The 115,343-nt window shown below is 70.6% G+C and carries 75 protein-coding genes, 1 tRNA gene and 19 pseudogenes (1 of these 95 running past the window's edge); 49 read left to right on the top strand and 46 right to left on the bottom strand.

The annotated features are described in order from the left end of the window. From DK389_RS00435 to DK389_RS00405, 7 genes are all read left to right on the top strand, one after another. Positions 1-1,075: the 3' portion of a nicotinate phosphoribosyltransferase gene (locus DK389_RS00435; RefSeq protein ID WP_109886756.1), read on the top strand. The gene continues 218 nt to the left of window position 1, outside the view; only the last 1,075 of its 1,293 coding nucleotides appear in the window; its start codon lies off the left edge, out of view; the stop codon is at positions 1,073-1,075. A gap of 9 nt (positions 1,076-1,084) precedes the next feature. Then, positions 1,085-1,843 (top strand): LamB/YcsF family protein, encoded by a 759-nt coding sequence (locus DK389_RS00430; protein ID WP_109886754.1) that lies wholly within the window; start codon positions 1,085-1,087, stop codon positions 1,841-1,843. 158 nt (positions 1,844-2,001) lie between these two features. Further along, positions 2,002-4,038 carry an AI-2E family transporter gene (locus DK389_RS00425; protein ID WP_109886752.1) on the top strand — a complete coding sequence of 679 codons (2,037 nt, stop codon included), beginning with the start codon at positions 2,002-2,004 and terminating at the stop codon, positions 4,036-4,038. A gap of 74 nt (positions 4,039-4,112) precedes the next feature. After that, a complete protein-coding gene (gene hisN, locus DK389_RS00420; protein WP_109886750.1) occupies positions 4,113-4,901 on the top strand; it encodes a histidinol-phosphatase in 789 nt (262 codons plus the stop codon). Positions 4,902-5,684: 783 nt separating this feature from the next. Beyond that, positions 5,685-6,194, top strand: a complete 510-nt coding sequence (locus DK389_RS33670; RefSeq protein ID WP_236960492.1) for a hypothetical protein — start codon at positions 5,685-5,687, stop codon at positions 6,192-6,194. Between the two features lie 73 nt (positions 6,195-6,267). Next, positions 6,268-7,713, top strand: coding sequence for a YcjX family GTP-binding protein (locus DK389_RS00410; protein ID WP_109886748.1), 1,446 nt, complete (start codon positions 6,268-6,270; stop codon positions 7,711-7,713). 70 nt (positions 7,714-7,783) lie between these two features. Beyond that, positions 7,784-8,809, top strand: coding sequence for a YcjF family protein (locus DK389_RS00405; protein WP_109886746.1), 1,026 nt, complete (start codon positions 7,784-7,786; stop codon positions 8,807-8,809). Between the two features lie 3 nt (positions 8,810-8,812). Here DK389_RS00405 and DK389_RS00400 read toward each other — a convergent pair whose 3' ends face one another. From DK389_RS00400 to DK389_RS00355, 10 genes and pseudogenes are all read right to left on the bottom strand, one after another. Beyond that, positions 8,813-9,067, bottom strand: coding sequence for a hypothetical protein (locus DK389_RS00400; RefSeq protein WP_109886744.1), 255 nt, complete (start codon positions 9,065-9,067; stop codon positions 8,813-8,815). A gap of 135 nt (positions 9,068-9,202) precedes the next feature. Next, positions 9,203-9,709 (bottom strand): hypothetical protein, encoded by a 507-nt coding sequence (locus DK389_RS00395; RefSeq protein WP_109886742.1) that lies wholly within the window; start codon positions 9,707-9,709, stop codon positions 9,203-9,205. A 178-nt stretch (positions 9,710-9,887) separates the two neighbouring features. Further along, a complete protein-coding gene (locus DK389_RS00390; protein WP_109886740.1) occupies positions 9,888-10,439 on the bottom strand; it encodes an RBBP9/YdeN family alpha/beta hydrolase in 552 nt (183 codons plus the stop codon). 45 nt (positions 10,440-10,484) lie between these two features. Further along, on the bottom strand, positions 10,485-11,570 hold the full coding sequence (locus DK389_RS00385) for an apurinic/apyrimidinic endonuclease family protein (RefSeq protein WP_109886738.1): 1,086 nt from the start codon (positions 11,568-11,570) through the stop codon (positions 10,485-10,487). 53 nt (positions 11,571-11,623) lie between these two features. Beyond that, positions 11,624-12,639 (bottom strand): annotated as a pseudogene (locus DK389_RS00380) (5-oxoprolinase subunit C family protein). Next, positions 12,636-13,384: pseudogene (gene pxpB, locus DK389_RS00375) on the bottom strand (5-oxoprolinase subunit PxpB). The pseudogenes DK389_RS00380 and pxpB overlap by 4 nt, the downstream one beginning before the upstream one ends. Positions 13,385-13,596: 212 nt before the next feature. Then, positions 13,597-14,157: a CsbD family protein gene (locus DK389_RS00370; protein ID WP_109886736.1), complete on the bottom strand. Its 561-nt coding sequence runs from the start codon at positions 14,155-14,157 to the stop codon at positions 13,597-13,599. A gap of 309 nt (positions 14,158-14,466) precedes the next feature. After that, on the bottom strand, positions 14,467-14,847 hold the full coding sequence (locus DK389_RS00365) for a DUF3618 domain-containing protein (protein WP_109886734.1): 381 nt from the start codon (positions 14,845-14,847) through the stop codon (positions 14,467-14,469). A gap of 5 nt (positions 14,848-14,852) precedes the next feature. Beyond that, positions 14,853-15,263 carry a phage holin family protein gene (locus DK389_RS00360; protein ID WP_109895852.1) on the bottom strand — a complete coding sequence of 137 codons (411 nt, stop codon included), beginning with the start codon at positions 15,261-15,263 and terminating at the stop codon, positions 14,853-14,855. A gap of 10 nt (positions 15,264-15,273) precedes the next feature. Further along, a complete protein-coding gene (locus DK389_RS00355; protein WP_109886732.1) occupies positions 15,274-15,777 on the bottom strand; it encodes a hypothetical protein in 504 nt (167 codons plus the stop codon). 409 nt (positions 15,778-16,186) lie between these two features. On the opposite strand from DK389_RS00355, the gene DK389_RS34805 reads away from it, so the two are divergent. From DK389_RS34805 to glgB, 9 genes and pseudogenes are all read left to right on the top strand, one after another. Continuing rightward, on the top strand, positions 16,187-16,708 hold the full coding sequence (locus DK389_RS34805) for a trehalose-6-phosphate synthase (RefSeq protein WP_250645682.1): 522 nt from the start codon (positions 16,187-16,189) through the stop codon (positions 16,706-16,708). Continuing rightward, positions 16,680-17,156 (top strand): annotated as a pseudogene (locus tag DK389_RS34800) (trehalose-6-phosphate synthase); the annotation flags it as partial. The gene DK389_RS34805 and the pseudogene DK389_RS34800, both read left to right, overlap by 29 nt. Before the next feature lie 67 nt (positions 17,157-17,223). Beyond that, entirely contained in the window at positions 17,224-17,604 is a 381-nt protein-coding gene (locus DK389_RS33665; protein WP_236961098.1) for a trehalose-6-phosphate synthase, read from the top strand. 35 nt (positions 17,605-17,639) lie between these two features. Then, positions 17,640-19,721, top strand: a pseudogene (gene glgX / locus DK389_RS00345) (glycogen debranching protein GlgX); the annotation flags it as partial. Between the two features lie 172 nt (positions 19,722-19,893). After that, positions 19,894-21,696 carry a malto-oligosyltrehalose trehalohydrolase gene (gene treZ / locus DK389_RS00340; protein ID WP_109886730.1) on the top strand — a complete coding sequence of 601 codons (1,803 nt, stop codon included), beginning with the start codon at positions 19,894-19,896 and terminating at the stop codon, positions 21,694-21,696. Between the two features lie 118 nt (positions 21,697-21,814). Further along, positions 21,815-26,722 (top strand): annotated as a pseudogene (locus DK389_RS00335) (malto-oligosyltrehalose synthase). 200 nt (positions 26,723-26,922) lie between these two features. Further along, positions 26,923-30,306, top strand: coding sequence for a maltotransferase domain-containing protein (locus DK389_RS00330; protein ID WP_109895850.1), 3,384 nt, complete (start codon positions 26,923-26,925; stop codon positions 30,304-30,306). 159 nt (positions 30,307-30,465) lie between these two features. Beyond that, positions 30,466-33,732, top strand: coding sequence for a maltose alpha-D-glucosyltransferase (treS, locus tag DK389_RS00325; RefSeq protein WP_109886728.1), 3,267 nt, complete (start codon positions 30,466-30,468; stop codon positions 33,730-33,732). Next, positions 33,733-36,036 (top strand): 1,4-alpha-glucan branching protein GlgB, encoded by a 2,304-nt coding sequence (gene glgB, locus DK389_RS00320; RefSeq protein WP_109886726.1) that lies wholly within the window; start codon positions 33,733-33,735, stop codon positions 36,034-36,036. It abuts the gene before it with no gap. 240 nt (positions 36,037-36,276) lie between these two features. Here glgB and glgA read toward each other — a convergent pair. Further along, positions 36,277-37,739, bottom strand: a pseudogene (glgA, locus tag DK389_RS00315) (glycogen synthase GlgA). Between the two features lie 253 nt (positions 37,740-37,992). Continuing rightward, on the bottom strand, positions 37,993-39,597 hold the full coding sequence (locus tag DK389_RS00310) for an alpha-amylase family glycosyl hydrolase (RefSeq protein WP_109886724.1): 1,605 nt from the start codon (positions 39,595-39,597) through the stop codon (positions 37,993-37,995). 425 nt (positions 39,598-40,022) lie between these two features. On the opposite strand from DK389_RS00310, the gene DK389_RS00305 reads away from it, so the two are divergent. Continuing rightward, entirely contained in the window at positions 40,023-42,419 is a 2,397-nt protein-coding gene (locus DK389_RS00305; protein ID WP_236960491.1) for a glycogen/starch/alpha-glucan phosphorylase, read from the top strand. Between the two features lie 78 nt (positions 42,420-42,497). On the opposite strand, the gene DK389_RS00300 is transcribed toward DK389_RS00305, so the two are convergent. The 3 genes from DK389_RS00300 to DK389_RS00290 form a co-directional block, all read right to left on the bottom strand. Beyond that, positions 42,498-42,803 carry a hypothetical protein gene (locus DK389_RS00300; RefSeq protein WP_109886720.1) on the bottom strand — a complete coding sequence of 102 codons (306 nt, stop codon included), beginning with the start codon at positions 42,801-42,803 and terminating at the stop codon, positions 42,498-42,500. Between the two features lie 117 nt (positions 42,804-42,920). Further along, on the bottom strand, positions 42,921-43,853 hold the full coding sequence (locus tag DK389_RS00295; RefSeq protein WP_109886719.1) for a ferredoxin reductase domain-containing protein: 933 nt from the start codon (positions 43,851-43,853) through the stop codon (positions 42,921-42,923). Between the two features lie 34 nt (positions 43,854-43,887). Continuing rightward, positions 43,888-44,232: a hypothetical protein gene (locus tag DK389_RS00290; protein WP_109886717.1), complete on the bottom strand. Its 345-nt coding sequence runs from the start codon at positions 44,230-44,232 to the stop codon at positions 43,888-43,890. Positions 44,233-44,470: 238 nt separating this feature from the next. Between DK389_RS00290 and DK389_RS00285 the strand changes: the two genes are divergently transcribed. Further along, positions 44,471-44,941, top strand: coding sequence for a response regulator (locus tag DK389_RS00285; protein WP_236960490.1), 471 nt, complete (start codon positions 44,471-44,473; stop codon positions 44,939-44,941). 6 nt (positions 44,942-44,947) lie between these two features. Here DK389_RS00285 and DK389_RS00280 read toward each other — a convergent pair whose 3' ends face one another. From DK389_RS00280 to coxB, 12 genes and pseudogenes are all read right to left on the bottom strand, one after another. Further along, complete coding sequence (locus DK389_RS00280) at positions 44,948-47,833, bottom strand: EAL domain-containing protein (RefSeq protein WP_109886713.1); 2,886 nt, start codon at positions 47,831-47,833, stop codon at positions 44,948-44,950. A 204-nt stretch (positions 47,834-48,037) separates the two neighbouring features. Next, a pseudogene (locus tag DK389_RS00275) lies at positions 48,038-49,332 on the bottom strand (M16 family metallopeptidase). Between the two features lie 3 nt (positions 49,333-49,335). Further along, positions 49,336-50,748 carry a threonine synthase gene (thrC, locus tag DK389_RS00270; protein WP_109886711.1) on the bottom strand — a complete coding sequence of 471 codons (1,413 nt, stop codon included), beginning with the start codon at positions 50,746-50,748 and terminating at the stop codon, positions 49,336-49,338. A 76-nt stretch (positions 50,749-50,824) separates the two neighbouring features. Next, on the bottom strand, positions 50,825-51,148 hold the full coding sequence (locus tag DK389_RS00265; RefSeq protein WP_335645565.1) for a DUF4864 domain-containing protein: 324 nt from the start codon (positions 51,146-51,148) through the stop codon (positions 50,825-50,827). Positions 51,149-51,301: 153 nt separating this feature from the next. Beyond that, positions 51,302-52,062 (bottom strand): annotated as a pseudogene (locus tag DK389_RS00260) (SURF1 family protein). Then, positions 52,059-52,400, bottom strand: coding sequence for a DUF983 domain-containing protein (locus DK389_RS00255; protein WP_109895848.1), 342 nt, complete (start codon positions 52,398-52,400; stop codon positions 52,059-52,061). Before DK389_RS00255 ends, DK389_RS00260 begins: the two are co-directional and overlap by 4 nt. A gap of 234 nt (positions 52,401-52,634) precedes the next feature. Continuing rightward, positions 52,635-53,491, bottom strand: a pseudogene (locus tag DK389_RS00250) (cytochrome c oxidase subunit 3). 138 nt (positions 53,492-53,629) lie between these two features. Then, a pseudogene (locus tag DK389_RS00245) lies at positions 53,630-54,240 on the bottom strand (cytochrome c oxidase assembly protein). A gap of 16 nt (positions 54,241-54,256) precedes the next feature. Beyond that, on the bottom strand, positions 54,257-54,421 hold the full coding sequence (locus tag DK389_RS33310; RefSeq protein ID WP_165937747.1) for a hypothetical protein: 165 nt from the start codon (positions 54,419-54,421) through the stop codon (positions 54,257-54,259). A 15-nt stretch (positions 54,422-54,436) separates the two neighbouring features. Further along, positions 54,437-55,401 (bottom strand): annotated as a pseudogene (locus DK389_RS00240) (heme o synthase). A gap of 168 nt (positions 55,402-55,569) precedes the next feature. After that, positions 55,570-57,198 carry a cytochrome c oxidase subunit I gene (ctaD, locus tag DK389_RS00235; RefSeq protein WP_109886709.1) on the bottom strand — a complete coding sequence of 543 codons (1,629 nt, stop codon included), beginning with the start codon at positions 57,196-57,198 and terminating at the stop codon, positions 55,570-55,572. 85 nt (positions 57,199-57,283) lie between these two features. After that, positions 57,284-58,120, bottom strand: a complete 837-nt coding sequence (gene coxB / locus DK389_RS00230; RefSeq protein WP_109886707.1) for a cytochrome c oxidase subunit II — start codon at positions 58,118-58,120, stop codon at positions 57,284-57,286. Between the two features lie 356 nt (positions 58,121-58,476). Here coxB and fdhD point away from each other — a divergent pair, with 356 nt between their 5' ends. Beyond that, the gene (gene fdhD, locus DK389_RS00225) at positions 58,477-59,325 is read left to right on the top strand and encodes a formate dehydrogenase accessory sulfurtransferase FdhD (RefSeq protein WP_109886705.1); all 849 of its coding nucleotides are present in this window, start codon (positions 58,477-58,479) and stop codon (positions 59,323-59,325) included. Positions 59,326-59,473: 148 nt separating this feature from the next. On the opposite strand, the gene DK389_RS33660 is transcribed toward fdhD, so the two are convergent. Both DK389_RS33660 and DK389_RS34880 read right to left on the bottom strand, forming a co-directional pair. After that, the gene (locus DK389_RS33660) at positions 59,474-60,037 is read right to left on the bottom strand and encodes a hypothetical protein (protein ID WP_109886703.1); all 564 of its coding nucleotides are present in this window, start codon (positions 60,035-60,037) and stop codon (positions 59,474-59,476) included. Between the two features lie 468 nt (positions 60,038-60,505). Continuing rightward, positions 60,506-60,628 (bottom strand): hypothetical protein, encoded by a 123-nt coding sequence (locus DK389_RS34880; RefSeq protein WP_257791925.1) that lies wholly within the window; start codon positions 60,626-60,628, stop codon positions 60,506-60,508. Between the two features lie 509 nt (positions 60,629-61,137). On the opposite strand from DK389_RS34880, the gene gltB reads away from it, so the two are divergent. Beyond that, on the top strand, positions 61,138-65,853 hold the full coding sequence (gene gltB / locus DK389_RS00215; RefSeq protein ID WP_109886701.1) for a glutamate synthase large subunit: 4,716 nt from the start codon (positions 61,138-61,140) through the stop codon (positions 65,851-65,853). 98 nt (positions 65,854-65,951) lie between these two features. Further along, positions 65,952-67,382 (top strand): glutamate synthase subunit beta, encoded by a 1,431-nt coding sequence (locus tag DK389_RS00210; protein ID WP_109886699.1) that lies wholly within the window; start codon positions 65,952-65,954, stop codon positions 67,380-67,382. A gap of 49 nt (positions 67,383-67,431) precedes the next feature. Here the strand turns inward: DK389_RS00210 and DK389_RS00205 are convergent, their stop codons facing one another. The 5 genes and pseudogenes from DK389_RS00205 to galE form a co-directional block, all read right to left on the bottom strand. After that, positions 67,432-68,904, bottom strand: coding sequence for a calcium-binding protein (locus DK389_RS00205; protein WP_335645513.1), 1,473 nt, complete (start codon positions 68,902-68,904; stop codon positions 67,432-67,434). A gap of 149 nt (positions 68,905-69,053) precedes the next feature. After that, positions 69,054-69,503 (bottom strand): annotated as a pseudogene (locus DK389_RS35140) (alkaline phosphatase); the annotation flags it as partial. Positions 69,504-69,975: 472 nt separating this feature from the next. Continuing rightward, the gene (locus DK389_RS00200) at positions 69,976-71,361 is read right to left on the bottom strand and encodes an SGNH/GDSL hydrolase family protein (RefSeq protein WP_109895846.1); all 1,386 of its coding nucleotides are present in this window, start codon (positions 71,359-71,361) and stop codon (positions 69,976-69,978) included. An 80-nt stretch (positions 71,362-71,441) separates the two neighbouring features. Continuing rightward, positions 71,442-72,667, bottom strand: a pseudogene (locus DK389_RS00195) (lytic murein transglycosylase). A gap of 14 nt (positions 72,668-72,681) precedes the next feature. Continuing rightward, positions 72,682-73,674 carry a UDP-glucose 4-epimerase GalE gene (gene galE, locus DK389_RS00190; RefSeq protein ID WP_109886696.1) on the bottom strand — a complete coding sequence of 331 codons (993 nt, stop codon included), beginning with the start codon at positions 73,672-73,674 and terminating at the stop codon, positions 72,682-72,684. Positions 73,675-73,855: 181 nt separating this feature from the next. Between galE and DK389_RS00185 the strand changes: the two genes are divergently transcribed. Continuing rightward, on the top strand, positions 73,856-74,719 hold the full coding sequence (locus DK389_RS00185; protein ID WP_109886694.1) for a UTP--glucose-1-phosphate uridylyltransferase: 864 nt from the start codon (positions 73,856-73,858) through the stop codon (positions 74,717-74,719). A gap of 528 nt (positions 74,720-75,247) precedes the next feature. Here the strand turns inward: DK389_RS00185 and DK389_RS00180 are convergent. After that, the gene (locus DK389_RS00180) at positions 75,248-76,150 is read right to left on the bottom strand and encodes an N-formylglutamate amidohydrolase (RefSeq protein WP_109886692.1); all 903 of its coding nucleotides are present in this window, start codon (positions 76,148-76,150) and stop codon (positions 75,248-75,250) included. A 206-nt stretch (positions 76,151-76,356) separates the two neighbouring features. Here DK389_RS00180 and cpdR point away from each other — a divergent pair, with 206 nt between their 5' ends. The 4 genes from cpdR (at position 76,357) to DK389_RS00160 (ending at position 78,433) form a co-directional block, all read left to right on the top strand. Next, a complete protein-coding gene (gene cpdR, locus DK389_RS00175) occupies positions 76,357-76,713 on the top strand; it encodes a cell cycle two-component system response regulator CpdR (protein ID WP_003603128.1) in 357 nt (118 codons plus the stop codon). 108 nt (positions 76,714-76,821) lie between these two features. Further along, entirely contained in the window at positions 76,822-77,103 is a 282-nt protein-coding gene (grxC, locus tag DK389_RS00170) for a glutaredoxin 3 (protein WP_109886690.1), read from the top strand. Further along, positions 77,096-77,941, top strand: a complete 846-nt coding sequence (locus DK389_RS00165) for a carbon-nitrogen hydrolase family protein (RefSeq protein ID WP_109886688.1) — start codon at positions 77,096-77,098, stop codon at positions 77,939-77,941. Before grxC ends, DK389_RS00165 begins: the two co-directional genes overlap by 8 nt. A gap of 21 nt (positions 77,942-77,962) precedes the next feature. After that, entirely contained in the window at positions 77,963-78,433 is a 471-nt protein-coding gene (locus DK389_RS00160) for a DUF1178 family protein (RefSeq protein WP_109886686.1), read from the top strand. A 123-nt stretch (positions 78,434-78,556) separates the two neighbouring features. Here DK389_RS00160 and DK389_RS00155 read toward each other — a convergent pair whose 3' ends face one another. Together DK389_RS00155 and DK389_RS00150 are read right to left on the bottom strand one after the other, a co-directional pair. Continuing rightward, a complete protein-coding gene (locus tag DK389_RS00155; protein WP_109895844.1) occupies positions 78,557-79,081 on the bottom strand; it encodes a disulfide bond formation protein B in 525 nt (174 codons plus the stop codon). Further along, a complete protein-coding gene (locus tag DK389_RS00150) occupies positions 79,081-79,662 on the bottom strand; it encodes a YqaA family protein (protein ID WP_109886684.1) in 582 nt (193 codons plus the stop codon). Before DK389_RS00150 ends, DK389_RS00155 begins: the two co-directional genes overlap by 1 nt. 135 nt (positions 79,663-79,797) lie before the next feature. Here DK389_RS00150 and DK389_RS00145 point away from each other — a divergent pair. Further along, positions 79,798-79,882: transfer RNA gene (locus DK389_RS00145), tRNA-Leu, on the top strand. A 7-nt stretch (positions 79,883-79,889) separates the two neighbouring features. Here DK389_RS00145 and DK389_RS00140 read toward each other — a convergent pair. Together DK389_RS00140 and DK389_RS00135 are read right to left on the bottom strand one after the other, a co-directional pair. Next, complete coding sequence (locus DK389_RS00140) at positions 79,890-80,585, bottom strand: type 1 glutamine amidotransferase (RefSeq protein ID WP_109886682.1); 696 nt, start codon at positions 80,583-80,585, stop codon at positions 79,890-79,892. Between the two features lie 80 nt (positions 80,586-80,665). Continuing rightward, positions 80,666-81,850 (bottom strand): ceramide glucosyltransferase, encoded by a 1,185-nt coding sequence (locus DK389_RS00135; protein ID WP_418291989.1) that lies wholly within the window; start codon positions 81,848-81,850, stop codon positions 80,666-80,668. A 155-nt stretch (positions 81,851-82,005) separates the two neighbouring features. Here DK389_RS00135 and DK389_RS00130 point away from each other — a divergent pair, with 155 nt between their 5' ends. Both DK389_RS00130 and DK389_RS00125 read left to right on the top strand, forming a co-directional pair. Next, positions 82,006-82,908, top strand: coding sequence for a histone deacetylase family protein (locus DK389_RS00130; RefSeq protein WP_109886680.1), 903 nt, complete (start codon positions 82,006-82,008; stop codon positions 82,906-82,908). Between the two features lie 135 nt (positions 82,909-83,043). Further along, positions 83,044-84,297 carry an IS701 family transposase gene (locus DK389_RS00125; protein WP_109886678.1) on the top strand — a complete coding sequence of 418 codons (1,254 nt, stop codon included), beginning with the start codon at positions 83,044-83,046 and terminating at the stop codon, positions 84,295-84,297. Positions 84,298-84,390: 93 nt separating this feature from the next. Here the strand turns inward: DK389_RS00125 and DK389_RS00120 are convergent, their stop codons facing one another. Further along, positions 84,391-84,954 (bottom strand): TetR/AcrR family transcriptional regulator, encoded by a 564-nt coding sequence (locus DK389_RS00120; RefSeq protein WP_109886676.1) that lies wholly within the window; start codon positions 84,952-84,954, stop codon positions 84,391-84,393. A gap of 110 nt (positions 84,955-85,064) precedes the next feature. Between DK389_RS00120 and DK389_RS00115 the strand changes: the two genes are divergently transcribed. The 3 genes from DK389_RS00115 (at position 85,065) to DK389_RS00105 (ending at position 90,471) form a co-directional block, all read left to right on the top strand. Continuing rightward, positions 85,065-86,174, top strand: coding sequence for an efflux RND transporter periplasmic adaptor subunit (locus DK389_RS00115; protein ID WP_109886674.1), 1,110 nt, complete (start codon positions 85,065-85,067; stop codon positions 86,172-86,174). A gap of 161 nt (positions 86,175-86,335) precedes the next feature. Further along, positions 86,336-87,382, top strand: coding sequence for an efflux RND transporter periplasmic adaptor subunit (locus tag DK389_RS00110; protein ID WP_109886672.1), 1,047 nt, complete (start codon positions 86,336-86,338; stop codon positions 87,380-87,382). Next, positions 87,382-90,471: an efflux RND transporter permease subunit gene (locus DK389_RS00105; protein WP_109886670.1), complete on the top strand. Its 3,090-nt coding sequence runs from the start codon at positions 87,382-87,384 to the stop codon at positions 90,469-90,471. Before DK389_RS00110 ends, DK389_RS00105 begins: the two co-directional genes overlap by 1 nt. Here DK389_RS00105 and DK389_RS00100 read toward each other — a convergent pair. Together DK389_RS00100 and tsaA are read right to left on the bottom strand one after the other, a co-directional pair. After that, positions 90,440-91,042, bottom strand: coding sequence for a MarR family winged helix-turn-helix transcriptional regulator (locus tag DK389_RS00100; protein WP_109886668.1), 603 nt, complete (start codon positions 91,040-91,042; stop codon positions 90,440-90,442). The two genes, DK389_RS00105 and DK389_RS00100, sit on opposite strands and share 32 nt — an antisense overlap. Positions 91,043-91,210: 168 nt before the next feature. Further along, a complete protein-coding gene (tsaA, locus tag DK389_RS00095) occupies positions 91,211-91,723 on the bottom strand; it encodes a tRNA (N6-threonylcarbamoyladenosine(37)-N6)-methyltransferase TrmO (RefSeq protein WP_109886666.1) in 513 nt (170 codons plus the stop codon). A 145-nt stretch (positions 91,724-91,868) separates the two neighbouring features. Between tsaA and DK389_RS00090 the strand changes: the two genes are divergently transcribed. Together DK389_RS00090 and DK389_RS00085 are read left to right on the top strand one after the other, a co-directional pair. After that, positions 91,869-93,362 (top strand): AMP nucleosidase, encoded by a 1,494-nt coding sequence (locus DK389_RS00090; RefSeq protein WP_109895840.1) that lies wholly within the window; start codon positions 91,869-91,871, stop codon positions 93,360-93,362. 224 nt (positions 93,363-93,586) lie between these two features. After that, a pseudogene (locus DK389_RS00085) lies at positions 93,587-95,271 on the top strand (methyl-accepting chemotaxis protein). A gap of 119 nt (positions 95,272-95,390) precedes the next feature. On the opposite strand, the gene DK389_RS00080 reads toward DK389_RS00085, so the two are convergent. From DK389_RS00080 to DK389_RS00075, 3 genes are all read right to left on the bottom strand, one after another. After that, the gene (locus tag DK389_RS00080) at positions 95,391-97,424 is read right to left on the bottom strand and encodes a transglycosylase domain-containing protein (protein ID WP_236960488.1); all 2,034 of its coding nucleotides are present in this window, start codon (positions 97,422-97,424) and stop codon (positions 95,391-95,393) included. Next, positions 97,382-97,735 carry a hypothetical protein gene (locus DK389_RS33655; RefSeq protein ID WP_236960487.1) on the bottom strand — a complete coding sequence of 118 codons (354 nt, stop codon included), beginning with the start codon at positions 97,733-97,735 and terminating at the stop codon, positions 97,382-97,384. The genes DK389_RS00080 and DK389_RS33655 overlap by 43 nt, the downstream gene beginning before the upstream one ends. Positions 97,736-97,814: 79 nt before the next feature. Next, positions 97,815-98,498, bottom strand: a complete 684-nt coding sequence (locus DK389_RS00075) for an HdeD family acid-resistance protein (RefSeq protein ID WP_109886664.1) — start codon at positions 98,496-98,498, stop codon at positions 97,815-97,817. A gap of 209 nt (positions 98,499-98,707) precedes the next feature. Here DK389_RS00075 and DK389_RS00070 point away from each other — a divergent pair, with 209 nt between their 5' ends. Together DK389_RS00070 and DK389_RS00065 are read left to right on the top strand one after the other, a co-directional pair. Further along, positions 98,708-99,934: an HlyD family secretion protein gene (locus DK389_RS00070; RefSeq protein ID WP_109886662.1), complete on the top strand. Its 1,227-nt coding sequence runs from the start codon at positions 98,708-98,710 to the stop codon at positions 99,932-99,934. A 51-nt stretch (positions 99,935-99,985) separates the two neighbouring features. After that, positions 99,986-101,560 carry a DHA2 family efflux MFS transporter permease subunit gene (locus DK389_RS00065; protein WP_109886660.1) on the top strand — a complete coding sequence of 525 codons (1,575 nt, stop codon included), beginning with the start codon at positions 99,986-99,988 and terminating at the stop codon, positions 101,558-101,560. A 19-nt stretch (positions 101,561-101,579) separates the two neighbouring features. Here the strand turns inward: DK389_RS00065 and DK389_RS00060 are convergent, their stop codons facing one another. Next, complete coding sequence (locus DK389_RS00060; protein ID WP_109895838.1) at positions 101,580-102,752, bottom strand: transglycosylase SLT domain-containing protein; 1,173 nt, start codon at positions 102,750-102,752, stop codon at positions 101,580-101,582. Between the two features lie 268 nt (positions 102,753-103,020). Here DK389_RS00060 and DK389_RS00055 point away from each other — a divergent pair, with 268 nt between their 5' ends. From DK389_RS00055 to DK389_RS35400, 13 genes and pseudogenes are all read left to right on the top strand, one after another. Beyond that, a complete protein-coding gene (locus DK389_RS00055; protein ID WP_109886658.1) occupies positions 103,021-104,211 on the top strand; it encodes an inositol-3-phosphate synthase in 1,191 nt (396 codons plus the stop codon). Beyond that, positions 104,211-105,128, top strand: a complete 918-nt coding sequence (locus DK389_RS00050) for an HD domain-containing protein (protein WP_109886656.1) — start codon at positions 104,211-104,213, stop codon at positions 105,126-105,128. Before DK389_RS00055 ends, DK389_RS00050 begins: the two co-directional genes overlap by 1 nt. Before the next feature lie 32 nt (positions 105,129-105,160). Beyond that, positions 105,161-106,355, top strand: a pseudogene (locus DK389_RS35135) (class I SAM-dependent methyltransferase). Beyond that, entirely contained in the window at positions 106,355-107,386 is a 1,032-nt protein-coding gene (locus DK389_RS00040; RefSeq protein ID WP_109886654.1) for a Gfo/Idh/MocA family protein, read from the top strand. The pseudogene DK389_RS35135 and the gene DK389_RS00040 overlap by 1 nt, the downstream one beginning before the upstream one ends. Before the next feature lie 50 nt (positions 107,387-107,436). After that, on the top strand, positions 107,437-109,026 hold the full coding sequence (locus DK389_RS00035) for a YcaO-like family protein (protein WP_109886652.1): 1,590 nt from the start codon (positions 107,437-107,439) through the stop codon (positions 109,024-109,026). After that, positions 109,023-109,898: pseudogene (locus tag DK389_RS00030) on the top strand (sugar phosphate isomerase/epimerase family protein). The gene DK389_RS00035 and the pseudogene DK389_RS00030 overlap by 4 nt, the downstream one beginning before the upstream one ends. Continuing rightward, positions 109,895-111,131, top strand: a pseudogene (locus DK389_RS00025) (glycosyltransferase family 4 protein). The pseudogenes DK389_RS00030 and DK389_RS00025 overlap by 4 nt, the downstream one beginning before the upstream one ends. Before the next feature lie 9 nt (positions 111,132-111,140). Further along, a complete protein-coding gene (locus DK389_RS00020) occupies positions 111,141-111,899 on the top strand; it encodes a PIG-L deacetylase family protein (RefSeq protein WP_109886651.1) in 759 nt (252 codons plus the stop codon). Continuing rightward, positions 111,889-112,523: pseudogene (locus DK389_RS00015) on the top strand (uracil-DNA glycosylase family protein). The gene DK389_RS00020 and the pseudogene DK389_RS00015 overlap by 11 nt, the downstream one beginning before the upstream one ends. A gap of 367 nt (positions 112,524-112,890) precedes the next feature. Then, positions 112,891-113,776, top strand: a pseudogene (locus DK389_RS00010) (lysylphosphatidylglycerol synthase domain-containing protein). A 92-nt stretch (positions 113,777-113,868) separates the two neighbouring features. Beyond that, on the top strand, positions 113,869-114,360 hold the full coding sequence (locus DK389_RS35410) for a hypothetical protein (protein ID WP_418291992.1): 492 nt from the start codon (positions 113,869-113,871) through the stop codon (positions 114,358-114,360). Then, positions 114,320-114,739: a histidine kinase dimerization/phospho-acceptor domain-containing protein gene (locus tag DK389_RS35405; RefSeq protein WP_418291991.1), complete on the top strand. Its 420-nt coding sequence runs from the start codon at positions 114,320-114,322 to the stop codon at positions 114,737-114,739. Before DK389_RS35410 ends, DK389_RS35405 begins: the two co-directional genes overlap by 41 nt. Positions 114,740-114,769: 30 nt before the next feature. Continuing rightward, positions 114,770-115,330 carry an ATP-binding protein gene (locus DK389_RS35400; RefSeq protein ID WP_418291990.1) on the top strand — a complete coding sequence of 187 codons (561 nt, stop codon included), beginning with the start codon at positions 114,770-114,772 and terminating at the stop codon, positions 115,328-115,330. The last annotated feature ends 13 nt before the right edge of the window (positions 115,331-115,343 follow it).

Below are 115,343 nucleotides of genomic sequence, written 5' to 3'. Positions count from 1 at the left end.
CGCCCGCTCGCTCCGCCTGACTCGGGGGGAATCGACCTGGCTCCGGGGTAACGCCTTCTACGGGCGCCGCCGGATGTTCTCCGCGGAGTTCATCGAGTGGATGGAAGGCTTCCGTTTGCCCGAATACGAGCTCGAGGCGCGCGACGGGCAATATGTGCTGACCTTCCACGGGCCCTGGCTCGAGACCACGATGTGGGAGGTGCCGGCGCTCGCGATCCTGAACGAGCTGCGCTCCCGCGCGGTCCTGCGGGGCATGGCCAAGTTCGAGCTGCAGGTGCTGTATGCCCGCGCCATGACGCGGGTGTGGGAGAAGATCGAGCGCCTGCGCAAGCTCCCCGACCTATCGATCGCCGATTTCGGCACGCGGCGGCGCCACGGCTTCCTCTGGCAGGATTGGTGCGTCGAGGCGATGAGCGCCGGGCTCGGGCCGCGCTTCCTCGGCACCTCGAATTGCCTCATCGCGCTGCGCCGGGAGGTCGAGGCGGTGGGCACCAACGCCCACGAATTGCCGATGGTCTACGCGGCGTTGGCCGACGACGACGAGGCCCTGGCCCGCGCGCCCTACGAGGTCCTGCGGGACTGGCAGCAAGATTACGCGGGCAATCTTCTGGTCGTGTTGCCGGACACCTACGGCACGACGGGTTTCCTCGCGAAGGCGCCCGATTGGGTGGCGGGCTGGACCGGGATGCGGATCGACTCGAAGGAGCCGATCGCGGGCGGCGAGGAGGCGATCGCGTGGTGGCGCGATCATAACAGCGACCCGGCGACGAAGCTCGCGATCTTCTCCGACGGGCTCGACATCGCGGAGATCGAGCGCATCCACGCCCATTTTCACGGCCGGATTCGCATCGGCTACGGCTGGGGCACGCTGCTGACCAATGATTTCCGCGGCCTCGTGCCGGGCGGCGGTCTCGATCCGATCTCGATCGTCTGCAAGGTCATCGCGGCGAACGGGCGCCCGGCCGTGAAGATCTCGGACAATCCGACCAAGGCGATCGGCCCCGCCGAGGAGATCGCGCGCTACGAGCGGGTGTTCGGGACCGGCGGGCAGGTGGCCGCGCCGGTGGTGGTCTAGGATCACGCGATGCGCATCGACCTCAACAGCGATCTCGGCGAGGGCTTCGGGCCCTGGCGCATGGGCGACGACGCGGCGATGCTCGACATCGTCACCTCGGCCAACGTCGCCTGCGGCTTCCATGCGGGCGACCCCGGCATCATGGTCGAGACGGCGCGCGCCGCGAAGGCGCGCGGCGTGGCGCTCGGCGCGCATCCGGGCTTCCACGACCGTGAAGGCTTCGGGCGCCGGGTGATCCCGCAGGATCCGGCCGAGATCGAGCAGGCGGTGGCCTACCAGATCGGAGCGCTTCAGGGCTGCGCGGCACTCGCCGGCCACCGGGTCAGCTACGTGAAGGCGCACGGTGCGCTCGCCAACCTCGCCAATGTCGAGGATTCGGTCGCGGCCGCGATCGCCCGCGGTGTCCACGCGGTCGATCCCGGCCTCATCCTGATGGTGATGCCCGGCCTGCCCGCCGAGCGGGCGGCGCTCGCCCTCGGCCTGCCCGTGGTGCGCGAGATCTACGCCGACCGCGCCTACGCGGAGGACGGCCGCCTCGTACCGCGTTCCGAGCCGGGCGCCGTGATCCACGAGGCGCGAGCCGCGGCCGCGCGCGTTCTGCGGATGCTAGAGGCGGGCGCCGTCGAGACACGCACGGGCGGATGGATTCCGGTCGCCATCGACACGGTCTGCGTCCACGGCGACAACCCGGCCGCCGTCGCGATGGCGAGGGCCGTCCGCGCGCAGCTCGAGGCGGCCGGCCACACGCTCGCGTCCTTCGCCGCCTGAACCCGTCCGGCCCAGACCTCACAGGCGGGGCGCTTGCTCACGAATCCGTGACAACTGGGCCTCCGACCAGGGATCGTTTGCGGCCTCCCGCCGTTCCTCACGCTGCGATGCCCGCCCCCGCGGTGCAGCGCACGCGTCGCGTTCGAGGCGGGAACGGAATGGCCAGGAATTCGAGTCCCGAGGCACCCCTCATCCCGCCACGCCCGACCCGGATCGCCGCCGCCGAGACGCCGAAGGCCGCGCTCGCTTCGCCCATCGTGATCGCGGGCGTGATCGTCGCAGCCCTCTATTTCGGGCGCGAGATCTTCATCCCGATCGCCATCGCGGTGCTGTTCTCCTTCGTGCTGGGGCCGCTCGTCGATCTGCTGCGCCGCCTGCGCCTCGGCCGGATCATGGCGGTGGCGATCGCGGTGGCCACAGCGCTCGGGATCGTGGCGGCGTTGAGCACGCTGATCGGCGTCCAGGTCGCCGACCTCGCGGGCGACGTGCCGCGCTACCGCGAGACGATCGAGCGCAAGGTCGAGGGGCTGAAGGGCAGCGCTGTCGGGCGGGCGACGGACTACGTCGCCAATATCGGCCGTGCGATCCATCAGGCCGGCAGCGAGGGGGACGCGGCAGGGAACAAACCGGCCCCCTCCGCCTCCGGCCCCGAGAAGCCGGACGAGAAGGCCGTCCTCGTCGAGATGCGCGAGCGTCCGCCGGGCCCTATCGAGACGGCCGGCACGCTCCTGGCGCCGGTGATAAAGCCCCTCGCCACCACCGGCATCGTCTTCGTGGTGCTCCTCTTCATCCTGATGCAGAAGGAGGACCTGCGCGACCGCATGATCCGGCTCGCCGGCTCCAGCGACCTGCACCGGACCACCGTTGCGATGGACGACGCCGCGCGGCGCCTCAGCCGCTACTTCGTGGTGCAGCTCGCGCTGAACGCCGGATTCGGCGTCGTAATCGGCGCCGGCCTCTACCTGATCGGGGTACCCAACCCGGTCCTGTGGGGCATCTTCTCGGCGCTGATGCGGTTCGTGCCCTATGTCGGCGCCTTCCTCTCGGCGCTGTTCCCGCTGGCGCTCGCCGCCGCGGTGGATCCCGGCTGGAACATGGCGGTCGCCACCGCGATCCTGTTCGTGGTCCTGGAGCCCATCGTCGGTCACATCATCGAGCCGATGCTCTACGGGCAATCGACCGGGCTGTCGCCCTTCGCGGTGCTGGTCTCGGCCCTGTTCTGGACTTGGCTTTGGGGGCCGGTCGGGCTCCTGCTCTCGACCCCGCTCACCGTCTGCCTCGTCGTGCTCGGCCGCCACGTCGACCGGCTCGAATTCCTCGACGTGCTGTTCGGCGACCGGCCGGCGCTGACGCCCGTCGAGAATTTCTACCAGCGCATCCTCGCCGACGACCCGGAGGAGGTGCAGGAGCACGCCGACCTGATCCTGCAGGAATGCTCGCTCTCCGCCTATTACGACGAGGTCGTGATGCGCGGCCTGGAACTGGCCGCCCGCGACGCCGCCCGCGGGGTGTTGACGCCTGAGCAGAAGACCGCGATCCGCGCCTCCGTGACCGAGCTCGTCGCGGAGCTGTCCGCCCGCTCCGACGAGACGCCGGAGGCGCCGGCAGCCGCGGCCCACCGCCTCGTGACGGGCGGCGAGCGCAACGCTCCGGCCTGCGGCCGCGAGCCGATCACCCCCGCGCCGGGCTCGCTCGGCGAGGCGTGGCGGCGCGAAGGGGCGGTCCTCTGCGTCGCCGGGCGCGGCTTCGTCGACGGGGCGGCCGCCACGATCCTCGCCCAGCTCCTGGAGAAGCGCGGCATCGGCACGAGGATCGTGCCGTTCTCCGACGTGGCGCGCGCCCGCATCGATGCCTTCGATCCCGGCCCCGCACGGATCGCCTGCATCATCTCCCTGGCGATCAGCGGCGAGCCGACCCACCTGCGCCGCCTCGTCGAGCGGCTGCGCCGACGGATGCCGCAGGTGCGGATCGTCGCCGGCCTCTGGCAGGCCGACGACGAGATCCTTGAAGACGCGGCGCGCCTCGCCGCCCTCGGCGCCGACGAGAACGTCATCTCGCTGCGTACGACGGTGGAGGCGGTCCTCGCCGCAATCGAGGCCGAGCCGCGCGCCCTGTCGTCCGGCCGTGTGGCGGCTCTCTCGGCAAACGGGCGCTCCGAGCCCGATCGGGCACCCTCCGACCTCGCGGGGGCTTGACGCCGCCGCTCCGAGCCCGCTTCCGTCTCCGGGAACACAGGGCCCGCGCGCCACCGACAGAGGGTGACTTGCCGATGAGCGTCGTCGATCTCGCGCGGTTCATGGACGATCTCGCCACGCAGTCGGGGCAGGCGATCCTGCCGTTTTTCCGGGCGCATTTCGGCCTCGACGACAAGGCGCGAGGCGGCGCCGCCTTCGACCCGGTCACCGAGGCCGACCGGGCGGCGGAGGTCGTGCTGCGCAACATGATTCGCCAGACCTTTCCGACACACGGCGTCCTCGGGGAGGAGTTCGGAGCGGAGCGGCTCGACGCCGAGTGCGTCTGGGTGCTCGATCCGATCGACGGGACCCGCGCCTTCATCGCCGGCCTGCCGACCTGGGGCACCCTGATCGGCCTGACCCGGGGCGGCATGGCGGTGCGTGGCCTGATGCACCAGCCCTTCCTCAACGAGCGCTTCTTCGGCGACGGGGCCAGCGCCAAGCTGCGCCACGCCCGCGGCGAGCGTACGCTCCGCACCCGCCGCTGCGAGAGCCTGAACGAGGCGATCCTCGCCACCACCGATCCGCGGCTCTTCGCCGAGGGCGAGGAAGCGGAGCGCTACCGGGCGATCGAGGGCAGCGTTCGGATGGCGCGCTACGGGGCCGATTGCTACGCCTATTGCATGCTGGCGGCCGGGCAGATCGACCTCGTGGTCGAGGCGGGCCTGAAGCCCTACGACATCGTCGCCCTGATCCCGATCGTGGAGGGCGCGGGCGGGGTCGTCACGACCTGGGACGGCGGACCGGCGACGCAGGGCGGCCGCGTCGTCGCGGCCGGGGACCGGCGCCTGCACGCGGCGGCGCTCGCCGCGCTCAATCCCTGACGCATGCGCTGACACGCGAAACCACCGGTTGAACCGAACACGGCGCTACGCCGTTGCCTGAGAGTGGCCAAGCTTCGCCGCGCCTCGAACCCTCGGCCTTCCAGCCTTGCTCCTCGCCGCGCTTCTCGTCCTGACGACCCTGACGCCCCGGATCGAGGCGGGGCTCGAGGCCGCGCGCGCCAGGGTTCGTGCCGCCGAGGCGTCCCTTCCGGTCCCGGCCACCGCGCCCGCGCCGCCGCGCTTCGCGGCCGAGGCGCGGGCCGTCACGAACTGGCGGCACGAGGCCGGAGCGGCGCTCCGCCCCGCCTCGCTGGCCCTGGTCGCGCGCTACGCAGCGACCGATCCGGCCTTCGTGGCGCGCTGCGTCAAGCTCAACAATTACTGGTGCATCAAGCAGGCCCGCTGGTCGGGCGAGCTCGGCGGCGATGCGGAGGGCCATACGGGCTTCGCCACGGCCGCGGACGGGGCGGACGCAGCCGCGCAGCTCCTGCGCCGGTACTATCGCGAATACGGGCGGCGCACGGCGCTCGCCATCGTGCGCCGCTGGGCTCCCGCCTCCTGCGGCCTGCTGGGGCCACGATCGCGCGGGGCCCCGTCCCGCGCACGCAAGCCGTCTCGGCGGCGCTCGCGCCCCAGGGCATCGGCCGGACGCTCCGCGCCCGCTTCCTCGCCCGGCACACCCGAGGCGGCGCGCCCCGCCGCGCGGTCGCGGCGACCCGGAAGCCCTCGTCCGCCGCGCCGCGGACAGCCCTGCGCGTCCAGCCCTGGTCGCCGTTGGCGCGGATGGCGGGCCACCCGGCCCGGCGCCCCGGGCGGGCGCCGCCTCTGCTGCGGCCGGTCCCCGATATCGCCGCCGGCGTCGCGACGGCTCCGGAGCGGGTGTCCGCCCGCACGGCACCCCAGCGCGGGGCCGACGACCCCGGCGCGCTGCTCGCCCGCCCCAGCCTGTCACCCGATCGGCTCGTCGCGGAATCGGCAGCTCTCCCGGCGATCGCCGCGGGCCTGCCGCTCCTCGATCTCCGCCTGCCTCCGCCGCTCTGCGCGACCGATGAGGTGCGTATCGCGAACTACGCGGCCCGCATCGCCGGAAGCGTCGGGCTGAAACCCGGCGACGACCTCAAGCTCTTCGACGAGGGGGGCGAGCCTCTGGCAAACCTCGCGCCGGTCATGCTCGCCATGTCGGGCGTCGAACTCGGCACCCTGCGGGCCGGTCCGGACCTCGTCGCGGCCGCGATCGCCCGCCTCGCGGCGGCGAGCGCGCGGACGGCTCCCGCGGCGGAGGCCGGCCGATAGGCTTTCAAGCCTTGCGGGCAGCGCACCCGCGCGCCACCTCAGCGGCCGGAAACGCAATCCACTGGACCCTGCCTTGCCCCTGACCAGCTTCGCCGCGCGCGCCGGATCGGCCGTGAAGGCCTTCGCCGAGGCCTCCAGCGACTTCCTGATCCAGCCGACCCTGCGGCTCGGCGTCACCGGGCTCGCGCGCTCCGGCAAGACGGTGTTCACGACGGCGCTGATCCACCACCTCGTCGAGACGCACGCGCTGCCCGCCTTCGCACCTGCGCAGGAGGGGCGGCTGCGCCGCGCCCGCCTCGTGCCGCAGCCGGACGACGACGTGCCGCGCTTCCCCTTCGAGGAGCATTTCGCGGCGCTCACCGAGGAACGGCGCTGGCCGCGCTCCACCGACCGGATCAGCCAGTTCCGCCTCGCGATCGAGTACGAGCGGGCCGGCGGCTGGCGTTCGGGGCCGGGCAGCCTGATGCTCGACGTGGTGGATTACCCGGGCGAGTGGCTCCTCGACCTCGCGCTGATCGAGCAGAGCTACACGACGTGGTCGCGCGCCACGATCGCGGGGACGCGGCGGGCGGGCCGCACCGCGATGGCAGCGCCCTGGCTCGCCATGCTCTCCGGACTCGACCCGAACGGCCCCCTCGACGAGCCGCTCGCCGAACGCGCGAGCGGCGCCTTCAAGAGCTATCTCGCCGCGCTCCGCGCCGGCCCCGAGGCGGTGGCGACGACGCCGCCCGGCCGCTTCCTGATGCCCGGCGACCTCGCGGGCTCGCCGGCGCTCACCTTCGCGCCCCTCGACCGGCTGCCCGAGACGCTGGCGCCGGACAGCCTCGCCGGCCTGATGGAGCGCCGCTTCGAAGCCTACAAGGCGAAGGTGGTCGAGCCCTTCTTCCGCGACCATTTCCAGCGGGTCGACCGGCAAATCGTCCTCGTTGACGTGCTGGCGGCGGTCGATGCGGGGCCGGCGGCCCTGGCCGAACTTGAGGAGGCGCTCGATTCCGTGCTGCTCAGCCTCAATATCGGGCGCAACTCGCTGCTCTCCCGCCTGTTCGCGCCCCGCGCCGACCGGGTGCTCTTCGCCGCCACCAAGGCCGACCATCTCCACCAGACGAGCCACGACCGGCTCGACGCGCTCCTGCGCCTTCTCGTCTCGCGGGCGATGCGCCGGACGGAGGCCGCGGGCGCCCGCGTCGGGACGGTGGCGCTCGCCTCGGTGCGTGCCACCCGCGAGACCATCGTGCACGAGGGCGACGCCACCTTCCGCGCCGTCACCGGAACGCCCGAGGCCGGCGAGGTGGTGGGCGACGAGACCTTCGACGGGCTCAGTGAGGCCGCGATCTTCCCCGGCGAGCTGCCCGCCCGGCCCGAAGCGGTGCTGGAGGGCGCGGTCGAGCCCGGCTCGCTGCGCTTTCCGCGCTTTCGCCCGCCGCTGGTACGCCCCGACGGACTCGGCCGCCCCGGCCACCTGCCGCAGATCCGGCTCGACCGGGCGATGCAGTTCCTAATCGGGGACCGGCTCGCGTGAGGGCCGCGTCCGCCTCGCCCCTTGTGGCCGGTCCGCATTCCGGCCGCCTTGCTCTCTCGGGATTCCTCGCATGAGTTCTTCCCAGCGCCCGCGCGCCTTCCGCATTCCGACGCCGGACAGCGCCCCCGAGGCCGGCGTCGCGCCGCCCCCAGCCCAGCCCTCCCAGGTCCGGATGGTCGAGGAGCCCTTCGAGATCGTCGACGCGGCGGACGGCACGCCGGTGCCGGTGGCGGGACGAGCCCGAACGCCTTGGGCCGCGCTGCTCCTGTCCGCCCTCGGCGGCCTCGTCGCCCTCGGCGTCGGGCTCTCGGTCGAGCGGCTGATCGCGGACCTGTTCCAGGCCGCGCCCTGGCTCGGCGGCGTGGCGCTGGCGCTCCTCGGGCTGGCGGCCGTGGCATTCCTCGCGATCGTCGGCCGCGAGATCGGCGGGCTCTGGCGGGAGCGGCGGATCGAGAAGCTGCGCGAGGCCGCGATCCAGGCGATCGCGACCCGCGACCACACCGGTGCGCAGGCGGTGGTGTGCGACCTTGCGGCCTTCTACGGCGACCGGGCGTCGCTTGCAGAGGGGCGCAAGCGCCTCGACGCCCTCGGCGACGCCATTCTCGACGTGGAGGACCGGATCGGCATCGCCGAGCGCGAACTCCTCGCGCCGCTCGACGCGCAGGCGCGCGGCGCCATCGCCACGGCCGCAAAGCAGGTCTCGGCGGTGACGGCGCTGAGCCCGCGGGCGATCGTCGACGTCGCGTTCGTGGTGTTCTCCGCCGTGCGGCTGCTGCGCCGGATCGCGGCGATCTACGGCGGGCGGCCCGGCTTCCTCGGCTTCCTGCGGCTCGCGCGCGCGGCGTTCGCCCATCTCACCGTCACCGGCGGCATGGCGGTCGGCGACAGCATGGTGCAGCAGGTGCTCGGGCTCGGCATCGCCGCCCGCGTCTCGGCAAAGCTCGGCGAGGGCGTGCTCAACGGCCTGATGACGGCCCGCTTCGGGCTCGCCGCGATCGCGGTCTGTCGTCCGCTGCCCTTCACCCGCGAGGCGCCCCCGCGGCTGGCGGACGTCGCGGGCGAACTCCTGCGCCCCGTCCAGGAGGAGCGCGGCTGACGCCTATTGTCCCGTGGCCAGCTTCTGGGCGGGGGCGGCCGGCGCGGCGGCGCGGCGGTTCTGGATGCGGCTGAACATGTTGCCGGTGTACTCGGCCGGCTTCGGCTTGTCGGCGGTGGCGACCTGAGCCTCGAAAGCCTCGATGCGCTTCAGGAGCGCCGCGTCGTTGAAGATCGAGCTGTTGAAGCTCGTGCTCGCGCGGGGCCCGAGGGCCGCCTGCACGGCGTCGAGGCGGGCCAGAAGCTCTTTTCTCGTCATGATCCCTCGCTCTGTGGGGCCGATCGGCCCGCCCCATCGAGCGCGAGGACGGTAAACGAAAGGTTAAGGCCACCCCCGGAAACGAGGGAGGCCCCCGCATTCCCGCGAGGGTCTTCCTCGATGGACGTCGACGACTCACCGGTAGCTCTGGCTCAACCCCCCGGCGTCCTTGGCCTCGGCGAGCTTGCCCTTGCAGGAATCGTCGCCCTTGGCGTCGAGGGCGCGGGCCTCGGCGAGCAGGTTCTTGGCCCGGCTCGCGCCGCTGTCGGCGTTGCCGGCCTCGGCCGGGTTCGCTGCGGCGGTCGGCTTGCCCTCCTGCTGACGGCGAACGTCCGCCGCCGAGGTGGCGCGGTTCGCCGCAGCGGCGTTCACCTCGTCATTGCCGCCGACGCCACCGGTCTTGCCGTCCTTGTTGAGGCTCGGCGCGCTCTCGGTGGCGGCGGTCTTGTCGCGCGAGGTCTTGGCGTCGGCCTTCGTGTCGGCGACGCTGCCGGAGACGGTGCCGGTGACGGCCGCGCCTGCAGCCGGGCTGCTCTCCAGCTGCTTGGCCACGGCTGCGATCTGGTCGGTGCAGGGCCCGGCGAGAACCGGGGTCGTCAGGCACGCGATCGCGAGGCCGGCGAGGATCCGTCCAGTCGTCATCTCAATCTCCGCGAATTCAGCAAGGCTATCGAGGCTACCGGCGCACAGCCGCAGCCGTCGTTCGCGGATGAAACCGGTTTGATCTGGATCAGTTCCCGATTTTTCCCGGGCCGACATTATCTTCGGGCCCGCATCGGCTTGCCAAACCGGCAAATCGAAGCGTGGCAACGTCCGCTGATCAGAGATTCTTCAGGAAGCCGGCGAGCCGCATCAGCCCCTCGGGCCAGGGGCCGTGCCCGCTCGCCACGTTGATGTGTCCCGACTCGCCCGCATCGACAATCACCGCGCCCCAGGCATAGGCGAAGTCCTCGGCCCGCTCGAAAGTGCAGTAGGGGTCGGTTCGGCTCGCCACGACGAGGGCGGGAAAGGGCAGGGGCTCCCGCGGGATCGGCGCGAAGGCGCGCACGCTCTCGGGCAGGTTCGGCGTCCGCTCGATGTCGGGCGGCGCGACGAGGACGGCACCCCGCACGATGCCGGCGGGCAGGCTCGGCGCGACCACGACGCTCGCGATGACGCCGAGGCTGTGCGCGATCAGGATAACGGGACGGGTCGCCGCGTCCACAGCCTCGCGGATCCGACCGCACCACGCCTCCGGCTCCGGCCGGTGCCAATCCGCCTGCTCGACGATGCGGGCCGTGGGAAGGCGGCTCGCCCAGCGCGCCTGCCAGTGCTCCTCCTCGGAGCCGGCGAGCCCCGGGATGACGAGGATGTCGCAATCGGCTGTCTTCATGGGGCATCGCGATAGCGGCTCGGCGCAGCGCCGTCGAGCCGCCCGTCACTCTGCCGCGACGGCGAGCGGTGCGATGCCGCCCGAGATCTGCGCCGCGATGCCGACGGAGGCGAGGTTCTTCGACTTCGCCTCGATCTCGAAATCCGTCCAGGCGAGATGGCGCGCGACGAGGGCGTTGAGCGCCCGGTTCCACATCAGGTCCGAATGGGCGGCGAGGTCCCGCCAGGAATGGCCGCCCGCGCGCAGGGCGGCGAAATCGGGTAGGCGGTCGGGATCGTGGTCGGGCAGGAGCGTCTCGCGGGAGACACTGATGTGGGAGACGGGGCGCACGTCGCGCCAGGATTCACGGATCCGGGCGATGCGGGGATCGTCGGGCTCGATATACGCGCCCCCGCTCTCGACCCAGTGATGATGGATGTCGAGGACGACAGGCACGAGGTCGGAGAGGCCGAGCACCGCGTCGAGTCCGAAGGAGGATTCGTCGTTCTCCACGGTGACGAGATCGCGGCCGACGCGGCTGACCTTCGGCAGGTTCGCCCGCCAGCCCTCGGTGCCAGGGTCGCGGGCGCCGACATGGATGTTGATATGGGCGCCGTGCGGGTGCCAGCCGGTGCCGTAACCCATCATGTCCATGATCTCGGCGTGATAGTCGAGCTCCTCGATGCCGTTCTGCAGGGCCGCCTCGTTGCGTGACGCGAGGATGCAGAATGGGCCGGGATGCAGGCTGAGGCGCACGCCGAGGCCGCGCGCCCGCGCGCCGATCTCGGCGAGGCCGGTCTCGACCACCCCACGCAATTCGGGCTCCGCGTAGAACGGCTTGACGGACGGGTGGGTGTAGCCGGGCAGGATCGAGCTCGCCATCCGCAGGAGCCGCTCCAGGGGCGGACGCGCGCCCACCCACTCCACCTGCCGCGCGAGGGCGACGAGATTGTGCCCCACGATCTCGCCGAGCTTCGCCCGCGCCGCGATCGGCGACTGGCGCTGGAGATAGGCCATCGTCACGCTGGTGACGTTCATGGCAAGCGCCGCCTCCTTGGCGGCCTTGACGGTCTTGTGGGTACCCGGCGGCTCGTCGGGGATGAACTTGCAGCAGAAGCCGAGGCGGGGGGTGTCGCGGGTCTCGTCGCTCATGGGGCGACAACGCGGATCGGGCGATTTCGACGCAACCGCGCCCGCGGATACCGTCAGGGTGCCAGCGCGTCGACGGCGTTCCCAGCGAGGTTTGCCGCCATCAGCCGCTCGTCACGGGAGACGACCGACCGCAACCGTCCGGGCAGGCTGGCCTCCAGCGCCGCCGCCTCGCGGGCGAGGGCGACGGCATGGTCCACGGAGACCGGCGCGAAGCCGAGGCGCTCGCCGGGCCGGCGCTGCGCGACGCGGCGCAGGTCGGCCGAGATCACGGTCGCGATCTTCGGGTAGCCGCCGGTGGTCTGGCGGTCCGCCAACAGGATGATCGGCAGGCCGCTGCCGGGCACCTGGATCGAGCCCGCGACGGTGGCGTCGGAGACGATGTTGAAGCCGCGCTCTCCGTGGCGAATGGGCGGTCCGTCGAGCTGGTAGCCCATCCGGTCGGCCCGGTTCGACACCGTGTAGGCAGCGGCGAGAAAGGATGCGACGGCGTCATCCGGAAAATGATCGGCTTGAGGACCCAGCACGACGCGCACCGGCTCGTCCGCGTCGAGGGGCAGCGGGCCGAGCACCCGATCCGCCATCGCGCCCGCGCAGGCGGCGACAGGCAGGCGGTCACCCGCACGCAAGGCACGGCCGTCGATGCCGCCGAGGCCCGCCCGCAGGTGGAGGGCGCGGCTCCCGAGGCTGTCTGGCACGCCTATCCCGCCGGCCACGGCGAGATAGGCGAACAGGCCCTGCCGCGGCGGCGTGAGCGCCAGTGTCGCGCCTTCCGGCAGACGAAGGGAGTGATGGTCGCCCACGGTCTCGTCGTCGATCGAGAGGCCGAAGGGGCGCCAGCGAGCGCGAAACGCACCGCGCCGCCGACCGCGCGTAGCCGCGCGCCGGACAGGGCGAGTTCGACGGCCGCCAGCGCCGGCGCGTTCCCGACGAGGGCGTTGGCCGCCGCCAGCGCGAGGCGGTCCATCGGCCCCGAGCCCGAGAGGCCCTGGCGCTGGTAGCCGCGCCGTCCGCCATCCTGCAGGCCGGTCGCCGGCCCGCATTCGAGCACGAGGAGATGGGCGTGGCTCACGCGGCCGCCTCGGCGAGCTCCGCCACCACCTCGCCCGCAGCCGCCGCTCGATCGAGGGCTTCCCAGCGTCCGGGATCGGTCGGCACGAAGCGGATCGCGTCGCCGGGCTCGAACAGGAAGACCGGCTCGCGCGACGGCGCGAAGCTGCGCACGGGGGTGCGGCCGAGCAGATGCCAGCCGCTCGGCGCCGCGATGCTGGCGACGAGCGCCTGCGCGCCGCCGATCGAGATCGTGCCGGCCGGCGTCACCGGTCGCGGATTCGGCCGTCGGGACAGGGCGAGGCCGGGATCGAGGCCAGCGAGGTAGGCGTAGCCCGGCAGGAAGCCGAGCATCACGACCCGATATTCGGGGGCGGCATGCCGCTCCACGACCAGCCGCGGCGGGATGCCGTGGCGTTCGGCGACCGCGTCGAGATCGATGCCGTGCTCGCCCCCGTAGACGACGGGCACGCGCCAGAGCCGCCGCCGTGCCGGGACGGGAAGGGGGCCACGCGCGAGGTCCCGCACCGCCGCCTCGACGGCGGCAGGATCGGTTTCGAGCGGGTCGATGTGGAGGGTGAGGGAGCGGTAGGTCGGCACCGTCTCGACGAGGCCGGAAGGCCCGCGGCGAGCACCCGGGCTTCGAGCGCGAGGACGGCCGCGTTGAGGGCAGGGTCGATCGTATCCCCGACCTCTACGGTGAGCGCGGTGTCCCCGCAGGGCAGGATGCGCAGGGCGTGTTCGCTTGCGGGTTCCGGGGAGGACATGGATGCGGGGCGGCCTGGCACCGCGGGAGCGGGGCGATCGGTCTCAGCCTAACACGATCCGCGACAGGGCGAGGCAGGCGAACCGCGCGGCCGACAGCGATGAATGCCACGGCTCCGATCCACGCCGCCGGAAGCATCAAGGCCTCGGATACGGAACTCAGGAAAATGGGCGACGCGATGCGCCGCCCCGTCTCCCTTCCATCGCTGTCGGCTCAGAGCCGGTGCGCCGCCCGCTCCTCACCCTGATAGGCCGGCCCCGGCTCCGCGCCCGCGCGCTGGGCGGAGGCGTTCAGGTTGTCCGGGTCGAGGGCGTTCTCGACGAACTCGCGGCCGCGGTCGGCGAAGTCGCGGGCATAGCGCAGCCCGTGGCCGCGGAGCTCGTCCGCGTAGGGACCGAGGTTGCGGTCCTCGCCGCGTGTCCGCGGCAGCAGCGCGCCGAGGAGGAGACCGGCCGCCAGGCCCACGACACCGACGAGAAGGGGGTTCTCCTGCACGAACTGCTCGGCATTGGTGCGGTGGCCTCGCAGGCGCTCCTGGCCGCGGGCCGCGAGATCCTCGACCCGGCGGCGCTGATCGCGCTGCATGTCCGAGATCCAGTCGCGGGCGTCGCCGTAGGCGTCCGAGGCGCGCGCGCGCACGTCATCGGCCGCGCCGAGCACGCGGTCCCGCGCCTGCCCCGCGAGATCCGACGCCTTGTCGGCCACCTGGCCGGCCACGCCCTCGGCGCGCCCCGTCGTGCCGCTTCCGGCGCCGCGGACCTCATGGCGCGGCATCGCGGACGTCCCGCCCGGATCGCGGCTGCCGGTGGGATCCGGGCGGAAGCTGAAATCCTGCGGCTTCGCGTGAGGGTCCGTCCGCCCGGCACCGAGGGGATCGTGGCTGCCGGTCGGGTCGGGCCGCAGGCTGAAATCCTGCTCCTTCGCGTGCGGGTCGAGACTGCCCGCCGGGATCGGGGTGACCCCTGCGGCGATGTCCTCGGGACGGGGCGGCCGTTCTGCTGCGGCTTGCCGGTGTCACTCATGGCGTACTCCTGTCATCTCGATGCGGGCGCTCGCGTCGACAAGGACGCGTCGGCTGCGCCGTCAGATCTGGGTTTCCTCGGCGAGTTCCCGGGCCGGGCGGCCCGCGAGCAGGTCGGGGTCGTAGACGCGGGCCGCCCCCGTATTGAGGACCGGCACCCGTTCGGCGGAACGGCGCGCCCGCCGCAGCCGGCCGGAGCGGGCCGCATCGTCCTGCATCCGAAACAGCAACCAACCGAGCCCGGCTGCGATCAGCATCACGGGTACGGGGTTGCGGCGGACCGCGTCGAGCGCGCCCTCGTAGACGCCGTTGAGCGGCGTCTTGCGGGCACTGCCCAGCATCTCGTCGACGAGACTCGACGGGGAGAGGCGGTTCTGGATGCGGTCGATCGTGGTGTCGAGGCGGGCCCGGCTCTCCTCGATCTCCCGCTCCAACTCGTTCATCGAACTCATCCGGAGACCCTCTCTGACAGGGCGCGGGCGTCCTGGCGGACCTGGCGCGTGGTGCGGGTTGGCGCGAGCGTCGAGAGCGACATGGCGCTACGACCCCAGAGCGCCATGCCGATCGCGATCACCAGCAGCACGCCGCCGACGATGAGCGCCGACAGCCACTCGGAGCCGACGATCGTCGCGAGCCATTTCACGAAGGCGCCGATCAGCACGAGGAGCGACACGACCGCGAAGACGGCCGCTCCCACGAGGCAGGCGAGGCCAATGAAGAGGGAGCGCACGTTGCTCGCCATCTCGGCGCGGAACAGCGCGATCTCCTTGCGCGCGAGTTCGTTCGTCTCGCGCAGGGCATCGCCGACGAGGCTCTGGATGCTCGTGGGCGAACCGGGTGGGGGAGGTCCGTTCGACATCGCGAATCCCTCAGGCGTTCCGGTCGTCGAAGCGGTCGCGATCATAGCGGGCGTCCGGCGGCAGGCTCGACGACTTGATGAAACGGGCGGCGATGAAGCCCGCCACGAAGGTGCCGACCGCCACCGCGACCGGCGCACGGCGCGCGAACGCCTCCGCATCCTCGTAGAAATCCGCGAAGCTGCGCGCCTCGATCGAGCCGCCGAGCGTCTCCAGCCCTTCCGCCGCGCTGTCGAAGAACGCCTTGATGTTGGGGCGATCGTCGAAGGTCCTGCTCGAGTCGCGGAGCGTCTTGGCGAGGTCGTTGACCGACTGGGCAGCGTCGGTCTTGCGCCGGTCCACATAATCCTGCGCCTGTGCGCGGGCGGCGTCGAGCAGGCCGCGCCCGCGCTCCACCGCGGTGTCCCGGATGTCCTCGACATCGTGCTTCAGCTCGCGCCAATTGGCCGGGTCGCCCGTGCCCGCGGCACCCGGATCGGAACCCGCGGAAGGGTTGGGAGACGCGTTCGCGGCCATGGGCTTACTCCTTGCACTCGGGAAGCGAGGGGTCGTGTCGGCTGAGTAACCGCCCCGGTCGTTCGCGGTTCCGCAGAGCAGCGCGCCCTGGCCTCTCCGCGAGCCCGGCGGCGCGCGCGGCTCAGCGTTCGTTCAGACAAGGCCGGGCATGATCGGCCAAGCTTGCACGTTCAGCGGGAATTCGGAGCTTGACCTTGCGCGTGTGGGGCGCCGATCCGCGGAGGATGCCGCGAGACGACCGGCATTTTTCTTCGTGCGGCCCGGGAAACTGCATCTTGACCCGCAGGGTCCGATCGCGCTTGGCTAGGGTCAACGGATCGCGCTCGGCTTCCGCGCGTTCACCCGAGGAAACGTTATGGTCGAGCGCGGGCCTCCTCGCGCTCGCGCTCTGAGGACCGGAGCCGGCTTCGTGGCACGCCTTGTCATCGTATCGAACCGCGTTGCAGTCCCCGAGGAGGGCGGCAAGGCGGTCGCAGCCGGCGGCCTCGCGGTCGCGGTGAAGGAGGCCTTCACCGCCTACGAGGGGCTCTGGTTCGGCTGGAGCGGCAACATCGTCGAGGAGCCCTCCGAGGAGCCCACGCTGATCGATCGAGGCCGCGTCCAGTACGCCGTCGTCGACCTCTCCCCGCAGGATCACCGGGAATATTACGCCGGCTTCGCCAACCGGGCGCTCTGGCCGATCATGCATTACAGGCTCGGGCTCGGCGCCTTCTCGCGCTCGGATTATGCCGGGTATTGCCGGGTCAACCGCATCTTCGCGCGCCAGCTCGCCAAGCTGATCGAGCCCGACGACATCATCTGGGTGCACGATTACCACCTGCTGCCCCTCGCCTCGGAGCTGCGCGCCCGGCATCGCCAACCCGATCGGCTATTTCCACCACATCCCCTGGCCGGCGGCCGACGTGTTCAACTCGCTGCCCGCGAGCGGTGACCTCCTGCGCGCCATCGCCGATTACGACCTGATCGGCCTCCAGACCGATCCGGACGTGCAGAACCTGCACCGCAATCTCTGCGACACGCTGGGCAATCCCGCTCGGCGGCGGCTCGCTGATGGTGGACGGGCGCCGCACCCGCATCCGCTCCTCCCGATCGGCATCGACGTCGCCGGCTTCAAGGAGGCGGCCGACAAAGCCGGCTCCAACAAGACCGTGCGAGACACGATCGCCGGGCTGCGCACCCGCAAGCTCCTGATCGGCGTCGATCGGCTCGACTATTCGAAGGGCGTGCCCGAACGCATGGAGGCGGTGAACCGCTTCTTCGCCTCCAACCCCGACCAGCGCGGCAACGTCGTCTATATCCAGATCACCCCGAAATCGCGCAGCGAGGTGCCGGAATACGAGCAGCTGTCCCGCGAGGTGAACGAGACGGTCGGAGAGATCAACGGCTCGCTCGGCGAGCCGGCCTGGACGCCGATCCAGTACGTCACCAAGGCCTATCCCCCGCGCCGTGCTCGCCGGACTCTACCGGGCGGCCCGGGTTGGCCTCGTGACACCGATGCGCGACGGCATGAACCTCGTCGCCAAGGAATACGTCGTCGCCCAGAGCGACGAGGATCCGGGCGTGCTGGTTCTCTCGAAGTTCGCAGGCGCGGCACGCCAATTGCCAGAGGCGATCCTCGTCAACCCGTACGACCATTTCGAGGTCGCCGAGGCGATCCGGACCGCCCTCTACATGCCGCGGGGCGAGCGGCTGGAGCGCTGGCGGCCGATGGCCGAGCGGATGAAGCGCGAGGACGTGGATTGGTGGGCGCGCAACTTCCTCTCGGAACTCGAGAACTTCCGCACCGTCGAGCGCGAGCCGCCGACGGCCGCCGCAGCGGCGGAATAACCTCGCGCACGCCGCCGGCTGCCTGAGCACGCCCGATGATCGGCCTCGACGACGGCGTGCCGGCTCCCCTCGGAGCGCATTTCGACGGCCGCGGCGTCAATTTCGCGCTGTTCTCCGAGCACGCCACCGCCGTCGACCTCTGCCTGTTCGAGCCGCATGAGCGGCACGAGACGCGCACGATCCGGCTGCCCTGCCGCACGGACGACGTCTGGCACGGGTACCTGCGCGGCATCCTGCCGGGCCAGCTTTACGGCTACCGCGTCCACGGCCCTGGGATCCGGCGAACGGACACCGCTTCAACGCGGCCAAGCTCGTCCTCGACCCCTACGCGCGGGAGATCGCGGGCCGCATCCACTGGCATGATTCCCTCTACGGGCATCGCCGCGGCCTGCAGCGGCCCGACCAGATCGACCGTCGCGACAGCGCACTCCACATGCCGAAGGGCGTGGTGACGGCTCCCGAGGTGCCGGACCTCGCGCTTCAGCCGGTGCGCCGGCCCCTCTCCGAGACGGTGATCTACGAGGCGCACGTCAAGGCGCTGACGATGACCCATCCGGATGTGCCGGAGACCGAGCGGGGCACCTACGCGGCGCTCGCGCACCCCGCCATCATCGAGCACCTGTGGAAGCTCGGCGTCACCGCGCTCGAATTGCTGCCGATCCAGGCCTTCGCCGACGACCGCTTCCTGGTCGAGCGCGGCCTCGTCAATTTCTGGGGCTACTCGCCGCTCAACTATTTCGCGCCCGACCCGCGCTACCTCGGCGAGCCCGGCATTCCAGGGCTGAAGGCCGCCATCCGGGAGCTGAACGCGGCCGGCATCGAGACCATCCTCGACGTTGTCTACAACCACACGGCGGAGGCAGACCACACCGGCCCGACGCTGTCATTCCGGGGCATCGACAACGCGAGCTATTACAAGTTGAATCCGGAGGATCCGCGCCGGGAGATCGACTGCACCGGCTGCGGCAACACCTTCGACGTGGCGCATCCCCGCGTGATGCAACTCGTGCTGGATTCGCTGCGCCACTGGGTGACCGCCTACGGCGTCGCGGGCTTCCGCTTCGACCTCGCCTCGTCGCTCGGCCGCGCGCCGCACGATTTCTCCCCCCGCGCCGCCTTCTTCCAGGCCGCCGCGCAGGACCCGGTGCTGGCCGCGTCAAGCTCATTGCCGAGCCCTGGGACATCGGCATGGGCGGCTACCAGCTCGGCGGCTATCCCCGGGCTGGAGCGAGTGGAACGACCAGTTCCGCGACAGCGTGCGCGGCTTCTGGCGGGGCGACCGCGGCGAGTTGCCGAAGCTCACGCAGGGGCTCGCGGGCTCGCGGGAGATCTTCGCGCCCTCCGGCCGCTCGCCGCTGGCCAGCATCAACTTCGCGGCGAGCCACGACGGCTACACGCTCGCCGACGTCGTGGCCTACGAGGAGAAGCACAACGAGGGCAACGGCGAGGAGAACCGCGACGGCCACGGCCACAACGTCTCGCGCAATTACGGCGTCGAGGGACAGACGGAGGATCCCGAGATCCTGGCCCTGCGCGCCCGGCAGGTGCGCAACATGCTGGCGACGATCTTCCTCGCGCAGGGCGTGCCGATGCTGCTGATGGGCGACGAGCGCGGACGCACGCAGGCCGGCAACAACAACGCCTATTGCCAGGACAACCCGGTGAGCTGGATGGACTGGACGCGGGATCCCGATCCGGATCTCGCCGCCTTCGTCGCGAACCTGACGCGGCTGCGGCGCGGGCAGCCGGCCCTGCGCCGCCGCAGCTTCCTCGACGGTGCCCGCCTCGTCCCGGACGAGCCCCTGCGCGACGTCCACTGGCTGGCCCCGGACGGCGAGGAGATGGGCGCCGAGGATTGGGGCGACGCGGACCGTCAAGCCTTCGGCATGCAGATCGGCAACGACCACGCGCACGGCGACCGCCTGCTCGTCCTCGTCAACGGGTCCGAAGCCTCGTGCGCGTTTCGCCTCGGCCCGGCGATCGGCGGGCCCTGGACGCCCGTCTTCGACACGGCATCGCCGACGGGCGCGATCCCGCGAAGATCCGACGCCTACCGCGAGGAGGCCCGGGTCAACCTGCCCGCCCGCTCCCTCCTCGTCCTCACCGCACCGAACCTCCGGGCGCCGGCCGCCCGTGAGATTTTAGGGCCGCGTCCCGGCGGGCGCCGGTTGTCGGGCGCTGCCGTCGCCTTAGTTGCGGTGCGGGGAACCAGACCGACGGGGGCAAGCTTCTCAGGGAGGCGGAGCCCGACACGCCAGCTCAATTGCGACAGACGAGGATGGTGGCCTGATGCGGCGCGCCCACACGATGGCCTTTGGCAGCGAGATCGTTCCGGACGGCGTGCGCTTCCGCCTCTGGGCGCCCACCGCGCAGGACGTCGTCCTCGTGGCCGACGGGGCCGAACACGCCTTCCCCGCCTCGGAGGATGGCTGGCACGAGGCGACCGCCCAGGGCGCCAAGGCCGGGACCCGCTACGGCTTCCGCATAGACAACGACCTCGTCGTGCCGGACCCGGCCTCGCGCTTCCAGCCCGACGACGTCTCCGGCCTCAGCGAGGTGATCGACCCGAACAGCTTCTCCTGGACGGACAGCGCCTGGACCGGCCGCCCCTTCGAGGAGGCCGTGATCTACGAGCTGCATGTCGGGACCGCGACGCCGGAGGGCACCTATGCGGGCCTGGAGAAGCGCCTGGAGGATCTGCGGGATCTCGGCGTCACCGCGATCGAGCTTCTGCCGGTCGCCGACTTCAAGGGCAGCCGCAACTGGGGCTACGATGGGGTGCTCCCCTACGCGCCTGACGCCGCCTACGGCCGGCCCGAGGATCTGAAGCGCCTGATCGACCGGGCGCACGCCCTCGGGCTGATGGTCTTCCTCGACGCCGTCTACAATCATTTCGGCCCGGCCGGGAACTACCTGCACGCCTACGCAAAGACCTTCTTCACGGAACGGCACCAGACGCCCTGGGGAGCGGGCATCAACTTCGACGGCGCCGAGAGCGGCCACGTCGTGCGCCAGTACTTCCTCCAGAACGCCCTCTACTGGCTGGAGGAGTATCATTTCGACGGCCTGCGTTTCGACGCGGTCCACGCGATCCTCGACGATTCCGAGCGCCATTTCCTGGCCGAACTCGGAGAAACCGTGCGCGAGCGGCTGCCGAACCGCAACGTCCACCTCATCCTCGAGAACGAGGCGAACCAGGCGCGCTGGCTGGAACGCGACGACGCCGGCACGCCTCGCCAGCACAGTGCGCAATGGGCGGACGATCTCCACCATTGCTGGCACGTGCTGCTGACGGGCGAGGACGCGGGCTACTACGCGAGCTTCAGCGACCGGCCCGTCGAGCACCTCGCCCGCTGCCTGTCCGAGGGCTTCGCCTATCAGGGAGAGCCCTTCAGGACCCTCGACAACCACCCGCGCGGCGAGCCCTCGGGACACCTGCCGCCCTCGGCCTTCGTCACCTTCCTGCAAAACCACGATCAGGTCGGCAACCGCGCCCTCGGCGAGCGCCTGAGCGAGCTCGCCGACCAGGGCAGGCTCGCCCTCGCCCGCGCCGGGTTCCTGCTGGCGCCGCAGATCCCAATGCTCTGGATGGGCGAGGAATGGTCGGCCTCGACGCCGTTCCTGTTCTTCGTCGATTTCGCGCCGGACGAAGACCTGAACCGGGCCGTTCGCGAGGGCAGGCGGCGCGAGTTCAAGAGCTTCGCGGCCTTCGCCGACGACACCTCCGTGATCCCGGACCCGACCGAGGCGAAGACCTTCACGGATTCGAAGCTCGACTGGTCCGAGCGCGAGCGCTCGCCCCACCGCGAGGTTCTGGCCGACACGACGCGCCTCCTCGCCCTGCGCCGCGAGATCGTGGTGCCGCTGACGAAGACCCGCTACCGCGGCGCGACCGCGACCCTGCCGCGACCCGATGTGGTGGACTGCACCTGGCGCTTCGCCGGCGGCAGCTACCGCTTCGTCGCCAATGTCGGCTCGGAGCCCTTCGCGTCCGAGCTCGCGGGCGGGCGCGTATTCTGGACGAACGCCCCGGACCGGAGCGGACAGCTGCCCGGCTGGACCGGCCTCTTTCTGAGCGAGAGTGCCGCGTGAGGGGGCGGAGCATCTTCGCCGCTGAGGACCGCACGGTTGCCCTCTCCCGTTCGGGGGAGGCGGTTCCCGCACTCGACGCCACGTCCGACCTTCCGTTTCTCGACATGGACCTGACCCCGTGACCGGCAATCTCGAACGGCTCGCAGACCTCGTCGGCGTCGCGGCGGGCTATACGGATGCTTTCGGGCAGCGGGTCGCGACGCCGCTCGAGGCCCGTGCCGGTCTGCTCGACGCCCTCGGCTTCGCCGTCGGTGACCAGGCGGAGGTCGCCGAAAGCCTGCGCCGCGTCGAAGCCCTGCGCCGGGGCCTGATCCCGCCGCTCCTGCCCGTCGAGGCGCGTCGCGGCCACCGGGTTCCCGTGCATGCGGGGGAGGGGACGCCCGTCGAAGGGACGCTCGTCTGGCGCCTCGTCGACGAGCGGGGGCAGGCGCGCGAGGGTCGCGTGACGCTCGGCGGGACCGATCCCGCCCTGGAATTGCCGCCCCTGACGCCCGGCTATCACCACCTTGCCGTGACGCTCGGGGAGCGGAGCGCCGAATCCTGGGTCATCGCGGCGCCCCAGCGCTGCTGGCGCCCGCGCGCCTACGCCGACGAGGGCGCCCGCGACTGGGGCCTCGCCGCACAGCTCTACGGCCTGCGCTCGGTCGGCAATCTCGGCATCGGCACCTACACCGACGCGGGCCGCGCCGCGAGCGATGCGGGCCTGCGGGGTGCCTCGTTCCTGGGCCTGAGCCCGGTCCACGCCCTGTTCGAGAGCGACCGGACCAAGATCTCGCCCTACTCGCCCTCCTCGCGCCTGTTCCTGGAGACGCTGTTTATCGAGCCCGGCGCGCTGCCGGGCTTCAAGGGCTCGCGCGCCGAGACTCTCCTCGCCGAGCAGGGCAAGCGCGTCGAGGCCCTGCGGGACGCCGCCCTCGTGGACCATGCGGGGGTCTGGGAGGTGCTGTCGCCCGTGCTCCGCGCGGTGTGGGCGGATTCGCCGGCCCGCGCCGGGACCGATCCGGCCTACGACGCCTTCCGGGAGGAGGGGGGCGAGGATCTGCGCTCGCACGCCCTATTCGAGGCCCTGTCCGAGCATTTCCGGGAGCAGGGCGCCCACTGGCTCGGCGACTGGCCGGAAGCGTATCGCCGGGCCGGGACCGATGCCGTGCGCGCCTTCGCGGAGACGCAGGCCGACGCGGTCGCCTACCATGCCTGGCTGCAGTACCTCGCCGACCGGCAATTGGAGGAGGCGTCCGACGCGGCCCTCAAGGCCGGCATGCGCATCGGCCTCTACCGTGACCTCGCGGTCGGCGCCGACCGTGGCGGTTCGGAGGTCTGGTCGCATCCCGAGCGGTTCGCCAACCGCGTCTCGATCGGTGCGCCGCCGGACCTTCTCGCGCCGAAGGGCCAGGATTGGGGCCTGCCGGCCTTCGACCCGCTGGAGATGGAGCGCGATGGGCTCGCGGCCTTCCGGGCGCTGGTGCGGGCGAACATGCGCCACGCCGGCGCGATCCGCATTGACCACGCCTTCCAGCTCGCCCGGCTCTACCTGATCCCTCTGACTGGGAGCGCGCGCGAGGGCGCCTACGTCGCGATGCCGTTCGAGCCGATGCTCGCGGTCCTGCGGCTTGAGAGCCATCGCAACAAGTGCCTCGTCATCGCCGAGGATCTCGGCACGGCGCCGGAAGGGTTCTCCGACGCGCTGATGCAGGCGGGTATCCTGAGCTACCGCATCCTCGCCTTCGAGCGCGAGCACGGGGGCGGCTTCAAGGCGCCGGACGCCTACCCGCGCGACGCGCTTACCGCGATCACCACCCACGATCTGCCGACCTTCGTCGGCTGGTGGCGCGGCGTCGACACCGACACCCGTCAGTCGCTCGGCCTCTACGATTCCGACCGGGCCGATGCCGAGCGCGGTGAGCGGGTGAGCGAGCGCGCCCGCCTCACCGAGGCGCTGGCCGGCGAGCAGCTCCTGCCCTCCTACGATCCGCCGGAGGCCGCGCCCTTCGAGGCTGCCGCCCGCTACCTCGCCCGCGCGCCCGCCATGCTGACGGCCGTGCAGTACGAGGACGTGGTCTCAGAATTGAGCCAGGCGAACGTGCCCGGATCGACAGAGGGCTACCCGAATTGGCGGCGCAAGCTCGACCGCGACCTCGATTCGATCGCTGCCCCCGGTGGCCCTCTGGCCAAGCTCGCAGCCGCCCTCTCGGCGGAGGATCGCGGGCCGCGCTCCGGCGCCGCGCGTCTCGCTTCCGAGCCGCCGCGGGCGACCTACCGCCTGCAGTTCCACAAAGACTTCACCTTCGCGGAGGCCGAGGCAATCGTCCCCTACCTGGCTCGGCTCGGCATCAGCCACGTCTACGCCTCGCCGCTTCAGAAGGCCCGGCCCGGCTCGACCCACGGCTACGACATCGTCGATCACGGTGCGATCAACCCGGAACTCGGCGGCGAGACGGGCTTCGTGCGCCTGTCCGACGTGCTCCGTGCCAACGGGTTGAAGCTCCTCATCGACATCGTGCCGAACCACATGGGCGTCGGCGGCGCGGACAATCCGTGGTGGCTCTCGGTGCTCGAATGGGGCCCGCTCTCGCCCTTCGCGCACGCCTTCGACATCGATTGGGAGCGGCAGGGTGCGAACCGCAACCTCGTCATTCCCTTCCTCGGCGACCGCTACGGCGAGGCCCTGGAGCAAGGGACGCTGGAGCTGAAGTTCGACGCGACGGCCGGCGCCTTCAGCGTCTGGCACTACGAGCACCAGTTCCCGATCCGCCCGCTCAACTACCCGACGATACTCAACCGGGTGCTCGCGGCGCTCGGCGAGGTCGGCGACGACGCCTCGGGCGAATTGCTCACCATCTCCGAGCGGCTGCGCACGATGGGGGAGGAGACCGCGCGCGAGCGCCGCCTCGCCTTCCCGGAGGAGGCGGAGGGGCTGAAGCAGAGCCTCGCGATGCTGGTCCAGGGCTCCCCGCCATCCGCGACGCGGTGGAGCGCACCCTCAAGCTCCTCAACGGCTTCAAGGGCCATCCGGAGAGCTTCGGGCCGCTGCACCGGCTTCTGGAGAGCCAAGCGTACCGCCTCGCTCATTGGCGAGTGGCATCCAGCGACATCAACTACCGGCGCTTCTTCGACGTGAACTCGCTCGCGGGCCTCCGCGTCGAGAAGACGGACATCTTCCACCGCTCGCACGAGACCATCTTCCGCCACGTCCGCGAGGGCCGGATCGACGGCCTGCGCATCGACCATATCGACGGGCTCGCGGATCCGCTCGGCTACGCAAGGGCGTTACAGGCGGCCGTCGGCCCCGGATTCTATGTGGTGGTGGAGAAGATCCTGGAGCCTGGAGAGCGGCTGCGGCCGTGGCCGGTCGCCGGAACCACCGGCTACGACGTGCTGAACCAGCTCGACGGTATCCTCGTCGACAGGGAGAAGCGCACGAAGATCAAGCGCCTCTACGAATGGGCGACGGGCTTCGACGAGCCCTACGGTTTCCAGCTCCGCGCCGCCAAGTCCGAGATCCTGGAGATCAGCTTCGCGAGCGAGCTGGAGGTGCTGACCGCCGACCTCAAGGAGATCGCCGATTCCGACCGGCGCACCCGCGACTTCTCCCTCAACGCGATCCGCCGGGCGCTCATCGAGATCATCGCGCGCTTTCCCACCTACCGCAGCTATCTGCCGCCCGACCTCGACGAGAGCGACGTGGAGCCGGAGGATATTCGTCTGATCGAAGGGGCGGTCGCCAAGGCCAAGCGCTGGAGCGCGTTGCCCGACCGATCGGTGCACGATTTCGCCGCCACCGCCCTGCTCGGGCGAGTCGACACGGCGGGACCGGGCCGGCCGGACCCGCGGGTCGTGCTGCGCTTCCGCCGCCGCTTCCAGCAGCTCACCGGGCGGTGATGGCCAAGAGCCTGGAGGACACGCTCTTCTACCGCTACGCCATGCTGCTGGGACTGAATGAGGTCGGTGGCGATCCGGGCGAGTACGGGATCGCCACGGAGCATTTCCACGCGCTCCAGGCGGCGCGGGCCCGCGACTGGCCGAATGCCATGATCACCACGGCGACCCACGACACGAAGCGCGGCGAGGATGCCCGCACGCGACTCCTCGCGCTGTCGGAGATGCCGGAGGATTGGGCGCGCGCCTGGGACATCTGGCGCGAGACCGCCGGTCCCCATCTCGGCAGCCTCGATGACGAGCCTGCACCCGACGCGAACGACCAGTGGATGTTCCTGCAGGCGATCCTCGGCGCCTGGCCCCTCGAACTTCTGGAGGGCGACGACGCTGGCGGGATCGAGGATTTCCGCAAGCGCCTGATTGCCTATTCCGAGAAGGCGATGCGGGAGGGCAAGCGCCGGTCGAGCTGGGTCAACGTCGACGAGGCCTACGAGGGGGCGGTGCGCGCCCTGTTCGAGGCGATCGTCGCGCCGGGCTCGGCCTTCCTCGCGAAGCTGCGCCCCTTCGCCCGGCGCCTCGCCCATCTCGGCATGATCGCGAGCCTCGGTCGCACCGTCCTCAAGGCGACCCTGCCGGGCCTGCCCGACACCTACCAGGGTACGGAATTCTGGGACTTCTCCTTCGTCGATCCCGACAACCGCCGGCCCGTCGACTATGCGGGTCTGGCCCGGGCGCTGGAGGGGGACGGCCCGCCGCCGAGCTCCTGCCGCACTGGCAGGACGGGCAGGTGAAGCAGACCGTCCTGGCCGGCCTCCTGCGCGACAGGGCCGAGCGGGCGGGCTTCTACGCCGAGGCCGGCTACGAGCCCGTCGCAGTGAGCGGAGCCCGCGCGGATCATGTCGTCGCCTTCGCACGTTCCGATGGCACGACGGGTCCGGGCGACCTCCTCGTGGCTGTGCCCCGCCTCGTCTCGCGCCTGATCGGCGAGGGAGCGTGGACCGCCGAGGCGTTCGCCGGCACCGGACTCGACGCGCCGGGCAGCGGCGGCTGGCAGGATCTGCTGACGGGCGAGCGCCACGAGGGCGGCCGGCTGGATCTCGGGCGCCTGTTCGCGCACCTGCCCTGCGCCGTGCTGCGGCGCGTGGCTTAGACGAGGCACGATGCCGTGCCGCATCGGGCACGGGCATCGCGACAGGACCTTCTCCCGTTCGGGAGTGGGTCGGGGTGAGGGACCGGACCCGTCCGGGACGCTCGCACCCCGCACCGGGTCCGCGCAGGCGGACGATGCCCCCGATCGGGGTGGTCGCCGACACCGGACGCAACGAGACAGACGAGCAGGCCGAGGGCAGCATGAACGCACCGACCACAGCCACGGGGACCCACAAGGCGACCGGCGCGAAGGCCGTCGCGCTGCCGGCCGGGCTCGCGCCGCGGGCGGAGGGGCCGCGGATCTACAACCTGTTCCCGCTCCTCGTCGGCCGGGTCTCGGACTGGACCCGCGAGCTGCCGCGGATCGCCGGCCTCGGGTTCGACTGGATCTACCTGAACCCCTTCCACCAGACCGGCGGCTCACGCAGCCTCTACGCGGTCGCCGACACCGATGCCCTCGACGAGCGCCTGCGCGACCTCGACGGGACGCCGGACGACGAGCAGATCCGCCGCTTCTGCGAGGCCGCCCGCGCCGCGGGTCTGCGGGTGATGACGGACCTCGTCGTCAATCACACGGCCAATGACGGACGCCTCGCCCGCGAGCGGCCGGACCTCTTCGTGAAGGACGAGACCGGTGGGATCGCGAGCCCCTATGCAGTCGACCCCGACGACCCGACGAAGCGGACGGTCTGGGGGGATCTCGCGGAGCTCGACTACCATTCCGAGCACGCGCGGGGTGAGCTGACGGCGATCTGGGACGGCTACGTCGCCCGCCTGCAGGGTCTCGGCGTCGCGGGTTTCCGGTGCGATGCCGCCTACAAGGTGCCGCCCGACGTCTGGCGCGGGCTGATCGGCGGGGCGAAGGCGCGCGACCGCGCCTGCCTGTTCGCGGCCGAGACCCTCGGCTGCACCTTCGAGGAGGCACGGGCAACCGCGGGCGCCGGCTTCGACTACCTGTTCAATTCCTTCGCGTGGTGGGATCTCAAGGCATCCTGGGCACTGGAGCAGTACGAGCGGCTGCGCACCATCGCGCCCTCGATCGCCTTCCCCGAGAACCACGACATGGCCCGGCTCGCCGCCGACCTGCCGGGCGAGCCGGACGCCGTCGCGCGGGAGCTCCTCAACCGCTACGCCCTGGCGGCCTTCTTCTCCGCCGGCGTGCTGATGCCGATCGGCTACGAGTGGGGCTACCGGCGGGCGCTGCACGTGGTCGATAGCCACCCGGGCGACAGGGAGACTGAGACCGGGCTCGACATCTCCGCCGGCATCGCCGCGATCAACGCCCTGCGGGCGGAGCTGCCCGCCGCCAACGTCGAGGGCGCGCAGGCTCGGATCTCGGCGCCGGATGCCGGCTTCGTGGCCCTCGTCCGCTTCGACACGGGCCATCCGGCCTCGGCGCGCCATGCGATCATCGTCCTGTATAATTCTGGACGGCGGCCGGTTCCGGTCGACGCCGGTGCGCTCATCGCCCGCACCGGCGGGCAGCTCGGCACCTTCGTCGACCGCACGCCGCAGGCCGAGCCGATCGCCTTCCATCCGGGCTCGGCCATCGACCTCGCGCCCGGCGAGCTTCGCATCCTCGCCGCCGACCGGGCCGTCGTCGCCGCGTTGCCGAGCCGGGGCATCCCGCGGGGCGAGGGACGCGTCGTGATCGAGGCGGTGAGCCCCGAGATCGACGGCGGCCGCTCGGCCGTGAAGCGGATCGTCGGCGAGAACCTGCAGGTCGAGGCCGACATCTTCTCGGACGGGCACGAGATCATCAACGCGGCGATCCTGTCGCGGCCCGTCGGCGAGAGCGCATGGCGGCGGGATCCGATGGTCTTCATCGACAACGATCGCTGGGGCGGCCATTTCCCGCTGGAGCAGAACGGCCGCTACGAGTTCACCATCGAGGCGTGGCGGGACGGGTTCTCGTCCTGGGTGCGCGACACGCTGAAGAAGCGCGACGCCGGCATCGACGTGACGCTTGAGACGATCGAGGGCATCGCCATCGTCGAGACCGCCGCGAGCCTCGCCACGGGCCGCGACCGGGAGCGGCTCGGCGCCGTGATCTCGGCGCTCGGCGCCGAGGAGACCGGCTCGGCCGCCCAGCTCCGCCTGATCCTCGAACCCGAGACCACGAAGCTCATCCGCCGCAATGCCGAGCGGGTGAACGCCTCGCGCTACCCCGTGACGATGCCGGTGATCGCGGACCGGCTCGCGGCCCGGTTCTCGGCTTGGTACGAGATCTTCCCCCGCTCGCAATCGGGCGATCCGAACCGCCACGGCACCTTCGACGACGTGATCAGGCGACTGCCCGAGATCCGCGAACTCGGCTTCGACGTGCTCTATTTCACCCCGATCCACCCGGTCGGGCGCACCAACCGCAAGGGCAAGAACAACACCCTGAAGGCGCTCGACGGCGATGTCGGCTCCGTCTACGCGGTGGGCTCGGAGGAGGGCGGCCACGAGGCCGTGCATCCCGATCTCGGCACCTTCGCGGATTTCGAGAGGCTCGTGGCGGCGAGCCACGCCTACGGCATGGAGATCGCCCTCGATTTCGCGATTCAGTGCTCGCCCGACCATCCCTGGATCAAGGACCACCCGGAATGGTTCGAGTGGCGCCCGGACGGGACGCTCAAGTTCGCCGAGAACCCGCCGAAGAAGTACGAGGACATCTCGAACGTGCACTTCTACGGCGGCGCGCTGCCCTCCCTCTGGATCGAGCTTCGCGACATCGTGATGGGCTGGGCCGAGCGCGGCGTGCGCATCTTCCGCGTCGACAACCCGCACACCAAGCCGATCCCGTTCTGGGAGTGGATGATCGGCGAGGTGAACGGGCGCTATCCCGATGTGATCTTCCTGGCCGAGGCCTTCACGCGGCCGAAGATGATGAAGAAGCTCGCCAAGGCCGGCTATCAGCAGAGCTACACCTACTTCACGTGGCGGAACACGAAGCAGGAGCTGATCGACTACGCCCTCGAGCTCGCGGGCGAGATGGGCGAGTATTACCGGCCGAACTTCTTCGCCAACACGCCGGACATCAACCCGTATTATCTCCAGACGAGCGGCCGGCCGGGCTTCATCGTGCGGGCGACGCTGGCAGCGACCCTCTCGTCGGTCTACGGCATCTACAACGGCTTCGAACTGTGCGAAGCTGCGCCCTATCCGGGCAAGGAGGAATATCTCAACTCCGAGAAGTACGAGCTGAAGGCTTGGGACTACGACCGGCCCGGCAACATCCGTGAGCACATCGTCAAGCTCAACCGCATCCGCCGCGACAACCCCGCCCTGTGGGACTTCCGGAACGTCGTCTTTACCGGCGCCTTCAACGATCAGATCATCGCCTACGCCAAGATGTCGCCGGAGGGCGACAATTGCATCTTCGTGATGGTCAACCTCGACCCGAAGAACCGCCAGGAATGCACCTACGAGGTGCCGCTCTGGCTGTTCGGCCAGGGCGACCACGGGGCGGTGGCGGTGGAGGATCTGCTGCAGGGCTACACGTTCGAGCTCTACGGCAAGTCCCACCGGATCGCCCTCGATCCGGCCGAGCGTTCCTGCCTCATCTGGCGCCTGAGCCTGCCGCGGCGGGTTGCGGAATGAGAGCGTCGGTGTAACGAGATCGCGGCCGCGCGGCGCCCGCCGTCGCGCTGTCGCCAAGATGATGGGGTCGAACACCCCACCGAACGTTCACGGACCGACCGACCCCGTCGTGCGGCAGCCAGCGAACGCCCCCGTATCGTTTCATGAGGCAGCGACGCGATGATCGATCGCAGCGATCCGCAGTGGTACCGTGACGCCATCATCTACCAGATCCACGTCAAGTCGTTCTTCGACTCGAACAACGATGGAATCGGCGATTTCGAGGGGCTGACCGAGAAGCTCGACTACGTGCGCGACCTCGGCGTCACCGCGATCTGGCTGATGCCGTTCTACCCGTCCCCCCTGCGTGACGACGGCTACGACATCGCCGATTACCGCGACATCAACGCCTCCTACGGCGACATGGACGCGTTCCGGCGCTTCGTGGAGGCCGCCCACGAGCGGGGCCTTCGCGTCATCACCGAGCTCGTCATCAACCACACCTCGGACCAGCATCCCTGGTTCCAGCGCGCCCGCGAGGCGCCTCCTGGGAGCCCGGAGCGCGACTTCTACGTCTGGTCGGACACCGACGAGCCCTACGCCGACACGCGCATCATCTTCCTCGACACGGAAGCCTCGAACTGGACCTGGGACCCGGTCGCCAAACAGTATTTCTGGCACCGCTTCTACTCGCACCAGCCGGACCTCAACTTCGACAACCCGAAGGTGCTGGAGGCCGTCATCGAGGTGATGCGCTACTGGCTCGACATGGGCGTCGACGGGCTTCGCCTCGACGCGATTCCCTACCTGATCGAGCGTGACGGCACGAATTGCGAGAACCTCGCCGAGACGCACACGGTCATCAAGAAGATCCGCGCGGCGCTGGACGCGAGCTACCCTGACCGGATGCTGCTCGCCGAGGCCAACCAGTGGCCCGAGGAGACGGCGCAGTATTTCGGCGACGGGGACGAATGCCACATGGCGTTCCACTTCCCGCTGATGCCGCGCATGTACATGGCCATCGCCCGCGAGGACCGGCACCCGATCACCGACATCATGCGCCAGACTCCGGAGATCCCGGAGGGCTGCCAGTGGGCGATCTTCCTGCGCAACCACGACGAGCTGACGCTGGAGATGGTCACCGCCGAGGAGCGCGACTATCTCTGGTCGTTCTACGCCGCCGAGCGCCGCGCCCGCATCAATCTCGGCATCCGCCGCCGCCTCGCGCCGCTGCTCGAGAACGACCGGCGCAAGATCGAGCTGATGAAGTCCCTCGTCTTGTCGATGCCGGGCACGCCCGTGCTCTATTACGGCGACGAGATCGGGATGGGCGACAACATCTACCTCGGCGACCGCGACGGTGTGCGCACGCCGATGCAGTGGGGACCGGACCGCAACGGCGGCTTCTCGCGGGCGAACCCGCAGAAGCTGTTCCTGCCCGCCATCCAGGACCCGATCTACGGGTTCGACGCGATCAACGTCGAGGCGCAGACCCAGGCGCAGACGAGCCTGCTGAACTGGACGCGGCGCATGATCGCGATCCGCAACAACAGCGTCGCGCTCGGCCGCGGCACCATGCAGTTCCTCTATCCCTCGAACCGCAAGGTGCTGGCCTGGATCCGCGAGTTCGAGGGCGAGCGCGTGCTGTGCGTCGCCAACCTCTCTCGCGCGCCCCAGGCCGTGCAGCTCGACCTCTCGGAGCTGCGCAGCGCCGTGCCGATCGAGCTGACCGGCGGCACAGAGTTCCCGCCCATCGGCGAGCTTCCCTACCTGCTGACCCTGCCGTCCTACGGCTTCTACTGGTTCACCCTGAGCGCGGCGAATACCGGCGCGGTCGGGCCCCAGCCCGAGGCGCCGGAATTGTTCACCCTCGTGCTCACCGGCGGCATCGAGACCCTGATGGCGGGGCGCGAGCGCACCGCCTTCGAGCGCACGGTGGTGCCACCCTTCCTGGCGAGCCGCCGCTGGTTCGGCGCCAAGGGCTCGCGCATCAAGGCCGTGCAGGTCACGGATTCCGCGGCCCTCAAGGACGGGGCGGGCGATGCCAGATTCCTGCTGCCGCGGGTCGCCGTGCAGCTCTCAAGCGGCGAGCGGCACGAGTACTTCGTGCCCGTCGGCGTCGACGAGGGTCGCGAGGACGAGGCGCTGATGCCGCACGCGGTCGCGCGCGTCCGCCGCGGCCCGCGCCTCGGCCTCCTCTACGGCGCGGCCGCCTCGCCGGCCTTCGCGATCAGCCTCATCGAGAGCATGCGGGCCGGCCGCGAGATCGCGACGGAGACGGGGAGCCTCGTCTTCGCGGCGACCTCCGCCTTCGACCGCGAGCTGCCTTTCGAGGAGGGGGAGGTGCGCCGCCTCTCGGCGGAGCAGAGCAACACCTCGATCGCCATCGGCGCTAAGATGATGCTGAAGCTGTTGCGCCGCCTCCAGCCCGGCACCCACCCGGAGATTGAGGTCGGGCGCTTCCTAACCGAGAAGGCGCATTTCGCCAACACCCCGGCGCTGCTCGGCACCCTGGAGCACGTGGCGGCGGACGGAACCCGTACGGCGCTGGCGCTCCTGCAGCGCTACGTGCTCAACCAGGGCGATGCCTGGACCTTGATGCTGGAGGGCCTGCGCCGCGACTTCGACACCGTGGTGCTCGCGCCCGAGAGCGAGGCGCCGACGCCGGACGAGGCCTTCAACGCCCATCTGCGCTGGGCCGACCTCCTCGGTCGCCGCACGGCCGAGATGCACAATGCCTTCGCGATGGAGACGGACGATGTGGCGTTCGCGGCGGAGCCCTTCACGAGCGAGGATCTCGACGTTCTCGGCCGCGACGCCCGCCATCAGGCCGAGCGCGCCTTCCGCGGGCTCTCTGCGATGGCCGAGCGCGGCCTCGATTCCGGCCGTCCCGCGAGCGCGGCGCTCGCCGCGCGCCGCGGCGAGGTCGAGGGGCTGATCGAGCGGCTGACGGCCGAGGCGCCGAGGGGTGCCTGGAAGACCCGCATCCACGGCGACTACCATCTCGGTCAGGTGCTCGCCTCCGAGGGAGACCTCGTGATCGTGGATTTCGAGGGCGAGCCCTCGCGTCCGGCGGACGAGCGCCGCGCCAAGTCGACGCCCTTGCGGGACGTCGCCGGCATGCTGCGCTCCTTCGCCTACGGCGCCGAGACCGTCACCCGCGAGATCGCGAGCCGCTTCGCCGATTCGGAGGAGCGCGCCCGCAACGCCTCGATCGCATGGCGCGGCATGATCGATGCAGCCTTCCTGGAGGGCTACGAGACCGCCGTGCGCGCGAGCCGTGCCGCCGTGACCGACCCCGAGACCCACGCGCGGCTGCTGCGGCTCTGCGTCCTCACCAAGGCGCTCTACGAGGTCGACTACGAGGCGAACAACCGGCCGGACTGGATCGAAATCCCGGCCCGTGGGGTTCTCAACATTCTGGACGAAGCCAAGAGAGGCATGTGAATGACGGGCATCGACGAGACCTTCGCAACCAAGGCCGCTCAATCATCGGGCACGCCTCGTCCGGCCGAGGTCCCGCCGTCCGCCCCGAAATCCGCGCCGCAGGCCGATGAGGGCCGGACGGTCCACAAGGACGCCATCGCCGCCGTGATGGCGGCCAACCACGGCGACGCCTTCGCCGTGCTCGGTCCGCATCAGGTCGGCCCCAAGGCCTGGGAGGTGCGCGCCGTGCTGCCCGAGGCGAAGGGCGCGACGCTCCTCGTCGGCGACGCGCGCATCGCCTTCGAGCGCCGCCACCCGGACGGGTTCTTCGTCGCCAAGGTCCCGAGCGAGGGTCGCCCCCTCTACGAGATCGAGGTGGAGACCTGGGACGGGGCCAAGCAGCGCCGCCATGATCCCTTCAGCTTCGGCTCCTCGCTGGAGCAGCACGACGTCAATGCGCTCCGCGAGGTCGGCACCAACGTGGTCTACCGGGTGCTCGGCGCGCAGGCCGGCAAGCTCGACGGCGTCGACGGCTTCCGCTTCGCGGTCTGGGCTCCGAACGCGAAGCGCGTCAGCGTCGTCGGCGAGTTCAACGATTGGGACGGGCGCCGCCACCCGATGCGCCTGTGGCGCGACGGCGGCATCTGGGAACTGTTCGTCCCGGGCCTCAAGGCCGGCGCGACCTACAAATACGAGGTACGCGGGCCGGACGGGGGCCTCCTGCCGCTGAAGGCCGACCCCGTCGCGTTCGCGGCCCAGCAGCCGCCGGAGACCGCCTCCGTGCTGCACGGCCTCGGCGAGCCCGCCTGGCGCGACGCGGCGTGGATGGAGGGTCGCGGCCGGAAGGACCCGCGCCACGCGGCGATCTCGATCTATGAGGTCCATCTCGGCTCGTGGGCGCGGGTACCCGACGAGGGCAACCGCTACCTCACCTACAAGGAATTCGCGGCCCGCCTCGTCCCCTACGTCAAGGAGATGGGCTTCACTCATATCGAGCTCCTGCCGATCACCGAGCACCCGTTCGACGGGTCCTGGGGCTATCAGCCCGTCTCGCTCTTCGCGCCGACGAGCCGCTTCGGCCCACCGGACGATTTCGTCCATTTCGTCAACGCGGCGCACGAGGCCGGAATCGGCGTCATGCTCGACTGGGTGCCGGGCCACTTTCCCCTGGACGCGCACGGGCTCGGGCAATTCGACGGCACGCATCTCTATGAGCACGCTGACCCGCGCCAGGGCTTTCATCAGGATTGGGGCACCTACATTTACAATTTTGGGCGCACCGAAGTCTCGACCTTCCTGGCCGCCAACGCCCGCTTCTGGCTGGAGCACTACCACCTCGACGGCTTGCGCGTGGATGCGGTCGCCTCGATGCTCTACCTCGACTACTCGCGCCGGGCGGGCGAGTGGATCCCGAACCAGTACGGCGGCAACGAGAATCTCGACGCCATCCATTTCCTGCGCAAGACCAACGAGGCGACCTACTCCCACGCCCCCGGCACGATCACGGTTGCGGAAGAATCGACCTCCTGGCCCGGCGTCTCGCACCCGACCTACACGGGCGGCCTCGGCTTCGGTTTCAAGTGGAACATGGGGTGGATGCACGACACCCTGCAATTCATCTCGAAGGAGCCGATCCACCGGCGCTACCACCATCACGACCTGACCTTCGGCCTGCTCTACGCCTTCTCCGAGAACTTCATCCTGCCGCTCTCCCACGACGAGGTGGTGCACGGGAAGGGCTCGATGCTCGGCAAGATGCCGGGCGACCGCTGGCAGAAATTCGCGAACCTTCGCGCCTATTACGGCTTCATGTGGGGCCATCCGGGCAAGAAGCTGCTCTTCATGGGCGGCGAGTTCGGCCAGGAGCGCGAGTGGAACCACAACCAGTCCCTCGACTGGCACCTGCTCGATGACCCCCAGCACAGGGGCGTCAAGGACGTGATCCGCGACCTGAACCACCTCTACGCGTCGACGCCGGCCCTCCACAGCCGCGACGTCGAGGCCGGTGGCTTCCAGTGGCTGGTGGCGGACGACCAGGACAACAGCGTGATCGCCTGGGCGCGCAAGGGCAAGCAGCCGAACGAGATCGCGATCGTCGTCTCGAACTTCACCCCCGTGCCGCGCGAAGGCTACCGCATCGGCGTGCCGGCGCCCGGCTTCTACCGGGAGGCGTTCAACTCCGACGCCGAAGGCTACGGCGGCACGAACGTCGGCAACATGGGCGGCCTCCACGCCGAGGCGAACGAGAGCCACGGACAGGCCCAATCGCTCTGCCTGAGGCTGCCGCCCCTCGCGACGATGATCTTCGTGCTGGACGCTGCGTAGGTCGGACCGGTCGTGCCGGGCGGTCACAGGGCGCCCGGACGCTCTTCAGAAATCGCGCTACCTCGGTGCTGAGATGCATGCGTTGGCGCGACAGGTTCGAGGTCGAGGTGAGGGCCCGCCCCATCGACGGACGATCGATCCCAGCGCGGCGCTGCCTCGGCGATCCGCCGCGAGAGCCGTGTCGATTGTCGCGTCCCGGTCGCGGACCCGCCAGCGGTTCGAGGCGCGGCCGATCCCTCTCTAGGCCGCGCGCCAGCGCACGGCCGCGTTGTTCCCAAAGGCCCGCGTGTAGAGCGAGGTATAGCTCGCGGCCGCTTCGTCCCAGCCGAACGTCTTCGCCATCGCGTTGCGGCGCATGGCGTTGAGGCGCTTCTTCTCGCCGAACGTGTCGAGGGCACGCCGGACGGCGCCGAGGAAGCCCTTCGGCGACGAGTCGGCGAAGGTGAATCCCGTCACCCCGTCCTCGACGGTGTCGGCGAGGCCGCCCGTGCGCCGGACGATCGGCAGGGAACCGAAGCGCTGGGCGTACATCTGCGCCAGACCGCAGGGTTCGAAGCGCGAGGGCATCAGCAGGAAGTCGCTGCCGGCGAACATGCGGCGGGCATCTGTCTCCGCGAAGCCGACATGGACGCCGACCGCGTCAGGGTGGCGGCGGGCGAGGCCGCGCAGGGCTTCCTCGAAGCGGCTCTCGCCCTGGCCGATCACCACGAGTTGGCCGCCCTCGGCGACGATGGTCTCGGCGGCCTGGATCGAGAGGTCGATGCCCTTCTGGTGCACGAGGCGCGAGACGATGGCGAAGAGGGGGCCCCGCGAGAGGGCGAGCCCGAACTGGCTCCGGACGGATTCCGCGTTGGCGCGCTTGCCCTTCCAGTCGTCGGCCTCGAAGCGGGTGGCGAGGTGCGGGTCGGTGCGCGGGTCCCAGCTCTCGTCGATGCCGTTGAGGATGCCGGTGAGGCGGCCCTGGCCGGCGCGGGTGCGCAGGAGCCCGTCGAGTCCGCAGCCGGATTCGGGGTCATGATCTCGCGGGCATAGGTCTCGCTCACGGTGGTCACGTGCGAGGCGTAGTAGAGGCCGGCCTTGAGGAAGGAGAGCTGCCCGTAGAACTCGACGCCGTCAATCTGGAAGGCGTGCTCCGGCACGCCAAGGCGGGCGAGATTGTCCCGCGGAAACAGGCCTTGATAGGCGAGGTTGTGGATCGTCAGGACGCTCGGCACCCGGACGTGGCGCCACGCGAGATAGGCCGGGGCGAGCGCCGCCTGCCAGTCGTTCAGGTGGAGGAGGTCAGCCGCCCAGGCGGGGTCAGCACCGAGCGCGATCTCGGCCGCCGCGAGGCTGAGCCGGGCGAAGCGCAGATCGTTGTCGGGAAAGTCGCCGGCCACGTTGCCGTAGGGGGTGCCGTCGCGGTCGTAGAGGTCGGGGGCGAGCAGGACGTAGATGCGCATCCCGTCGCCGGTCTCGACGAGGCCGAGGTCGCAGGGCGGTACCCCGGCTTGGGCCTCAAGGCGGGCCACGACCGGGATCTCCGCGAAGGCATCGACCACCGGCCGGTAGCCGGGAATGAGCACGCGGACATCGAAATGGCTGCGCAACGCCCGCGGCAACGCGCCCGCCACTTCGCCGAGGCCGCCGGTCTTCACGAAATCTGCCATCTCGGGCGTGGCGTAGAGGATGCGTGGCTGGAGCGAGGTCCGAAGCTCCGGCATCGCGCTGCGAAGATGGACTGGCGGAACCGGCGCTCCGAGCCTTGGGGCGTCCATCGAACCGGCATAGGCCATCACCGCGTCCCCACCACGTCGAGCGATGTGCTCGTGACGGGCACTGGTGCCCATAACCGCAATCGTCATCGTGAACGTTCCGTGCCGCGCTGGTTCCGCTGCGATGCACAAGTCAGGCCACGCATAAGGTTAACATTTCCCTGCGGGCAAGGGGCGTTGACGCCGCATTGCAGCAACAGGATCACGCGCTGAGCAGAAGGAGCAGCCCTTCGGCCGGGCCGAGCGCCGCGCTGCCAAGGACATGCGCACCCGCACGGCCCGTGCGGCTCGACAGGAGTACCGTCCAGGCAGTGCCCTCCGGCAAGGCCACATCACATGCCTGCGCGCCGAAATTGAGGATCACGCGGATCGTGGTCGATCCCTCGAAGCGCTCGTAGGCGAAGACATCTGCGCTCCCGGCCGGGACCGTCCGGTACCCGCCCACTGAGAGGGCTGTGTACTCTCGGCGCAGGCCGAGAAGGCGGCGGTAGAGCGTCAGGATCGAGTCGCCGGCGTCGCGCATCTCCTCGACGTTGCGGGCAGCGGCGTCCGCCGAAAGCGGCAGCCAGGGCTCGACGGTCGAGAAGCCGGCCTGGGGGCCGTCGTCCCACTGCATCGGCGTCCGCTCCGGGTCGCGCCCGTGCCCCGGCTCGTTGATCTCCCAGGGATCCTGCACGCGCTCGGGCGGGATCGAAACGTGGTCGAGGCCGATCTCGTCACCGTAGTAGAGCGTCGGCGTGCCGCGCAGCGTCAGCAGCAGCATCGCGGCGATCCGCGCCTGCGGCAGGCCGATGCGGGCGGCGATGCGGGGTTGGTCGTGGTTGCCGAGCACCCAGTTCGGCCAGCCGCCGGGAGGAAGCGCCGCCTCGTAATTCTCCACGAGATCGGCCACCGCGTCGGCGCGCCAGGGCGTCTGGATCAGCTGGAAATTGAAGGGCAGGTCGGCACAGTCGAGGTCCGGGCCGTAATAGGCCACGAGCCGCTCCATCGGCAGGTAGATCTCGCCGATCAGCACCCGATCGCCGTAGGGCGCCAGCACGCGCCGCATCTCGGCGATCACGTCGAACACCTCCGGCCGGTCGGCGGAATAGACTTGGTCGAAGCGGTTGATCTCGGGCTGATGAGGGAGAAAGTCCGGGTTCTCTGGATTGTCGCGGAAGCCGGCGTCCTTGATCAGGTGCCAGATCACGTCGACGCGGAAGCCGTCGACACCCCGCTCCAGCCAGAAGCGCAGCACGTCGTGCATCGCCGCCCGCACCGCGGGGTTGCGCCAGTTCAGGTCCGGCTGCTCGCGCAAGAAGGCGTGGTAATAGTACTGGCCGGTCGCCTCGTCCAAGGTCCAGGCCGGGCCACCGAAATTGCTGAGCCAGTTGTTGGGCGGTCCACCGTCCGGGGCGGGATCGCGCCAGATGTACCAGTCGCGTCGGGGATTGTGGCGGGAGGCCCGCGCCTCGGCGAACCAGGGATGCGCGATCGAGGTGTGGTTCGGGACGAAGTCGAGGATCACCTTGAGGCGGCGCCGGTGGGCTTCGGCCACGAGTTCGTCGAAATCCGCGAGCGTCCCGAAGATCGGATCGATCCCGCAGTAATCGGCCACGTCGTAGCCGAAATCCGCCATCGGCGAGGGGTAGATCGGCGAGATCCAGAGCGCATCGACCCCGAGCCAGGCGATGTAGTCGAGTCGACTGGTGATGCCGCGCAGGTCGCCGATCCCGTCGCCGTTCGAATCCTGGAACGAGCGCGGATAGACCTGATAGACGGTGCCGCTCTTCCACCAGACCGCAGGGCTGCAGACGGTGCCGCTCATGCGTCGTCTCTCCTCAAAGCCGCTGCGCGCCCGCCGGAGTTTGCCTCATTCAGCTTCTCTTCAAGACCGGCGCGCCAAATTGATGACGGGTTTTGCGGGCAGACTGCGATCTGTGTCCGCGCGGTCACAGGCGCGGGGCAGGCCGCGTACCGCCGCGGGCGGATGCCGCTCCGGCACTCGACAGAAATGCCGCGCGGACTCACGATGACTGGTTCCACATCCCGGGCCGAACACCGCCGGAAGAAGCGGACGAAGCCCGGACTGGATGCTCGAAGAGCATCCGCCAAATGGGGGTTTCCCGTGCTGAACGACCTTCTGACCGCTCCCGACAAGGCCGAGGACAAGACCGCCATGTCCTCCAGCCCCGGGAAGCGCCGGCGTGGAGCGCACCTGCCCGGACCGCCTCCGGCGACGCGGTGGCGGACATGCGCGAGGCGATCCTCGCCAAGCTCGCCTACGTGATCGGCAAGAGCCCGACGACCGCCCGCGAGCGCGACTGGTTCGCGGCGACCGCCCTGGCGCTGCGCGACCGGGTCGTCGACGCCTGCATGGGCGCGGGCCGGACGGTCCCGAACAAGCGCGTCTACTACCTCTCTCTCGAGTTCCTGATCGGGCGTCTGCTGTCCGACGCCATGAACAATCTCGGCCTCGTCGAGACCACGCGGGCGGCGCTCGCCGAGCTCGGCATCGATCTCGGCACCGTCGAGGGCGCGGAGCCCGACGCCGCGCTCGGGAATGGCGGCCTCGGCCGGCTGGCCGCCTGCTTCATGGAGAGCATGGCGAGCATTGGGATTCCGGCGATCGGCTACGGCATCCGCTACGATCACGGCCTGTTCCGGCAATCGCTGGAGGATGGCTGGCAGCGCGAGACGCCGGAGACCTGGCTCGCCGAGGGCAACCCGTGGGAGTTCGTTCGCCCGGAGGCCACCTATACCGTGGGCTTCGGAGGCCACGTCACCATGTCGGCGGTGTCCGAGGGCGTGATCCGGCGCCAGTGGCACCCGGCCGAGACGGTGCGGGCGGTCGCCCACGATGTTCCGGTCGTCGGCTGGCGGGGTGCGCATGTCAACACCCTGCGCCTGTGGAAGGCGGAGGCTGAGGCGCCGGTCGATCTCGGCCAGTTCAACGGCGGCGACCATGTCGGCGCTGTGTCAAGCCGCTCGCGGGCGGAGGCGATCTCGCGGGTGCTCTATCCGAGCGACTCGTCGATGGCCGGCCAGGAGCTCCGCCTGCGCCAGGAATACTTCTTCACCTCGGCCTCGCTCCAGGACCTCCTCCGCCGCCACGTGGCGGAGCGCGGCGACGTGCGCAGCCTGCACGACCACGCCGCGATCCAGCTCAACGATACCCATCCGGCGATCGCCGTTCCCGAGCTGATGCGGCTCCTCCTGGAGGATCACCAGCTCAGCTGGGAAGATGCCTGGCACGTCACCAGCAACACCCTCCACTACACGAACCACACCCTTCTTCCCGAGGCTCTGGAGACCTGGCCGGTGGAGCTGATGGAGCGGCTGCTGCCGCGCCACATGCAGATCATCTACCTCATCAACTGGATGCACCTGGAGGAGCAGGGCAAGGTCGGGCGCCACGATGCGGCGCACCTCGCCGCCGTCTCCCTCATCGACGAGAGCCACGGGCGACGCGTGCGCATGGGCCATCTCGCCTTCCACGGGGCGCGCCGGGTCAACGGCGTCTCCGCGCTGCACACGGAGCTGATGCGCTCCACCGTGTTCCGGGACCTGCACGCGCTCGAGCCCGAGAAGATCGTCAACAAGACGAACGGCATCACCTTCCGGCGCTGGTTCCACAACGCAAATCCGGGCCTGACGACGCTCGCCGTCGAGGCGGTGGGCGCGCGCGTCCTCGATGATCCGGAGGCGCTGCGCGGCCTCGAGGCCTTCGCGACCGACGCGAGCTTCGTGGCGCGCTACGCCGCCATGCGCGGGGCGCGCAAGGAGGCGCTCGCCCAAATCGTGGCCGACCGCACGGGCATCGACATCGACCCGTCAGCGCTGTTCGACGTGCAGGTCAAGCGCATCCACGAGTACAAGCGCCAGCTCCTCAACGTCATCGAGACGGTGGCGCTCTATCAGGCGATCAAGGCGGAGCCGCACCGGGACTGGACGCCGCGCGTCAAGATCTTCGGGGGCAAGGCGGCGCCGAGCTACACCCAGGCAAAGCTCATCATCAAGCTCGCCTGCGACGTGGCGAAGGCCGTCAACGACGATCCGGAGGTGGCCGGCCGCCTCAAGGTCGTGTTCATGCCAAACTACTCGGTGAGCCTTGCCGAGGCGATCATCCCGGCGGCCGACCTCTCCGAGCAGATCTCGACGGCCGGCATGGAGGCGTCAGGCACCGGCAACATGAAGTTCGCCCTCAACGGCGCGCTGACGGTCGGCACCCTCGACGGCGCCAACATCGAGATTCGCCAGCATGTCGGCCCGGAGAACATCTTCATCTTCGGCCTCGACGCGGCCGGCGTGCAGGCGCGCATGGCGACTCCGAACTACGCCCGCGACGCGATCTGGGCGTCCCCACGCCTCGCCGCCGCCCTCGACATGATCGCCTCGGGCCGGTTCTCGCCCGAGGAGCCGAACCGGTTCCGGCCGCTCGTCGACGACCTGCGCCACCGCGACCAGTACCTGCTGACCGTCGATTTCGACGATTACTGGCGGGTGCAACGCGAGATCGACGCCGCCTGGAACGATCCGGCTGGCTGGTGGCGCATGGCGATCCTCAACACGGCCCGGATGGCCTGGTTCTCCTCCGACCGCTCAATGCGGGAATACGCCGAGGAGATCTGGCGGGTGAAGCTCGGCTGAGCCGGCGGCCCATCGCGGCGCATCTGCGCCTCGCCGGTCAGGCGCGTCGCCTCGTCCCGAGGTTGCCGGCCGGTATGCTCAGTGAAGGGTGAGCCCCTCGGACGGGGCCCCCTCGATCGCGGCGACCCTACGGCCGACCAGGTACAGGGCAGTCCGGATCAGGGTGTCGACGGCCGGGTCACCGTAGGCGGCGCTGTGCTCGCAGGCGTAGGCCAGCCCGTCGATGACGCCCTCGACCGGTTCGACGGGTTGCGTGATGAGCAGGCTCTCCAGCGCCAGCCTGCCCGCCGCGTTCCGCGCCTCGGCCCGCGTGGCAAGTTCGCGCGACGTCTGCACGGTCGCGCGAAGCGTCTCGGCGAGCGCCCGCAGATCCGCTACGAGCAACCGTGTCCGTCGGGCTTCCGAGTGATCGAACGGCATGCGGAGCCTACCCGTCGCCGGGTCCGAATGGTGCCCCGGCTTGGCCGTAGGGTCAATCGCACGCAATCGATCGTGACGGCGTCACGTCTCCGGCACGAGGAGCGGGTAGCAGCGCGCGCCGGCGGCGGCGGCCAGCACCTCGACCGCGCCGACGGTCGAGGCCGAGCCCGCCACGTGCACCACGTCGGTGGTTCGCAGCGGCGGCACATGGGCGGTGAGGGGGCCCGGCCGAACGTCGGGCGGGCGCTGGCGGCTTCGGTCGGCCACGAGGGTGATCCGGCCGATGCCGGTGGCGCGCAGCCAGTCGAGGGCGGGGCGCATGTAGAGGTCGAGCGGGTCGCGGGCGCCGACAAGGACCGCCATGTCCCGCGCCGGTTCGACGTAGCGGGCAGCCCGCGCCACCGACCAGACCGGCGCGAAGCCGGTGCCGTCCGAGACGAGGATCAGGCGCCCGCCGCCGGGCCGGTACTGGGCGCGGCCGACGGGGCCCCGAACCTTGGCGGCGGTTCCGACAGCGAGGGAGGCCGCGAGGCCGGGCGCGGCGGGATCCTGCGGCAGGTGGAAGACGAGTTCGTTCAGCTCCGCGGAGCCGTCCACGCGCAGCGTCGGGCAGAGCGTCAGCGGCTCCAGGCCCTCGAGGGCGAGGACGACCTGATGGCCGGGCTCGAGGGGAAGGCGTCGGGTTACCGTGACGACGACCTCGATCGCGTGGGGCGAGAGGGCGCGCACGTCGGTGATCGAACCCGTCCGCTTGACCGGCGCGGCGGCCCGGGTCTCCGGCAGGACGATCGCGGGCTGCGGTCGCGGCAGCGGCAGCTTCGCCATGTCGGGCCGATGGCCGCGACCGGGCAGGCGCCGAGCGGCCGGCGCGGCTGCCTGGCCGGGCGCGCCGGCCCCATGCACCCCTTGGGCGGGTGCGATCATCCCCTCGGCGAGCGCGGCCTCCAGCGGCGTGTCGCCGGTGGAGACACGCACGGACTTGCCGTTGACGACGAGTGAGCAGCGGGCGCTCATGGTCGTCTCCTGAATCTTGAGCGTGGGGTGCGGGTCAGCGCGGCGCGTTGAGGAGCCCGTCGACGAGGGTCGCCCAGCGGTCGCGGACCGCCCGGGCCTCGGCGCCGACCGGCTCGGCGCCGACGACGCCGTCGACCGTCGCGCGGAGCTTGGCGGTCTCGCGCCGCTCGGCCTCCAGCACCGCCTTCATCACGGTCATCTCGGCCCGCAAGCGGGTGAGGTCGCTGGCTTCGTCCGGGCCCTCGTCCGCTTCCTGCACCGGCGGCGGTACGGGCGCCGACGCGTTCCGCGCGACGTCGAGGCGGATCGGCCGGGCGATCAGCCGCCGCACGAGGTCGGACCCGCCGCCATCACGTACCCGCCGCGCCGCATCGGCCATCACGCATCTCCCAACGGGCCGGGCTCCGCGCGAGGGTGCCACGACCGAACCTGCGAGGCAGTCTTGGTCGATCATGGTTAAGGGAGGCTTAAATGCTTCCCCGAAGACGCCTTTCGGCGATGCGGGAAGGTTCCCGCGAGCCAGCAAAAATAAATCCTTCGGCTGGCCGCGTCGGAGGCTTCGGAGCGCGTTGACGCGCCCCTGCCACGGTCGCATCCTGGCAGCGGAGCGCGGCAGTGTGAGCGACACGGCACTGGAGGCCGAAGCTGCCCCGTCCCGGACATTTCGCACGACACGGAACGAGCGTCAGCTCGCTCAGGCGCAGGCTTGGGGGCGATCGATGTTGACTGGCCGGCGGGTGCTCATCGTGGAGGACGAGATCCTGATCGCGATGGAACTCATGGACATCGTCGAGGACGTGAACGGGCGCGTCGTCGGCCCGGTGCGCACGAACCGCGACGCGATCCGACTGATCGAGCACGAGCACCTCGATGCCGCCATCCTCGACCTCAACCTCGCCGACGGCGAAGCGACCCCGGCCGCCCATCGTCTCATCGCGGCGCGGGTGCCGGTCCTCGTCTGCACGGCGGGCGTGCTGCCGCGGGAGATGCGCCTCGCTTGGCCGGACCTGCCGATTCAGCGCAAGCCCGTGGAGCCCCGGCGCCTCGTCGCGGCGCTGGCATCCCTCTGCGAGCGCGCCCCGGCCTGACAACCCTCAGGCCGCTTCCGGCGCCGCGCCGACGAGCTGGCGGGCTTGGTGCATCGTCATCGGCTCACCGAAGGCGTAGCCCTGCGCGTACTCGCAGCCGAGTTCGGCGAGCGCCTGCGCGTCGGCCTCCGACTCGGCGCCCTCCGCCACGATGGCGAGGCCGAGTTCCGTCGCCATCTTCACGATCGAGCGCAGGATCACGGTCTTGCCGGACGCCATCTGGCGCACGAAGGACTGGTCGATCTTGATCGTGTCGAAGGGGAAGCGCTGCAGGTAGGACAGGGATGAGTAGCCGGTGCCGAAATCGTCGAGGGAGAGGCCGGCGCCGAGGTCGTGGATGCGGGCGAGCATCTGGGCGGCGTATTCCGGATTCTCCATCACGAGGCTCTCGGTGAGCTCGAGCTTCAGGGAGCCCGGCAGCACGCCGGAGCGGGCCAGCACCGTCTTCACGTCGTGCAGGAGGTCGTGGCGGAGAAGCTGGCGCGACGAGACGTTCACACTCGCAAAGATCGGCGGCTCGACGTCGAGCGAGCGCTGCCAAGCGGCGAGTTCCAGCGCCGTGCGCTCCATCGCGAAGATGCCGAGATTGACGATGAAGCCGCTCTCCTCGGCGATCGGGATGAACGTCGAGGGTGGGATGCGGCCGAGCTTCGGGTGGTCCCAGCGCAGGAGCGCCTCGAAGCCCGCCACCGTGCGGTCCTCCAGCCGGACGATCGGCTGGAACAGCACCTTGATCTCGTTGCGCTCGATCGCCCGGCGCAGGTCGCTCTCCAACATCAGCCGGTCCGAGCGCTCGTTGCGCATGTGGGCGCGGAACACCTCGATGCGATCGCCGCCGCCGCGCTTGGCCTGGACCATGGCAATCTCGGCGTTCTTGAAGACCTCGTCGCGCTTGAGTGCCGCGCCGGTCTCGTGCAGCGCGATGCCGACCGAGACGGTGAGGAAGATCTCGCGGTCCGCGTAGGTGATCGGTGTGGCGATGGCCCGGCGGATCATCTCGGCGAAGGCCAGGATCCGGTCGGGCTCGCGCTCGGAGAGGAGGATCACGGCGAATTCGTCGCCCGCGACCCGGGCCAACGTGTCCTGCGGGCGCAGCAGGCGGCCGAGGCGGCGGGACAGGGTGAGAAGGATCGAATCGCCGGCCGACAACCCGATCGCGTCGTTGATCGCCTTGAACCGGTCGATGTCGAGAACGATCACCGTGGGCTTGAGGCGCGGATCCTGGCTCGCGAAGGCGAGCGCCGCGTCGAGGCGGTCGCCGAACAGCTCGCGGTTCGGCAGGCCGGTGAGGCTGTCGTGCACAGCATCGTGCAGCAGGCGCTCCTCGGCGGTCTTGATCTCGGTCACGTCGGCGATGGTGCCGACGATGCGGATCACCTCGCCGTCCGAGCCGATCACGGGGCGCGCCTTCAGCCGGTACCAGAAATAGGCGCCGGAGGCCGCGCGCAGCCGAAAATCGTGGACGATGCGGCCGCGCCGCTCCTCGATCACCGTGTCGAGGGCCGCCGAGTAACGCTCGATGTCGAAAGGGTGGAGGAGGTTGAGCCAGTTGGCGGCCGGCCCTTCCAGGGCCCCGCGCTTGAGGCCGAGCTGGCCCTCGATCTCCTGGCCGGCGAAGACGCGGTCGCCCGGCACGTCCCAGTCGAACACCACGTCGCCGGCGCCCGTGAGCGCGAGCGCGCGCCGCTCGGTGTCGGAGACGAGGGCGTGAGTGAGGCCGCCACCCGCGAAGGCGTGCTGCATCACCGTGAAGCCGATCAGCATGACGACGAGGACGAGGCCGCCGATCAGCGCCGGCTGCACGAGGTCCGAGCCGATCTGGCCCGTGATGGCGAAGCCCGCCGCCACCACCCAGACGAGGAGCAGGGCCCAGGTCGGCACGAGGAGGATGGCGCGGTCGTAGCCGTTATGCGCGGCGAGGTAGACGATCAGCAGCAGGCCGACGCCGGCCACCGCCGCGATCGAGATGCGCGCGACGCCCGCCGCCACCGGCGGATCGAACACCGCGAGGCCGACGAGTCCGGCGAGGAAGGCGAGCCAGAAGAAGGCGACGTGGCTGTAGCGCACGTGCCAGCGGGCGAGGTTCAGGTACGCGAACAGAAAGACGAGGAGGGTCGCGCCGAGTATCGCCTCGGCAGAGGCCCGGTAGACCCGCTCGGCCACCTCGGTGACGGGAAAGACCCGCTGCAGGAAGCCGAAATCGATGCAGGCGTAGGCGAGCACCGCCCAGGCGAGCGCGGCGGCCGCGGGAAAGATGATCGCGCCCTTCACCACGAAGATGATCGTCAGGAATAGGGCGAGCAGGCCCGCGATGCCGATGATGATGCCCTTGTAGAGCGTCAGGCCGGTCGACTTCTTGCGGTAGGCCTCCTGATCCCAGAGGTAGACCTGCGGGATGTTCGGCCCCCTGAGCTCAGCCACGAAGGTGACGGTCGTGCCGGGATCGAGGGTGATGACGAACTGGTCGGCCTCGGGGTTCTCGTCCCGCTCCGGACGGATGCCCTGGCTCGCCGTGATGGCCGCGATGCGCGAACCGCCGAGATCGGGCCAGACCACGCCCGAGCCGACGAGGCGGAAATGCGGCGCGACGAGGAGGCGGTCGATCTGCTCGTCGGTGTCGTTGGTGAGCGCGAACACCATCCAGTCCGGGCGAGCGCCGGTGTCGCGCGCCTTGACCACGATGCGGCGCACGATCCCGTCCTTGCCCGGCGCCGTCGAGATCTGGATCAGGTCACCGTCCGAGCGGTAGCGCTCGATCATCGGCGTCAGGTCGATCACCGGCGCGTCGAGGGTGACCCGCACCGCCTCGACCGCGCGCGCAGGGATGCTGAGGACCAGCGATCCGACGAGGGCCGTGACGAGGGCGGCGAGGACGGTGGCGAGAATGCGCAACGGGCGTGAGTTCCGGCCGGGCGGCGGCGACGAGGCTCAGGTTTCGGGCAGTGGTAGAGGGGGCCCATCCGCGGGCAAGGCGGGCGGGCCCTGCCGGAAGAGGGCGCCCACCGCTTCCTGCCGCGACACCGGGGGAGTCGATCGCGCGCCTTTGCGGCCAAAACAAGTTGGGGACGGGCGCGGTTTCCGCTTCCCCGACGTCGCTCAGGCCGCCTTCAGCTGCGCGGCGACCTGGTCGAGGCGCGGCAGCTTGCCGATCGGGCCGATCGCGGCGAGCGTCGGCGCGCCGCCGAGGAGGGTGCGGCCGGCCGCGCGCACGTCGTCGACCGTGACCGCATCGACCTTGGCGATGACCTCGTCCGATGGAATCACCCGGCCCCAGGCGAGGAGCTGGCGGGCATTGCGCTCGATGCGCCCGCCCGGTGTCTCCAGCGCCGTGAGCAGGGCGACCTTGAGCTGCGCCTTGGCCCGCGCGAGCTCGGCCGCGTCGAGGTCGCGGGTCGCCCGCACGGTGGCCTCCAGGGTCACCTCGACGAGCTGCGGCAGGTCGCGGGCGGAGGTGCCGGCGCCGATACCGAACAGGCCGCAATCGGAGAAGGGCCAGTGGAAGGCCTGGATCTCGTAGGCGAGGCCGCGGGTCTCGCGGACCTCGTGCCAGAGCCGGGAGGTCAGGCCGCCGCCGAGCACCTGCGCGAAGATGTGCAGCGCGTAGTAGCCTTCGTCCCGGAAGGAGAGACCAGGCAAGCCGAGGACGAGATTCGCCTGCTCCAGGCGCCGCTGCAGGCGCCGCTCGCCGCCGCCGTACACGCCCGGCACCGCTTCCGGGGCGGGAGGGGCGGCAAGGCCCCCGAAATGCCGCTCGGCCGCCGCCACGATCTCATCGTGCTCGACGGCGCCGGCCGCGGCCAGCACCATGCGGTCGGGGTGTATTCGCGGGCGAGATAGCTCTCGATCGCGCCGCGATCGAAGCTCCGGATCGTCTCCGGCCGGCCGAGGATAGGGCGGCCGATCGGCTGGTCGGGGAAGGCGGCCTCGGTGAAGGCGTCGTAGACGACGTCGTCCGGGGTGTCCTCGACGGCGGCGTATTCCTGCAGGATCACGCCTTTCTCGCGGGCAAGCTCGTCCGCGTCGAAGACCGAGTTCGTGAGGATGTCGCCGATCACGTCGAGGGCGACGCCGGCATCCTCGCCGAGCACGCGGGCGGTGTAGCTCGTGCTCTCGGCACTGGTCGCCGCGTTGATCTCGCCGCCGACATTCTCGATGTCCTCGGCGATCACCCGGGCCGAGCGGCTGCGGGTGCCCTTGAACGCCATGTGCTCGAGGAGATGGCTGAGCCCATGCTCGTCCGCCTGCTCGTGGCGGGAGCCGGCACCGACCCAGACACCGAGAGTCGCCGTGGCGACGCCGGGCATCGCCTCGGTGGTCACGGTCAGGCCGTTGTCGAGGCGGCTCACCTTCAGGCCGGGCGAGGCCCCGTGCGTCGCGAAATGCCGGTTCATGGCTCAGGCGCCCTTCGTGATGCGGGCGCGCTCGCGAATGAACGACTCGACCGCGGCCTGGTCGTTGGCGACCCGGGAGACGCGCTCGGGACGGTCCATCAGGTCGGCGAGGTGGGGCGGCAGCACCGGGCGGCCGGCGCCGGTCGCCTTCACGACGGCGTCGGGAAACTTCGCCGCGTGGGCGGTCGCCAGCGCCACGACCGGGGTCGCGCGATCCGTCTCGAGGAGGCGGCGGCCGGCCCGCACGCCGATGGCGCTGTGCGGATCGAGCACCACGCCCGTCGCCGCGTAGGTCCTGGCGATCTCCTCGGTGACATCCGGCTCGGGGACGGCGACGGCGTCGAACTCGGAGCGGATCGTGGCGAGCAGCCCCTCGTCGAGGGTGAAGCCGCCCGATTGCCGGAGCCCCGCCATCAGGCGGGTCAAGGTCGCGGCGTTGCGGTCGAGCGCCTCGAAGAGCAGACGCTCGAAATTCGAGGAGATCTGGATGTCCATCGAGGGCGAGGTGGTCGGCTCGACGCCGCGGACCTCGTAGGCGCCGTGCTCCAGGGTACGGGCCAGGATATCGTTCGCGTTGGTGCCGATCATCAGGCGTTCGATCGGCAGGCCCATGCGCTTGGCGACCCAGCCGGCGAGGATGTCGCCGAAATTGCCGGTCGGCACCGCGAAGGAGATGGGCCGATGCGGCGCGCCGAGGGCCACCGCGCTGGTGAAATAGTAGACCGCCTGCGCCGCGACGCGGGCCCAGTTGATCGAGTTGACGCCCGACAGCCGCACCGAATCCGCGAAATCCGCGTGCTGGAACATCGCCTTCACGATGTTCTGGCAATCGTCGAAGGTGCCGTCGATGGCGATGGCGTGGACGTTGGCGTCCGGCACCGAGGTCATCTGCCGACGCTGCACCTCCGAGACCCGACCGTGCGGGAACAGCACGAAGACGTCGACCTGATCGAGCCCGCGAAAGGCTTCGACCGCGGCCGACCCGGTGTCGCCGGACGTCGCGCCGACGATGGTGGCCCGGGCGCCGCGGGACCGCAGCACGTGGTCCATCAGCCGCCCGAGCAGCTGCATCGCCACGTCCTTGAAGGCGAGCGTCGGGCCGTGGAAGAGCTCCAGCAGGAACAGGTTGTCGTCGAGCTGCGTCAGGGGGCAGACCGCCGGGTGGCGGAAGGTCGCATAGGACGCCTCGATCATGGAATCGAGATCCGCATCGCCGATCTCGCCGTCGATGAGCGGGCGCAGGACGCGCTTGGCCGCGTCCGCATAGCGCATGCCCGCGAGCCCCGCGATCTCGGCCTTTCCGATCTGCGGCCAGCTCTCGGGCACGTAGAGGCCGCCGTCGCGGGCGAGGCCGGCGAGGAGGGCATCGGAGAACGAGAGCGGCGCGGCTGCGCCGCGGGTCGAGACGTGAAGCAAAGGGGCCTCCGGAGAAGGCGCCCCCTCTACACGAAGCGGGCGCCCGTGTCGAAGCCGGTTCCGGCGGATCTGCCGCTCACAGCGACGTGCCCGGCTCCTTGGTCAGCCGGCAGCCGGTGATCCGCCATTCTCCGTCCGCCTGACGCTGCAGGCTGTAGGAGGCCGTCCAGTCGATGCCGTAGGAATCCTGGATCGCGACATCCTGGGAGAGCCCGTCCGCGCCGTCCTCCCGCGCCGCGCCGAAGACGAAGCTGCGATGGCGGTAGATCGCGCCGTAATTGGTACGCACCATGCCGATGAACACGTCGGGCGTCGGGAACAGGGCCTGGATCGAGGGCGCGGCGAGCGCGTAGGCCGCGGGCGCGTCGTCGCGCCCGAGGGCCTCGACCTGACGGGTGATCGCGCGCGCGCGGCCTCCCGTGCGCCGTCATCGGCTGCGAAGGCCGGCAGCGCGAGGAGGGCGAGGACGAGACAGAGGATCGCGCGCATCAGGACACTCCGCTCCGGAGGAAGGAAGTGTAAGGCGCCGTCTCATCGCGGCAAGCGGGCCCGCTCAGGCCGAGCCCGGGCCGTCCCTCAGGCGCCGCCACGCGTAGACGGAGAAGACGCCGACGAGGCAGGCCGCGATGCCGAACCACGTGAAAGCATATTGCAGGTGGTTGTTCGGCAGGTCGACGCGCAGCTGGCCGCCCCGCGGCCAGCTCGTCTGGCCCGGCGCCGCGTCGGCCTCGACGAGGAAGGGCGCCGCATCGGCAATGCCGCGGGAGGCCGCGATGCCGGCGACATCCCGGTTGAACCACTCGCCGCGGCCGGATCGGGCGCGGGCACGAACATCCCCCGCGCCTCGCTCGCCCGCAGGATGCCGGTCACCGTGGTCTCGCCCTCCACGATCCCGTCCTTGCGGTCCTCCGGGCGCTTCAGTTCGGTTGGCACAAAGCCGCGGTTGACGAGGATTGTGCCGCCCTCCGCGCGCACCAGCGGCGTGATCACGTAGTAGCCCTGCAGCGCCCGGCCCGGCGTGCCGCCCGCGGCGAGGCCGTGGACCAGGGTCTCGCGGTCGTTGAGGAAGCGCCCCGCGACGCGCACGTGCCGGAACTCGTCGCGGGCGGCATCCCACTCGGCCGGGGCGGGGAGGGGGCCTGGCTCCGCCTTCGAGCGGGCGACGATCCGGGCGATCAGCGCCTCCTTCTCGGTCTTGCGCGCGACCTGCCACGTACCGAGGCCGACGAGGATCGCGAGAGCGACGAGGGAGGCGAGCCCGGGCGCGAGAAGGTCGCGCCAGGCGGCACGGGGCGCGGCGGCGGCGTGCGTCACGGGCGGAAGCGGCCCTCCTCGGCCTTGTTGGCGTATTGCAGGGCGATCAGCATGCCCTTGAGCGGCCGCACGAGGAGCAGGCTCAGGATAAGCGTCAGCGAGACCGCCACGAGGGCGTGGACCCAGATCGGCGGCTCGTAGGTGATCTCGAGGAAGAGCGCGAGGCCGACCACGACGAGGCCGACGATCGACATCACGAAGAAGGCCGGGCCGTCGGCGGAATCGAAGCCGGAATAGTCGAGGCCGCAGGCCTCGCAGGTGGGGCGCAGCGTCAGGAACCCCTTGAAGAGGTGGCCCTTGCCGCAGCGGGGGCAGCGGCCGCGCAGGCCGGTCGGGATCGGGGCGGCAGGCCGTGGGTCGGATGCACGATCGCTCCTCGATACTGTCTCGGTCCGCGGCGATGGCCGGCTCCCCGCTTCGGGAGTGCGCGGGGCAGAGCGCGACCTCCCCGGACGGAGCCGGCCGCACCGGCCGTGGACCAACCGCCGATATGGGGATTTGGGATCCGACGCGCATGAAAAAGGGCGGCTCGCGCCGCCCTTGCCGTTGCATGCCCCGCAGGCGGTCCCGGATCAGTGGGCGGCGTGGCCGACGCCCGAGCCCCAGACGTAGATGGCGGCGAACAGGAAGAGCCAGACCACGTCGACGAAGTGCCAGTACCAGGCCGCGAACTCGAAGCCGAGGTGCTGCTGGGGGTGAACTGGCCCGCATAGGCGCGGAACAGGCAGACCGCCAGGAAGATCGTGCCGATGATGACGTGCGCGCCGTGGAAGCCCGTCGCCATGAAGAAGGTTGACGAGTAGATGCTGCCCGAGAAGCCGAAATGGGCGTGGCTGTACTCGTAGGCTTGGCAGGCGGTGAAGAGCACACCGAGGATGATCGTCAGCCACAGCCCGTATTTCAGGCCCTTGCGGTCGCCGTGCAGAAGGGCGTGGTGCGCCCAAGTCACGGTGGTGCCGGAGGTGAGCAGGATCAGCGTGTTCAGGAGCGGCAGGTGCCAGGGGTCGAACGCCTCGATGCCCTTCGGCGGCCAGACGCCGCCTGTGAAATCGACGCGGGTCGCCTGGATCGGGTCGGCGGTGTAGAGGGCCGCCTCAAAATAGGCCCAGAACCACGCGACGAAGAACATCACCTCGGAGGCGATGAACATCATCATGCCGTAGCGGTGATGGAGCTGGACGACCCGGGTGTGATCGCCGGAATTGGCCTCGTGGACGACGTCCTTCCACCAGGAGAACATGGTGTAGAGCACGCCGATCGTGCCAGCGCCGAAGATGTAGGGGCCGACGGCGAGGTTGCCGATCGAGAGGCTCTTCATCCAGAAGACGGCGCCGAACGCCATCAGGAAGCCGGACGTGGCGCCGATCAGCGGCCAGGGGCTCGGATTGAGAATGTGATAGTCGTGATTCTTGGCGTGCGCCTCGGCCATCTGTCGTTCTCTCCTACCCCGGCCCTTCGCCGTTCCCGGCCTAGGCCCTTGTTGTCGCGACCCGGAGGGCGGAACTCTCCGAACCCTCAAGCTTGGAACCCATTAGGTGCGCGGCGTGCCCTTGTCACGCGCGCGCGATCAGAAATTCGACTTCTTGCCCGCCTCTCCGCCCGTCGCAAGCGCGGCGGTCGCCGGCGCGCCGTTCTTCGAGGGGAAGTAGGTGTAGGAGAGCGTCATCTCGCTGAGATGGCTCGTGTTGGAGTCCTGACGCATGGCGGGATCGATGTAGAACACGACCGGGAAGTCGATGGTCTCGCCCGGCTGCAGCGTCTGCTCCTTGAAGCAGAAGCATTCGACCTTGACGAAGTAGCCGCCCATCAGGCTGGGTTGAACGTTGAAGGTCGCGATGCCGGTCGAGGGCGCCGGCCCCGTATTCGTCGCGCGGAAGAACACCGTCGTCGTCTCGCCGAGGCGCGCCTCGACCTTGCGGGTCTCGGCCTTGAACGACCAGGGCAGGCCGCCGCCGACATTCGTGTCGAAGCGCACGACTAAGCTGTCGTCGACGGGCGCGGCCGCGGCGCTCCGGCGGGCCCCTGGATCGGCGTGCCGTCGAACCCGGTCGCCTTGCAGAAGGCGTCGTAGAGCGGCACCGACGCGAAGGCGAGGCCGGTCATGCCCGCGACGAGGCCGGCACAAGCGAGCGCCGTGCGGTTGGCCTTCCGGTTCGGGTTGCTGCGCAGATCGGACATGGGTTTCGGGATCGGGCTAGAGCGGTCGGTTCAGGACCTGCGGCCCGAGCTTGGCGATGGTCAGGACGAAGAAGATCAGGACCATGGCGCCGAGCGCGAGGGCGATGGCGATGGAGCGCTTGCGACGGCGGCGCTCCTCCTCGGGGGTCAGCGGCCGGTAGCCGGGTAGGGGATCCTGCATCGCGGACTCGGACACTTAGACGAACGCCACCGGCCGGAACAGGCCGAGGCCCTGCTCGGCGAGCAGCGCCGAGAAGAGCAGGAACAGGTAGAGGATCGAGAAGGCGAACATGCCCATCGCCGAGCGCTTCTCGGCCTCGCCCTCGCGATGGCGGAAGACCTGGACGCTGAAGGCCAGCATGCCGAGGCCGCCGAGGGCGCCCACGATCGCGTAGAGCAGGCCGCCGAAGCCGAGGGCGACGGGGGCGAGCCCGAGGGGGGCGAGGAGCAGGGTGTAGTAGATGATCTGGCGGCGGGTCGATTGCGGGCCCGCCACGTTCGGCATCATCGGGATGCCAGCCTTGGCGTACTCGCCGGCCTTGACGAGGGCCAGCGCCCAGAAATGGGGCGGCGTCCAGATGAAGATGATCAGGAACAGCACGATCGACTCGATGCCGACCGTGCCGGAGACCACCGCCTGGCCGATCACCGGAGGGAGGCCCCGGCCGCGCCGCCGATGACGATGTTCTGCGGCGTCGCCCGCTTCAGCCACATCGAGTAGATCACGGCGTAGAAGACGATCGTGAAGGCGAGGAGGCCGGCGGCGAGCCAGTTCGCGGCGAGCCCCAGCATCAGAACAGAGCCCACCGACAGGGTCAGGCCGAAGGCGAGGGCCTCGCCGGGCTGGATGCGGCCATCCGGGATCGGACGCTTGGCGGTCCGGGTCATCACCGCGTCGATGTCGGCATCCCACCACATGTTGAGGCAGCCCGAGGCGCCCGCGCCCACCGCGATCATCAGGAGCGAGATCGCGGCGATCGCCAGGTTCACGTGGCCCTGCGAGACCACCATGCCGACGAGGGCGGTGAAGATCACGAGGACCATCACGCGGGGCTTGAGGAGGGCGAAGTAGTCCGGCACGTCGCCGCCGACGATCGACGGGGCGGGGGCGAATCCCTGTGCCTCGGCACCGATCGGCAGGCTGTTCGTCAGGCTCGTCATGATGCTCGCGGGATCTCGGGTCTCGGGTTCGGGTGGCTCGCACCGCGCCGCTTCGGCGCCGCCCCTTGCCGGATAGCCCCGAAGCGGGGCCGTGAGGCTATCCGGGAAAGAGCGAGGACCGCCGGGGCGGTCCTCGCGAGGGTCTCGACGGGTCGGAGATCCCGACCGTCAGTGGTGGCCCGGCTCGTCGACGATGCGGGGCAGCGTCTCGAACTGGTGGAAGGGCGGCGGCGAGGACAGGGTCCATTCCAGCGTCGTCGCACCCTCACCCCACGGGTTGTCCGCGGCGCGGGTCTTCGAGCGGAAGGCGAGGACGACGCCGATCACGAAGACGATCATGCCGAGCGCGAAGATGTGCCCGCCCCAGGTCGCGACCTTGTGCCAGCCGGCGAAGGCCTCCGGATAGTCGGCGTAGCGGCGCGGCATGCCGGCAAGCCCGAGGAAGTGCATCGGGAAGAACAGGACATTCGCGCCGATGAAGGCCAGCCAGAAGTGCAGCTTGCCGGCCCATTCCGGGATGACGTGGCCAGTCATCTTCGGGAACCAGTAGTAGACGCCGGCGAAGATGATGAACACGGCGCCGAGCGAGAGCACGTAGTGGAAGTGAGCCACGACGTAGTAGGTGTCGTGCAGGTACTTATCGACCGCCGAGTTCGCCAGAACGACGCCGGTGACGCCGCCGACCGTGAACAGGAAGATGAAGCCGACCGCCCAGTGCATGGCGGCGGTGAAGCGGATCGAGCCACCCCACATCGTCGCGATCCACGAGAAGATCTTCACGCCGGTGGGCACCGCGATGACCATCGTGGCGAAGACGAAGTACGATTGCGTCTGCAGGCTGAGGCCGACCGTGTACATGTGGTGGGCCCACACGACGAAGCCGACGACGCCAATCGCGACCATCGCGTAGGCCATCGCGAGGTAGCCGAAGACCGGCTTCTTCGAGAAGGTGGCGATGATGTGCGAGACGATGCCGAAGGCCGGCAGGATCATGATGTACACTTCGGGGTGGCCGAAGAACCAGAACAGGTGCTGGTAGAGAATCGGATCGCCGCCGCCGGCCGGATCGAAGAACGTCGTGCCGAAGTTGCGGTCGGTCAGCAGCATCGTGATCGCGCCGGCGAGAACCGGGAGCGACAGGAGCAGCAGGAAGGCGGTGACGAGCTCGGCCCAGGCGAAGAGCGGCATCTTATGCAGCGTCATGCCGGGGGCGCGCATGTTGAGGATCGTCGTGATGAAGTTGATCGCGCCGAGGATCGAGCCCGCGCCCGAAAGGTGCAGGGCGAAGATGGCGAAGTCGACGGCGGGCCCGGGATGGCCAGCGGTCGAGAGCGGCGGGTAGACGGTCCAGCCCGTGCCGGCGCCGGACGCGCCCGGCGCGCCCTCGACGAAGAGCGAGCAGAGCAGGCTGCAGAAGCCCGCCACGGTCAGCCAGAACGAGATGTTGTTCATGCGCGGGAACGCCATGTCCGGCGCGCCGATCATGAGCGGCACGAACCAGTTGCCGAAGCCGCCGATGAGTGCCGGCATCACCATGAAGAACACCATGATGAGGCCGTGGCCGGTCACGAACACGTTGTAGGTGGCCGGGTTCGAGAAGTACTGCAGGCCGGGCTCCTCCATCTCCATGCGGATGCCGAAGGAGAGGAACGCGCCGATGATGCCGGCGCTGAAGGCGAACAGCAGGTAGAGCGTGCCGATGTCCTTGTGGTTCGTGGAGAGGAACCAGCGCGCGAAGAAGGAGGGTTTGTGATCGGCGTGGGCGTCATGCCCCGCATGTGCTGCGGCGGTAGCCATCGATGCTGACCTTGCTCGTTTTCTCGTAATCTCTCGAATGGGTGCGATCGGAGCCGGCTCAGCCGGCCCCGATGGGGCCGCGCCGCTAGCGGGCGTCGGCGAGCTTGGAGCCGTCGTCGAGGCGGGCGTACTTGGTCTTCGCCTCGGTGAGCCACTGGGCGTAGGCCTCGTCGCTCACGACGCGAACGGTGATCGGCATGTAGGCGTGGCGCTGGCCGCAGAGCTCGGAGCACTGGCCGTGATAGGTGCCCTCGCGGTCGGCCTTGAACCAGAACTGGTTGAGGCGGCCGGGCACGGCGTCAATCTTGAAGCCGAAGGACGGGACAGCCCAGGAATGGAGCACGTCGGCGGCGGTGACCTGGACCTTCACGATCTTGTTCACCGGCACGACCATGTCGTTGTCGGTTCCGAGAAGCTTGGGCTGCTTGTCCTCGTCGAGGTTGGCGTCGAAGGCGAAGCCGCCGCCTTGGTCGGCCGGGTACTCGTAGGACCAGTACCAGGCGTGGCCGATGACCTTCACGATCACGTCGGCCTTCGGGTCGGAGAGCTGGGTGCGCAGGAGGCGGAAGGAGGGAATCGCCACCGCGACGAGGATGAGGACGGGGACGATCGTCCAGGCGACCTCAATCAGGGTGTTGTGCGTGGTCTTCGAGGGGACCGGGTTCGCCTTCTCGCTGAAGCGGTAGATGCAGTAGACGATCAGCGCCAGCACGAAGAGGGAGATGCCGAGCGAGAGCCAGTGCAGGGCGACCTCGAAATGCAGGATGTGCCGGGCGTTCTCGGTGACGGGCACCTGGCGGTCCATCTGCCAGGGCTCCGGCTGGCCGATTCCGGCCGCGAGAGCCGGGGTGGACGAGGCCAGGATGGCGCCGAGGGCGGCGAGCCCCCATGTTGAGCGAGTGTGCGTCTTCGCCGTCCGCATGTGCCTTCTCGTGGCTCCCCTGGCTTGACCTTATCGGCCGACCGCCCGCGCCCCGATTGTCCCGGGGTCGCCGCGTTGCTGTGGTGACGTGGCAGGACGTCGGCGGGCGTGAGCACCCGGCCGGCTTCCGATCGCGGTGTCAGACCACAAGGAACGTCAAGGTGCAACCGCAACAGCGTCGCATCGGGTGTTTTCTTAGGCTGGTTCCAAGGTTTCGGCCGCATTCCCATCCGCGGCGCGAAGCGGCTCCGCGGCGGGCGGGACACGGCGTCGCACGTGGCGGCGGATCGACGGCGGCGCCCGCGGGGGACCGTTGCTATATGTCCCTCATCGCCCCCGATCGCTGACGGATTCGCATGCACACCACCGAACAGAGCGACGCCGAGACAATCTTGCCCGACACGGCGATGCGCGTGCCGACCCAGGTCATCGCCTACGAGGATCCCGCACCGCGTGACGACATGCGTCCCCTCGCCGTCGAGACGCCGGTCAACCTCGTCTACGGCAGCATGCCCTACGCGGTGATGATGACGAGCCCCTCGGATCTCGAGGATTTCGCCTACGGCTTCAGCCTGACGGAGGGCATCGTCGCCTCCGCGGACGAGATCCGCTCCGCCCGGGTCGAGGCCGGGGAGGGGGGCCTGCGGCTGCTGGTCGATCTCGTGCCCGGCCGGTTGCGCGAGCATCTGGCCCGCAAACGCGCCATCAGCGGTCGCACGGGCTGTGGGGTCTGCGGTATCGACGACCTCGCAGCGCTTCCCGTGGCCGAGCCGCGGGAGGCTCCGCGCACCCGCGTCTCCATGCGGGCGATCAGCGCGGCGCTCACCACGCTCGGACCTGCCCAGATCCTCAACCGGGAGACGCGGGCCGTCCACGCCGCCGCCTGGGTCCGCCTCGACGGGAGCCTCGTCGCGGTGCGCGAGGATGTCGGTCGCCACAACGCCCTCGACAAGCTGATCGGGGCGATGATCCGCGCCGGCACCGACCCGGCCGCGGGCTTCCTCGTCATCACGAGCCGCTGCTCGTTCGAGATGGTCGAGAAGGCGGCCCATTTCGGGGCGGCCGTGCTCGTGGCGATCTCGGCGCCGACCTCTCTCGCCCTCGACCGGGCGAAGCTGCACGGCATGACGATGTGCGCCATCGCCCGATCGGACACGCTTACCGTCTTCACGGGCCGCGAGCGCCTGATCCTCGAGGGCGCGTGACGGTCGCCGGCGATCGGGCGTGGGCCCTTTTCCCGTTCGGGAAAGGGTGGCGGCAGATCCGGAGAGGTCGCATCCCCGACCCGGTCGGCTTTGCCGACTCGACCTCTCCCGAACGGGAGAGGTGGGGCGCATGCCTCACCCGGCCGCCTCAGTCCGTGCTGCCGCCCTCGGCCGACGGACGTGTCACGACGGTGGCGCCACCGATCACCCGGACGTTGCGCTTGCCCTCCGGGGGCGGATCCTGCCAGCCGGAGGTGCCAGGCTTCTGTTCGGCCTCCGCGGCCTTGCCATCGGCCGCCTTCGGCTCCACGGCCTCCTTCGGCGGCGGCTGCACGGCGGCGGGTGTATGGGCGGCGGGGGCGGCCTTCGGCGGCTCGACCGCGGCGACCGGCGTCTCGCGGCCCTCGGGTGCCTTCACCTCCGACGGCTTCGCCGGATCCTGAGGCTTGGCCGGATCCTGAGGCTTCGCGGCCTCCTTCGCAGTCTCTCGGGGCCCGTCCCGCTGCGCCTCTGCCGGCTTCAGGCTCGGCTGCGGCGCCTCGGGGGCGGTCCTTACCATCGGACGAGCCTCGCCCGGCCTCTGCGCGCCGGCCGGAGGCGAAGCGAGCCGGGCCGAGCGGCGCTGCGGCTCCGAGCGGATCTTCGCGTCGGCGTTCACGCCCAGAGGGTTCGCGCCGAGCGCGTGCGCGTCGGGCTGCTCGCGGCGCGGCAAGGGCGCCGCCTCCGCGCGGCCGTAGAGCTCGGGCCGCGGGGGACGATGCGGCCGCCGGGCTGGGGAATGTCGGCCGGGGCACGAGACGCGCGTCGGCCTCGGTCCAGCCGTAGCCCGGCGCGGGCCGCACAAGCCGTGCGACCGGCGCCGGATCGAGCCGCTGGCGCCCGACGACGGCGCCGTCGCGGGCATCGACGAAGAGGCGCACCCGCACCCCGTTGGGCGCGAAGGCCTCGACGACGTAGTCCCGTCCGTCGAAGCGGGGCCGCGAGAACCCGCTGAAGCCGCGGTCGCTGAGGCGCCACGTCACGGCGCGCGGCGAGAGGATCTCGTCCTCGTAGACGTATTGCGCCTGTGCCGCGCCCGCGTTCAGCAGCAGGATCCCACCCGCCAGTGCGGCCCGGACATGCCGGCCGATTCCGTTCACGTTGCCTTGGGCTCGTGCCGCCATGTCGCCTCGTCCCGTTCTCACTCGGGGAAACCTCTCGGCCGGGCGAAGATCCTGTGGCTCGGGCGTCGCGCCCGGCGCGTGCCGAAAGCCCGCTTGTCCCGCGGGTCCTTCGGCGTCCCGGCGAGGTCGTTGCCCCGCATGCCGCTTGTGCTCGGCAAGACTTTGTTAACGCAAGGATTGGGGCGACATTGCGGGCCAATCCGGGCGGGAGCCGGGTCGGCCGGCCGCGCGCGGGACGCCCGCCCTGCGGCGATTGATCCACCGTGCGCAGATGCGTCATGCATCGGTTTCGGACGCTCGCGCTCGCGCGGCCCCTTGCTGGAACGGTTGAAATCTGTCACGTTCCGGCGTTAGGACAGTATGACTGTCCCATTTTTCGGTTGGGCGCGACTCCCGGGACGGATCCCGGCGAGCTGGGGATTTCGGCACGTGACGATCGTGACGTCGAAACGAGATCTGAAGCCGGTCGCCATCGCGGCGATCCGGGCCCACGCCGGCTGAGCGGAGCCGGCGTCGAGCCCGCGGGTTGGCGGGCGCTTCCTCACCGAAGACCCAGCTGAACCCGACGAAAATGTCACCTGGACCCCGGCATCGGTTGATGGCCGGGCACGAAACATGCTCGCATGCGGGCAGGGTCGGCAGACGAGGAATGAAGAGCGTGGCTGCATCTGAAGGCTTCAGGACCGTTCCGGCATCCATCCCGGCCACCCGTGACGCCGGCAAGCCGCTCGTGGTGCGGGACCCCGCCCTGCCGAAGGCGCAGGGGGCCTACGACCCGGGCCAGGAGCGCGATGCCTGCGGCGTCGGCTTCATCGCCGACATGCACAACCGCCAGACCCACGCGATCGTCGAGCAGGGCCTGAAGATCTTGGAGAACCTCGACCATCGCGGCGCGGTCGGCGCCGACCCGACGATGGGCGACGGTTGCGGCATCCTCGTCCAGATCCCGCACGCCTTCTTCGCGGAGGAATGCTCGCGCCTCGGCTTCGAGCTGCCGCCCGCCGGCGCGTACGCGATCGGCCAGTTCTTCATGCCGCGAGACGAGGATGCACGCCGGACCATTGAGGAGATCGTCGAGAAGGCGCTCGCCGACGAGGGCCTACCGCTGCTCGGCTGGCGCGACGTGCCGGTCGATTCGGAGGATCTCGGCGCCGCCGTGCGCAAGACCGAGCCGCACCACCGCCAGGTCTTCATCGGCATGCCCGGCTCCGTGACGGATGCCGACGCCTTCGAGCGGCGCGTCTACGTCGCTCGCAAGGTCATCTCGGGCAAGGTCTACGGCGCGCAGGACGAGCGCCTGATGGAGTTCTACCCCGTCTCGGTGTCGAGCCGGACCATCGTCTACAAGGGCATGGTGCTGGTCCACCAGCTCGGCCGCTACTTCGTCGATCTCAAGGACGAGCGCTTCGTCTCGGCGCTCGCCCTCGTGCACCAGCGCTTCGCCACCAATACTTTCCCGACCTGGCGCCTGTCGCACCCCTACCGCATGGTCGCGCATAACGGCGAGATCAACACGCTGCGCGGCAACGTGAACTGGATGGCCGCCCGGCAGGCGAGCGTCGATTCGGAGCTGTTCGGCAACGACATCTCGAAGCTCTGGCCGATCTCCTACGAGGGCCAGTCCGACACTGCCTGCTTCGACAACGCCCTCGAGTTCCTCGTGCAGGGCGGCTACCCGCTCGCCCACGCGATGATGATGCTGATCCCCGAGGCCTGGGCCGGCAACCCGCTGATGAGCGAGGAGCGGCGCGCCTTCTACGAGTACCACGCCGCCCTGATGGAACCGTGGGACGGCCCGGCCGCCGTCTGCTTCACCGACGGCCGCCAGATCGGCGCCACGCTCGACCGCAACGGCCTCCGGCCCGCCCGCTACATCGTCACCGAGGACGGCCTCGTCGTGCTCGCCTCCGAGATGGGCGTGCTGCCCATCCCCGACGAGACGATCGTCCAGTCCTGGCGCCTGCAGCCGGGCCGGATGCTGCTGATCGACCTGGAGAAGGGGCGCATCGTCTCGGACGAGGAGATCAAGGGTGAGCTCGCCGCGGCGCATCCTTATGCCGAGTGGCTGAAGAACACCCAGATCGTGCTGGAGGACCTCAAGCCCGTGGTGCCCCGCGCCTCGCGCTCGGACGTGTCGCTCCTCGATCGGCAGCAATCCTTCGGCTACAGCCAGGAAGACCTGAAGCTCCTGATGCAGCCCATGGCCGTGACCGGCCAGGAGGCCGTGGGCTCGATGGGCTCCGACACGCCGCTCTCGGCGCTCTCGGACAAGCCGAAGCTCCTCTACACCTACTTCAAGCAGAACTTCGCGCAGGTGACGAACCCGCCGATCGACCCGATCCGCGAGGAGGCCGTGATGAGCCTCGTCTCGTTCATCGGGCCGCGGCCGAACCTGCTCGACATGGAGGGCGCCTCCCGCAAGAAGCGCCTGGAGGTCCGCCAGCCGATCCTGACGAACGGCGATCTCGAGAAGATCCGCTCGATCGGCCATTTCGAGGATCGCTTCGACACGAAGACCCTCGACGTGACCTACCCGGCCGAGACGGGAGCGGCCGCCATGGAGGGGGCGCTCGACCGCCTCTGCGACCGGGCCGAGGTCGCGGTGCGCGGCGGCTACAACATCATCATCCTGTCCGACCGCGCGGTCGGCCCGGACCGCATCCCGATCCCGGCGCTGCTCGCCACCGCCGCCGTGCACAATTACCTGATCCGCAAGGGGCTTCGCACCTCGGTCGGCCTCGTGGTCGAGTCGGGCGAGCCGCGCGAGGTGCACCATTTCGCGTGCCTGGCCGGCTACGGCGCCGAGGCCGTGAACCCCTATCTCGCCTTCGAGACGCTGGTGGCGATGAAGGACGAGTTCCCGCCGGACCTCACCGACGACGAGATCGTAACCCGCTACATCAAGTCGATCGACAAGGGTCTCCTCAAGGTGATGTCCAAGATGGGCATCTCGACCTACCAATCCTATTGCGGCGCCCAGATCTTCGACGCGGTCGGCCTCAACTCCGACTTCGTGGCGCGCGACTTCTTCGGCACGGCCACCACCATCGAGGGCGTCGGCATGGCCGAGGTCGCCGAGGAGACGGCCCAGCGCCACCGCGACGCCTTCGGCGACGCGCCGGTCTATCGCAACGCCCTCGACGTCGGCGGCGAGTACGCCTACCGGCTGCGCGGCGAGACCCACACCTGGACGCCCGACACCGTGGCGACGCTCCAGCACGCGGTGCGCCTCGGCGTGCCCGAGCGCTACCGCGAGTACGCGCGCCTCGTGAACGAGCAGGAGAATCACCTCAAGACCCTGCGCGGCCTGTTCCGGATCAAGGGCGCCGACGAGATCGGCCGCCAGCCGATCGACCTCGCCGAGGTGGAGCCCGCCTCCGAGATCGTGCGCCGCTTCGCCACCGGTGCCATGTCCTACGGCTCGATCTCGAAGGAGGCGCACGAGACGCTGGCGATTGCCGTCAATTCCTTCGGCGGCCGCTCGAACTCGGGCGAGGGCGGCGAGGAGGTGGAGCGCTTCAAGCCGCTGCCCGACGGGCGCTCGCGCCGCTCGGCCATCAAGCAGGTGGCGTCCGGCCGCTTCGGCGTGACGACGGAGTATCTCGTCAACGCCGACATGATGCAGATCAAGGTGGCGCAGGGCGCGAAGCCCGGCGAGGGCGGCCAGCTGCCCGGCCACAAGGTCGACGCCAAGATCGCCAAGGTCCGCTATGCGACCCCGGGCGTCGGCCTGATCTCGCCGCCGCCCCACCACGACATCTACTCGATCGAGGATCTGGCCCAGCTCATCTTCGACCTGAAGAACGTGAACCCGGCGGCCGACGTCTCGGTCAAGCTCGTCTCCGAGGTCGGCGTCGGCACGGTCGCGGCGGGCGTCGCCAAGGCGCGCGCCGACCACATCACGATCTCAGGCTTCGACGGGGGCACCGGCGCGGCGCCGCTCACCTCGATCAAGCACGCGGGCGGCCCGTGGGAGACGGGTCTGGCCGAGACGCAGCAGACGCTCGTCCTCAACAACCTGCGCGGCCGCGTGGCGCTCCAGGCGGATGGCGGGCTACGCACGGGGCGCGACGTGATGATCGCGGCGCTGCTCGGGGCCGACCAGTTCGGCTTCTCGACCGCGCCGCTCATCGCGGCGGGCTGCATCATGATGCGCAAGTGCCACCTCAACACCTGTCCGGTCGGCGTCGCGACCCAGGACCCGGTGCTGCGCAAGCGCTTCAAGGGTACGCCCGAGCACGTGGTGAACTACTTCTTCTACGTGGCCGAGGAGGTCCGCGAGCTGATGGCCGCGATGGGCTTTGCCAAGCTCGAGGATCTGGTCGGGCGCTCCGACCTCCTCGACAAGGTCGAGGCCATCGCCCACTGGAAGGCCCGCGGCCTCGACTTCTCGAAGCTGTTCCACCGGCCTGACGTCGGGCCGGAGATCGCGATCCGACACGTCGAGACGCAGCATCACCCGATCGAGCACGTGCTCGATCGGCGCCTGATCGCGGGCGCGCAGCACGCCGTCGAGACCGGCGAGGCGGTCACGCTCCACGACACGATCCGCAACTCGGACCGGGCCGCGGGCGCCATGCTCTCCGGCCTCGTCGCCAAGGCGCACGGTCACGAGGGCCTGCCCGACGACACCATCGTGGTGAAGCTCTCCGGCACTGCCGGCCAGAGCTTCGGCGCCTGGGTCGCGGCCGGCGTCACGATCGAGCTGACCGGCCACGGCAACGACTACGTCGGCAAGGGCCTGTCCGGCGGCAAGCTGATCATCCGGCCGAGCGAGGCGCTGCGGTCGTCTCCCGCCCGCACGATCATGGTCGGCAACACGGTGCTCTACGGGGCGATCGCGGGCGAGTGCTACATCCGCGGCTCCGCGGGCGAGCGCTTCGCCGTGCGCAACTCGGGGGCCATCGCGGTGGTCGAGGGCATGGGCGACCACGGCTGCGAGTACATGACCGGCGGCGTCGTCGTCTCGATCGGCGAGACGGGGCGCAACTTCGCGGCCGGCATGTCCGGCGGCATCGCCTACGTGCTCGACGAGGACGGCTCGTTCTCGGCCCGCTGCAACCTCTCGATGGTCGATCTGGAGCCCGTGGAGGAGGAGGACGACCTCATGCGCCGCTTCCACCAGGACGGCGACCTGGAGACCAAGGGCCGCGTCGACATCCTGGCCGACATGTCGGGCCACGACGAGGAGCGTCTCTCGCAGCTCATCACCAACCACCTGAAGTACACGGGCAGTCCCCGCGCTCAGGAGATCCTCGACAACTGGTCCACCTTCCGGACCAAGTTCGTGAAGGTGATGCCGGTGGAGTATCGCCGGGCGCTGCGCGAGATGGAGATGGCCCGCATGCCGGTGGCAGCGGAATAAGCAAGAGAGAGGCGGCCGGCGCGGAAGCCGGCCGCTCCGATCAGGGCGACGATGCAAAGGGGCCGGATCCGGTGATCCGCCGCCCCAGGGACGGATCGATGGGCAAGGTCACAGGCTTCCTGGAATACGACCGGCAGGAGCAGAAGTATCAGCTCGCCGCCGACCGCGTGCGGCACTTCCGCGAGTTCACGCTGCCGCTCGACGAGCACGACTTGAAGAAGCAGGCGGCCCGCTGCATGGATTGCGGCATCCCCTTCTGCCACGGTCCGACCGGCTGCCCGGTCCACAACCAGATCCCGGACTGGAACGACCTTGTCTTCCAGTCGGACTGGGAGGAGGCGATCCGCAATCTCCACTCGACGAACAACTTCCCCGAGTTCACCGGCCGCATCTGCCCCGCACCCTGCGAGGAGGCCTGCACGCTGAACCTCGAGAACCAGCCGGTCGCCATCAAGACGATCGAGCAGGCCATCGCCGACCGCGCCTGGAACATGGGCTGGGTGAAGCCCGAGCCCGCCGAGACCCGCACCGGCAAGCGCGTGGCCGTCGTCGGCTCCGGCCCCGCCGGTCTCGCGGCGGCCCAGCAGCTCGCCCGCGTCGGCCACGACGTCCACGTCTTCGAGCGCGAGCCGAAGGCCGGCGGCCTTCTCCGCTACGGCATCCCCGACTTCAAGATGGAGAAGCGCCACATCGACCGGCGCGTGAAGCAGATGGAGGCCGAGGGAGTCGTCTTCCACTACAATCAGAACATCGGCGTCAACCGGACGGTCGAGGAGCTGACCGCCGAGTTCGACGCCGTGCTGTTCGCGGGCGGCGCCGAGGATCCGCGCAACCCGCAATTGCCCGGCCAGGACATGGATGGCGTGCACTACGCCATGCCCTACCTCGTCCAGTCGAACCGGCGCGTTGGCGCCGAGCCGATGCCGGGCAACGGCGAATTGCCGATCCTGGCCTCCGGCAAGAACGTCGTGGTGATCGGCGGCGGCGACACCGCCTCGGATTGCGTCGGCACCGCCTTCCGCCAGGGCGCGCTCTCGGTGACCCAGCTCGACATCCGCCAGCGCCCGCCGGAGCGCGAGGACAAGCTGACCGTGTGGCCCTACTGGCCGACCAAGATGCGCACCTCGTCGAGCCAGGCCGAGGGCGCCGAGCGCGAGTTCCAGGCGGCGACGCTGCGGCTCGAGGGCAAGAAGGGTAAGGTCACGGGCGTCGTCTGCGCCCGGGTCGACGCCAAGCGCCAGCCGGTCGAGGGCACCGAGTTCGTGCTCCCCGCCGATCTCGTCTTCATGGCGATCGGCTTCGCGGGCTCCGTGCGTAAGGGCCTGCTGGAGCAATCCGGCGTCGCGATGGACAAGCGCGGCAACGTGACGGCGAACGAGGACGATTACCGGACCTCGCACGAGAAGATCTACGCGGCGGGCGACATGCGCCGGGGCCAGTCCCTGGTCGTCTGGGCGATCCGAGAGGGCCGGCAGGCCGCCCGCTCGATCGACGAGACGCTGATGGGATCGAGCGTTCTGCCGCGCTGAGCGGGCGCCCCCTCTCCCGAACGGGAGAGGGAGTTCGTGCCTCGTCGCCTCAGCCGACCGAGCCGGCCCCGAATGTGCCGTCGCCGAAGGCGGAGCGGCCCTCGTAGAACCCGAATTGCAGGTAATGCGTCATCGGGTTCACGCCCGCGGCCGCCACGTCCCCGTAGGCCGCGAGGTAGGCGCTCGTATCGAAGCCGGCCGATGGGTCACGACCCTCGCGGAAGCCGAAGGCGTTGTAGTGCGTCAGCGGGTTGACGCCCGCCGCCGCCACGTCGCCGTAGGCCGCCAGGTAGGCGCTCGTGTCGAACACCGCGTTCGGGTCTCGTCCCTCGCGGAAGCCGAAGCTCTCGTAGTGCTGGGCGGCGAAGGCGAAGGTGTTGCCACCCGACGCGCGGGCCGCGTCGGCCACGTCCCCGTTGGCGAGCAGGTAGTACTCCGCGTCAAACCCGGCCGGGTTCAGGTCGTTGGCCCGGCCGATCGCGGGCGAGGCCTTGCGCCCCTCTTCCTGGCCGAACGTGAGGAAGTGCACCAGCGGGTTGAAGCCCGCCGCCGCCACGTCCGGATTGGCCCTCAGATAGGCCTCGTTGTCGAAATTCGCGGCGGGGTCCCGGCCTTCCCGCCCGCCGAATAGCGCGTAATGGTCGAGGGGGTTCTGCCCGGCGCGGGCCACGTCCGGGTTGGCGGCGAGGTAGCCGTCCGTGGAGAGGAAGGCGTTGGGGTCGCGCCCCTCCCGCCAGCCGAACTGCGCGTAGTGAGCGTCCGGGTCGATGCCGGATGCGGCGACGTCTGGGTTCCGGATCAGGTAGAAGAGGTCGTCCACCAGCGGCGAGCCGTCGTTCACCGCGACGGTGCGGTCGCTGAACTGGAATTCCTCGATGCCCCGGAAGGTGTCGGTTCCCTCCGACCCGGTGATCGTTACAGCGCCGTCCGCGGTCGCGCCGATGCGCGCCGCGCTCAGCGCGAAGGTGAAGATCGCGCGGTCGGTGCCGCTGCCGCCGGAGATGACGTCATCGCCCGCTCCGCCGATGAAGCTGTCGTTGCCGGCTCCCCCGGACAGGGTGTCGTTGCCGGCGCCGCCCACGAGGAAGTCGTTGGCCGTGCCGCCCGTGACGATGTCGTTGCCCTGGCCCGCATTGAAGTAGTAGGCGCGGGACGGCTGGAGCGCGGTCAGCGTGTCGGCGCCTTGCGTGCCGAGGCTGACGACCTCGAAGGCATCTCCCCGCTGCACGCCGGAGACGAGGTCGCGCACGTCGAACGTGATCCCGGCCGCGGCCACGAAGGTGACGCCCTCGTCGTCGAAGCGGCTGACCGCCCCGGTCAGGATGCCGGCCGGATCCTCCGCCTGGAGACGCACGGCGAGGCCGCCATCCTGGTTGGCCAGCGTGCCGCCGTCGTTCGGGTTGCCGTTGCCGACCTCGGCCGACGTGAAGCTCAGGCGAACCTGGCCCGCGGCCGCCGCCGAGACATTGACGACGTCGTCGCCCGCACCGAGATTCGTGGTGTCGCTGCCGTCCGTCGACACGTTGAAGATCGCGGTGTCGTTGCCGGCCCCGCCCTGGATGATGTCGTTGCCCGCGCCGCCGATGAAGCTGTCGTTGCCGGCTCCCCCACGAGGGTGTCCTCGCCCGAGCCGCCCACCAGGAAGTCGTCCGCCGTGCCGCCGATGACGGTGTCGTTGCCCTGGCCGGCGTTGAAATAGGTGGCGCGGGACAGCTCTATCGTGGTCAAGGTGTCGGCGCCCTGCGTGCCGAGGCTGACCACCGCGAAGCGGTCTCCGCGCTGCACGCCCGAGACGAGGTCGCGCACGTCGAAGGTCAAACCCGGCGTCGCCGACACGAAGGTGATGCCCTCGTCGTCGAAGCGGCTGACCGCCCCGGTCAGGGCGCCGGCCGGATCCTCGGCCTGGAGACGCACGGCGAGGCCGCCATCCTGGTTGGCCAGCGTACCGCCGTCGTTCGGGTTGCCGTTGCCGACCTCGGCCGACGTGAAGCTCAGGCGAACCTGGCCCGCGGCCGCCGCCGAGACGTTGATGGTGTCGTCTCCGGTGCCGTAATTCGTGTTGATCGGAGCATCCGTGGAGACGTTGAATGTCTCGGTGTCGTTACCTGGCGTGGCTGGCATCTCGCTATCCCTCGTGACAGATGTTCTCTACGGGAAGTGCCAGTCCTTCAAGTCGATCCCTTTCTGGGTCGATATTCCTGATCGATTTTTCCTTGTTTTCACAATGATAGTGCGGACTTCGCATCCGACCAGAGTAGAATCTTTAGATTCTCGTTCGATCTTCAGACGCTGCTCGCGCAAGTTCGCGCGCGGCACTCTTTGCCTCGACCCTTTTCGCCGGATTTCGCCGCGCGGGACATCGTCCCGCCGTCGGGAGAGCCGGCGATATGCTTGTGGATTGGCGTCATCGCGAACCGGTCTCCTTCAGGCCGGTCCTCCGGCAGGAGCGAGGTTCGGCCTATACGCAGGTGGGCGCGGGAAGGTTTCGTGCGGATGCGTACCGTCCTCGCCGCCCCTCCCGCCCGCAGGCCGCTCGCGCGATGCGATGACGGGAGGTGTTCGCGCCGGCCGGCGTCGCCGGTGAAGGCGAGCGCTAGCCCGGCGGCCAGCGGAAATCGTCAGCCCGGCCCGGCTGCGGCGTCGCGGGGGCGCCGCGCTGAAGCACGCGCTCCACGGTTCCGGAGGCGTCGCCGTCGCGCGGGCGCGCATTCATCAGCGCGCCGCCCGGGGAGGTCTCGGGGCGGCCAAGCGGCACGACCGGGCCGGCGAGCGGCTTCACGGGTAGTGCCGGGATGCCCGGCGGCTCGGGCAGGCTCGGCAGCATCGCGGTGATCTGGCGGTCGATCGCGGCCGCATCGTCGAGGCGCGCCGTCCCGTCGAGGCCGGGGCCGGGCGTCGCGGAGATCGCCGCGACCGGCTGGTCGGTGGCGGCCGGGCCGGCCGTGCCCATCATGCGCTTCAGTTCCACGTCGGCGAAGTGGGCGAGCTTGCGGGCGCCGGCATGCGTGAAGTGCACGCCGTCCGAGGTGCGCAGCTTCGCGTTCTGTCCCTCGAGATCGGGCCCGGACGGGGTGTAGCGGTTGCGGTCGTCGACGAAGCCTGGCCAGACGTCGACATAGGTCGCGCCGGCGCGGGTGACGCGCTCGCGCACGAGGTCGTTGATCGCGGCGAGATCGGTGGTGAGGGCTTCGCTCCGCATCGGCGGCGCGCCGACCCAGATCAGGGGCAGCTTCCGGTCCGTGAACACCTTGACGAGGGCATCGACCCGGTCGCGGTAGATCTCGCGCCAGCGGTCGGTCAGCGCGTCGTAGCTCTGGTCGCCGTCGCGGATCGGTTGACGGTCGTTGGCGCCGAGCAGCACAAGGGCGTAGCGCACCTTCGGGTTGGTGGCGAGATAGTCCTCGGCAGCCTTCGGCCAGTCGACGACGTCCTTGCGCACGAGGCCGCTGTCGCCCTTCGCCCGGTCGATGACCGCGACGTCGGCATTGTCCTCGAACACGTCGTCGAGGCCCTTGCTCAGGTGGTCGGCCAGCGAATCGCCGAAGACGGCGATCTGCGTCGTCGGCTCCGTCTTCGCCACGGCGGGCTTCGGCGGGACTACCACCGGAGCCGGCCGGGCCACCCGGCGCTTCGGCACGCGGGGCGCGTCGGCGACGGCGGGCGCCCGCGGCCGCGAGGGGCGGTAGGTCGGATCCGGCTGGGGTTGGGCCTGCTGCGGGCGCTCCTCCCAGGGCCAGTAGAACTGGCGCGGCGCCTCCTGCTGTTGGGGCTGGTAGCGGCGGGTCGGGCGCGCGGAGGCCCCGTCGTCCCGGTAGTAATTGTCCCGGTAGCGGCGCCGGGGCGTCGCGTAGCCGCCCTGGCCCTGGTCGTAGGTGTCGCCCCATTGCGCGCGGGCAGGCGGCGCCTCGAACAGGGCGAGGCCCGCGACGAGGGCAGCGCAGCCGAGGCGCAGGAGGTGCCGTGCCTGTCCCGCCACCATCGCCATGCAAAGCCTCCGAAACGCCACGCCGGCCGGGACCATACAGGAGGATGCGGCGGGCGTCTTCTCCCGGGCCCGCCTCAGGGCCGCCCCGTCAGCCGCGCCAGGAGGGCGGGCGTCGCGTAGCCGTCCGCGGCCAGCCCCTCGCGGATCTGGTAGCGGCGGACGGCCTCGCGCAGCTTCGGGCCGGCCCGCCCATCGGCATCGCCGGCGTAGAGGCCCTGGCCCGCGAGCCCCCGCTGCAACGCCTCGAGCCCGGCCTTGTCGAGGCGGCCCGCCTCGGCCGGCCAGGGCGCGGCCAGTGCGGGCCCGCCCGACAGGCGGTCGGCGAGGTGGCCGACGGCGAGCGCGTAGGAATCGGAGGTGTTGTAGCCGCGGATCACCTCGAAATTGTCGGTGATCAGGAAGGACGGCGCCCCGAGCCCGCCCGGCAGGAACAGGCTCGCGTTGCCGGCCTGCGGCAGGCGCCCCCATCTTTGCGGCGCACGCCGCGGCGATCGAACTCCCCGAGATCGCCCGCGTAGCGCGCCAGGTCGAACCCGTCCGGCAGGGCGACCTCGTAACCCCAGGAGACGGCCGGGTTCCAGCCGAGCGCCTTCAGATACGCCGCGATCGAGGCGAGGCTGTCGGCGTCGGAGCCCCAGATGTCCCGATGGCCGTCGCCGTCGAAATCGACCGCGTGGGCGAGGAAGGTCGAGGGCAGGAACTGCACCTGTCCCATTGCCCCGGCCCAGGAGCCCTTCATCCGATCGGGCGCGATGTCGCCGCGCTCGAGGATGGTCAGCGCCGCCAGCAATTCATCCCGGAACAGGGTTCCGCGGTGGCCCGCCGCGGCGAGCGTCGCCAGCGCCCGGATCGTCGGCACGGAGCCGCCGCTCGCCCCGAAATCCGATTCGATCCCCCAGAAGGCGAGGAGCACGCCCCGCGGGACGCCGTAGCGGGTCTCGATCCGGTCGAGGGTGCCGGAGAGCGCCGCCGCCCGGGCGCGCCCGCGGGCGATCCGGCCGGCGGAGACGGCGCCGACGAGGTAGTCCCAGACGGGCCGGGCGAACTCGCCCTGGCGGCGGGTCCGCGCCAGGATCTCGGGATCGGGCTGCGTGACCCCGCGGAAGGCCGCCGCGAAGGTCGCGTCCGAGATGCCGCGAGCCCGGGCGTCCGGCCGAAGCGCCTCGATGAAGGCCGCGAAGGCGGCAGGCCGAGCGGGGGACGGCTTCGCCGGCTCGGGGGCGGGCGGCTTCGCCGCCTGGGCGGAGGCCGGCGCGACCGGCGCGAGCCAGCCCGCCGCGGCACCCGCGGCGAGCGCCAGGAACGACCGCACGCTCAGACCCGGTTGCGGCGGGACAGCGAATCCTCCCAGGCGAGCGCCTGCCCGACGATGGCGTCGAGGTCGTCGTGCTTCGGCACCCAGCCGAGGCGCTGCCGGATGCGGTCGGCGCCCGCGATGATCTGGGCCGGATCGCCGGCCCGGCGCGGGCAGAGCCGCACCTCGAAGTCGCGGCCGGAGATCCGCTTGACCACCTCGATCACCTCCAGCACCGAGTAGCCCCGCCCGTAGCCGCAATTCAGCGTCAGGCTCTCGCCGCCCGAACGCAGGTGCGTCAGCGCCACGCGGTGGGCCTCGGCGAGGTCGGAGACCTGGATGTAGTCGCGCAGGCACGACCCGTCCGGGGTCGGGTAGTCGGTGCCGAACACGTCGATGTGGCTGCGCTGGCCCAGCGCGGTCTGGGTCGCCACCTTGATCAGGTGGGTGGCGTTCGGGGTCGATTGGCCGGTGCGCCCGCGCGGGTCGGCGCCCGCCACGTTGAAGTAGCGCAGGATGACGTAGCTGAAGCCGTGGGCCTTGGCTGCATCCTGGATCATCCACTCGCTCATCAGCTTTGAGCGGCCGTAGGGGTTGATCGGGCTGGTGGTCAGGTCCTCCGGCACCGGCACGGTCTCGGGCTCGCCGTAGACGGCGGCGGTGGAGGAGAAGATCACGTGCTTGACGCCCGTGCGCACGGCCGTCTCGATCAGCGAGCGCGTCTTGGCGGTGTTCGCGAGGTAGTATCCGAGCGGGTCCGCGACCGAGTCCGGCACCACGATCTTGGCCGCGAAATGCGCGAGCGCGTCGATGCGGTGCTGCAGGATCGTCTCGGTGACGAGGGCTTGGTCGGCGATGTCGCCGACGACGAGCTTCACCTCGGGCGGCAGCGCCCAGTCGAAGCCGGTGGAGAGGTCGTCGAGGACGACGATCTCCTCGTGCCCCGCGTCGAGGAGCGCCAGAACCATGTGGCTGCCGATATAGCCGGCACCGCCCGTCACCAGAACCGCCATCTGAATCCTCTCGCTGACGTGACCTTCGCCGCATCCTAACGCAAAGCTCGCGCCCTGTTGACGGAGCAAAGGGGTTGTTCGCCGTTCAGCGGGTTTGCAGCTTCGCCGTGCGAACTATCTCTCCGATACGACATTCCACCGCGCCACCCGCATTCGCCCCATCTCTCCAGGTCCCGCTCCGATGAAACCGATCCGCAAGGCCGTCCTCCCCGTCGCCGGTCTCGGCACCCGCTTCCTGCCCGCCACCAAGGCGGTCCCGAAGGAGATGCTCACGGTCGTGGACCGACCGGTCGTGCAGCACGTGGTCGACGAGGCGCGGGAGGCCGGCATCGAGCACTTCATCTTCGTCACGGGCCGCGGCAAGGCGGTCATCGAGGACCATTTCGATATCGCCTACGAGCTCGACCGGACCCTGCAGGAGCGCGGCAAGCAGGCGGCCTACGAGGCGCTGAAGCAGGATTTGCCGATGGCAGGCCAGACGAGCTTCACGCGCCAGCAGGCGCCGCTCGGCCTCGGCCACGCGGTCTGGTGCGCCCGCGAGATCGTCGGCGACGAGCCCTTCGCCGTGCTCCTGCCCGATATGCTGAGCCGCGGCTGCATGGGCCAGATGCTCCGGGCCTACGAGCAGCACGGCGGCAACATCATCGCGGTGGAGGAGGTGAAGCCCGAGGAGACTCACCAGTACGGCATCGTCAGCGTCGGCGAGACCTTCGGGCAGACCTTCGAGATCACCGGCATGGTCGAGAAGCCGAAGCAGGGCACCGCGCCCTCGAACTACATCATCTCGGGCCGCTACATTCTGCAGCCGGAGGTCTTCGCGATCCTGGAGAAGGGCGAGACGGGGGCGGGCGGCGAGATTCAGCTCACCGACGCGATGATCCGCCTCGCCGAGACGCAGAAGTTCTTCGGGCTGCGCTACGAGGGCCGCACCTACGATACGGGCTCGAAGCTCGGCTTCCTCACCGCCAACCTCGCCTACGCACTGGAACGGGAGGATCTCGCCGGTCCGCTCAAGGCTGAGATCGCGCGGCTCCTGGAAGGCTGATCGCGACGCCCCCAACTCGATTGCGCCCGACGCGGTTGTGCCATGCGCAGGGAGCACGCGACTTAGCCATTTCGGCGCTTGCGTTTTGTGCGGCGCACTTTACATTGTGCATTGCGAGATCGCGATGGCGTCGCGGTCCCGCAGCCCTTCTTGGGCGTTTCCTCCCTAGACTTCGGGCCGCTCCTTCGGGAGTGGCCTTTTTTCTTGCGCGCAGGTGGACGGTAGCCCCGAGAGAAGGGCCTGTCTCGCAGGCGCCGGAGACCTCCGCGGACAGACCTGCACGCCTCACCCTGTCCTTCTCGAAACGCGAGGGGACCCGCGCCTCGTCGTCGGCGTCGGGGCTGATGGGGTCCGGCGCCCCCACCTCTCCCGTTCGGGAGAGGTCGAGTCGGCGTCAGCCGACCGGGTGAGGGATGCACGTCATTCGGATCTGTCGCACCCCTCACCCTGTCCCGCTCCCGGACGGGAGAGAGGACCTGCGCTTGACGGGCGGAGGTCGCGGGATGCCGGGGCCGATCGACGGGGCGCCTATTCCGCCGCGATGCGCCGGGGCTCCAGGTCGGCGGTCTGCCCCGCCACCGCGACGACGACGTCCCGCAGGGCCGCGAGCAGGCTGTCGAAGCCCGACGTCACGGCGAGCGTCGCCTCGTTCATGTAGAGCGCGCGGTTGATCTCGATCTGGAGCGCGTGGCGGCCGACATTCGGTTCCCCGTAATGCTCGGTGATGAAGCCGCCTGCGTAGGGCTTGTTGCGGACCACCCGCAAGCCGCGGCCGCGCAGCTCCGTCTCGAACGCCTCGACGAGGAACGGGGCGCAGGCGGTGCCGAAGCGGTCGCCCAGCACGATGTCGGCTTTGGCCTCGGGTTCGCGCCCGAGGCTCGACGAGGGCATCGAGTGGCAATCGATCAGGATCGCGCAGCCGAACTGGCGGGCCGTGCGCTGGATCAGGCCGCGCAGCACCCGGTGATAGGGCTTGTAGAGCCCCTCGATCCGGGCCACCGCCTCCTCGACCGGCAGGCGCCCGGCATAGATCTCCTGCCCGTCGGCGACGACGCGCGGCACCGTGCCGAGCCCGCCCGCCACCCGCATCGAGCGGGTGTTGGCAAACGGCGGCAGGCGCCCCTCGAACATGCGGGGGTCGAGTTCGTAGGGCTCGCGGTTCACGTCGAGATAGGCGCGGGGGAAATTCGCCCGCATCAGGGGCGCGCCGAGGGTCACCACCGAGGCGAACAGGCGCTCCACATGGGCGTCCTCGGAGCGGCGGAGCGCCAGCGCGTCGAGGCGGGAGGCCGCGAGGAAGCGCGCCGGGTAGACCGAGCCGGAATGGCCCGTGTTGAACACGAACGGGATCCCGTGCGCCGCCGGCTCGTCCACGGCGAAGGCGGGCGCGAAGCCGAAGGCGTCGGTCTGGTCCGGTTGGGGCGCTGTCATCGCGGCGGGGCGCCTCGTCTCGATGGCGGGAGGGACGGCCTCCACATTGGGGCGCAGGGGCGTCCCTGTCCACTGCGACGAGCGGTGTCGCGAGCCTGCACCAGTGCGCGGCGGCACCCCGTCCGCAGGCCCGATCCTAACGCTCTGTTTACCAAACTGTCCCTTTATGGAATGAACACAGCGACTCAAGGGCTCGGAACCGTCCGATGAAGATCCTCCTGGCGGAAGACGACAACGACATGCGCCGCTTCCTCGCGAAGGCGCTGCAGAACGCCGGTTACGACGTCCTCTCCTTCGACAACGGTCTCTCCGCCTACAACCGCCTGCGCGAGGAGCCGTTCGAGCTCCTCCTCACCGACATCGTGATGCCCGAGATGGACGGAATCGAGCTGGCGCGCCGCGCCACCGAGCTCGACCCCGACATCAAGGTGATGTTCATCACGGGCTTCGCCGCCGTGGCCCTGAACCCGGATTCGAAGGCCCCCAAGGACGCCAAGGTCCTCTCGAAACCCTTCCACCTGCGCGACCTCGTCAACGAGGTAGAAAAGCTGCTCGCCGCCTGAGCAGCGCCTGCACAAGCAATCCCCCGAGACCCGTGGCGGCCCGGCAATAGGAAGCGGCGTGCCGTTTGCCTATATGCAGGCTCTCACCCACGGGGCTCGTCGACACGCATGCAACCGGTCACGATCTACACGACTGCCTGGTGTCCCTACTGCTCGGCGGCGAAAAGCCTGCTGAAGGAGAAGGGCGTCGCCTACCAGGAGATCGACGTCGAGAAGACGCAAGGGGCCCGGGCCGCGATGGTGCAGCGGGCGGGCGGACGCACCAGCGTGCCGCAGATCTTCGTCGGCGAACAGCACGTCGGCGGCTGCGACGACCTCTACGCCCTCGACCGCGCCGGCAAGCTCGACCCGCTCCTGAAGGGTGCCGAAGTCGGGGTCGCCGGTGCCTGAGGGCCGCTTCATCGCCGCCTGCGTGCAGATGCGCTCGGGCCGCGAGCCCCTGGCCAACCGCGACGCGGCGGTGGCGGGCGTCCGCGAGGCGGTGGCGGCCGGCGCACACTACGTTCAGACGCCGGAAATGACCTCGCTGGTCGAGCGCAGCCGCACGGCGATGTTCGAGAGGGTGCGTGCGCAGGAGGACGATCCGACGCTCGCCGCGCTCCGCGACGTTGCCCGCGAGACCGGCGCCGTGGTGCAGATCGGCTCGCTGGCGATCCGCAACGGCGAGAAGATCGCCAACCGCGCCTTCCTGATCGACGGGCAGGGCGAGATCGTCGCGGCCTACGACAAGCTCCACCTCTATGACGTCGATCTGCCGAACGGCGAGCGCTGGCGTGAATCGGCCACCTATACGGGCGGCGCCTGCGCGATCGTCGCCGACACGGCTCTGGCTCCGATCGGGCTCGGCATCTGCTACGACATCCGCTTCCCCGCCCTGTTCCGGGCGCTCGCGGAGGCCGGCGCCAGCATCCTGACGGCGCCCGCCTGCTTCACCCAGCAGACCGGCGAGGCCCACTGGCACGTGCTGCACCGGGCCCGCGCCATCGAGACCGGCTCGTTCATGATCTCGGCCGCGCAGGGCGGGCGCCACGAGGACGGACGCGACACCTACGGCCACTCGATCATCGTCGATCCCTGGGGTCGGGTGATCGCCGAGGCCGACGGGGCGGAGCCCGGCGTGATCCTCGCCGAGATCGACCTTGCGCGCGTCGCCGAGGCGCGGGGCCGCATCCCGGCGCTCCAGCACGCGCGGCCCTTCACCGTCGAGCGGGTGGGGCGTTGTTCATGAGTCGCGCGTTATCCTGACGTCATGATCCGCTACACCCTCGTCTGCGAGGCCAGCCACACGTTCGAGAGCTGGTTTCCCTCAAGCGCCTCCTTCGACGAGCAGGCCGCGCGCGGCCTCGTGAGCTGCCCGCTCTGCGGATCGGGCAAGGTGGAGAAGGGCCTGATGGCCCCCCGCATCGCCCGCACGGACCGGGGCGAGCGGTCGGCGCCCGTGCCGGCTCCCCTCCCGGAGGCACCCGGGCCCAGCCCCATGCCGATGATTGCGGAGCCGGAGCAGAAGCTCAGGGCGCTCTTGCGCGCCGTGCGCGAGCACGTGCAGAGCACCGCCGAGCATGTCGGCCCGCGCTTTCCCGAGGAGGCCCGCAAGATCCATTACGGCGAGGTCGCGGAGCGGCCGATCTACGGCGAGGCGAGCCCCGAGGAGGCCCGCGCCCTCATCGAGGAGGGCATCGACGTGGCGCCGCTGCCGCCGATGCCGGACGACCGGAACTAGGGCGGGTTCGGGCCGGGCCGGCTCCCGGATGAGGCGCGGATCCCCTCTCCCGTTCGGGAGAGGTCGAGTCCGCGGCACGCGGACTGGGTGAAGGGTGCGCCATACCCGGACAGGCCGCACCCCTCACCCCCGCCCTCTCCCGAACGGGAGAGGGGGCGCGTCGCGCCGGATGGCGGCCCCGCCGGCAACCGAGGCGAGGGCGGCCGCGATCAGCGCGTTCCAGCCGGCGAGCGAGAGCCCGAGGAAGCGCCAGGCGGCCGTCGAGCAATCGACCACCCGCGTCGTCTTGAGCCGGTCGAGGAAATCGCTCATCGCCTCGGGATTGGCGCCGGCGCCGCCGCCGCAATCGCTCGGGCCGGGCCAGAACCCCCATTCCGCGCCCGCGTGGTAGATCCCGAGGCCCGCTCCGTAGAGGAGGCCGAGGGCCGCGAGCCCGAGGGCGAGGCGGGCGAGGCGCGCCGGCAGGACGAGGGCGGCGAGCGCGAGCGGCACCGCGGCGTAGTAGGGGATGCGCTCGGTGAGGCAGAGCTTGCAGGGCACGTAGCCGAGCCCGTGCTCGAACACGAGGGCGCCCCCGACGGTCAGCGCCGCGCCGAGCGCCACGAGGAGGGCGGCGACGCGGAGGCTCGACAGACCGGCCGCACGCATCACAGCACCAGCTTGAACAGCACAAAGCCGAGCACGATCACCGCCACCGAGATCGCCGCGACCGCGTTCAGGTGCCGGTCGAGCACGCCGCGGATCTGCACGCCGTAGCGCCCGAGAAGCCCCGCCAGCAGGAAGAAGCGCGCGCCGCGGGTGACGATCGACAGCACCGTGAACCAGAACAGGCTGTAATGCGCGAAGCCCGAGGTGATGGTGACGAGCTTGTAGGGGATCGGCGTCAGGCCCTTCAGCAGGATCACCCAGTGGCCGTACTCGGCGTAGGATTCCTGAAAGGTATGGGCCGAGTTCTGCAGCCCGTAGAGCCGGATCAGCCACTGGCCGAGGGAATCGAACAGCAGGGCCCCGATCGCGTAGCCGACGAGGCCGCCCGCCACCGAGGCCACCGTCGCCACGAGGGCGTAGAACCAGACCCGGTCGGGCCGGCTCACCGCCATCGGCACCATCATGGCGTCGGGCGGGACGGGAAAGAACGAGCTCTCCGCGAAAGCCACGGCGCCGAGCGCCCAGGGCGCCGAGGGCTTGCCGGCGAGCGCGAGTATCCACTCGTAGAGGCCGCGGATCATCGGGTCCTTGTCCGGTCGGGGAGAGGCGCCGACCTTTGAGCACAGGCGGGCGGCCCTGGCCAGTGAAGGCGCGCCGCACCGTCTCCGCAAAAGTCCTTGGCCGCCGGGGCGAACTTGTGCGATGAGGCGCGGGTCGCGGGTATGGCGGAATTGGTAGACGCGGGCGACTCAAAATCGCCAGCCGCAAGGCGTGGGGGTTCGATTCCCTCTACCCGCACCACGCAGCCTCAATCCTCATCGAGAAAGCGCCGGATCCAGGAGCCGACGCGGCCGGAATCGTGGGGCGCGTCCAGGGAGGCGAGCGCCGCCGCGACGAGCGCCGGATCCGTCTCCCCCGCCCGGTGCCCGTCCGTGAGCGCGCGGGCGAAGTCGGGATTGAATTCCGGATGGCACTGGAAGGAGAGGGCGGCACGGTCCCGGTAGGCGAGCACCGCGTGCGGGGTGAAGGCGCTGGCCGCGAGCACCCGCGCGCCGGGCGGCCGAGCCACGACCTGGTCCTGATGGCTCACGGGCACGCGGATCGCGTCGTCGCCGCCATCCATGAAGGGCGCTCGCTCCACGATCGCGTAGCGGTGCAGCCCGAGGCCCCAGCCCCTCTCCGACTTTACGACCTGCCCGCCCCAGGCCTGCGCCATCACCTGATGGCCGAAGCAGAGCCCGACCACCTTCCGGTCGGGCGCGAGCGCCCGCAGGAAGGCGATCAGCGCCGCGATCCACGGATCGGGATCGTAGACGCCGGCCGGCGAGCCGGTGATCAGGTAGGCCGCGTGCGCGTCCGGCGCGGGAAGCGCCCCGGCATCGGCGCGGACGATCTCGTAATCGTGGCCGGGCCCGACGAGGCTGCGCACCATCGCGCCGTAGCCGGGATAGCGCCCGCCGAGGCGCGCCGGCGGCCGGCCGGTCTCGAGGACGGCAATTCTCATGGGCGGGTCGTTTCGCGTGTCCGAAGCGTGTCACTCGACCCGCGGTGTAGATCAGGCGGCGACCGCCCGGAAGGACGGCCTCACGCGGCCCTGACCCGTGGGCGCAAGGCCCCCGCCGCCTTCGGGCGGATGTCCATGGCGTTGCCGCGCCAGACGATCGCGCTCCGCATCCAGGCGGCGGCCCAGAGGGCCGGCAGCATCGCGTCCCGCACCAGGAAGGCGAGGACGAGGCGCGGCGAGCGGTGCCAGCCGGCGCGCGCGGCGAGCCGGAATTCGGCGCCGTACCAGAGCGCCGCCATCGCGAGGAGGGCGAGGTGCGCGGGCGCGCCCTCGACCGCGGCGGCGCCGAGCCCGAGGGGAAGGAGGGCGCCGGTGCCGATCTCGGGGGCGAAGAACAGCGGGAAGGTGACGCGCCGCAGCCGGGCCCAGCGGATCTGGCGCGCCCACACCTCCCGCAGGCTCCGCCGCCCGAGGGGCTGCTCGAAGGGCGCCGCGACGAGGTGGACGCGGCGTCCCGCCACCCGCACGAGCTTCGTGGCCGCGGCGTCCTCCGCGATCTCGGCGGCGAGCGCCCGGATGCCGCCGCGAGCCTCCAGGAAGGGCCGGTGCCACAGCATGCTCTTGCCCTGCGCGAAGCCGAGCCCGAGGGCCTCGCCGGCATATTGCCAGCGCGCCTGCAGGGTGTTGAGGAAGGCGCACTCGACCTCGGCCGGGAAGCTGTCCGGCCGGGCGCCGACCGGCGTCGAGCAGACGAGGCCGGTGTCGGGCCGCCACGCCGCCTGCAGCCGCTGCAGGTAGTCCGGCGGCATCAGCACGTTCGAATCGGCGAGCACCACCCATTCGTGGCGGGCCGCCTCCCAGCCGCGCACGCAATTGTTGAGCTTCGGGTTGTCGCTCACCCGCTCGTCGCCGACGATGATCCGCGCCGGCACGGACGGATGGGCCGCGATGAGCCGGTGCAGGAGCGGCAGGATCGGGTCTCCCGCATCCGCCACGCAGAAGATCAGCTCGTAGGCGGGATAGTCGAGGCGGAAGCCGCGGGTCAGCATCTCCTCGCTGAAGGTCTCGAGCCCGCAGACCGGCCGCACCAGGGAGACGGGAGCGCCGGCCGGGATGGTCGAGCCTGTCCGGACCGCGCCGATGCGGTGCGCGGCGACGATCAGGCTCGCGAGATTGACGAGGGTCACGAGGGCGCAGAGCGCCAGGACGGCCAGGGTGGCGATCGGGATGCCGCTCGCGAAGGCGCCGTCCATGAATCCCGCCATGAATTCGCTCCTCGGCTCCGGGCTCGCGACGGGACGGCACGCGCCGATCCCTGCCGGTCCCAATCCGAACAGGGCCCCTAACAGCCGGGCCGTATCAGGCGTATGACAGGCCGCGAACCAGGGAGCGCCCGCGGGCGCCGGAGGAGGGGCCGGGCGTGACGCCGATCGTCTATCACCCGGCCTATCAGGCGAGCCTGCCCGCGGGGCACCGCTTCCCCATGGGCAAGTACGGCCGGCTCGCCGAGATCCTGTCCGCCCGCGGCCTCGCGCCGGCGGGCTTCGTGACGCCGGAGCCGGCGGGGGCGGAGACCCTCTGCCTCGTCCACGACCGCGCCTATGTCGAGGCCGTGCTCGCCTCGGCCGTGCCCCGCGAGATCGAGAAGGCGATCGGCCTGCCGATCGATCCGGGCGTGACGCGCCGCGCCCGCGCCTCGGCGGGCGGCACGCTGGCGGCGGCGCGGCTCGCCCTGGCCCACGGCCTCGCGGGGAGCGCGGCGGGCGGCAGCCACCACGCGCGGCGGGCGCAAGGGGCGGGCTTCTGCGTGTTCAACGACGTGGCGGTGGCGGCCCGCGCCCTGCAGAGGGAGGGCGCGATCGGCCGGGCCCTCGTGGTCGATTGCGACGTCCACCAGGGCGACGGCACCGCCGACTGCCTCTACGCCTGCCCGGACCTCTTCACCCTCTCGATCCACGCCGAGAAGAACTACCCCGCCCGCAAGATCGCAGGCGACCTCGACATCGGCCTTGCCGACGGCCAGAGCGACGCCGAGTACCTCGCCATCCTCGCGGGCCGGCTGCCGCCGCTCCTCGACGCCCTGCGGCCGGACCTCGTCTTCTACAATGCCGGCGTCGATCCGCACCGGGACGACCGGCTCGGGCGCCTCGCCCTGACGGACGAGGGCCTCGCGGCCCGCGACTGGCTCGTCGTGCGGGAGGCGCGGGCGCGGGGCATCCCGCTGGTGGCGGTCATCGGCGGCGGCTACGGCCACGACGTCGACGCGATCGCGGCCCGCCACGCCCTCGTCTTCGAGGCGATGGCGGCCGAGGCCGGGGGATAGCATCCGATCTCCGTCCCGGGTCGCCCTCCGCTGACGCTCCGGGCAGGTGCTCCGCGTCAGGAGACCGACGGTTCCCCTAGCATTACAGTTGCAGGGTGAGGCTCCTATCTGAGTGGTTTCGGATGGGAGAGCGCGATGTCCTCAACCTCGCTCGAATCCACGCTGGAGCTCTGGTCGACGACACTGCGGCAGGCCAAGCAGCGCATCCGCCCGCTGTTTGCCGCCCCGAGCGTCGCCGCCTCCGCCAACGCCTTCCTGGAGGGCTTGCTTGGGGGTGAGCGGCGCAAGACCGGCTGGATGCGGGCTGAAGCTGCTGGTGATCCAGGCCCCTGGCGCCAGCAGGCTGTCCTCGGTCGCACGCACTGGGACGCGGAGGCGCTGCGGGACGTGGTGCGTGACTACGTCCTCGAGACGCTCGGCTCACCTGACGCGGTGGTGGTGATCGACGAGACCGGCTTCTTGAAGCAGGGCAGAGCCTCGTGCGGTGTGGGCCGGCAGTACACAGGCTCAGCTGGCAAGATCACCAACTGCCAGATCGGGGTGTTTGCCGCCTACGTCTCGGATCAGGGCCACGCCTTCATCGATCGTCAGCTGTACCTGCCCAAAGCCTGGGCCGGAGACCCGGCTCGAAGGCGGACGGCGCATGTGCCGGAGGCCATCACCTTTGCCACCAAGCCGCAGCTGGCGCTGGCCATGATCGAGCGGGCGATAAAGGCAGAGGTGCCGTTTGCGTGGGTTGCGGCTGACAGCATCTACGGGGTTGGCGAGATCGAGCTGGCGCTGCGCCGTGCGTACAAGGGCTACGTGCTCGGTGTCACGGGTCAGCATCGGTTCTGGTCCTGGGACCAAAACCTCGACGTCGCGGGCACCGCCGAGGAGATCGCCAAGGATCTCTCCAAGACAGACTGGATCCGGCTCTCGGCCGGATCTGGCACGAAGGGACCGCGCCTGTTCGACTGGGCCTACCTGCCGCTGGCCACGCTGCCGGCGGATGCGCTCGACGCCGCTCTTGATCAGAGCGTGTGGACGCGCGGCCTGCTCGTGCGGCGCAGCCTGTCGGACGGGAGCTTCTCCTACTTCACCACTTGGTGCCCGGCCGGCACGCCGGTGCAGACGCTGGTGGCCGTGGAGGGGCGACGCTGGGCCATCGAGGACGCGTTCGAGACCGCCAAGACGGAGCTCGGGCTGGCCCACAACGAGAGCCGTTCGTGGCACGGCTGGCACCGGCACGTCAGCTTGGTGATGCTGGCTTTTGCGATGTTGGCGCGGGTGCGCCGGTTGGCCAACGGAACGCCCCCAAAAACGCCGCTCATCGCCAAGCTCGCCGGTGCCGTGGTCCATTCAGGAGATCCGGCGCGTGGCGATGCGGCTGGCGCAGCGGCGCATTGAGCCCGCGCTCGTGCTCGCTTGGTCAGCCTGGCGGCGCGCCCACCAAGCTGCCGCCCGACAGGCGCACCTCAGAACGAAACTGCAACTGTAATGCTAGCCCTCCGGCAGGGCCCGCGCCTGCGCCTCCAGCGCCCCGAACAGCCGGTCGAGCTCCGCACCGTCGAGTTCGTGGAAGCCGAGCGACCGGCTCATCATCAGCCCGAGGATCGCGAACAGGAAGGCGGCCCCGGCGCCCGGGCGCGCCTCGATCTCGGCGAGATCCCGCAGGCGCTCGGCGAGGAAGCTCCGGAAGCCGGCGACGGCCTCCGCGTTCTCCGCGGTCGCGATCAGCAGGGAATCGGGGAAACCACATTCCTCGGCGTAGACCTCGCGGGCGTGCCCGATCATCGCGAGCGGCATGCGGGCCCGCGACGCCGCCAGCGCGGCGGCGTGCTCGCCGATGCCGGCGCGCAGCCGCTCCACCTTGCGGGCGGCGAGCGCCGTGACCAGCGCGTCCTTCGAGGCGTAATGGTGCAGCACCCCGCCCTTGCTGAGGCCCGCCTCCGCCGCCACCGCGTCGATCGTCAGCGTGCGGCTGCCGGAGCGGCGCAGCAGCGCCTCGGCCGCGTCGAGGATGATCTCGGGCCGGTCCTCCCGCCGGGTGCGCGCCTTCGCCATACCCTCGACCTGTTAAAAACCGTCTGGACGGTCGGTAATGTAGTGGATATGGCTGCGCGGCGATAGGCCGAATCGCGGCCTTGGCCCGAGGTGCCGCCCGAGATGTTGCCATGACGGGACGTCGATCAACGCCGCTCGCCATCTGCGCCGTCCTGCTGGCCGGCGCGGTCGCCGCACCCGCCCTCTCTGCCCAGACGGAGCCCGGGAAGCCGCTCGCGGCGCAGACATTCGTGCGCGTCGTCGCGGCCGAGCGCTCGATGATCGCCACCGACATCGTCATCACCGGGGACGTGCAGGCGCAGGCGCAGACCAACGTCTCGTTCCGGACGAACGGCAAGGTCGGCGCGCGCCTCGTCGAGGTGGGGGACCATGTCGAGGCCGATCAGGTCCTCGCCCGCCTCGACCCGCAGGAGCAGCGGGCGAACCTCGACAACGCCCGCGCGGCGCTCACCTCGGCGGAGGCGCAGCTCACGCAGGCGAAGCTCAGCTTCAAGCGCCAGGAGACGCTGCTGGCGAGCGGCTACACGACCCGGCCCGCCTTCGACAATGCCGAGCAGCAGCTCCGGACGACCCAGGCGGCGGTCGACTCGGCCAAGGCCGCGCTCGGCACCGCGCAGGAGCAGTTCTCCTACACGGAGCTGCGCGCGGGCGTCGCCGGCATCGTGCTCAGCCGCTCGCTGGAGACCGGCCAGGTCGTGCGGGCGGGCCAGTCCGTGCTCATTCTCGCGCAGGACGGGCCGCGCGATGCGGTGTTCAACGTCTACGAGGCGCTGCTGGCGACGCCGCCCGACTCGAAGACCGTCGAGGTCGTGCTCCAGGCCGACCCCGGCGTCGTCGCGGTGGGCAGCGTCCGCGAGATCGCGCCGAGCGTCGATCCGTCCTCCGGCACGGTGCGGGTCAAGGTCGGGCTCGACCGGACGCCGCCGCAGATGGGGCTCGGAGCGGTCGTGGTCGGGCGGGGCAAGTTCCGGCCGCAACCGGCCATCGTGCTGCCCTGGTCGGCGCTCTACCGCTGGAAGGGCCGGCCCGCGATCTGGGTGCTCGACCCGGCGACGGGCACGGTGTCCCCGCGCAACGTCACGGTCGAGCGCTACGGCGCCGACACGATCGCGCTCGCCGCCGGCGTGGAGCCGGGCGAGCAGGTCGTCACGGCGGGCATCCAGTTCCTGCGTCCGGGCCAGACCGTGACGGTGGCGGCGAGCGGGGAGGGCGGCCGATGAGCGCGACGGGGATGCGATCCGCCCACCTCTCCCGTTCGGGAAGGCCTGAGTCCGCGGCACGCGGACCGGGTGAGGGATCGGCCGTATCCGGAGAGGTCGCACCCCTCACCCCAACCCTCTCCCGAACGGGAGAGGGGGCAGGGCGCGCCTGTCTCCTCGCCATGCCCCTCCTCCTCGCCGCCTGCCAGCCGGCACAGGAGAAGGCCGAGGCGCCGCCGGTACGGCCGGTGCTCTACACCCTCGCCAAGCCCGTCGACCGGGTCGTCTTCGGCCCCTTCGCCGGCACGGTGGAGCCGCGCTACCAGTCGCAGCTCGGCTTCCAGATCGGCGGCCGGGTGGTCGCCCGCGACGTCACGGTCGGCGACATCGTGACGAAGGGCCAGCGCTTGGCCGCCCTCGATCCCGTGGTGCCGCGCTTCGCCCTGGTGCGGGCCGAGGCCGATGTCGCCGATGCCAGGGCGCAGGCCGAGAATGCCGCGGCCACCGAGGCGCGCACCCGCCGCCTGATGGAGGGCGCCAACGTCACCCAGGCCCAGCTCGACGGCGCCGTGGCCAACCGCGACACCGCCCAGGCCCGCCTCGCCCAGGCCCAGTCGAGCCTGCAGAAGGCGCAGGACCAGATCGGCTACACCGAGCTGAAGGCGGATTTCGACGGGGTGGTGACGCAGCGCAGCGCCGAGGTCGGGCAGGTCCTGAGCGCCGGCCAGGCGGTCGTGACCGTGGCCCGCCCCGAGGAGCGCGAGGCCGTCGTCGACATCCCCGAGGATCTGGCCGGCGCGATGCCCAAGGACGGGCGCTTCACGGTCTCGCTCCAGAGCGCGCCCGAAGTCACGGCGGCGGGCCGGGTCCGCGAGGTCTCGCCCTTCGCCGACCAGTCGACCCGCACCCGGCGCATCCGTATGAGCCTGGAGAACCCGCCTTCCGCCTTCCGCCTCGGCGCGACCATCACGGTCTCCCTGTCGCGGCCGGTCGCGCCCCGCTTCCCGCTGCCCGCCACCGCCATCCTGACGGAGAACGGGCGCGACTCGGTCTGGATCGTGAACGCCGCCGGCAATGCCGTGGCCCGCCGCGACGTCGCCCTGGCCGAGCGCGGCCCCGAGCGCGTCACGGTGAGCGGCGGCCTGAACCCGAACGAGCGCGTCGTCGTCGCCGGCGTCCATTCCCTGCAGGAGGGCCAGACGATCCGGCTCTCGGAAGAGCCCCTGTGATGCACGCACCGAACGACACAAGCGGCGAGGTGCGCACTGGGGGCTTCAACCTCTCGGACTGGGCGCTCGGGCACCGCTCCTTCGTCTGGTTCCTGATGGCCGTGTGCCTGGTCGCCGGCACCATCGCCTACCGGGGCCTCGGCCGCGAGGAGGACCCGCCCTTCGCCATCAAGACCATGGTCGTCCAGGCGAACTGGCCGGGCGCCACCATCAAGGACACGCTGGAGCAGGTCACCGACCGGATCGAGAAGGAGCTCCAGCAGATCAACGCCCTCGACTACGTGCGGAGCTACACGACGCCGGGCCAGGCGACCGTGTTCGTCAACCTGCGCGATACGACAAAGCCGGGGGAGATCCAGCCCGCCTTCTACCAGGTGCGTAAGCGCCTCGGGGACATCCAGAACACCTTCCCGCAAGGGGTGCAGGGCCCGTTCTTCAACGACGAGTTCGGCGACGTCTACGGCAACGTCTACGGCTTCACCGCCGACGGGCTGACCCACCGGCAGCTGCGCGACTACGTCGAGGGCGTGCGCACCGAGATCCTGAAGGTCCCGAACATCGGCAAGACGCTGCTGCTCGGCAGCCAGAAGGAGACGATTTACCTCGACTTCTCGACCCGCAAGCTCGCCGGCTACGGCATCGACATCCAGTCGCTGATCAAGACCCTGCAGAGCCAGAACGCGATCTCGCCGTCCGGCGTCGTCCAGGCCGGTCCGGAGCGGGTCTCGGTGCGGGTGAGCGGCCAGTTCGCCTCCGAGGATTCGCTGCGCGACATCAACCTGCGCTTCAACGACCGCTTCTTCCGCCTCTCGGACGTCGCCGAGATCAGCCGCGGCTACGAGGACCCGCCGGCCGCCCTGTTCCGGGTCGACGGCAAGCCGGCGATCGGGCTCGCCATCGCCATGCGGCCGAACGCCAACCTCCTGCATTTCGGCGAGGATCTGAGCGCGCGCATGCGTCAGATCGAGGCCAAGCTCCCGATCGGGGTCGGCATCCACCTCGTCTCGGACCAGCCCAGAATCGTGGAGGAGGCGGTCGGCGGCTTCACCCAGGCGCTGGTCGAGGCCGTCGTCATCGTCCTCGTCGTCAGCTTCATCAGCCTCGGGCTGCGGGCGGGGCTCGTCGTCGCGATCTCGATCCCGCTGGTCCTCGCCATCGTCTTCGTGATCATGCAGATCATGGGGGTGACGCTGCAGCGCATCTCCCTCGGCGCCCTGATCATCGCGCTGGGACTTCTCGTCGATGACGCGATGATCACCGTGGAGATGATGGTCGCCCGCCTCGAACTCGGCGACTCGCTGAAGAAGGCTGCGACCTACGCCTACACCTCGACCGCCTTCCCGATGCTCACCGGCACCCTGGTGACGGTGGCGGGCTTCCTGCCGATCGGCTTCAACGGCTCGGCGGCCGGCGAGTACACCTACTCGCTCTTCGTGGTGATCGCGGCCTCGCTCCTCGTCTCCTGGGTGGTGGCGGTGCTGTTCGCGCCCCTCATCGGCGTGGCGCTGCTGCCCAAGACGATGAAGGCGCATTCCCACGAGGGCGGCCGGCTGACCCGCCTGTTCCTCCGCGTGCTCCGGGTCGCGATGCGCTTCCGCTGGACCACGGTGCTCGCCTGCGTCGCGATGATGGGGCTCGCGATCGCCGGCATGACGAAGGTGCAGCAGCAATTCTTCCCCGCCTCCGACCGGGCCGAGCTCCTCGTCGACATGACGCTGCCGCAGAACGCGACCATCACCGAGACGAAGGCCCAGATGGACCGCTTCGAGGCGGCGCTGAAGGGCGACCCCGACATCGAGCGCTGGTCGTCCTATGTCGGCCAGGGCGCCGTGCGCTTCTACCTGCCCCTCGACCAGCAGCTCGCCAACGCCTTCTTCGGGCAGATCGTGATCGTCACGAAGTCGCTCGAGGCCCGCGACCGGGTGATCGCCCGCCTGGACGCGTTCGGGAAGCGCGACTTCGTCGGCACCGACGTCTTCGTGAACCCGCTCTCCCTCGGCCCCCCGGTCGGCCGGCCGATCCAGTACCGGCTCAGCGGGCCGGACCTGCAGGTGGTGCGCGAGAACGCCCTGAAGCTCGCCGACATCGTCGCGCGAAACCCCCATGTCGGCGTGCCGACCTTCGACTGGAACGAGCCCGGCAAGGTGCTGCGCGTCGAGATCCTGCAGGACAAGGCCCGCCAGCTCGGCGTGACCAGCCAGGACATCGCCTCGATCCTCAACAGCGTCGTCGGCGGCTCCGCGATCACGCAGGTGCGCGACTCGATCTACCTCGTGAACGTCGTGGGCCGCGCCCGCACCATCGAGCGCACCTCCCTCGATACGCTCCAGAGCCTGCAGGTCACGCTCTCGAACGGCGCCGTGGTGCCGCTCCTCGCCTTCGCGAAGATCGACTACGACCTCGAACAGCCGATCGTCTGGCGCCGCGACCGGGTGCCGACGCTCACCGTCAAGGCGCCGATCATCGACGCGACGCAGCCGCCGACCATCGTGGCGGATCTCCAGGCCGAGATCGATGCCTACGCGCGCGCGCTGCCCGAGGGCTACACGCTGGCGACCGGCGGCGCCGTCGAGGAGGCCGCCAAGGGCCAGGGGCCGATCGCGGCGGTGGTGCCGGTCATGCTGCTGACGATGGCGGTCTTCCTGATGATCCAGCTCCAGAGCGTGCAGAAGCTGTTCCTCGTCTCCAGCGTCGCGCCGCTGGGGATCATCGGCGTCGTCGCGGCGCTCCTCAGCTCGGGTAAGCCCATGGGATTCGTGGCGATTCTCGGGATTCTGGCCTTGATCGGGATCATCATCCGCAATGCCGTGATCCTGATCGCTCAGATCGAGGAATGCGAGGCGGAGGGGCTCGGGCCCTGGGACGCCGTGGTCGAGGCGACCCGCCACCGCATGAGGCCGATCCTGCTCACCGCGGCGGCCGCCAGCCTCGGCATGATCCCGATCGCCCGCGAGGTGTTCTGGGGCCCGATGGCCTACGCCATGATCGGCGGCATCATCGCCGCCACCTTCCTGACCCTGTTCTTCCTGCCGGCCCTCTATGTCGGCTGGTACCGGATCAAGGCGCCGCCGCGCGGGCGCGCGGCCTGACCGCGGCGGCGAGGACCTCGCCCGCCGCCTCGACCGTCGTAGCGGCGGGGACGTCCCGGGGCGGCGGGATCGCCACCGGCTTCTGGAAGGCCCGCAGGTTTCCGATCAGCTTGCGCAGGAGGTGGATGGCAGCGTCGGTCTCCTCGGTCGTCAGCGTCGCGAGGAAATTGCGCTCGCGCTCCAGCGCCACCACCGTGATCCGGTCGTGCAGGTCGTGGCCCGCGGGCGACAGGGCGACGAGGCGGCGGCGCGCGTCGGTCTCGTCGCCGCGCACCAGCACCAGCCCGCGCTTCTCCATCCAGGCGAGGCTCCGGCTCACCACGCCCTTGTCGAGCTGGGCCGCGTTGCAGATGTGGTGCGCCGTCACCCAGGGCTCGGAGGCGAGCCGGTACATGATCCGCCAGTCGGTGATGCCGACCCCGAAATGCCGCCGGTAGAAGGTCGAGGCGCTCCGCGTCAGGTTGTTCGAGAGGGTCGTCAGCAGGGCCGGCACGTAGATATCCGGATCGATCGTCTCGTGCCGGACCGCGGCGCTCCCGGCCTCGCGCAATGCCTTCGTCGTTCGACCCATCGATGCCCCTCGCGGCCGCACGCCGCAGCGTCGGATTCATCCTGATCAGAACATATTAGAGCACATTTTGTTCATAGCGCTGCGACATTCCGGGCACAGCGGGGGCATCCCGCAAAAAGTGTCAATTTGGGTGGCCTCGGCGGGCGGAGATTGCCGGGCCGGACGTGCTCAGCGTCCCGACCGCTCCACCGTGGCCTCGGGCCGCGAATCGGTGCTGGCGTAGTAGGGCTTGATGTCGAGGAGCGGCGTCCCGTCGAGACAGTCGAGGCCCTGCACCACAAGCGTATCCCCGTCGCGCCGGATGAGCTCGACGACAGAGAGGGCGACCGGGTTCGGCCGGGCGGGCGAGCGCAGCGAGAAAGTGCCCCGGCTTCCGTCGGCGTGGCGCGGCCGCTGCCGCACGAGGTTCCGCGCGGCCCTGTCCATCCAGTAGAGCAGGATCAGGTGGCTCGCGCCCTCGACGTTCTGGAGGGCCGGCACGAAGGCCGGGTCGACCCGCACGGTGCAGACTGCGTTCGTCTGGCGTCCGTTCTTCGGGCACTCGGAGCGGCGGGTCCAGGGCGTCGAGATCCGGCCGATGAAGTACAGGCCGGCATCGAACTCGGTCGGAAGCGCGGTCCACTCCTCGCCGGGCCGGCGCTCGAACCCGTCCTCCGCCGATGCGCCGTCCACCTCGCTCATGCCGACCGTCCCCGTTCGTGCCGATCCCCCGCTTTCGGGCAGCCCGACCTCCGGTGCAAGCGTCGACCACGGCGGGGCGTCGCGCCGGGACGCCCGGCGGTGTAGAGCCGGAGGCGGGATTCCCATCGTGTACGGAGGCCGCCGCGTGATCGACGACGAGTTGCGACCGATGGAATCGGTGCCCGACCCTTCTGCGGCGATCGACCGGCTCGTCGCGCTCCATGCCGGAGCGACCGGCGCCCTGCGGGCAGCGCTCGACCGCTTCCTCGACGGCGGAACGCCGCCGGATGCCGCCGAGCGGCTCCGCTTCCGCTACCCGGAACTGCGCGTCACCTACCGGCCGTCCGGGCCCGTGCCGCGGATCAGCCGGGCGACGGCGAAGCTCCAGGTGCCGGGTACCTACGCCACAACCGTGACCCAGCCCGACCACTTCCGCACTTACCTGATGGCGCAGCTCCAGCCGCTCGTCGAGGATTACGGCGTCAGCCTGGAGGTCGGGCTCAGCGGTCAGGAGATCCCGTACCCCTACGTCTTGGAGCCCGGAGCCGACCTGACGCGCGGCGGGATCGGGCCGGCCGAACTCGCGACCTACTTCCCCGTCCCGCTCCTCTCCGTCGTCGGCGACGAGATCGCGGACGGGACATGGCAGCAGCTCCCGGACGCGCCGCGCCCGCTCGCCCTCTTCGACGCGATCCGCGTCGACTACTCCCTGCGCCGGCTCGTGCACTACACGGGCTGCGACTGGCGCCACGTGCAGCCCTGGATCCTGCTGACAAACTACCACCGCTACGTCGACCGCTTCGTGCGCCACGGCCTGGACCGCTTGGCCGCGGGCGAGGACGGCTTGGAGCAGATGATCCTGCCGGGCGGCATCACGGTGAGCCGTGCCGAGGCGGCCGGCGCCGACCCGGCCGCGATCGTCGCCGCCTCACCCTGGCACCGCTTCCAGATGCCGGCCTACCACCTCGTCGCCCGGCGACCGGACGGGTCGATGGAGGGCACCACGCTCGTCAACATCGGGGTCGGCCCCTCGAACGCCAAGACGATCACCGACCATCTCGCGGTGCTGCGGCCCCATTGCTGGCTGATGGTTGGGCATTGCGGGGGACTGCGCCAGTCGCAACGCATCGGCGACTACGTCCTTGCCCACGGCTACCTGCGCCGCGACCGCATCCTCGATGAGCTGGTGCCCCCGGACGTGCCGGTTCCGGCGCTCGCCGAGGTGCAGCTGGCGCTTCAGGCCGCCGCCGGAAAGGTGACCGGCGAGCAGGCCGAGACGCTGAAGAGCCGCCTGCGCACCGGCACCGTCGTCACCTACGACGACCGCAATTGGGAGTTGCGCTTTTCGCAGGAGCGGCGGCGCATCAACCTGTCCCGCGCGATTGGCGTCGACATGGAGAGCGGCACCATAGCCGCCCAGGGATATCGCCTGCGCGTCCCCTACGGCACGCTGCTCTGCGTCTCCGACAAGCCGCTTCACGGCGAGATCAAGCTGCCGGGCGCCGCCAACGCCTTCTACGAGCGGGCAGTGGCCGAGCACCTGCTGATCGGCCTCGCCGCCCTCGACGCCCTCCGCGCCGACCGCGCGGGCCTGCACTCGCGAAAGCTGCGCAGCTTCGATGAGCCGCCCTTCCGCTGATCGGCTCGGGGGATTGCGCGGGACCTGGCAGGTGCTTTCCCGCGCTGTCGAGGTGTAGGTCGGCAGCAAAAATTGACCAAAACCAGCCATTTGAAAGTATAAAAGAACGAAATTTGCTCAAATATGGCGATTAAATCATCATTATTATTTTCACCTCAGTATCCCGAAGCTTTCACGCGGGGACGTTGACCAGCGACATCCCCGACAACTTTTGCGGGATCTCGATGTCGTCGCGCCTTGCCAACCTGTCCATCGCCGCCAAGATCGGAGCGACGCTTGCCGTCCTTCTCGTCGTGGGGCTGTGCATCTCCTTCGTGTCGCTGCGCAACCTCGGCACGATCGAGAACACCAACCATTGGACCGCCCACACCCATGCGGTGATCAGCCAGGTCGACGACGCGGTCGGCGCGATGATCAACCAGGAGACGGGCTTGCGCGGCTATCTCATCTCCGCCGACGAGACGTTCCTGGCTCCGTACCGCGAGGGCGTGAGCAGCTTCACGGAGGCCGCAGCGACGGCACGGCGGATGACGGCGGACAATCCCGCTCAGCAGAAGCGCCTCTCGAACCTCGAGGCTCAGGCGCAGCGCTGGCGGGAGGTCGCCGAGCGTGAGATCGCCCTGATGCGCAATTCCGAGACCCGGGACGAGGCGCGGCGGATCGAGGCGTCCGGCGCGGGCAAGTCCGCGATGGACGCTCTGCGCGCCATTGCGGGCGAGCTGATGGCGGCCGAGCGTTCCCTCCTCGGCGAGCGCAGCGCGGCGGCGCTGGCGGCCGCATCGTCCTCGCGCTTCGCGACCGGCTTCGGTCTGGCCGTGATGATCGCCGCCGCCCTGGGATCGCTCATTCTGCTGCACCTTGGGATCAGCCGGCCGATCCGCGGCATGAACGGGGCGATGGGCCGGCTCGCGGGCGGCGACCTCGCCGCCGCCGTGCCCGGCCTCGGGCGCAAGGACGAGATCGGCGCGATGGCCGACGCCGTGCAGGTGTTCAAGGACGGCCTCATCCGCGCCAGGGCCCTGGAGGATGAGGCCGCGCTCGCCCGCGCCGGTGCCGAGGCGCAGCGGCAGGCGGCGATGCGCGACCTCGCGGACGGGTTCGAGCGGGCGGTCGGCGGCATCGTGCAGGCGGTCTCGACGGCCGCGAACGATCTTCCGGGGACCGCCCACGCGATGAGCGCGAACGCGGCCTGCACCGCCGACCAGTCGACCGGTGCCGCCGCCGCCGCCGAGGAGGCCGCCGCCAACGTCTCGATGGTCGCCGCCGCGGCGGAGGAACTCGGCAGCTCCGTCCACGAGATCGGCCGTCAGGTCCAGGGCTCCGCGAGCCTGGCCGCTGCGGCCGCTGCGGAAGCGGGAACGACCGCCGGGCTGGTCGAGGCCCTGAGTGCGGGCGCAACCCGGATCGGCGACGTCGTCAACCTCATCTCCAGCATCGCGGGTCAGACCAACCTCCTGGCGCTGAACGCGACGATCGAGGCGGCTCGCGCCGGCGAGGCGGGGCGGGGCTTCGCCGTCGTGGCCGCCGAGGTGAAGGAACTTGCCTCGCAGACCGCGCGCGCCACCGACGAGATCTCGCGCCAGATCGGCGAGATCCAGGGCGCCACGGATCAGGCGGTGACGGCGATCCGCTCGATCGCCGGGCGGGTCGGCGAGATGAACGCCATGACCGGCGCCATCGCGGCGGCCGTGGAGGAGCAGAGCTCGGCGACGCAGGAGATCGTGCGCAATGTCGGGCAGGCGGCCGCCGGCACCGACGAGGTCACCCGCACCGTCACCCGCGTCGCGGGGGCGGCGAGACCGGCGAGGCGGCGGGCCGCGTGCTCGCCTCCGCCTCGGGCCTCACCGTGCAGGCCGACCATCTTGGCGCCGAGGTCCGGCGCTTCCTCAACGAGGTGCGGGCGGCCTGACCGGTTCGCTCAGCGCTCGCGCCGCCACAGGCCGACCCGCTCGGAGCGGGCCTGCTCCTCGGCGGAAAGGAGGTCGGAGGGCGCGTCGTCGCTGGCGCGAGCGCCCCCGGCCGCCAGGATCAGGGCGGCGAGGTCGTCTCCGTCGATCCGGCAGCGAAGCGCGGCGCTGCTTGGTTGTGCCTCGGCACCGGGTCCGCAGGTGACCTCGCGGCGGCGAAGATAACGGGCGAGCTGTCGGGCGAGCGCGCCGCCCTCGCCCTCGACGCCGAGAAGCCGTACCACCCGGCCCGGAAGGCGAGGGTGCCGGTATCGATCACCTCGGGCACGCCGCGCAGCTCCGCCGCCGGAGATGCTGCGACCGGCGCCGCCGGGGCGGGCTCGGCCCGCGCCGCGGAGGGGCGCTTGGCGCGGCCCTTCGCCATCTGGGCGGCGGCGCGCTGAACGAAGTCCCGGAAGATCGCGGCCGGCATATCGCCGCCGCTGACCCGGTTCATGGCGCTGTTGTCGTCGTTGCCGACCCAGATTCCGACCACGAGATCGGGCGTCACCCCGACGAACCACGCGTCACGATATTCCTGCGTCGTGCCAGTCTTGCCGCCGACCGGGATTCCGGAGACCCGCGCCGCCTTGCCGGTGCCGCCGTCGACCACCGCCTGGAGCGAGTCGAGCATCATCGCCCGGGTGTCGCCGGGCAGCGCCGCTCCCGCCTTGGGGTCGGGATGGACGTAGAGCGGCTGGGGCGCTCCGCCCCGGATCGCGTGGACGCCGTAGGCCTCGAGCGGCATGCGGTTGGCGAGCACCCCCGCATAGGCGCGGGTCATCTCGAGGAGCGTCACCTCGGCCGAGCCGAGCGCCAGGCTCGGCACGTTCGGCAGCTCCGACGTGACCCCGAGGCTGCGGGCCGTCTCGATCACCGCCGGCACGCCGACCTCGTCGGCGAGTTGCGCCGCGATGGTGTTGATCGAGAGGGCGAAGGCCGTCGAAAGGGGCACCGCGCCGCGGAAGCGGTTGTTCGAGTTCTGCGGTTCCCAATCGCCGATCTGGACGGGGCGATCGACGAGAACGCTCTCCGGCGTGTAGCCCTTCTGGTAGGCCGTAAGGTAGACGAACAGCTTGAACAGCGAGCCCGCTTGGCGCTTGGCCTGCGTCGCGCGGTTGAACTGGCTGTCCTCGTAGTCGCGCCCGCCAACCAGAGCGAGGATCGCGCCGTCCTTCGAGAGCGCCACGAGAGCGGCCTGACCGGCCTTCTTCTTCGTGCCCTCCGCATCAAGGCGTCGGGCGACGACGCCCTCGGCGAGGCTCTGCAGGTCGAGGTTGAGCGTCGTGCGCACGGTCACGTCGCCTTGCGTGTCGGCGAGCCGCTTGGCGTCGCCCGCCACCATGTCGAGGAAGTAGTTGGTGCCGGGCGGTGTCTCGGGCGGCGTGCGAAGCGTGATCGTCTGGGCGCGGGCCTTGTCGGCGGCCTCCGCCGTGATCGCGCCGGTCTCGACCATCGTCTGCAGGACGACGTCCGCACGCTCCTTGGCGCCGCCGAAATTGCGGGTCGGGGCAAGCTGCGAGGGCGCGCGCACGAGGCCCGCCAGCATCGCCGCCTCGGGCAGCGTCAGGGCCTTGGCGGGCTTGCCGAAGTAGCGCCGGGCCGCCGCATCGACCCCATAGGCGCCGGCCCCGAAATAGGCGGTGTTGAGATAGCCGAGCAGGATCTGGTCCTTCGACATCTCGCTCTCGACGCGCAGAGCGAGGAACGCCTCCTGGACCTTGCGGCGCAGGGTCTTCTCCTGGGTCAGCGAGGTCAGTCGGACATATTGCTGGGTGATGGTCGAGCCGCCCTCGCGCACGCCGCCGCCGACGGCGTTGCGCCAGGCCGCGCGGAAGAGTCCGCGCAGGTCGACGCCCCAATGGCTGTAGAAGCGGCGGTCCTCGATGGCGATGATCGCCTGGGCGAGGTGCGGCGGCAGGTCGGGCGCGGTCAGGAGCTGCCCGCGGAAGGCGCCGCGGGTCGCGAAGACGCGCCCGTCGTCGGCCTCGACGGTGAGCGCCCGCTGCCCCGGGTCGAGGGCCGCGCCGCCGAGGGGCGGCAGGGTGAGAAAACTCGTGACGACGAGGCCCGTCAGGGCGAGGACCGGTGGCGCCACGAGAGCGAGGAGCGCCACCAGGAGGGGACTGCCGGCGATGCGCCCGCGCCAGCCGCGGCGTGGGACGCGCGTCGCCTCGCCCGCTTCGCTCGCGCCCGTCGCCAAGCGGCTGGGCCGGGCCGGCGCAGGCGCTCCGACAGACCGCGCAGGAGCGGGCCGGTACCGGACGCGGCGGCGCGCGTCCGCGCCCCGGCGCCCCGGGCGGCGCCGGCCGCCAGGATGCCGAGTTGGCGGCCGAGGACGCGCGCCGCCGCCGCGGCCTCGCGGGCGGCGGCGCGGGTGTCCGGGGCGGGGCCGTCCTGCGGGCGGTCCGGTTCGTGAGGCGGCATCGGCTGATCGTTCACCCGGCGCGGGACGCCGGCCAGAATGTGCGGGGCCGCCCTTTTAGACCGGATGAGGCGGGCGGCGCTACGCGGCGGGGGCGGGCGGCGTCGCGCCCCCGGGCGCGCTCGGCATCGGCCGTCCGGCCTCCTCGTGCCGTCCGCGCAGGCGGAAGGCGAGGATCAGCAGCATGATGCCGAAGGCGACGGCGTAGCCGCCCATCCACCACGTCAGCACCACAGCCGACATGCCCGGATTGATGAGCAGCGCGATCCCGAACAGGATCGAGATCACGCCGCCGAGCGCCAGCCACCAGCGGCCGTAATTCAGGTGCAGCCGGAAGGAGGCGGCGAGCATCAGGCCGCCGGTGACGAGCGCCCACAGCGCCACGAGGTAGACGAAGGCCCAGACCGCGGCCGCCGGCATCAGGAAGGCGACGACGCCGACGACGATGTCGAGCAGGCCCTCGAACAGGAGCAGCCCCCAGCGTTCCTGGCGCTGCGCCGCCCGCACCGCGGCGACGATGCCGACCACGCCGTCGACCAGCATGTAGGCTGCGAAAAAGATCACGAGTGTGAGGATCGTGGCGAGCGGCGCCACGAGGCTGATCACACCGAACAGGATGGCGCAGAGTCCGCGAAGTGCCACCAGCCACCAGTTGCGCGCGAGCACCATGCTCATCGCGTCGAGGCGGGCGGCGCCGACGAGGGGCGGCACGGCCGGAGTCGCGCCCGCAATGTGGGGAGGGTTGATGGGGTTGCCGGTCGTCATGGCAGAAGCTCCTCCGAGGGGGCGGAAAGGGACCGCGAAGCCGGATCTCGGCCGCTGACCGCATCGCACGCGGCGGCGTTTCCAGCAGTCCAGCCCTGTCGAGGCCGAGCGGAACCTTGCGCGCCCGTCAGTCTTTGCAGGGACGAGGCGGGTTATCGAGGGTTTCGGGTCGTTCGCGCGGCTTCGGAACGTTTGCGGACGATGGACCGATGCTTGATGACCGGCAGGGCGCGCCGCAGGACGGCGCTCGACCCCACGATGCTGCGCGCGCAAGCGCCCGCGACGTCCTGAACCTCGACGGGGCCGGGGTGGCCCGCGAGGGATCCGACGGCGGGCAGGCCTCCGATTCCGAGGGCGACCAAGCCGGAAAACGTCACGACGATGACGAACGGGCGAAGGGGAAGCGCCCGAGCGTGATCCGCCGTCACCCGATCTGGTTCGGCCTCGGCGCGCTTGCCGTGATCGCCCTCGGCGTCGCGGGCTACCTCTACTGGCTCGTCTCCCTGCACCCCTACGAATCGACCGACGACGCCTTCGTGGATGCGCGCCAGTTCACGATCGCTCCGAAGGTCTCGGGGTACGTCGTCGACGTGCCGGTCACCGACAATCAGCACGTCGAGGCCGGCACCACGCTCTTCCAGATCGACCGGCGCGATTACGACGTGGCCGTCCGGCAGGCGCAGGCGCAGATCGCCTCGGCAGAGGCCTCGATCCAGAACGTGGACGCGCAGATCGAGGCGCAGAAGGCGCAGATCGACGTCGCGAGCGTGCAGGTGACCCAGACGCAGGCCGCCCTCGACTTCGCCAAGGCGGATGCCGCCCGCTACAAGGACCTCGCTACGCGCGGCGCCGGCACGGTTCAGCAATCGCAGCAATCGACCTCGAACTTGGAGCAGCAGGAAGCCTCGCTGCAGAGGGCGCGGGCGAGCGTCATCTCGGCGCAGAAGCAGATCGGTTCGCTGGAGGCGCAGCGGGCGAGCGCGGAGGCTAGCCTCGCCACCGCCCGCGCCCAGGCCGCACAGGCCGAACTCAACCTCGGCTACACGACGGTGATGGCCGCTCAGCCCGGCCGCATCGTCCAGCTCTCCGGCGCCAAGGGCCAGTTTGCGCAGGCCGGTCAATCGCTCTCGACCTTCGTTCCCGACGAGAAATGGGTGACGGCGAACTACAAGGAGACGCAGATCACCGACATGCGGCCGGGTCAGAGCGCCGAGATCGAGATCGACGCCTACCCGAACCGCAAGATCCACGGCCGGGTCGACTCGGTGCAGCCTGGCTCGGGGACCGCCTTCAGCCTGCTGCCGGCCCAGAACGCCACCGGCAATTACGTCAAGGTCGTCCAGCGCATCCCGGTGAAGATCGTCGTCGACGACTGGCCCCGCGACGTCTCGATCGGACCCGGCATGTCGATCGTTCCTACGGTGCGGGTGCGATGAGCGTGGGCGCCGCCGCGGCGGGGGGGTCGGTCGGGATCAAGATCCGGGGCGTTGCCGAAGGCGGCGGGCGGGCACAGCCCGTGGGCCATCGCCCTCGTCGTGTCGCTCGCGACCTTCATGGAGGTGCTCGACACGACGATCGCGAACGTCGCGCTCCGCTACATTTCCGGCGGCCTCGCGGTCGGCCCCGACGAGGCGGCCTGGGTGGTGACAAGCTACCTCGTGGCCAACGCCATCGTCCTCACCGCCTCGAGCTTCCTTGCCAAGCGCTACGGCCGCAAGGCGTTCTTCATGTGGAGCGTGGCGCTCTTCACCGTCGCTTCGGTTCTGTGCGGCTTCGCCTGGAACCTGCGATCACTCCTCGTCTTCCGGGTGCTGCAGGGGCTGGGCGGCGGCGGCATGGCGCCGCTGGCGCAGTCGATCCTGGCGGATTCCTTCCCGCCCCGGAAGCGGGGGCAGGCCTTCGCCCTCTACGGGCTCGCGGTGGTGGTGGCGCCCGTGGTCGGGCCGACGCTCGGCGGCTGGCTCTCGGACAACGTGTCCTGGCACTGGTGCTTCCTGATCAACGGGCCGATCGGCCTGCTCGCCCTCGGCCTGATGTACGTCCTGCTGGAGGATCCGGATTCGGCGAAGCGGGAGCGTCGCCGGCTGCGGCGCGAGGGCGTGCGCTTCGACCTGATCGGCTTCCTGCTGGTGGCGACCTTCCTCGGCTCGCTTGAGGTCGTCCTCGACGAGGGGCAGCGCAAGGACTGGTTCGGCTCGAACCTGATCGTCACCTTCGCGATCCTGAGCGTCCTCGCCTTCGTCCTGATGATTCCCTGGGAGCTGACCCGCAAGAACCCGGTCGTCGACCTGCGGCTTCTCGGCAAGCGCCAGTTCGGCGCCTGCTTCCTCGTGATGCTCGCCACCGGCGCGATCCTGATCGCGACGACGCAGTTCATCCCGCAGATCGTGCAGGATTACTTCGGCTACACGGCGACGCTCGCCGGCCTCGCGCTGGCGCCGGGCGGCCTCGTCACGGTGTTCATGATGCTCGTGATCGGGCGCGTCTCGGGCACGATACAGCCGAAATACCTGATCGCCGCGGGCGCCACGATCGTCGCCTTCGCGATGTACGACCTCACGCGCCTCTACGGCGACAGCACGTTCTGGTTCTTCGCGTGGTCGCGCATCTATATCGGCATCGGCCTGCCGATGATCTTCATCTCGATCACGGCCGCCTCGTACGAGGGCATCGACCCCTCGCAGACGGATCAGGCCTCGGCGCTGATCAACGTCGCCCGCAACGTCGGCGGCTCGATGGGCGTCTCGCTGGCGCAGAACATCCTCGCCTACCGCCAGCAATTCCACCAGAGCCGGCTCGTGGAGCACATCACGCCGACCGAGCCCGCCTACCAGGAGACGCTCGCGCGGGCCACGCGCTACTTCGCGCAGCACGGGGCGGCCGGCGTCGACGCGCAGGGGCAGGCCACCGCCTGGATCGGCCAGCAGCTCGCCCAGCAGGTCGCGTTCTTAGCCTATATCGACGTGTTCTGGGCGCTGGCCCTCGTCTCGGCGTCGGCCGTGCCCCTCGCGATGATCCTGAGCCGGGTCAAGCGCGAGGGCGAGGCGCCGGCCGGCCACTGACGGCCAGCTGGAACGAGCCTCAGCGGATCTCGGGCAGCGAGGCGTCGGTGATCTTCACGCGGCCGTCCTCACGCACATCTCTCACCAAGGTCTCGGCGAGGGCCGCGACGCCCTCGTACTGGTTGAGGCGGCGGTCGATCATGTCGTCGATCTTCTCGTAGACCTCGGCGACCGTCAGGCCGCGGCGGCCCTTGCCGGCCTTCTCCGTGAACAGGGAGCGGTTCGCCCGGGCCGCGCTGCGGAACTCCTTCGAGGCGACGATGCCCGGCTGCTCGGCGCTCAGCGCCAGGAAGCGGCCGGCGCTCGACGTGCCGAAGAAATGGGCGAGGTAGAGTTCCGATGTCTTCAGGTCGCGCCCGATCCGGGCCTCGATCCGGGCGCGATCGCGCTTGATCAGCTCGGCCGCCATCAGGCAGGCGACGTAGGGGTCGCGGCGCAGGCGCAGCACCCGCTCGCGCATGCCCTCGCCCGAGACGGTGATCGCGCCGCCCCGGCCGGTGACGGCGGCGGCCTCATCCTCGTAGCCGTAGCGGGCACCGAAGTCGCGGATCATCTCCAGCCAGGTCGCGGCGACGAACTGGAACAGGCCCTCGGCGGACGAGGTCGCGGCCTTGGCCCGGGTCGAGAAGCTCGACTCCTTGTCGGCGAGCGCCATCATGTAGACGGGGTCGACCCCGGCCTCGGCGGAGGCGCGCAGGATCGTCTCGACGATCGAGCGCGGCACGCTCATCTCGCCGAAGCGAAGGATCTCGTCCCCGGTTCCGGTGCGGGGCTGGGGCAGGGCGGCGAGATCGCTCGCGATGAGGGCCGTGGTGGCCGGCTCCTGGTCGAGCAGTGGCACGCCGCCCCAGTCGGACGGCCTCTCCGGGCCCGTCCGGCTCGCGAGATCGCGGGCCGCGAAGGCGCGCTCGTCGATGCGGTCGTGGGCGGAGGCCGGGGCCAGCGCGCTCTGCGGCAAACTGAAGCCGACGAGACCGGCTAGCATAGTCGTCAGCAGACGACGGCGAATATTGGCACGGCGTCGGCCCTGTCTTTTCGGCTCGGCCCGCAGCAGCCACGCTACGGTCTGATCTTGATCCACAGTCTCGCCAGGCACGAGACGGCTCGCGTCGTCGGCGCAATGCGCCGGCTCCGGAAAACCCCCATCATTCTTCCTTTGTCGTGCCGCGGCTTGCTTGGGCGCGGCTTCGATCAAGTGGCGGCTATGTCGCCGCCCGCTGTGTCCACAATGGGACGACCGGGTGATCCAACCGTGGCACCCTTAAGAGTCGGTTAACTCTGCGCTTTCACGAATTTTTAACGGCTCGTTCGGGCGCGGTTCAGGGGAACGGAGGCAGAAATTTGTCCGAGCGGGGCTTGGAACGAAGCCTGGCGGAGCCAGTTACCTAGTCCCACGCGGGGCTGGCTCTCCTGGCCCGTCCGACGCCCCCGCGTCTTCACAGCAAGGAAGTTCGGTTCCGATGAGCATGCAGACCGGTCGCCGCGTCGGCGTTGCGTTCGTTGGCATGGGTGGCGCCGTCGCCACCACAGCGATCGCCGGCATCGAGATGATCAAATCGGGATCGAACAGGCTCGACGGCCTGCCGCTCGCGAACGTCCCCGTCGCCGGCATGGCCGACTACAAGGATCTCGTCTTCGGCGGCTGGGACCTCAACAGCGACGACCTCGCCTCCGCCGCGGCGGGCCACGGCGTGCTCACCAAGCAGGACATCGAGAACGGCGCCCAGGTCCTGAAGGGCATCACGCCCTGGCCGGCGGTCGGCAGCGCCAAGTTCTGCAAGAACATCGACGGTGGCAACCGCATCGTCGCCAAGGATCACCGCGAAACGGTCTCGATCATCGCCAACGACCTGCGTCGGTTCCGCCAGGAGAGCAACCTCGACGAGGTGGTCGTCGTCAACCTCGCCTCGACCGAGCGCTGGCCCGATCTCAGCGAGCCGGTGCTGAACTCCTCGGCCGCCTTCGAGAAGGGTCTCGATGCGAGCGACGAGTCGATCAGCCCGGCGATGCTCTACGCCTACGCGGCGATCAAGAGCGGCGTGCCGTACGCGAATTTCACCCCGAGCGTCGCGGCCGACGTCCCCGCTCTCCTGGAACTCGCGCGCGAGCTCAACGTCCCGGTCGCCGGCAAGGACGGCAAGACGGGCCAGACCATGATGAAGACGGTGCTGGCGCCGGCGCTGAAGGCCCGCGCCCTCCATGTCGACGGCTGGTTCTCGACGAACATCCTGGGCAACCGCGACGGCCTCGCCCTCAACGATCCGAGCTCGCTGCAATCGAAGCTCAACACCAAGGGCACGGTGCTCGACTCGATCCTCGGCTACCCGGTCGAGGACCACCTCGTGCACATCCACTATTACCGTCCCCGCGGCGACGACAAGGAAGCCTGGGACAACATCGACGTCACCGGCTTCCTTGGCCAGCGGATGCAGATCAAGGTGAACTTCCTCTGCAAGGACTCGATCCTGGCCGCGCCGCTCGTCATCGAGATCGCCCGCGTGCTGGACCTCGCCAAGAAGCGCGGCGACGGCGGCGTGCAGGAACAGCTCTCGACCTTCTTCAAGGCGCCGATGGTGAAGAACGGCCACGGGCCGGAGCACGCCTTCGGCAAGCAGGAGCAGATGCTGCTCGACTGGCTCGGCGTGCACTGATGCCGGGCCCGTTCGAGGGCGCCGCAGCACCCGTCGCGCTCCGCGAGCTTCTCGTCGAGCTGAACGACCTCAAGCGCGTCCGCTCGGCCGGACGGACGGGCTCGGTCGCGGAGCGTCTCTTCGCGCAGGGCTGGAGCGCTCTGACAGGCGGGGCCGATCCCGAGGCCGTGGCCCTGGAGATCACCGCCAAGACGCTCGCCGCCTGCCGACTCTGCGACCTCGACGACGCCTTCCTGGCGGCAGCGGGCCTCTCCGAGGCCGCGATCGGCGACGTGCTGGTCGCGGGCTTCGAAGCGGTGACGCCCGAGGTCGAGGCCGATCTGCGCGGACGGCTGCGTGAACGGCTCCGAGAGCGGGACAACTTGGTGGCCGGTCCGCTGCCGGGTTTCGTCGCGGCGCTGGCGCAGCAGCCGCGGGCGGGCGTGACCTGCCCGGGCAAGCCCCGCATCCTGTTGGAGCCGCCGGAGAATCACGCTGAGCACTGCCTGATGGTCGCGGTCTACGGCGTGGTGCTGAGCCCGTTCTACCGGGCCGACCCCACCACCGTGTTCCTGGCGGCGATGGCGCACCATTTCCACAACGCGGCGATGCCGGATGCGGGCTTCACCGGCGAGATGCTGCTCGGCGACCATCTCGGGCCGATCATGGCGCGGACCACGCAATGGGCGCTCGACGCGCTCGAGCCGCCCCTGCGCGCGACGATCGAGCGGGCGCGGGCGGTTCTGCCCGACGACGCCACCGCGGAGGGCCGCGCCTTCCACGCGGCGGATGCGATCGACCGGGTCCTCCAGATCGCCCAGCACCTGCGCGCCGCCTCGCTCACCATGGAGACCGTGCTCGGCGAGATGGAACTCGTCCATGCCGGGCCGGTGAAGGGGTTCCATGATCGGGTGCTGAAGGATATGCGCATCCCGTGATCGCAAACGCGACGGGGGCGGGTAGAGAGAGCATGATCCCCTTCACCCTGACCTCGCCCGAGACCGGCAACGCGCTCCGCTCCGACACGCCGCACTCGCTGCGCGACGCCGAGACCGGCGCGCGCTGGCCGGTGATCGACGGCATACCGTACCTGCGCATCGGCCGGGACGGCCTCATCGCCGAGGTCCTGGCGCATCTCGACGATGCGGGTGCGGAGAACGGCCGCGAGAAGGCGCTCGTGGCGCTGCTCGCCGACCAGGACGATTGGTGGAACGGCCCGCCGGCGGACCCGGCCGATCTCGCGGCCCTCGTGCACGGTCGCGAGGAGGCCAGCCTGCGGGACGCGGTCCGCCTCCTCGGCTGGGGCCGCGTCGGCGACTACTTCCTGCACCGCTGGAGCGACCCGACCTTCCTGGCCGGCCTCGCCCTGCTGGAGGCGCACTGGAACGGCCCGGCCTGCGTCTTCGAGTTCGCCTGCGGCATCGGGCATTACCTGCGCGAATTGAGGCGCCACGGCGCCAAGGTCGCGGGTGCGGACGTGGTCTTCGCCAAGCTCTGGGTCGCCCGCCACTGGGTGGTGGGGAGGGCGCGCAGCTCGTCTGCTTCGACGCGGCCTCGCCCCACTGGCCCGTCAGCGGCGCGCCGGTCGATCTCGTCGTCTGCAACGACGCCTTCTATTTCCTCGACGACAAGGCGGGTCTGCTCGAATGCCTGCGCCAGAACGCGGGCGATGACGGCTGGCTGGCCTTGAGCCACATCCACAACAGCGACCGCCCGGGCTTCTCGGCGGGCCGGGCCGTCTCGGCGGAGGAGATCGAGGAGCTGTTCCCGGACGCCCTCGTCTACGACGACGCCGAGCTGACCCAGGCCCTCGTGGAGACCCGCGCCCCCGCGCCCCGCCTGCCGGCCGAGATCCGGGGCTGCGAGGCCTTCTCGGTGGTGGCGGGTCCGGGATGCGCCCGGCGCCGCGCGCGATCGTCGACGGCCTGACCCTGCCGCGGGAGGGCACGCATCTGCGCCTGAACCCGCTCTACGCGCCGGACGGGGCCGGCGCGTACGAGATCCGATGGCCGTCGGAGCGCTACGAGCAGGAATACGCCGCCATCGTCACCTACCCGATGCGCTCGGAGGGACCGGACGCGCTCGATTGGGTCGGGCCTCCGACCGCGCCCGAGGCCGAGCGCGTGAGGCGGCGAGAATTCGTCGACCTGCCGGAGCGCTGGTGATGGGCGACAACGTCGGCTGGGGCATCGTCGGCTACGGCTGGGTCGCCCGGGACTACATGGCGCCGGGCATCCGGGCTGCCGGGCATCGGCTCGTCGCCGTCTGCGACCCGGGCGAGGGTTCCCGCCAGGCGGCGGACGCGGAGGGCGCGCGGGCTTACGCGACACTTCCAGAGCTTCTGGCCGACCCCGAGATCGAGGCCGTCTACGTCGCCACCCCGAACCATCTGCATCGCGAGGCGGTGGTGGCGCTGTCCCGGGCCGGCAAGGCCGTGCTCTGCGAGAAGCCGATGGCGGCGCGGCTCGGCGATGCCGAGGCGATGGCCGAAGCCGTGCGCGGCAGCGGCATCTTCTACGGCACCGCCTTCGACCAGCGCCACCATCCCGGCCACCGCGCCATGCGGGCCCTGATCGAGGCAGGCCGCCTCGGCACCGTGACCGCGGTGCGCATCGTCTATGCCTGCTGGCTGGATCGGGCCTGGACCTCCGTCGAGGGCCTCGACAACTGGCGCATCGACCCCGTCCAAGCGGGAGGCGGCGCGCTGATGGACCTCGCCCCCCACGGGATCGACCTCGTCGACTTCCTCACCGGCGAATCGATCGCCGAGATCGTCGCCCTGACCCAGGCCCGGGCGCAGGATTACGCGGTCGACGACGGTGCCCTGCTGATCGGGCGCACGGGTGCGGGCGTGCTCGCCAACCTCCACGTCGCCTACAATTGCCCCGACGCGCTGCCCCGGCGCCGGCTGGAGGTGGTGGGCACCAGGGGCATGCTCACCGCGATCGATACGATGGGGCAGGTGGCCGGCGGCACGGTGACGTTCACGGACGGCGCTGGCGGCCGCTCGGAGGAGATCGCGTTCGACACGCAGGCCTCGCCCTTCCTGGAGCAGGTGCGCGCCTTCGGCTCGGCCCTGCGCCGCCCGGAGGAACGCGGCGCCTACTCGGTCGAGCGCGACCTGCACACGATGCGGCTCGTGGTGGACGCCTACGAGAGCGAGCGCCACCGGGGAGGGCCGCTGGCGGGCCGCTGAGGGCACGGCAACGGCCGTACGGCGATGCGGAACGGGGTTTATCGAGGACCATGACCGAGCTTGATCAGGACGACCGCGCCCGCCACGCCCGCCTGAAGGCGCCGCGCGCCTATCGGTTCGGGCAGAAGCGCCGGATCGACGGGCTGCCGCAATCCCTTCCGGAGCCCGTGCGGGCCTATCTCGACGTGCTGCCGGAAGGGCGCATCGTCGGCTTTCCCCTGGCGCCCCTCGACCGGACCGGGATCCCGGTCTGGTTCGTCTCGCTCTTCCTCGACGATCCCTACTTCGTCGGCGCCATGCCGAGCGGCATCGGCTACGGGGCGACCGACGACGAGGCGATTATCGGCGCGGTGGCCGAGATCGCCGAGAACCTGATGCCCTCGCTGGCGCTGATCCCGCGCAGGAAGGAGCGGGGGTCCTACAACGACCTCGTGCGGGTCCACGGCGCCCGCTCCGTCGCCGACCCGCTCACCCTCGGCCTGCCCGCGGGCTCGCCCGTGGGCCGCGACACCGTGCTCGAATGGACGGCCGCCACCCGCCACCCGACCGGCGAGACGGTGCTGATGCCCCTCGACGTGGCGGCGACGGATTATTTCGAGCTGTCCGAGGGTTACAAGCCCTTCACGAACCTGATCACGAACGGGCTCGGCGCCGGGCCGGACGTGCCCTTCGCCCTCGGCCACGGGGTGCTGGAACTGCTGCAGCGGGACGGCAACGGCCTCCTGTTCCGCGCCCTCGACCAGGGCGTGATGCTCGATCTCTCGCAAGGGCTTGGGCCCGAGACCTCAGGCATGTTGGCAAGGCTGGAATCGCTCGGCATCCGGGCCCTGCCGAAATTCGCCACCGACCAGTTCGGCCTGACGAACCTCTACGTCGTCGGCTACGACCGGAATCCCGCCGACGCGCCGACGCCGATCGCGCTCTCGGCCTGCGGCGAGGCCTGCGACCCGGACCGGGAGCGGGCCCTGCGCAAGGCGCTCCTCGAATTCCAGGCGGCGCGGGTGCGCAAGGCCTTCGGCCATGGGCCCCTCGCCTTCGCCGAGCGGGTCACGCCGCCGGGCTACGTCCACGCCTTCATCGAGAAGGCCCTGCCGAGCCTAGACCTGGAGGAGAGCCGGGCGCTGAAGGCCATGCTCGAATGGATCGTGCTGCCGCCGGAGGATCTGCACGCGGTGCTCGCCGACACCGTCTATTCCGAGCGCGCGACGAAAGCCTTCGCGGAGCTGCCGACGACGCCCGCCGCCGACGGGCACGCCCGCGGCGCGATCGCCTGCGAGCGGCTTCTGGAGGCCGGGTTCGACGTTCTCTACGTCGATTGCTCGCCGCCGCGCGGCGGGGTGGGCGTCGTCAAGGCGATCGTGCCGGGGCTCGAGGTCGAGACCATGAGCTATTACCGGATCGGCGAGCGCAACGCCCGGAAGCTCATCGAGCGCGATCACCCCCTCGTCCGCTTCGGCACGCAGAGCGAGACCCTGCGCCCGATCCGCCTGACGCCCGAGGCGATCGAGCGCTTCGGCGGTCAGCCGCTCTTCGACGTGGCGCTGGCCGAGGAGATCGTCGGCAGCCATTATCCCCTCTACCGCGAGCCGGAATCGCACCACGCGCCGTTCCGGCTGGAGCAGAGGGGACGGGCCGCATGAGTCTCCGCTTCGCCTACAACACCAACGGGGCGGCCAATCACCGCCTCGACGACGCGATCGACCTCATCGCCGGGGCCGGTTACGACGGCGTCGCGCTCACCCTCGACATCCACCACCTCGACCCCTTCGCCGAGACCTGGGCGCGGGAGGCGGAGCGGGTCGCGAGCCGCCTGGAGCGCCTTGGGCTCGGCTCGGTGATCGAGACCGGGCCCGCTTCCTCCTCGATCCGCGGGCCAAGCACGAGCCGACCCTGGTGACGGCCGACGCGACGGGCCGCGCCCGCCGGATCGGCTTCCTGAAGCGGGCGATCGAGATCGGCGCGATCCTGAAATCCGAGGCCGTGTCCTTCTGGGCCGGTGTGCCGAAGCCCGGAATCGACCCTGCGGAGGCGCGGCACTGGCTGGTGGACGGGCTGCAGGAGGTGGTGGCCTACGCCCGAGAACGGCGTCGTGCCCTGCCTGGAGCCCGAGCCCGGCATGCTGGTCGAGACCCTGGACGACTTCGCCGCGCTTCAGGTGGAGGGTCTCTGCCTCGCCCTCGACACCGGCCACTGCCTCGTCACCGGCGAGCGCGAGCCCGCCGCGGCGGTCGCCGAATTCGCGCCCCGCATCGGCACCGTGGCGATCGAGGACATGGCGCGCGGCATCCACGTGCATCTGCCCTTCGGCGAGGGTGACATGGACGTGCCGGGCGTGCTCGACGCCCTCGATGCGATCCATTTCGGCAAGCTCATCTGCGTCGAGCTGTCCCGCGAGAGCCACCGGGCGGACGCGATGATTCCGGCCGCCATCGAATACCTGAAGCAATGCCGACGCCCGGGCCCGGACTTGCCGCCGCCCGACATGACCGTACGGGAAACCCCTGTCCGATGAGGATCTGCTTCGTCAGCCGGCGCTACTTCCCGGCGATATCCGGCATGAGCGTCTACGCGCAGAACCTCCTGCGCGAGCTCGTCGGCGCCGGGCATGACGTGACGATGATCAGCCAGTACCGGGGCGACGCCTTCGGCACCCGCGTCTACGGCGGCGGCCCGCCCCCGCCCGCCGGGCGTTCGGGTGATCGGCCTCGAGCAGCTCGGCGAGCAGGAGGGCGGCGACTTCGAGCGCGACGTCGAGGCGATGGTCGAGACGATCGCGGCCGAGCACGCGCGCGCGCCCTTCGACGTCCTGCACGCGCAGTACGGCTACCCGACCGGCTGGGCGGTCCTGCTGGCCTCCCGCCGGCTCGGCGTGCCGAACGTGGTCTCGATCCAGGGCGGAGACGGCCACTGGGTCGGCTCCTGCTGCGAGACGCACCGGCGCGCCATGTGCGCGGTTCTCGACCACGCCAACGCGCTCCTCATCGGCGGCCGCTCCTTCGTGGCTGAGGTCTGCGAGCGCCTCGGCACCGACCCGGGCCGCTTCACCATCGTGCCCGGCGCGGTCGACACGGCGCGCTTCACGCAGCCCCATGCGGACGGGCTTCCCGAGCTGCATGCCGGCCCGGTTCGTCTCCTCTATCACGGTCGCGTCGACCGGCGGAAAGGCGTGCTCGATTTCGTCGACGCGCTCGGGCGCCTGCGCGATCGCGGCATGCCGTTCGCCGCGACGATCTCGGGCATCGGCCCCGACGTCGAGGCCGCGCAGGCGCGGGCCGCCGAGCGCGACCTGCCCGAGGAGCGGCTTCGCTTCACGGGCTACGCCGACTACGCCACCGTGCCGGACCTCTACCGGCAGGCCGATGTCTTCGTCTCGCCGACCTACGCCGAGGGCTTCTCGAACACGATCCTGGAGGCGATGGCGGCCGGGCTCGCCGTGGTCTCGACCCACTCGGTCGGCGTCTCCGATTGCCTGCGCGACGGGGAGAACGGGCTCCTGACCGAGCCCGGCGACGTCGCCGCCCTCACGGACGCGCTCGCCCGCGTGATCGAAGACGCGGCGCTGCGCCGCCGCATCGCCGGTGGGGGGCTGGAGGAGTGCCGCCGGGTCTATTCCTGGGAGACGGTCGGCCGCCAGATCATGGGGATCTACGCCGAGATCGCGGGTGCACATCCGGACACGCGCTTCTCGCCGGACCTGCCCGTCGATCCGTCCTGTCGGTTCCGGGCGGAGCCGCACCTCCTCTAGGCCGGCACCATGCCCATTGCGCTCGCCCTCTCGCCCCATCTCGACGATGCCGCCTTCTCCTGCGGCGGCACGCTGGCGATGCTGGCTGAAGGCGGCTGGCAGGTCGTCATGGCGACCCTGTTCACGGGCAGCGTGCCCGAGCCGCAGGGCTTCGCGCTCGCCTGCCAGCTCGACAAGGGTCTGCCGGCGGAGGTCGATTACATGGCGCTTCGCCGCGACGAGGACCGGGCGGCGGCGGCGGCCCTCGGCATCGCCGCGCCGACCCACCTGCCGTTCCGGGAGGCGCCGCACCGCGGCTACGGCTCGGCACCCGAGCTGTTCGAGGAGACGCGGGACGACGATGCCATCGTCCCGGATCTCGCTCGGGCCCTGGCCGATCTCGTCGCGGCCGTGCGGCCCGATCTTCTCCTGAGCCCTCAGGCGATCGGTGGCCATGTCGATCACGTCCAGATGGTCCGGGCGCTCGACGCCGTCGGATCGAGGCTGCCGGTCCTGTGGTGGCGCGACTTCCCCTACACGGTGCGCAAAGCCGCCCCGAAGGAGCCGCTGCGCGCCCGCTTCACGGATCTCGGGGAGCGGGAGATCCGGCTGACGCCGGCGGCCGAGGTCCGCAAGGCGGCCGCCTGCGCGGCCTACGGGACGCAGATCGGCTTCCAGTTCGGCGGGCGCGAGGGCCTGTCCCGCCGGCTCTCCGAGGAGGGTGGGGTCGAGCGCTTCCGCGTCTCCGGCACCCTGCCGGCGGGCGTCCCGGGGCACGATGGCGACTGAACCCGACGCGCCGAAGAGCCTCGCCGATCCGGCGATCCTCGCCGCGCGGCGCGCCTCGTCGGATCGCCCCATCTCGCGCCCCTGCGGGATCTGGCCCGCACCATCGCGGCGGAGCGGCAGGCGCCGGTGCCCGATCCCGACCCACTCGACGGCGGCATCGGCGCGCGGCTGCTGCTGCTCCTCGAGACGCCGGGCCCGGCGATCTTCCGAACCGGCTTCGTCTCCCGCGACAACGCGACGGGGACCTCCGCCAACCTGTTCCGCTTCCTCCGTGAGGCCGGCATCGCGCGCCGGGACACCCTGATCTGGAACGCGGTGCCCTGGGTGATCCACGCGGAGGGCGCCCTGAACCGGGCACCGCGCCGGGTGGAAGCGAAGGCGGCGGCCGCCTATCTGGCGCCGCTCCTCGACCTGTTGCCGCACCTCGCCGTGGCGGTCCTGGCCGGGCGCTTCGCCGGCGAGGCGCGGCCGGCGATCGCGGCGCTCCGGCCGGATCTGCCCGTCGCCATCCCGCATCCGAGCCCGACCTACGTCTGCACATCGCCGAGCGTGGCCGAACGCATCCGCACGGGCCTGTCCGAAGCCGCGGCTCACCTCGCGGGCCTGCGCTTCATGCAACGGTGATCCGCGCCGCACCGCCGAATCACCGGGTCCGGCCGGGACGAGACCGCCGGATCGGAGCCGCCTCGCTGGCCTTTGCCCGCCATTGCCCCTAAATGCCTCGCCAACGGACCGCGGTCCGGCACAGGCTCGGGGAATGATCCACCGCCCGCTTTTCCGGGCGGCGCACCCGGCGGAGGCGAACGCCGAATTCATGAATTTTGTCGGACAGCATCAGAAGGCGCTCGACGACGCCGAGGCGATCGAGGCCGATCGGACGGCGGAAGCCGCCGGCGTGCCGCAGGTCGCCCGGTCCTCGGGGATGCGGAGCCGCTACGCCTGGATCGGCACCGCCGCGAGCGTGATCCTGTTCGCGGTGTCGATCGGCGTCCTGTGGAAGCTCGTCCAGACCGTCACGTGGTCGGAGCTGCACGCGGCCTTCACGGCGGCGACTTCGAAGCAGCTCGGCCTCGCCTTCCTGTTCGTCTGCGTGAGCTACCTGTTCCTCACCGGCTACGACGCGCTGGCGCTGCGCCAGCTCAAGGTGAAGGTCCGTTACCGCATCACGGCGCTCGCCTCGTTCACGAGCTACGCGGTGAGCTTCACCCTAGGCTTCCCGCTCTTCACGGCGGGAACGATCCGCTACTGGATCTACTCCCGGGAAGGGCTGTCAGCCCCGAAGATCGCCGCGCTCACAGTGATCGCGGGCTTCACCTTCTGGCTCGGCATGGGCGTCGTGCTGGGCCTCAGCCTCATCGTCGAGGCGGGCCAGCTCGCGGGACTGACCTTCACGTCGATCCGGCTGAACCAGGGGGTCGGTCGCCGCCCTCGTCGCGGTGCTCGGCTATCTCGCCTGGGTCTCGCTCAAGCGGCGCAGCGTGAAGGTGAAGGGCTGGCGGCTGGAACTGCCCGGCGCCTCGGTCTCCTTCAGCCAGATGCTCGTCGGCATCGGCGACGTCTGCGCCGCCGCGGCCGTGCTCTACGTGCTGCTGCCGCCGGGCCTGACGATCGGCACCACATTCCTCGCCGTCTACGTGCTCGCCGCCATGCTCGGCATCGCGAGCCACGCGCCGGGCGGCCTCGGGGTGTTCGAGGCGACGATCCTTCTCGCCCTGTCCAGCCTGCCGCGGGACCAGGTGCTCGGCTCGCTGCTGCTGTTCCGGGTCTGCTACTACCTCGTGCCCTTCATCCTCGCCCTCGCGATGCTCGGGGCCTACGAGATCTTCAAGCGGGCGCAGCAGGTGCGCCGCGGCGCCGATCCGGACGGGCGGCCGTGACGCCTCCTGCCCGTCGCTGAGGGCGCCTCTCTCGATGGTCGCGATCCGCTGATGGAAGAGGGGCACGCCGGGCCGCCTGGACGGGGGCGAGCGTGGCGGCAGCCTTCCTGCTCGCCGTCGCCTGGCTCGACGGAAGCCTCGATCTCGCCTCGTTGCCGCTTCCCTCGCCGCCGCCGGCCTCGGAGGGGCGATCGGCGGACGCCAACGTGTCCCCGTCGCCGCGCCGCTGGAGGCCGCGAGCCCGGCCGCCACGCCATCGCCGAGGCGCTGCTCGCCAACATCCCGATCCCGTCATCCTGATCGATCGCCGCTCCGTCGTCATCGAGGCAAACCCCGCCGCCCGAGCACTCTTCCCGAACCTGAAGCTGCGCCACCCGCTCTCCTTCGCCCTGCGGGCGCCGGAGATCCTCGACGGCATCGAGGCGGTCCTGCGGACCGGCCAGCCCCTGAAGACCGGCTACGCCACACGCGTGCCGACCGAGCGAAGCTTCGAGGTGCAGATCGGCGCCTGCCGATGCCGCAGGCGGGGGTCAGCCGAACGTGGTGCTGTTCCTGCGCGACCTCACCTCGGCCCAGCGGCTTGAGGCGATGCGGGTCGATTTCGTGGCCAATGCCAGCCACGAGCTGCGGACACCGCTCGCCTCGCTCCTCGGCTTCATCGAGACGCTGCAGGGCCCCGCCCGCAACGACGTCGCTGCGCGCGAGCGCTTCCTCGCCATCATGCGCACGCAGGCGCAGCGGATGACGCGGCTCATCGACGATCTGCTCTCCCTGTCGCGGATCGAGTTGCGCGAGCACGTCGCGCCGACCGAGACGGTCGATCTCGGGCAGATCGCCCGCCAGATGGTGGACGCGCAGGGCCCGCTCGCGGCGGAGCGCGGCGTTTCCGTGACGCTGCGGGCGGAGGAGGGGATTATCCCGTCCTCGGCAGCCGCGACGAGCTTCTGCGCGTGGAGAACCTGATCGAGAACGCGGAAGTATGGCGGCGCCCACGTGACGGTCTCGCTTGCCCGCGACCCGCTCGGGCGGCTCGGCGAGCCCGAGATCGAACTCGCCGTCACGAATGATGGCCGGCATCGCGCCCGAGCACATCCCCCGCCTCACCGAGCGGTTCTACCGGGTCGACGTGACGTCGAGCCGCAGCAGGGCGGGACGGGCCTCGGCCTCGCGATCGTCAAGCACACCCTGAACCGCCACCGCGGGCGGTTGACGATCGAGAGCGAGATCGTCGCGGAACCGTCGTTCGCGTCCGGTTGCCCGAGCGGGAGCCGGGCAGGACAGGGCCGCCTCCTGAGCCGTCTCGCCCGGGCGTCCCAGGAGCCCGAACGATCGGGCGGTGAAGGCCTGCCGCGACGGGGCCCCGCCAGGCGCCCTGCCGACGGCGGCCGCAGCTTGGCGGGCGGCCGCAGCTTGGCGGGCGGCGCAGCTTGGCGGCGCATGTCCGGGCATGCGACCGAGCGGCCCTTGACCTTCCCATCATGGAAGCCCCACATGGGGTGCATGGATGAACAGGCCGATCCGCTCCCATTCCGATGCCCCCGTTTCGCACCCTGAGCTTTCCTGTCTC

This window comes from Methylobacterium durans, from assembly GCF_003173715.1.
GTDB lineage: Bacteria > Pseudomonadota > Alphaproteobacteria > Rhizobiales > Beijerinckiaceae > Methylobacterium > Methylobacterium durans.
The sequence above is the reverse complement of the archived record's forward strand: the minus strand, read 5'-3'. Positions and strand labels throughout refer to the sequence as shown.

Bases quoted from the DNA above. Each gene is read 5' to 3' on its own strand.
- DK389_RS00430 (WP_109886754.1), top strand. From the start codon at position 1,085: ATGCGCATCGACCTCAACAGCGATCTCGGCGAGGGCTTCGGGCCCTGG.
- DK389_RS00425 (WP_109886752.1), top strand. From the start codon at position 2,002: ATGGCCAGGAATTCGAGTCCCGAGGCACCCCTCATCCCGCCACGCCCG.
- hisN (WP_109886750.1), top strand. From the start codon at position 4,113: ATGAGCGTCGTCGATCTCGCGCGGTTCATGGACGATCTCGCCACGCAG.
- DK389_RS33670 (WP_236960492.1), top strand. From the start codon at position 5,685: ATGGCGGGCCACCCGGCCCGGCGCCCCGGGCGGGCGCCGCCTCTGCTG.
- DK389_RS00405 (WP_109886746.1), top strand. From the start codon at position 7,784: ATGAGTTCTTCCCAGCGCCCGCGCGCCTTCCGCATTCCGACGCCGGAC.
- DK389_RS00400 (WP_109886744.1), bottom strand. From the start codon at position 9,067: ATGACGAGAAAAGAGCTTCTGGCCCGCCTCGACGCCGTGCAGGCGGCC.
- DK389_RS00395 (WP_109886742.1), bottom strand. From the start codon at position 9,709: ATGACGACTGGACGGATCCTCGCCGGCCTCGCGATCGCGTGCCTGACG.
- DK389_RS00390 (WP_109886740.1), bottom strand. From the start codon at position 10,439: ATGAAGACAGCCGATTGCGACATCCTCGTCATCCCGGGGCTCGCCGGC.
- DK389_RS00385 (WP_109886738.1), bottom strand. From the start codon at position 11,570: ATGAGCGACGAGACCCGCGACACCCCCCGCCTCGGCTTCTGCTGCAAG.
- DK389_RS00370 (WP_109886736.1), bottom strand. From the start codon at position 14,157: ATGCCGCGCCATGAGGTCCGCGGCGCCGGAAGCGGCACGACGGGGCGC.
- DK389_RS00365 (WP_109886734.1), bottom strand. From the start codon at position 14,847: ATGAACGAGTTGGAGCGGGAGATCGAGGAGAGCCGGGCCCGCCTCGAC.
- DK389_RS00360 (WP_109895852.1), bottom strand. From the start codon at position 15,263: ATGTCGAACGGACCTCCCCCACCCGGTTCGCCCACGAGCATCCAGAGC.
- DK389_RS00355 (WP_109886732.1), bottom strand. From the start codon at position 15,777: ATGGCCGCGAACGCGTCTCCCAACCCTTCCGCGGGTTCCGATCCGGGT.
- treZ (WP_109886730.1), top strand. From the start codon at position 19,894: ATGCGGCGCGCCCACACGATGGCCTTTGGCAGCGAGATCGTTCCGGAC.
- DK389_RS00330 (WP_109895850.1), top strand. From the start codon at position 26,923: ATGAACGCACCGACCACAGCCACGGGGACCCACAAGGCGACCGGCGCG.
- treS (WP_109886728.1), top strand. From the start codon at position 30,466: ATGATCGATCGCAGCGATCCGCAGTGGTACCGTGACGCCATCATCTAC.
- glgB (WP_109886726.1), top strand. From the start codon at position 33,733: ATGACGGGCATCGACGAGACCTTCGCAACCAAGGCCGCTCAATCATCG.
- DK389_RS00310 (WP_109886724.1), bottom strand. From the start codon at position 39,597: ATGAGCGGCACCGTCTGCAGCCCTGCGGTCTGGTGGAAGAGCGGCACC.
- DK389_RS00305 (WP_236960491.1), top strand. From the start codon at position 40,023: ATGCGCGAGGCGATCCTCGCCAAGCTCGCCTACGTGATCGGCAAGAGC.
- DK389_RS00295 (WP_109886719.1), bottom strand. From the start codon at position 43,853: ATGAGCGCCCGCTGCTCACTCGTCGTCAACGGCAAGTCCGTGCGTGTC.
- DK389_RS00290 (WP_109886717.1), bottom strand. From the start codon at position 44,232: ATGGCCGATGCGGCGCGGCGGGTACGTGATGGCGGCGGGTCCGACCTC.
- DK389_RS33310 (WP_165937747.1), bottom strand. From the start codon at position 54,421: ATGCAGGATCCCCTACCCGGCTACCGGCCGCTGACCCCCGAGGAGGAG.
- ctaD (WP_109886709.1), bottom strand. From the start codon at position 57,198: ATGGCTACCGCCGCAGCACATGCGGGGCATGACGCCCACGCCGATCAC.
- coxB (WP_109886707.1), bottom strand. From the start codon at position 58,120: ATGCGGACGGCGAAGACGCACACTCGCTCAACATGGGGGCTCGCCGCC.
- fdhD (WP_109886705.1), top strand. From the start codon at position 58,477: ATGCACACCACCGAACAGAGCGACGCCGAGACAATCTTGCCCGACACG.
- DK389_RS34880 (WP_257791925.1), bottom strand. From the start codon at position 60,628: ATGCGGGGCAACGACCTCGCCGGGACGCCGAAGGACCCGCGGGACAAG.
- gltB (WP_109886701.1), top strand. From the start codon at position 61,138: ATGAAGAGCGTGGCTGCATCTGAAGGCTTCAGGACCGTTCCGGCATCC.
- DK389_RS00210 (WP_109886699.1), top strand. From the start codon at position 65,952: ATGGGCAAGGTCACAGGCTTCCTGGAATACGACCGGCAGGAGCAGAAG.
- DK389_RS00200 (WP_109895846.1), bottom strand. From the start codon at position 71,361: ATGGTGGCGGGACAGGCACGGCACCTCCTGCGCCTCGGCTGCGCTGCC.
- galE (WP_109886696.1), bottom strand. From the start codon at position 73,674: ATGGCGGTTCTGGTGACGGGCGGTGCCGGCTATATCGGCAGCCACATG.
- DK389_RS00185 (WP_109886694.1), top strand. From the start codon at position 73,856: ATGAAACCGATCCGCAAGGCCGTCCTCCCCGTCGCCGGTCTCGGCACC.
- DK389_RS00180 (WP_109886692.1), bottom strand. From the start codon at position 76,150: ATGACAGCGCCCCAACCGGACCAGACCGACGCCTTCGGCTTCGCGCCC.
- cpdR (WP_003603128.1), top strand. From the start codon at position 76,357: ATGAAGATCCTCCTGGCGGAAGACGACAACGACATGCGCCGCTTCCTC.
- grxC (WP_109886690.1), top strand. From the start codon at position 76,822: ATGCAACCGGTCACGATCTACACGACTGCCTGGTGTCCCTACTGCTCG.
- DK389_RS00160 (WP_109886686.1), top strand. From the start codon at position 77,963: ATGATCCGCTACACCCTCGTCTGCGAGGCCAGCCACACGTTCGAGAGC.
- DK389_RS00155 (WP_109895844.1), bottom strand. From the start codon at position 79,081: ATGCGTGCGGCCGGTCTGTCGAGCCTCCGCGTCGCCGCCCTCCTCGTG.
- DK389_RS00150 (WP_109886684.1), bottom strand. From the start codon at position 79,662: ATGATCCGCGGCCTCTACGAGTGGATACTCGCGCTCGCCGGCAAGCCC.
- DK389_RS00140 (WP_109886682.1), bottom strand. From the start codon at position 80,585: ATGAGAATTGCCGTCCTCGAGACCGGCCGGCCGCCGGCGCGCCTCGGC.
- DK389_RS00135 (WP_418291989.1), bottom strand. From the start codon at position 81,850: ATGGCGGGATTCATGGACGGCGCCTTCGCGAGCGGCATCCCGATCGCC.
- DK389_RS00125 (WP_109886678.1), top strand. From the start codon at position 83,044: ATGTCCTCAACCTCGCTCGAATCCACGCTGGAGCTCTGGTCGACGACA.
- DK389_RS00120 (WP_109886676.1), bottom strand. From the start codon at position 84,954: ATGGCGAAGGCGCGCACCCGGCGGGAGGACCGGCCCGAGATCATCCTC.
- DK389_RS00115 (WP_109886674.1), top strand. From the start codon at position 85,065: ATGACGGGACGTCGATCAACGCCGCTCGCCATCTGCGCCGTCCTGCTG.
- DK389_RS00110 (WP_109886672.1), top strand. From the start codon at position 86,336: ATGCCCCTCCTCCTCGCCGCCTGCCAGCCGGCACAGGAGAAGGCCGAG.
- DK389_RS00105 (WP_109886670.1), top strand. From the start codon at position 87,382: ATGCACGCACCGAACGACACAAGCGGCGAGGTGCGCACTGGGGGCTTC.
- DK389_RS00100 (WP_109886668.1), bottom strand. From the start codon at position 91,042: ATGGGTCGAACGACGAAGGCATTGCGCGAGGCCGGGAGCGCCGCGGTC.
- tsaA (WP_109886666.1), bottom strand. From the start codon at position 91,723: ATGAGCGAGGTGGACGGCGCATCGGCGGAGGACGGGTTCGAGCGCCGG.
- DK389_RS33655 (WP_236960487.1), bottom strand. From the start codon at position 97,735: ATGCCGCCTCACGAACCGGACCGCCCGCAGGACGGCCCCGCCCCGGAC.
- DK389_RS00075 (WP_109886664.1), bottom strand. From the start codon at position 98,498: ATGACGACCGGCAACCCCATCAACCCTCCCCACATTGCGGGCGCGACT.
- DK389_RS00070 (WP_109886662.1), top strand. From the start codon at position 98,708: ATGCTTGATGACCGGCAGGGCGCGCCGCAGGACGGCGCTCGACCCCAC.
- DK389_RS00055 (WP_109886658.1), top strand. From the start codon at position 103,021: ATGAGCATGCAGACCGGTCGCCGCGTCGGCGTTGCGTTCGTTGGCATG.
- DK389_RS00050 (WP_109886656.1), top strand. From the start codon at position 104,211: ATGCCGGGCCCGTTCGAGGGCGCCGCAGCACCCGTCGCGCTCCGCGAG.
- DK389_RS00040 (WP_109886654.1), top strand. From the start codon at position 106,355: ATGGGCGACAACGTCGGCTGGGGCATCGTCGGCTACGGCTGGGTCGCC.
- DK389_RS00035 (WP_109886652.1), top strand. From the start codon at position 107,437: ATGACCGAGCTTGATCAGGACGACCGCGCCCGCCACGCCCGCCTGAAG.
- DK389_RS00020 (WP_109886651.1), top strand. From the start codon at position 111,141: ATGCCCATTGCGCTCGCCCTCTCGCCCCATCTCGACGATGCCGCCTTC.